103 protein-coding genes and 7 pseudogenes (1 of these 110 running past the window's edge) are annotated in these 115,343 nt (G+C 37.4%); 44 read left to right on the plus strand and 66 right to left on the minus strand.

All coding sequences use genetic code 11. The annotated features are described in order from the left end of the window. Window positions 1-236 precede the first annotated feature (236 nt). Window positions 237-415: pseudogene (locus JMM81_RS10145) on the plus strand (IS6 family transposase); the annotation flags it as partial. A gap of 201 nt (window positions 416-616) precedes the next feature. After that, window positions 617-1,186 (plus strand): annotated as a pseudogene (locus JMM81_RS23295) (transposase); the annotation flags it as partial. Between the two features lie 236 nt (window positions 1,187-1,422). Here the strand turns inward: JMM81_RS23295 and JMM81_RS10160 are convergent. From JMM81_RS10160 to JMM81_RS10180, 5 genes are all read right to left on the minus strand, one after another. Further along, window positions 1,423-1,920 carry a hypothetical protein gene (locus JMM81_RS10160; RefSeq protein ID WP_256241467.1) on the minus strand — a complete coding sequence of 166 codons (498 nt, stop codon included), beginning with the start codon at window positions 1,918-1,920 and terminating at the stop codon, window positions 1,423-1,425. A gap of 116 nt (window positions 1,921-2,036) precedes the next feature. Continuing rightward, entirely contained in the window at window positions 2,037-2,633 is a 597-nt protein-coding gene (locus JMM81_RS10165; protein ID WP_256241468.1) for a hypothetical protein, read from the minus strand. Between the two features lie 1,114 nt (window positions 2,634-3,747). Further along, the gene (locus JMM81_RS10170) at window positions 3,748-4,092 is read right to left on the minus strand and encodes a hypothetical protein (RefSeq protein WP_256241469.1); all 345 of its coding nucleotides are present in this window, start codon (window positions 4,090-4,092) and stop codon (window positions 3,748-3,750) included. Between the two features lie 48 nt (window positions 4,093-4,140). Next, complete coding sequence (locus JMM81_RS10175) at window positions 4,141-4,473, minus strand: hypothetical protein (protein WP_256241470.1); 333 nt, start codon at window positions 4,471-4,473, stop codon at window positions 4,141-4,143. Between the two features lie 284 nt (window positions 4,474-4,757). Then, the gene (locus JMM81_RS10180) at window positions 4,758-4,982 is read right to left on the minus strand and encodes a helix-turn-helix domain-containing protein (RefSeq protein WP_256241604.1); all 225 of its coding nucleotides are present in this window, start codon (window positions 4,980-4,982) and stop codon (window positions 4,758-4,760) included. Between the two features lie 151 nt (window positions 4,983-5,133). Between JMM81_RS10180 and JMM81_RS10185 the strand changes: the two genes are divergently transcribed. From JMM81_RS10185 to xerS, 32 genes are all read left to right on the plus strand, one after another. Continuing rightward, entirely contained in the window at window positions 5,134-5,265 is a 132-nt protein-coding gene (locus tag JMM81_RS10185) for a hypothetical protein (RefSeq protein ID WP_256241471.1), read from the plus strand. A 15-nt stretch (window positions 5,266-5,280) separates the two neighbouring features. Then, window positions 5,281-5,727 (plus strand): hypothetical protein, encoded by a 447-nt coding sequence (locus JMM81_RS10190; protein ID WP_256241472.1) that lies wholly within the window; start codon window positions 5,281-5,283, stop codon window positions 5,725-5,727. Window positions 5,728-6,090: 363 nt separating this feature from the next. Then, the gene (locus JMM81_RS10195; protein ID WP_256241473.1) at window positions 6,091-6,861 is read left to right on the plus strand and encodes an electron transfer flavoprotein subunit beta/FixA family protein; all 771 of its coding nucleotides are present in this window, start codon (window positions 6,091-6,093) and stop codon (window positions 6,859-6,861) included. Between the two features lie 13 nt (window positions 6,862-6,874). Beyond that, on the plus strand, window positions 6,875-7,849 hold the full coding sequence (locus tag JMM81_RS10200) for an electron transfer flavoprotein subunit alpha/FixB family protein (protein WP_256241474.1): 975 nt from the start codon (window positions 6,875-6,877) through the stop codon (window positions 7,847-7,849). A 57-nt stretch (window positions 7,850-7,906) separates the two neighbouring features. Continuing rightward, the gene (locus JMM81_RS10205; protein ID WP_256241605.1) at window positions 7,907-9,115 is read left to right on the plus strand and encodes an acyl-CoA dehydrogenase family protein; all 1,209 of its coding nucleotides are present in this window, start codon (window positions 7,907-7,909) and stop codon (window positions 9,113-9,115) included. Window positions 9,116-9,333: 218 nt separating this feature from the next. Next, complete coding sequence (locus JMM81_RS10210) at window positions 9,334-9,747, plus strand: hotdog family protein (protein WP_256241475.1); 414 nt, start codon at window positions 9,334-9,336, stop codon at window positions 9,745-9,747. 4 nt (window positions 9,748-9,751) lie between these two features. Then, window positions 9,752-11,056 carry a sigma-54 interaction domain-containing protein gene (locus JMM81_RS10215; RefSeq protein WP_256241476.1) on the plus strand — a complete coding sequence of 435 codons (1,305 nt, stop codon included), beginning with the start codon at window positions 9,752-9,754 and terminating at the stop codon, window positions 11,054-11,056. 513 nt (window positions 11,057-11,569) lie between these two features. Continuing rightward, window positions 11,570-12,748: an acyl-CoA dehydrogenase family protein gene (locus JMM81_RS10220; protein ID WP_256241477.1), complete on the plus strand. Its 1,179-nt coding sequence runs from the start codon at window positions 11,570-11,572 to the stop codon at window positions 12,746-12,748. Window positions 12,749-12,835: 87 nt separating this feature from the next. After that, a complete protein-coding gene (gene menB / locus JMM81_RS10225; RefSeq protein WP_256241478.1) occupies window positions 12,836-13,636 on the plus strand; it encodes a 1,4-dihydroxy-2-naphthoyl-CoA synthase in 801 nt (266 codons plus the stop codon). A 19-nt stretch (window positions 13,637-13,655) separates the two neighbouring features. Then, window positions 13,656-15,296: an AMP-binding protein gene (locus tag JMM81_RS10230; RefSeq protein WP_256241479.1), complete on the plus strand. Its 1,641-nt coding sequence runs from the start codon at window positions 13,656-13,658 to the stop codon at window positions 15,294-15,296. Window positions 15,297-15,362: 66 nt separating this feature from the next. Further along, entirely contained in the window at window positions 15,363-16,112 is a 750-nt protein-coding gene (locus JMM81_RS10235) for an SDR family NAD(P)-dependent oxidoreductase (RefSeq protein ID WP_256241480.1), read from the plus strand. 214 nt (window positions 16,113-16,326) lie between these two features. After that, window positions 16,327-17,475 carry an acyl-CoA dehydrogenase family protein gene (locus JMM81_RS10240; protein ID WP_256241481.1) on the plus strand — a complete coding sequence of 383 codons (1,149 nt, stop codon included), beginning with the start codon at window positions 16,327-16,329 and terminating at the stop codon, window positions 17,473-17,475. 14 nt (window positions 17,476-17,489) lie between these two features. Next, window positions 17,490-18,269: an enoyl-CoA hydratase/isomerase family protein gene (locus tag JMM81_RS10245; protein WP_256241482.1), complete on the plus strand. Its 780-nt coding sequence runs from the start codon at window positions 17,490-17,492 to the stop codon at window positions 18,267-18,269. 278 nt (window positions 18,270-18,547) lie between these two features. Then, window positions 18,548-19,303 carry an SDR family NAD(P)-dependent oxidoreductase gene (locus JMM81_RS10250; protein WP_256241483.1) on the plus strand — a complete coding sequence of 252 codons (756 nt, stop codon included), beginning with the start codon at window positions 18,548-18,550 and terminating at the stop codon, window positions 19,301-19,303. 477 nt (window positions 19,304-19,780) lie between these two features. Beyond that, the gene (locus JMM81_RS10255) at window positions 19,781-20,212 is read left to right on the plus strand and encodes a MaoC family dehydratase (protein WP_256241484.1); all 432 of its coding nucleotides are present in this window, start codon (window positions 19,781-19,783) and stop codon (window positions 20,210-20,212) included. A gap of 470 nt (window positions 20,213-20,682) precedes the next feature. After that, the gene (locus JMM81_RS10260) at window positions 20,683-21,453 is read left to right on the plus strand and encodes an electron transfer flavoprotein subunit beta/FixA family protein (RefSeq protein ID WP_256241485.1); all 771 of its coding nucleotides are present in this window, start codon (window positions 20,683-20,685) and stop codon (window positions 21,451-21,453) included. A 15-nt stretch (window positions 21,454-21,468) separates the two neighbouring features. Beyond that, entirely contained in the window at window positions 21,469-22,452 is a 984-nt protein-coding gene (locus JMM81_RS10265; RefSeq protein WP_256241486.1) for an electron transfer flavoprotein subunit alpha/FixB family protein, read from the plus strand. A gap of 66 nt (window positions 22,453-22,518) precedes the next feature. Next, complete coding sequence (locus JMM81_RS10270; RefSeq protein ID WP_256241606.1) at window positions 22,519-24,597, plus strand: (Fe-S)-binding protein; 2,079 nt, start codon at window positions 22,519-22,521, stop codon at window positions 24,595-24,597. A 212-nt stretch (window positions 24,598-24,809) separates the two neighbouring features. After that, complete coding sequence (locus JMM81_RS10275; protein ID WP_256241487.1) at window positions 24,810-25,988, plus strand: acyl-CoA dehydrogenase family protein; 1,179 nt, start codon at window positions 24,810-24,812, stop codon at window positions 25,986-25,988. A gap of 108 nt (window positions 25,989-26,096) precedes the next feature. Next, window positions 26,097-27,290, plus strand: a complete 1,194-nt coding sequence (locus tag JMM81_RS10280) for a thiolase family protein (RefSeq protein ID WP_256241488.1) — start codon at window positions 26,097-26,099, stop codon at window positions 27,288-27,290. Window positions 27,291-27,306: 16 nt separating this feature from the next. Further along, window positions 27,307-28,158, plus strand: a complete 852-nt coding sequence (locus JMM81_RS10285; protein WP_256241489.1) for a 3-hydroxyacyl-CoA dehydrogenase — start codon at window positions 27,307-27,309, stop codon at window positions 28,156-28,158. 45 nt (window positions 28,159-28,203) lie between these two features. Next, on the plus strand, window positions 28,204-29,352 hold the full coding sequence (locus JMM81_RS10290) for an acyl-CoA dehydrogenase family protein (RefSeq protein WP_256241490.1): 1,149 nt from the start codon (window positions 28,204-28,206) through the stop codon (window positions 29,350-29,352). Window positions 29,353-29,401: 49 nt separating this feature from the next. Then, a complete protein-coding gene (locus JMM81_RS10295) occupies window positions 29,402-30,160 on the plus strand; it encodes an SDR family NAD(P)-dependent oxidoreductase (protein ID WP_256241491.1) in 759 nt (252 codons plus the stop codon). A gap of 20 nt (window positions 30,161-30,180) precedes the next feature. After that, window positions 30,181-31,401, plus strand: coding sequence for an L-2-hydroxyglutarate oxidase (lhgO, locus tag JMM81_RS10300; protein WP_256241492.1), 1,221 nt, complete (start codon window positions 30,181-30,183; stop codon window positions 31,399-31,401). Window positions 31,402-31,428: 27 nt separating this feature from the next. Further along, window positions 31,429-31,773, plus strand: coding sequence for a DUF3870 domain-containing protein (locus tag JMM81_RS10305; protein ID WP_256241493.1), 345 nt, complete (start codon window positions 31,429-31,431; stop codon window positions 31,771-31,773). A gap of 333 nt (window positions 31,774-32,106) precedes the next feature. Continuing rightward, window positions 32,107-33,045: a glutarate dioxygenase GlaH gene (glaH, locus tag JMM81_RS10310; protein WP_256241494.1), complete on the plus strand. Its 939-nt coding sequence runs from the start codon at window positions 32,107-32,109 to the stop codon at window positions 33,043-33,045. Window positions 33,046-33,646: 601 nt separating this feature from the next. Beyond that, on the plus strand, window positions 33,647-34,168 hold the full coding sequence (locus tag JMM81_RS10315; protein ID WP_256241495.1) for an acyl-CoA thioesterase: 522 nt from the start codon (window positions 33,647-33,649) through the stop codon (window positions 34,166-34,168). Between the two features lie 237 nt (window positions 34,169-34,405). Continuing rightward, window positions 34,406-34,549: a sporulation histidine kinase inhibitor Sda gene (sda, locus tag JMM81_RS10320; RefSeq protein WP_256241496.1), complete on the plus strand. Its 144-nt coding sequence runs from the start codon at window positions 34,406-34,408 to the stop codon at window positions 34,547-34,549. A 39-nt stretch (window positions 34,550-34,588) separates the two neighbouring features. Then, entirely contained in the window at window positions 34,589-36,355 is a 1,767-nt protein-coding gene (locus JMM81_RS10325) for an adenine deaminase C-terminal domain-containing protein (protein ID WP_256241497.1), read from the plus strand. 334 nt (window positions 36,356-36,689) lie between these two features. Continuing rightward, complete coding sequence (rpoN, locus tag JMM81_RS10330) at window positions 36,690-38,006, plus strand: RNA polymerase factor sigma-54 (RefSeq protein ID WP_256241498.1); 1,317 nt, start codon at window positions 36,690-36,692, stop codon at window positions 38,004-38,006. Between the two features lie 634 nt (window positions 38,007-38,640). Continuing rightward, window positions 38,641-39,024: a hypothetical protein gene (locus tag JMM81_RS10335; protein ID WP_256241499.1), complete on the plus strand. Its 384-nt coding sequence runs from the start codon at window positions 38,641-38,643 to the stop codon at window positions 39,022-39,024. Window positions 39,025-39,279: 255 nt separating this feature from the next. After that, window positions 39,280-40,398 carry a tyrosine recombinase XerS gene (gene xerS, locus JMM81_RS10340; protein ID WP_256241500.1) on the plus strand — a complete coding sequence of 373 codons (1,119 nt, stop codon included), beginning with the start codon at window positions 39,280-39,282 and terminating at the stop codon, window positions 40,396-40,398. 202 nt (window positions 40,399-40,600) lie between these two features. Here the strand turns inward: xerS and JMM81_RS10345 are convergent, their stop codons facing one another. From JMM81_RS10345 to JMM81_RS10355, 3 genes and pseudogenes are all read right to left on the minus strand, one after another. After that, window positions 40,601-40,747 carry a hypothetical protein gene (locus tag JMM81_RS10345; RefSeq protein WP_256241501.1) on the minus strand — a complete coding sequence of 49 codons (147 nt, stop codon included), beginning with the start codon at window positions 40,745-40,747 and terminating at the stop codon, window positions 40,601-40,603. A gap of 223 nt (window positions 40,748-40,970) precedes the next feature. After that, window positions 40,971-41,159, minus strand: a pseudogene (locus tag JMM81_RS10350) (YncE family protein); the annotation flags it as partial. Then, the gene (locus JMM81_RS10355; RefSeq protein WP_256241503.1) at window positions 41,104-41,340 is read right to left on the minus strand and encodes a hypothetical protein; all 237 of its coding nucleotides are present in this window, start codon (window positions 41,338-41,340) and stop codon (window positions 41,104-41,106) included. The pseudogene JMM81_RS10350 and the gene JMM81_RS10355, both read right to left, overlap by 56 nt. Before the next feature lie 178 nt (window positions 41,341-41,518). On the opposite strand from JMM81_RS10355, the gene JMM81_RS10360 reads away from it, so the two are divergent. Continuing rightward, window positions 41,519-43,195, plus strand: a complete 1,677-nt coding sequence (locus JMM81_RS10360) for a multicopper oxidase family protein (protein WP_256241504.1) — start codon at window positions 41,519-41,521, stop codon at window positions 43,193-43,195. A gap of 229 nt (window positions 43,196-43,424) precedes the next feature. Here the strand turns inward: JMM81_RS10360 and JMM81_RS10365 are convergent, their stop codons facing one another. Together JMM81_RS10365 and JMM81_RS10370 are read right to left on the minus strand one after the other, a co-directional pair. Beyond that, window positions 43,425-44,426 carry a F510_1955 family glycosylhydrolase gene (locus JMM81_RS10365; RefSeq protein WP_305367778.1) on the minus strand — a complete coding sequence of 334 codons (1,002 nt, stop codon included), beginning with the start codon at window positions 44,424-44,426 and terminating at the stop codon, window positions 43,425-43,427. 128 nt (window positions 44,427-44,554) lie between these two features. After that, entirely contained in the window at window positions 44,555-44,878 is a 324-nt protein-coding gene (locus tag JMM81_RS10370) for a hypothetical protein (RefSeq protein WP_256241506.1), read from the minus strand. Window positions 44,879-44,934: 56 nt separating this feature from the next. Here JMM81_RS10370 and JMM81_RS10375 point away from each other — a divergent pair. Then, window positions 44,935-45,630, plus strand: a pseudogene (locus JMM81_RS10375) (IS6 family transposase). 357 nt (window positions 45,631-45,987) lie between these two features. Here the strand turns inward: JMM81_RS10375 and JMM81_RS10380 are convergent. Then, the gene (locus JMM81_RS10380) at window positions 45,988-46,959 is read right to left on the minus strand and encodes a helix-turn-helix domain-containing protein (protein WP_256241507.1); all 972 of its coding nucleotides are present in this window, start codon (window positions 46,957-46,959) and stop codon (window positions 45,988-45,990) included. A gap of 371 nt (window positions 46,960-47,330) precedes the next feature. Here JMM81_RS10380 and JMM81_RS10385 point away from each other — a divergent pair, with 371 nt between their 5' ends. Further along, window positions 47,331-48,479, plus strand: coding sequence for a tyrosine-type recombinase/integrase (locus JMM81_RS10385; RefSeq protein ID WP_256241508.1), 1,149 nt, complete (start codon window positions 47,331-47,333; stop codon window positions 48,477-48,479). Window positions 48,480-48,608: 129 nt separating this feature from the next. Here JMM81_RS10385 and JMM81_RS10390 read toward each other — a convergent pair whose 3' ends face one another. The 24 genes and pseudogenes from JMM81_RS10390 to JMM81_RS10505 form a co-directional block, all read right to left on the minus strand. Further along, a complete protein-coding gene (locus JMM81_RS10390; RefSeq protein WP_256241509.1) occupies window positions 48,609-48,800 on the minus strand; it encodes a hypothetical protein in 192 nt (63 codons plus the stop codon). A gap of 47 nt (window positions 48,801-48,847) precedes the next feature. Then, window positions 48,848-49,065 (minus strand): annotated as a pseudogene (locus tag JMM81_RS10395) (IS6 family transposase); the annotation flags it as partial. A 304-nt stretch (window positions 49,066-49,369) separates the two neighbouring features. After that, window positions 49,370-50,089, minus strand: coding sequence for a LutC/YkgG family protein (locus JMM81_RS10400; RefSeq protein ID WP_256241510.1), 720 nt, complete (start codon window positions 50,087-50,089; stop codon window positions 49,370-49,372). A 2-nt stretch (window positions 50,090-50,091) separates the two neighbouring features. Further along, a complete protein-coding gene (locus JMM81_RS10405; RefSeq protein ID WP_256241511.1) occupies window positions 50,092-51,501 on the minus strand; it encodes a LutB/LldF family L-lactate oxidation iron-sulfur protein in 1,410 nt (469 codons plus the stop codon). Beyond that, window positions 51,501-52,226 (minus strand): (Fe-S)-binding protein, encoded by a 726-nt coding sequence (locus JMM81_RS10410; protein ID WP_256241512.1) that lies wholly within the window; start codon window positions 52,224-52,226, stop codon window positions 51,501-51,503. The genes JMM81_RS10405 and JMM81_RS10410 overlap by 1 nt, the downstream gene beginning before the upstream one ends. 167 nt (window positions 52,227-52,393) lie before the next feature. Further along, entirely contained in the window at window positions 52,394-52,915 is a 522-nt protein-coding gene (locus tag JMM81_RS10415) for a gamma carbonic anhydrase family protein (RefSeq protein ID WP_256241513.1), read from the minus strand. 378 nt (window positions 52,916-53,293) lie between these two features. Beyond that, the gene (gene dctP, locus JMM81_RS10420) at window positions 53,294-54,364 is read right to left on the minus strand and encodes a TRAP transporter substrate-binding protein DctP (RefSeq protein ID WP_256241514.1); all 1,071 of its coding nucleotides are present in this window, start codon (window positions 54,362-54,364) and stop codon (window positions 53,294-53,296) included. A 94-nt stretch (window positions 54,365-54,458) separates the two neighbouring features. Beyond that, window positions 54,459-55,652, minus strand: a complete 1,194-nt coding sequence (locus JMM81_RS10425) for an iron-containing alcohol dehydrogenase (RefSeq protein ID WP_256241515.1) — start codon at window positions 55,650-55,652, stop codon at window positions 54,459-54,461. Window positions 55,653-55,686: 34 nt separating this feature from the next. Further along, the gene (locus JMM81_RS10430) at window positions 55,687-57,192 is read right to left on the minus strand and encodes an aldehyde dehydrogenase family protein (RefSeq protein ID WP_256241516.1); all 1,506 of its coding nucleotides are present in this window, start codon (window positions 57,190-57,192) and stop codon (window positions 55,687-55,689) included. Window positions 57,193-57,341: 149 nt separating this feature from the next. Beyond that, the gene (locus JMM81_RS10435; protein WP_256241517.1) at window positions 57,342-58,214 is read right to left on the minus strand and encodes a R2-like ligand-binding oxidase; all 873 of its coding nucleotides are present in this window, start codon (window positions 58,212-58,214) and stop codon (window positions 57,342-57,344) included. Between the two features lie 96 nt (window positions 58,215-58,310). After that, window positions 58,311-59,180, minus strand: coding sequence for a R2-like ligand-binding oxidase (locus JMM81_RS10440; protein ID WP_256241518.1), 870 nt, complete (start codon window positions 59,178-59,180; stop codon window positions 58,311-58,313). A gap of 433 nt (window positions 59,181-59,613) precedes the next feature. Further along, window positions 59,614-60,834, minus strand: a complete 1,221-nt coding sequence (locus tag JMM81_RS10445; protein WP_256241519.1) for a CaiB/BaiF CoA transferase family protein — start codon at window positions 60,832-60,834, stop codon at window positions 59,614-59,616. Window positions 60,835-61,035: 201 nt separating this feature from the next. Next, window positions 61,036-62,109, minus strand: a complete 1,074-nt coding sequence (locus tag JMM81_RS10450; RefSeq protein ID WP_256241520.1) for a TRAP transporter substrate-binding protein — start codon at window positions 62,107-62,109, stop codon at window positions 61,036-61,038. Between the two features lie 147 nt (window positions 62,110-62,256). After that, window positions 62,257-63,462 carry a hypothetical protein gene (locus JMM81_RS10455; RefSeq protein WP_256241521.1) on the minus strand — a complete coding sequence of 402 codons (1,206 nt, stop codon included), beginning with the start codon at window positions 63,460-63,462 and terminating at the stop codon, window positions 62,257-62,259. A 262-nt stretch (window positions 63,463-63,724) separates the two neighbouring features. Continuing rightward, window positions 63,725-64,711, minus strand: coding sequence for an electron transfer flavoprotein subunit alpha/FixB family protein (locus JMM81_RS10460; protein WP_256241522.1), 987 nt, complete (start codon window positions 64,709-64,711; stop codon window positions 63,725-63,727). A 19-nt stretch (window positions 64,712-64,730) separates the two neighbouring features. Then, window positions 64,731-65,498, minus strand: a complete 768-nt coding sequence (locus JMM81_RS10465) for an electron transfer flavoprotein subunit beta/FixA family protein (protein ID WP_256241523.1) — start codon at window positions 65,496-65,498, stop codon at window positions 64,731-64,733. Between the two features lie 64 nt (window positions 65,499-65,562). Further along, window positions 65,563-67,695, minus strand: a complete 2,133-nt coding sequence (locus JMM81_RS10470; protein ID WP_256241524.1) for an acetate--CoA ligase family protein — start codon at window positions 67,693-67,695, stop codon at window positions 65,563-65,565. A 110-nt stretch (window positions 67,696-67,805) separates the two neighbouring features. Beyond that, window positions 67,806-69,032 carry an acyl-CoA dehydrogenase family protein gene (locus tag JMM81_RS10475; protein ID WP_256241525.1) on the minus strand — a complete coding sequence of 409 codons (1,227 nt, stop codon included), beginning with the start codon at window positions 69,030-69,032 and terminating at the stop codon, window positions 67,806-67,808. A 193-nt stretch (window positions 69,033-69,225) separates the two neighbouring features. After that, complete coding sequence (locus tag JMM81_RS10480; protein WP_256241526.1) at window positions 69,226-70,002, minus strand: ABC transporter ATP-binding protein; 777 nt, start codon at window positions 70,000-70,002, stop codon at window positions 69,226-69,228. A 250-nt stretch (window positions 70,003-70,252) separates the two neighbouring features. After that, window positions 70,253-72,337, minus strand: coding sequence for a heterodisulfide reductase-related iron-sulfur binding cluster (locus tag JMM81_RS10485; protein WP_256241527.1), 2,085 nt, complete (start codon window positions 72,335-72,337; stop codon window positions 70,253-70,255). A 66-nt stretch (window positions 72,338-72,403) separates the two neighbouring features. Beyond that, window positions 72,404-72,841, minus strand: coding sequence for a methylmalonyl-CoA epimerase (gene mce / locus JMM81_RS10490; protein ID WP_256241528.1), 438 nt, complete (start codon window positions 72,839-72,841; stop codon window positions 72,404-72,406). A gap of 14 nt (window positions 72,842-72,855) precedes the next feature. After that, on the minus strand, window positions 72,856-73,989 hold the full coding sequence (gene meaB, locus JMM81_RS10495) for a methylmalonyl Co-A mutase-associated GTPase MeaB (RefSeq protein ID WP_256241529.1): 1,134 nt from the start codon (window positions 73,987-73,989) through the stop codon (window positions 72,856-72,858). Further along, the gene (scpA, locus tag JMM81_RS10500) at window positions 73,982-76,153 is read right to left on the minus strand and encodes a methylmalonyl-CoA mutase (RefSeq protein ID WP_375162372.1); all 2,172 of its coding nucleotides are present in this window, start codon (window positions 76,151-76,153) and stop codon (window positions 73,982-73,984) included. The genes meaB and scpA overlap by 8 nt, the downstream gene beginning before the upstream one ends. Beyond that, window positions 76,153-78,318, minus strand: a complete 2,166-nt coding sequence (locus JMM81_RS10505) for a methylmalonyl-CoA mutase family protein (protein WP_256241531.1) — start codon at window positions 78,316-78,318, stop codon at window positions 76,153-76,155. The genes scpA and JMM81_RS10505 overlap by 1 nt, the downstream gene beginning before the upstream one ends. A gap of 203 nt (window positions 78,319-78,521) precedes the next feature. On the opposite strand from JMM81_RS10505, the gene JMM81_RS10510 reads away from it, so the two are divergent. Then, a complete protein-coding gene (locus JMM81_RS10510) occupies window positions 78,522-79,445 on the plus strand; it encodes a LysR family transcriptional regulator (protein ID WP_256241532.1) in 924 nt (307 codons plus the stop codon). A 140-nt stretch (window positions 79,446-79,585) separates the two neighbouring features. Here the strand turns inward: JMM81_RS10510 and caiB are convergent, their stop codons facing one another. The 14 genes from caiB to JMM81_RS23050 all read right to left on the minus strand — a co-directional run bounded on the left by caiB (window position 79,586) and on the right by JMM81_RS23050 (window position 93,589). Beyond that, window positions 79,586-80,821: an L-carnitine CoA-transferase gene (gene caiB / locus JMM81_RS10515; RefSeq protein WP_256241533.1), complete on the minus strand. Its 1,236-nt coding sequence runs from the start codon at window positions 80,819-80,821 to the stop codon at window positions 79,586-79,588. Window positions 80,822-81,003: 182 nt separating this feature from the next. Then, entirely contained in the window at window positions 81,004-82,281 is a 1,278-nt protein-coding gene (locus JMM81_RS10520) for a TRAP transporter large permease (protein WP_256241534.1), read from the minus strand. A 47-nt stretch (window positions 82,282-82,328) separates the two neighbouring features. Next, on the minus strand, window positions 82,329-82,826 hold the full coding sequence (locus tag JMM81_RS10525; protein ID WP_256241535.1) for a TRAP transporter small permease subunit: 498 nt from the start codon (window positions 82,824-82,826) through the stop codon (window positions 82,329-82,331). 157 nt (window positions 82,827-82,983) lie between these two features. Next, window positions 82,984-84,036, minus strand: coding sequence for a TRAP transporter substrate-binding protein (locus JMM81_RS10530; RefSeq protein ID WP_256241536.1), 1,053 nt, complete (start codon window positions 84,034-84,036; stop codon window positions 82,984-82,986). Window positions 84,037-84,210: 174 nt separating this feature from the next. Next, window positions 84,211-85,188 (minus strand): quinone oxidoreductase family protein, encoded by a 978-nt coding sequence (locus JMM81_RS10535; RefSeq protein ID WP_256241537.1) that lies wholly within the window; start codon window positions 85,186-85,188, stop codon window positions 84,211-84,213. A 278-nt stretch (window positions 85,189-85,466) separates the two neighbouring features. Continuing rightward, a complete protein-coding gene (locus JMM81_RS10540; RefSeq protein ID WP_256241538.1) occupies window positions 85,467-86,240 on the minus strand; it encodes an SDR family NAD(P)-dependent oxidoreductase in 774 nt (257 codons plus the stop codon). A 29-nt stretch (window positions 86,241-86,269) separates the two neighbouring features. After that, a complete protein-coding gene (locus tag JMM81_RS10545; protein ID WP_256241539.1) occupies window positions 86,270-87,190 on the minus strand; it encodes a VOC family protein in 921 nt (306 codons plus the stop codon). A gap of 22 nt (window positions 87,191-87,212) precedes the next feature. After that, on the minus strand, window positions 87,213-87,704 hold the full coding sequence (locus JMM81_RS10550) for an aromatic-ring-hydroxylating dioxygenase subunit beta (RefSeq protein ID WP_256241540.1): 492 nt from the start codon (window positions 87,702-87,704) through the stop codon (window positions 87,213-87,215). Between the two features lie 20 nt (window positions 87,705-87,724). Continuing rightward, the gene (locus tag JMM81_RS22910; RefSeq protein ID WP_256241541.1) at window positions 87,725-89,020 is read right to left on the minus strand and encodes an aromatic ring-hydroxylating oxygenase subunit alpha; all 1,296 of its coding nucleotides are present in this window, start codon (window positions 89,018-89,020) and stop codon (window positions 87,725-87,727) included. Between the two features lie 29 nt (window positions 89,021-89,049). Continuing rightward, entirely contained in the window at window positions 89,050-89,928 is an 879-nt protein-coding gene (locus tag JMM81_RS10560; RefSeq protein WP_256241542.1) for an alpha/beta fold hydrolase, read from the minus strand. 276 nt (window positions 89,929-90,204) lie between these two features. Further along, entirely contained in the window at window positions 90,205-90,858 is a 654-nt protein-coding gene (locus JMM81_RS10565; RefSeq protein ID WP_256241543.1) for a GntR family transcriptional regulator, read from the minus strand. Between the two features lie 94 nt (window positions 90,859-90,952). After that, window positions 90,953-91,954, minus strand: a complete 1,002-nt coding sequence (locus JMM81_RS10570; RefSeq protein WP_256241544.1) for an amidohydrolase family protein — start codon at window positions 91,952-91,954, stop codon at window positions 90,953-90,955. A gap of 136 nt (window positions 91,955-92,090) precedes the next feature. Further along, window positions 92,091-92,879 carry an enoyl-CoA hydratase/isomerase family protein gene (locus JMM81_RS10575; protein WP_256241545.1) on the minus strand — a complete coding sequence of 263 codons (789 nt, stop codon included), beginning with the start codon at window positions 92,877-92,879 and terminating at the stop codon, window positions 92,091-92,093. A 545-nt stretch (window positions 92,880-93,424) separates the two neighbouring features. Beyond that, window positions 93,425-93,589 (minus strand): Spo0E family sporulation regulatory protein-aspartic acid phosphatase, encoded by a 165-nt coding sequence (locus JMM81_RS23050; RefSeq protein ID WP_375162368.1) that lies wholly within the window; start codon window positions 93,587-93,589, stop codon window positions 93,425-93,427. Between the two features lie 820 nt (window positions 93,590-94,409). Between JMM81_RS23050 and JMM81_RS10580 the strand changes: the two are divergent. Continuing rightward, window positions 94,410-94,754 (plus strand): annotated as a pseudogene (locus JMM81_RS10580) (DDE-type integrase/transposase/recombinase); the annotation flags it as partial. A gap of 215 nt (window positions 94,755-94,969) precedes the next feature. On the opposite strand, the gene JMM81_RS10585 reads toward JMM81_RS10580, so the two are convergent. Continuing rightward, on the minus strand, window positions 94,970-95,749 hold the full coding sequence (locus tag JMM81_RS10585) for an IclR family transcriptional regulator (protein WP_256241546.1): 780 nt from the start codon (window positions 95,747-95,749) through the stop codon (window positions 94,970-94,972). Between the two features lie 7 nt (window positions 95,750-95,756). Then, a complete protein-coding gene (locus JMM81_RS10590) occupies window positions 95,757-96,548 on the minus strand; it encodes an IclR family transcriptional regulator (protein WP_256241547.1) in 792 nt (263 codons plus the stop codon). Window positions 96,549-96,670: 122 nt separating this feature from the next. Between JMM81_RS10590 and JMM81_RS10595 the strand changes: the two genes are divergently transcribed. The 3 genes and pseudogenes from JMM81_RS10595 to JMM81_RS10605 form a co-directional block, all read left to right on the plus strand. After that, window positions 96,671-97,882, plus strand: a complete 1,212-nt coding sequence (locus tag JMM81_RS10595) for a 4-hydroxybenzoate 3-monooxygenase (RefSeq protein ID WP_256241548.1) — start codon at window positions 96,671-96,673, stop codon at window positions 97,880-97,882. Window positions 97,883-98,040: 158 nt separating this feature from the next. Then, complete coding sequence (locus tag JMM81_RS10600) at window positions 98,041-98,892, plus strand: DODA-type extradiol aromatic ring-opening family dioxygenase (RefSeq protein ID WP_309143488.1); 852 nt, start codon at window positions 98,041-98,043, stop codon at window positions 98,890-98,892. 115 nt (window positions 98,893-99,007) lie between these two features. After that, window positions 99,008-99,162 (plus strand): annotated as a pseudogene (locus tag JMM81_RS10605) (aldehyde dehydrogenase family protein); the annotation flags it as partial. Between the two features lie 116 nt (window positions 99,163-99,278). Here the strand turns inward: JMM81_RS10605 and JMM81_RS10610 are convergent. The 9 genes from JMM81_RS10610 to JMM81_RS10650 all read right to left on the minus strand — a co-directional run bounded on the left by JMM81_RS10610 (window position 99,279) and on the right by JMM81_RS10650 (window position 109,256). Continuing rightward, the gene (locus JMM81_RS10610; protein WP_256241549.1) at window positions 99,279-100,010 is read right to left on the minus strand and encodes a sulfite exporter TauE/SafE family protein; all 732 of its coding nucleotides are present in this window, start codon (window positions 100,008-100,010) and stop codon (window positions 99,279-99,281) included. Between the two features lie 184 nt (window positions 100,011-100,194). Next, window positions 100,195-100,464, minus strand: a complete 270-nt coding sequence (locus JMM81_RS10615) for a hypothetical protein (protein WP_256241550.1) — start codon at window positions 100,462-100,464, stop codon at window positions 100,195-100,197. 193 nt (window positions 100,465-100,657) lie between these two features. After that, window positions 100,658-101,431, minus strand: a complete 774-nt coding sequence (locus JMM81_RS10620; protein WP_256241551.1) for a hypothetical protein — start codon at window positions 101,429-101,431, stop codon at window positions 100,658-100,660. Window positions 101,432-101,482: 51 nt separating this feature from the next. Further along, window positions 101,483-102,316: an MBL fold metallo-hydrolase gene (locus JMM81_RS10625; protein ID WP_256241552.1), complete on the minus strand. Its 834-nt coding sequence runs from the start codon at window positions 102,314-102,316 to the stop codon at window positions 101,483-101,485. Between the two features lie 29 nt (window positions 102,317-102,345). Beyond that, a complete protein-coding gene (locus JMM81_RS10630) occupies window positions 102,346-103,806 on the minus strand; it encodes an aldehyde dehydrogenase family protein (protein WP_256241553.1) in 1,461 nt (486 codons plus the stop codon). Between the two features lie 43 nt (window positions 103,807-103,849). Continuing rightward, window positions 103,850-105,175: an MFS transporter gene (locus JMM81_RS10635; RefSeq protein WP_256241554.1), complete on the minus strand. Its 1,326-nt coding sequence runs from the start codon at window positions 105,173-105,175 to the stop codon at window positions 103,850-103,852. 46 nt (window positions 105,176-105,221) lie between these two features. Next, window positions 105,222-106,316, minus strand: a complete 1,095-nt coding sequence (locus JMM81_RS10640) for an NAD(P)-dependent alcohol dehydrogenase (protein ID WP_256241555.1) — start codon at window positions 106,314-106,316, stop codon at window positions 105,222-105,224. Window positions 106,317-106,859: 543 nt separating this feature from the next. Next, the gene (locus tag JMM81_RS10645; RefSeq protein ID WP_256241556.1) at window positions 106,860-108,044 is read right to left on the minus strand and encodes an ROK family transcriptional regulator; all 1,185 of its coding nucleotides are present in this window, start codon (window positions 108,042-108,044) and stop codon (window positions 106,860-106,862) included. Window positions 108,045-108,368: 324 nt separating this feature from the next. After that, window positions 108,369-109,256, minus strand: a complete 888-nt coding sequence (locus tag JMM81_RS10650; RefSeq protein ID WP_309143489.1) for a LysR family transcriptional regulator — start codon at window positions 109,254-109,256, stop codon at window positions 108,369-108,371. Between the two features lie 214 nt (window positions 109,257-109,470). Here JMM81_RS10650 and JMM81_RS10655 point away from each other — a divergent pair, with 214 nt between their 5' ends. Then, on the plus strand, window positions 109,471-110,097 hold the full coding sequence (locus tag JMM81_RS10655) for a chromate transporter (RefSeq protein WP_256241558.1): 627 nt from the start codon (window positions 109,471-109,473) through the stop codon (window positions 110,095-110,097). Window positions 110,098-110,114: 17 nt separating this feature from the next. Beyond that, window positions 110,115-110,657 (plus strand): chromate transporter, encoded by a 543-nt coding sequence (locus JMM81_RS10660; RefSeq protein WP_256241559.1) that lies wholly within the window; start codon window positions 110,115-110,117, stop codon window positions 110,655-110,657. 289 nt (window positions 110,658-110,946) lie between these two features. On the opposite strand, the gene JMM81_RS10665 is transcribed toward JMM81_RS10660, so the two are convergent. From JMM81_RS10665 to pdxR, 6 genes are all read right to left on the minus strand, one after another. Then, entirely contained in the window at window positions 110,947-111,333 is a 387-nt protein-coding gene (locus tag JMM81_RS10665) for an IS66 family transposase (RefSeq protein ID WP_256241560.1), read from the minus strand. Between the two features lie 80 nt (window positions 111,334-111,413). Beyond that, a complete protein-coding gene (gene tnpB / locus JMM81_RS10670; RefSeq protein ID WP_309143490.1) occupies window positions 111,414-111,770 on the minus strand; it encodes an IS66 family insertion sequence element accessory protein TnpB in 357 nt (118 codons plus the stop codon). Next, a complete protein-coding gene (locus tag JMM81_RS10675; protein ID WP_256241561.1) occupies window positions 111,763-111,957 on the minus strand; it encodes a hypothetical protein in 195 nt (64 codons plus the stop codon). The genes tnpB and JMM81_RS10675 overlap by 8 nt, the downstream gene beginning before the upstream one ends. A gap of 963 nt (window positions 111,958-112,920) precedes the next feature. Beyond that, entirely contained in the window at window positions 112,921-113,877 is a 957-nt protein-coding gene (locus JMM81_RS10680) for a carbon-nitrogen hydrolase family protein (protein WP_256241562.1), read from the minus strand. 36 nt (window positions 113,878-113,913) lie between these two features. Further along, entirely contained in the window at window positions 113,914-114,102 is a 189-nt protein-coding gene (locus JMM81_RS10685) for a hypothetical protein (RefSeq protein ID WP_375162369.1), read from the minus strand. Window positions 114,103-114,380: 278 nt separating this feature from the next. Further along, window positions 114,381-115,343: the 3' portion of a MocR-like pyridoxine biosynthesis transcription factor PdxR gene (pdxR, locus tag JMM81_RS10690; protein WP_256241563.1), read on the minus strand. The gene runs 468 nt beyond the window's last position; only the last 963 of its 1,431 coding nucleotides appear in the window; its start codon lies off the right edge, out of view — the gene reads right to left on this strand; it ends in the stop codon at window positions 114,381-114,383.

Consider the following 115,343-nt stretch of genomic DNA (forward strand, 5'->3'; position numbering starts at 1 on the left):
AATGAAACTTACATATCCATATCGTTAACAACCACATAGAAGAAAATGTATAATTCAATTCCCTTTAATCCTGCATCCTCCCCTAACGGTACAATATCACTAATGGATAAAATATCCTATTGTACAACCTCAACTAAGTTTTTTCGGTTCTGGCGCAAAAACTTTTAAACACATACAAGTAATCTCTCAATCTTGGACATACTGATACTATCAGTATAAAAAGGATGTGTATCGGTATGAAGAAACCAGCAGAATTCAAATGGAAGCATTATCAGCCTGACATTATCTTATTAACAGTAAGATGGTACCTACGGTACAACTTGAGCTTTCGTAATTTGGTGGAAATGATGGAAGAGTGTGCCTATCGATGGCTCACACAACGATTATGCGTTGGGTTCATCAATATGGATCGGAAGAATTAAATGAAAGACACTCATGCCGCGTTGCGGCACCATCAAATGAATGAAAATGTTTTTAATACTAGTCTATTTCGCATTCATTCTGTCAATTCTGTTAATATGGCTGGCGAAGGAAGATCGTTCGACTATGGTGCTTTTAAGCCCGCGTGGTAGACTGATTCACTACGACCAGGTACACCACAAATTGTTGCTCTCTAATTTCACACATTGAGTTTATGGATCAACAGATTGAACTGTTAAGTGAAGAAGTCCAGCGACGTATGCAGCCTTATGAAGAAGATATTGAATTACTTGATTCTATTCCTGGCATAGGTAGAAGTCATGCGGAACAACTTTTGGCTGAAATAGGAATTGGCGTGGAAATTTCAAAACAATTCCCTTCAGCTCCGCATTTATGTTCATAGGCTGGAATGGTTCCAGGTAACAACGAAAGTGCTGGGAAAAAGAAGTCCGGAAAAACAAGAAAAGGTAATAAAAAATTACGAGTAGCACTTGTTGAAGCAGCACATTCAGCAGCAAGAACAAAAAACACCTATCTTTCTTCCCAATATCAACGTTTGGCAGCAAGGGTTGGCAAAAAACGTGCAGCAGTAGCCGTGGGACATACCATTTTAACAATTGTTTATCATCTTTTAAACAAGAGGCAACTTTATGTTGAGTTAGGTGCAGATTACTTTGACCGTCAGAAAAAAGAAATCGTGATCAAGCAATCTATAAAACGACTAGAGGTACTTGGTTGTAAAGTAACGATTGAATCCATAGCATAATGAGACGCAACAAATATAACTAATCAAGAGTCCAGATTTTTTTAAAAAAAGAATTTGACTGGGTCTAGTTTCGTATGCCCAAATTTCCCTACCACCATGTTTTTATTTTCAGGATAGGATAGTTGAATAAGACGAACAAAACTTTTTTACTATTTTTCCTGGCTCTAAATTTATCCTTCTTTATCTTAAGTATTCCTTGTAAGTTGGATACTTGGGCATATAAGTACCTCCACCTGCTACCATTTCTTTTGTTTCAACATCATAAATTGCATATCTACCTCTAAATTCTTTTTCTGTGTCTTTAAAGGAATAAAAGAAATAAACTTGCCTATTTGGGCTAATTGCCTGATGTAGTTAATATCTATATCAGGGTAGGTTTGAAGAATATCTCCATCCCAAGTTATATAATTAAATCCTTCTATCTCATTAAACAATAACTTTTTTCTAATATTTACTGATGCATCAGGCATTTCTTTAAAAAGAACAGTATCCAAATGTCTTTGCTTCTGCTTATTCCTTCGGTAAAGGTCCTGATGTACAGGATACTTTATGTCTCTTAATGCCTGGTAAAATTCGTCTACAGTTTCATCAAAAACTTTTTCCTTATTTGCAGGATATAGATATTCAATTTTATCTGAAGGCGTAGTTTGTGAATAAACAGGATTTTCTAATAAAATGGAAAGACTGCACGAAAATATAAACATATACAAACTAATTAAGTATGGATTTTTCATTTAGGTTACTCCTTTTTAAAAGTAACGTTCCCTAAATGTTCTTTGACTAACCCGTTTCTTGAACAAGAAAAAGCATTACCGTTGTTTCAGTAATGCACCTGTTAGTACAATAAGTTTTATTGCTTAATATCATAAATTATTTTTTTGCTTTTTTCTATTTTACCGTTGCGAAAAACTTCATATTTCTCTGGTACCTCTTTAATTATTGCGTGATATAAGAGATGTTGGTCTTTATCTGTATTACTTTTCTCATCTTCCACAAAAACTTTTAATGTGCTTTCTTCAATTTTTACTTTTATACTTTGTTTTTTTGAAACATCTTCTTTTGAATAAATTGTAAATATCTGTTTGCCAGAGTGTATTTTAACCCCTTTTACATATACACCGTTCGGTACATCATTTTCTGTAAAATTGGGGTTCAATGGGAGCTTTATTAAATCAAGCTGTGCATTAACTTGTTTTTCTGTTTCGCTATAATACTTCGGTGTATTAGGCATTGGTTCTGATAGCGAGCCTTTCGGTAAGGGAAAAGGATGCATTATTTTTGGCATTCCTTTAGGTAAAGGCGATAAACCATTATCAAAGACATATTTATTATTTGTTACTACTCCAGCCTTTTCTTTTTCGGTTTCATTTAGATTATTACTAAGTATAGGTTGTCCAATTAGAAGACCTAAAGCAAATAATAGGAAAAACGATAAGATTATTTTCAAAATATCTCCTCCTTATCATATATCTATTTCTTTTTAAATGAGTAAATTACAACTAGAAAATACTATTACTTTATATAACTAAAATTTTTTCCATTCTTCTTTCCCAATCTTATTTCACTAACCCTTTAGTTTAAGTATACTTCTTCACAATATCCATTAGCATTACTAAAGAATTTGGCCCGATTGCGGAATAGAGTGACTAGAGCTTTTAACTTTACTCCATTTTTTATAAAGTAGAATTTTTTATGGAATCACCGTAACAAAAATAACCATTTTTGTTACAACAATCCAAGGGCTAATTACCAGTTTAGTGTCACTTTACATTTTATTTTGCATGTTTTTGACAAGATAATTTGCACATGATTTTACAAACTAGATTTTAGAACGGTCCAAATGCTTTTTCAATTACTATCAATAGAGTACACTCATTTAATAACTCTAAAGAAACAATAAATATTAAGCAAAACCCCGTCTATAGTTAATGTTTTAGATGTGGCGCTTCATTCCTCGAATCGTTTCCTTACCCCTCGTAGACAACTGTGCACCAATCGCTCATTCGTCTAGGATTGAAGCAGTTTAGCTTTTACCATACATCACTTGGTCTGAAGAACTGACTCGACATTAGATAGCTTTCGCCACATAAAATGAGTGATTTAGAACATAATAAAAACAATAAAAAAGGAAAGAGGCGCAATTAAATGAACATTCCTAGATACTCAGCGGAAAGTGCATTAGGAGTGGACGTAAGGGGAAAAAACAAAACAAATTTGAAAAAAATAGATCAGTATTTTCTGAACCCAATCATTCATAAGTAAATCCAAGGAAATGAAGTATACGGACCATTAAATTTAAATAGGATTTGGGATCAAATGGGCTAGCCAGTAGTTAACTACTGGCTAGCCCATTTATTGAAGTAGGTTGCTGTTTTGACAAAAAAAAGTGCATTTTAATTTAGTGCTTCACCTCATTGGAGTTATATAAAAAACTTCTTTTTATATTATTGATTTATCTTAAATATAACACCAAAGAGACTCATTAGAACCTCTTTTGATAGGGGTGGTGTACATAAGGGCCCAATATGTAAAGTAGAGCAGCTATGCTTGCAATTTCTACTCTACTGTTTTTTAGGATTAAAAAGTCGTATATTATTAAGACTGTTTACATCTCGTCCCGTAAAGGTACTCATCTTTTTATTTGTTAGACCTTCTAATTTTTGAACGGCTATTTGGAATTCCTCATTATCCATTTGTCCCGTGGCAAAGAGGGAACATAAAATGGCGAATCCAATGGCTGTTGTGTCAACATTTACATCAACCTTTAAATCAACATCGGAGTTTCCACTATGGCCAATTGAATTGATACTTTCGTTATCATTGTCAATGATACTTTTTTCATTGGAACTTACATTTGTTTTTAATTCTGATTCTTCATTCATAAATATTCTTTTTCTTCTTGCCATATTATCACCTTATTTTTAAATAGGTGAGATAATAATACCCCACACCCCTTAAAAGTCTACTTCAACATCAGTATCTTGATCTTGTTCATTGTCCTGATCTTGGTCGGATCTCACACGTGCGTTGCTTCTGCTGTTTAAACTTATATCCACACAAGAGTTACCAGACTTAACGAGTCTAGCACGGGCTACGTTTATGTTTTTATCAGTATTCCGCACCTCCGCATCAGCATCAGAATCTACATCTGTTCTATTTTGAATATCAGTTTCGAAATCGTTATCAACATCAATATTTACATCTGTATTGCTGTCATTTCTTCTCCTTTTGGCTGACCCACTAAAAAAATCTTGATTTCCGTGACGGTCACGTTTTCTTCTACTCATCTTTTCCACTCCTTTGCTTGCTTTGATAATAATATATTCAGTTCTCATACTAAAGGATTGGATATTACACCGAGTGTATTTGCCCTTTTGGGGTCCAGACGCATGCCCCTATTACAACTCCTTAAATAAGTTTTAGATTTCTTCCATGTGGAGGGATCTTTTTTTACAACATAATTAAAAGTCTTTAAAATGATTTGTATTGTATTTTAATAAATTTCGATATAAATAGTCTAATATATAAAACAAGACCTCTCAGAATTGATTCTGAGAGGTCTTGTTTTATATTACATGTCCCAAAAGTCATCGCTTTTAATATTCGGATCAATTTCTCTCAATGCTTTTAATATTTTTTTCATTGTGCGCTGATTAGGTGAACGATCTTTGTCACTGGTTAAGTCCCCAATTGTATTTTTATTTAATCCTGTTTTCTCTCTAAGCCATGACTGGGAAATCCCTCGTTTATCCAACCACTTACCTAACTTTGTACGTGTTTTTCCAATTCCGAACATGTTCTCACTCTCCTTAGAACCATTCATGTCCAATAATCCTAAAAAATAAACCTTTTTATCCTGAAAAATGCGGAATAGTGGACAAGCGGTAACTAATAACCTTTAACAAAGGCGTCACAGGGCGTCAAAGTTTAAAGGAGATGTTTTACCTATGGCAAAGAACAAAAGACGTCAAAAAGAGGATTTAGAAGAGTTTGAGAATGATAATGACGGTGAGTTTGATATGAGTTTTGTAATTATTCCCCTAGTTATTTTCTTAGTTATGGGATTTTTCACGAGATAGAGGGAGGGACGTCAGATGTATAGACCTACAGTTCGCTATGATGATATTTTTCGAGAATATGTAGATAGTCTTTTTCATGCTACTCATTTGGATCGAAATCAAATTATAAGAGCTGCTCTTTTTGCATCAGCTCATTCAAAAGAATTTCAAAATCTTATGAACGAATATAAAAAGATAGACGTCTCCTTCCCTCCACCTTTATGGGATATAGATCAACGCCGTTATTGGATGGAGCAAAGCCCTGGAATAAAAGAGAGGAGGAAGGACGTCAATGTTAAGCATGGAGGAACAAAGAAAACTGAAAATGTTATTGGAGATTATGAACCAGGACGAAGATCAGCAGAGAACGAGCAATATAGATGTGAGCAATCGGAAACGAGACGATCAGGGGAGATTCCTTCCCAACGAATCGTTTCCAAAGGAAAAAGAGGAATTAAAATTACGATCAATAAGACTCGTTAAAGTAAAAGGAAGTTATGGAACATACTTAGTAAAAGATTGGGAATCAACTTGGAGAGCAATAGGGGCAATTAGTGTAATAGGTATTCTTGCAATTTTAGCTATGATCTTTTAATTAAAACGCATTTATTTGAATAAATTTGCAAAAATGATTCGCAACTTTGCGAAAAATTATCGCTTTTGCGAGATTGCATGTTCCTCGGTCTTTATTTATAAAGGACAACTGTTGGCATGATACTTGCAACATGATTAAGCGAGAGGGGGAAGGATTCATTCACTATTTCAATTACAGAATAACTAGATTTTTTACTTTAGATAGTATTCAAGTATTGGATACACATATGAAACGAAAAAGGAGAGACACAAATGAACATCTACGTGATGATGAAGCGTACCTTTGATACAGAAGAAAGGATTCAAGTTGAAAACGGTACTATTAGGAGCGATGGTGTTGAGTATATCATTAATCCTTATGACGAATACGCCATCGAGGAAGCGATTGCTTTAAAGGAGAAACACGGCGGTGAAGTGACGGTCCTAACCTTAGGAGAAGAGGAAGCGGAAAAGGAGCTTCGTACAGCGCTTGCCATGGGAGCTGACAAAGCTGTATTGATTGATAGCGATGACTTGGAAGAAATCGATCAATTTTCTACCGCTACTATCCTAGCAACCTACTTGAAAGATAAAGAGGCAGATATCGTCCTGGCAGGAAATGTAGCCGTTGATGGTGGTTCGGGTCAAGTAGGTCCGCGTGTAGCCGAGATGCTGGGGATCCCTCAGGTCACAGCCATTACAAATCTTACGATTGAAGATGGGAAAGCCATCCTCATTCATGATGTGGAAGGGGATGAAGAAACACTTGAAGTATCACTCCCTGTTCTTGTGACCACTCAACAAGGTTTGAATGAACCACGCTATCCTTCCCTGCCTGGGATTATGAAAGCCAAGAAGAAACCATTAGAGACACTCGAGTTAGGTGATTTAGATTTAGAAGAAGATGATGTAGAAGCTAAAACGGAAAAGATTGATATCTTCCTGTCGCCAAAGAAACAACAAGGAAAAGTGTTAGCGGGCGAATTAAATAATCAGGTCCAACAGCTTGTTTCATTATTAAAAATGGAAGCAAAAGTCATTTAATAGGAGGGTTGTTATGGGAAGAAAAGTATTAGTGTTAGGCGAAATTCGTGACGGTGTAGTAAGAAACGTTTCCTTTGAAGCCATTGCAGCAGCCAAACGTATTGCAGACGCTGGAGAGGTGGTTGCCGCATTATTTGGAGAAACAATTGGTGATGAAATCGTAACCATGCTTCATTATGGAGCAGACCGCGTAGTGAAAGGCGAACATCCGGATTTCAAAAAATATACGACCGATGCCTACCAGCAAGCTTTACTCCAAGTTCTAGATGCAGAAAAACCAGATGGTCTTGTGATGGGACATACAGCCCAAGGAAAGGATTTGTCCCCAAGAATTGCGACTAAAATAAATGCCGGGCTTGTTTCTGATGTGGTCAATATTGAAAATGATGGTGGAAATGTCATTTTCACGACCCCTATTTATTCGGGGAAAGCATTTGAAAAGGTCAAAATCAATGAGGGAATCTTATTCGCTACAATTCGCCCTAATAACATTACTCCACTAGAAAAAGATGAATCACGTTCCGGTGATGTCAATGAAATAAGTGTGGATATTAAAAATCTTCGCACCACCATTAAAGATATTGTCCGGAAGTCTACTGGCGGAATCGATTTGTCAGAAGCAAAAATTATTGTTTCCGGCGGACGTGGTGTAAAGGGTGCAGAGGGCTTTACTATTTTGGAGGAACTTGCCCAAGATCTAGGGGCTGCAGTAGGTGCCTCACGAGGTGCGTGTGACGCAGGTTATTGCGATTATTCTTTACAAATCGGACAAACGGGTAAGGTTGTTACTCCGGATCTCTATATTGCCGTTGGGATTTCAGGTGCCATTCAACATTTAGCAGGGATGTCGAATTCAAAAGTCATTGTGGCGATTAATAAGGATCCAGAAGCCCCTATTTTTGATGTAGCAGATTATGGAATTGTTGGGGATTTATTCGAAGTTGTTCCATTGTTTATTGAAGAAATGAAAAGTGTAGCTGTTAGCTGAATTAGGTACTAAAGCAATATCTTGTATATAAATGAGAATTAGGAGGAATTTTGAATGATGAATTTTGAATTAACTGAAGAACAACAAAGTGTACAAAAAATGGTGAGAAAGTTTGTCGATAAGGAAATTATCCCGTACATTCAAGAGTGGGATCGTAATGGGGAATTTCAACCTGCTATTTTAAAAAAATTGGCGGACCTACAGTTGATGGGTGTTTGTATTCCGGAGGAGTACGGCGGAGCTGGCATGGATTATAATACACTTGCCATTGTTTGTGCTGAATTAGAACGTGGTGATACAGCATATCGAACAGCAGTTTCTGTTCATACAGGCTTAAACAGTATGACGTTATTGCAATGGGGAAATGAAGAGCAAAAACAAAAGTACTTAATACCTCAGGCAAAAGGGGAAAAGATTGGTGCGTTTGGTTTGACAGAACCGAATGCTGGAAGTGATGTAGCGGCAATGAAAACAACAGCACGAAGAGACGGAGATGCATATATTCTTAACGGTTCAAAAACATGGATTTCCTTATGTGATTATGCAGATAATTTTCTGATTTTTGCGAAAACAGATCATGATGCAGGACACAAAGGGATTACTGCTTTCATCGTAGAACGTACATTTCCTGGAGTGGAAACAAAGGCAATCAAAGGGAAACTTGGGATTCGTGCAGGGAATACGGGTGAGGTCTTTTTAACAGATGTAAGAGTACCTGCAGAAAATATCTTCGGTGATGTAGGGGAAGGCTTTAAAATTGCCATGGCTGCGTTAGATAATGGACGTTTTACCGTTGCTGCAGGAGCTGTTGGTTTAATTGAAGCCAGTCTTGAAGCAAGTGTGAAATATTGTCATGAAAGAAAAACATTTGGAAAAGAAATCGGGAAACACCAGCTTGTTCAACAAATGATAGCGAAAATGAGTGCAAATCTTGAGATTTCTAAATTGCTCGTTTATAAGGCTGGCTGGTTGAAAAATCAAGGAGAACGCAACACAAAGGAAACGTCATTAGCGAAATGGATTTCTTGTAATGCAGCATTTGAGGCAGCAAATGATGCAGTCCAAGTCCACGGTGCGTACGGTTACTCCGATGAATATCCAGTTGAACGTTTCCTTCGAAACTCTAAAGCACCTGTGATTTACGAGGGAACAAGAGAGGTTCATACAGTCATGCAGGGTGAATATGCGCTGGGATATCGTAATGATAAGCCACTTCGTCAAATGCTGCCTGCATGGCCATTTGAGCAAGTTTCACTACAAAAATAAAGAAAAGAAGACAACAAAAAAGGATCATACTCTTTCATTTCTTGTATGATCTTTCTTTGTCTCTTATGAAGACTAGCCTATTATGAAAGTCTATCACTAATAATACTAGAAGAAATACATAGTAGTTCTTAACCAACTTGGAAGCGGTTTCTTTCATTATATGATAATTAGGTATATACTAATAATTAAGAAAATTACGTTAACTAGGGGGAGCATAGATGAGTTTAACCAACTCGGAACTGTTTATCGGGCAAACAGCTCGTTTGCAGCGAGTATTTACCGAAGCTGATGTTCAGCAATATAATGAATTAGCAAAAGATTTCAATCAAATATATCAACGAAGTGGTTGGAAGAAACGTTATTCCCAGCCAATTGTTCCCGCTCTGTTAGTAGAGGGTTTAATTACCCAAGTGATTTCCGATAAACTTCCGGGATGTGCCTGTGTATTGCTGCAAAAAGAACTGATCTATTATCATCCGGTACATATTGGAGATGCGATTACCACTGAATTGTTGATTATTGATATAAATCAGGAAAGAAACTGGGTTACGCAAAAGGTTATATGCTTCAATCAAAATGGAACCGAGGTTATTAAAGGACAAGTTGTCATTTTTGTTTTACCGGGAGGCTAATGATATGGAGAAGACAATTCATTCAATAGAAGATTGGGGATACGTTGAAGTTGATGAAAGCGGGAGACTGATGGACGCTAGCCCAGATTTTTGTGGGAATTTTTCGATAAATAAGGTTAATTGCTTAGGGGCTTCCATACATGATGTCATTCACGGAATGTATGGAAGAAGACGTAAAAAAGTCTTCTTCGGAGTGATCTCTGAGATTAATTGTATCATTAGAGTGACGAAAAAGGGCCAAAAGGAGATTTATCGGGTAATAGTCCGTGATGGCGATATCGAGCATTATGAAATGGTATCCTTTATGAACTCAATTGATATAGCGAAAATGAACAAAAAAAAGCCGTACCAAAACAAATACAACTTTGAGGAAATAATCGGGGATAGCCTGGCAGTGAGGGAGGCTAAGGAATTAGCCACTCGAATTGCGACTAGTAATTCAACCGTGCTGCTGACTGGGGAAAGTGGGACGGGAAAGGAACTATTCGCTCAAGCGATACATGGTATAAGCACAAGGAAAAATAACCCTTTTATTGCCGTGAATTGTGCGGCCATCCCTGGAGAATTATTTGAGTCTGAACTTTTTGGCTATGAACCGGGAGCATTTAGTGGGGCAAAAAAAGAAGGAAAGCCTGGGAAAATTGAATTAGCCATGAATGGAACCCTTTTTCTTGATGAAATTTCAGAACTCCCTTATGAGGCACAAGGAAAGCTGCTCCGTGTCCTTCAGGAAAAAGAAGTTGAACGTGTCGGAGGAACTGTAAGTAAAAACATCGATATTCGTATTATTACAGCAACGAATCGTGACTTAGGAAAACTGGTTGAGGAAGGGAGGTTTAGGCAAGATTTATACTATCGTCTATATGTCTTCGATTTAACCATTCCCTCACTTCGGGAAAGGAAAGAGGATCTTCTGCCATTAGCCCATTATTTTATCGATTACTTTAATGAGAGGTTTGATCTTGAAGTAAAATATATCGATTACAAGCTTCAAGATTGGATTTTGAACTATGACTGGCCAGGAAATGTTCGTGAATTAAGAGCCTTTATTGAGCGGGGAATGAATATTGTAGATGGAGATACTCTTTCAATGGATGATATCTATTTTTCACGCCAGGCGGTGAACAATCGAACAACTAGGGTAACGACATCTCTGCAAAGTTTGGAGGAAGAAGTGAGAAATGCAGAGATAAACGCAATTCAACGAGCTTTACATGAAGCAAATGGCGATCGATCACTAGCGGCCCAAAAACTAAAAATACATATTGCTAGCTTGTATCGAAAAATCGCCAAGTACAATCTGAAATAATTCCTTAAATAGGGCAGTCCAGAAAATCGTATTATCGACTTTCTGGACTGCCCTATTTACATTCAAAATAGCAAACATAAGCACCGACCAAAGTTCCGATTTCTTCAAAAGGGAATGATCAAGCAGGGATAGTGCCCATTCAAACTCCTACTTCCATCAAACGGGCATTATTATCTTGAATAGTCCCCGACTTCCTATATATAAAGTTGTACAGAAAGTTAATTTACCCAACATTTCTAAACCCCTTTTTATTCTTTATTAATCAACTCCACAAAAAGACCTTTATTTTTAAGTACTTATCAAACATTCCCATTCTTGTATCAGAATGTGTAGCTTTATAAGAGAAAGTTTCGGTAATAAGGATGTCGATTTTATCCTTTTTTGCATAAATGATTCTCAAATGCGCAAAAGATTATCAATTTTGCGATAATTCTGTAATTATATTGCTTATTTTACAAGGATACTTGTTGGCACGGAACTTGCAAATATAGATAAGTGAAAGGAGGAATTATATTGTTGAATTTTTCATTTACAGAAGAACAGGAATATTTTCGAAAGATGCTAAAGGAATTTGCTAAGGAGGAGCTATTACCAAACTATACAAAGTGGGACAGAGAAGGGATCACACCAAAACATTTATGGAAGAAGCTTGGTGAACTAGGTGTTAATGGCCTTCGAATTCCAGTTGAATATGGCGGAAGCGGTGCCGATTGTGTAACCACTGGAATTGCCGCTGAAGAAATTGGCAGGGGAGACTTTAATCTGACCTATGCCGTTATGTTGAATGCGTTAATCGGTGAAATCATTAATAAACATGCCCGTGAGGAATTGAAACAGGACTGGCTTCCGAAAATTTCTAGTGGAGATAGAATCGTCGGGATTGCCATTACCGAGCCAACGGCCGGAACAGACGCTGGTGGAATTCGAACCACTGCTGTACGTACTGCAAATGGATATGTCCTGAACGGAGAAAAGTCTGGTATTAGCGTCGCTACAGCGGCAGATGCCTTTCTTGTATTTGCTAAAACAGATCCAGAGTTGGGGAACCGTGGAATCAGCGCCTTTATCGTTCCTGCGGATCTGCCAGGAGTAGAGTGTAAAGGCTATGAGGATTTGGGCAATATTCCGATTGGCCGCGGATCGGTTTATTTATCCAATGTTGAGGTGGCTGAGGAGAACTTGATTGGTCTTGAAAACAAAGGATTTTCCCAAGTCATGAATGGGTTTGATCTTAGTCGTCTGCTAATCGGCTTGCAATGTGTAGGGGCCGCTTCGCAAAGTCTAGACGAGACGATTGAACATGTTAAAATACGAAGCTCCTTTGGAAAGCCGCTTGCTACTTATCAAGGAGTTTCCTTCCCGATTGTCACTTACTATACTCATTTAGAGTTTGTGAAATGGCAGGCCTATCGAGGACTATGGCTTCGTGATCAAGGATTGCCACACTCCAAGGAATCCGCTTCTGTGAAATGGCTAGGCCCGAAATACGGCCAGGAAGCGATTCATGAATGTCTTCTGTTTAACGGGCACTACGCCTATACAAAGGAAATGCCTCACGAACAACGTTTACGTGATGTCATTGGTTTAGAAATCGGAGATGGAACGGCACAAGCCAACATGATGGTCATCGCGAAGGATATCATCGGAAAAGAATATAAATCTACTAATCATTTAGTGGCTGCCAAAAACTGAAGCTGATGAATATGGAAGAGTGGAGAATCAGCATCAACTTTTACAAAGACTGAAGAAGATATAACAAAGAAACCGGAGGTATGCAAAATGGAACTAACTGATGTTTTGTATGAAAAAACGAATGGAATGGCAAAGATTACGATTAATCGTCCTCAAGCTTACAATGCTTTTACAGGACGTACGATTAAAGAGTTAATTTGGTCTTTCCGCGATGCGTGGGATGATAACCAAATTGGTGTTGTCATTTTAACAGGTGCTGGCCCGAAAGCATTTTGTACAGGAGGTGATCAAAAAGAAAAAGGTGATGAGGGAGGTTACGATTATAACGGTGGATTAGGAGGCGGTATCGGTCTTGAAATTGAGACATTGCACCAAACCATCCGCAATATTCCAAAACCGGTTGTTGCCGCAGTGAATGGATATGCGATTGGAGGCGGGCATGTCTTACATGTTATCTGTGATTTGACGATTGCTTCAGAAAACGCCAAATTTGGACAAGCCGGACCAAAAGTTGGAAGCTATGATGCTGGTTTTGGATCCACTTATTTGGCAAGGGTCGTTGGAGAAAAGAAAGCAAGAGAAATTTGGTACTTATGTGAGCAATATACTGCTCAAGAAGCAAAAGAAATGGGGCTTGTCAATAAAATAGTCCCTGCTGACCAGCTGCAAGAGGCAGCAGAAGAGTGGGCTACTAAGATTCTAGCGAAAAGTCCAACTGCACTCAAAATGCTTAAATACTCATTTAATGCAGACAGTGCGCATATCCAAGGGATTTCACAACTCGCAATGGGCAGTCTAGCCATGTTTTATAACACGGATGAATCTGGCGAGGGGATGAATGCTTTTCTTGAAAAAAGACCAGTAGATTTTAGCAAATTTAGAAAATAACCAGGAGATGATGAGGCCCGTGAAATTAGAAACGATTTTGATTCCTGAATATGTAGAAAAATATCAATCCGTTTGGCCCAATAAAACCATTCTCGATTACTTAAATGATGCCATTGCAACATATCCAGACAAGCTCGCCATTATTGATAAAAAGAGCCGTTATACGTATCGTGAGCTCGGAAAATTGATTGACCGCGTTGCTTTGGGTCTGTTGGAATTAGGTCTTGGCAAAGGGGATGTCATCTCCATTCAGCTGCCTAACTGGAATGAATTTATTATTCTTCACTATGCAGCGACAAGAATTGGGGCTATTACGAATCCACTGATTCCTATTTATCGTGATCGTGAAATTGGTTATATGGTAGGAATGGCTGAAACGAAAATGTTGATTATTCCCGATACATTTCGCGGGTTTGATTATCCAGCCATGATTGATAGACTTTCCCATCAATGGTCATCCCTTAAACATGTTTATGTGGTTGGCGATCATGTACCCTATCATATGAAACCGCTCGCATTATTGTTTGATAAACCGTGGGAAGAAATTTGCGATCCAGCGGTATTAGAGGAAATCACTCATGATCCAAATGATGTGACTGAAATTATTTTCACCTCTGGAACAACGGGAAATCCAAAAGGAGTCATGCATACACATAATACCATTTGTGTCTCAACCAATTACTGGGTTGATCATTTGCAATTAACCTCTGACGACGTCATGTTCATGGCCTCGACCTTTGCTCACCAAACTGGTTTTGGCTATGGGGTAAGGCTCCCTACTACGATTGGCGGAACGGGCGTTTATCAAGATGTTTGGAACCCGTTAGAGTTTATTGAACTCATTGAGGAGGAAGGGATTACGTTTACAGCTGGGGCGACCCCATTCCTGCAGGATACCATGCAATTGGAAGGGCTTGAAAGTCGTAACATTGATTCACTAAGAGTATTCGCAGCTATGGGGGCGCCGATTCCGATGGCATTGGTAAAAGAAGCTTCCCAAAAAGTGAATTTTGCGATTCTTTCCGGCTGGGGTTCAACGGAATGTGGTCTCGTTACTTTAACAAAGCTTGACGATCCCGAAGAAAAGCTGTCAGGTACTGATGGTGTAGCGCTTGATAGTATGGAAGTAATGGTGATTGATCCGAACGGAAACCCTTGTCCACCTAATCAGGAAGGAGACCTTCTTAGCAGAGGACCGGCCCTATTTGTTGGCTATTTGAAAAATCTCCAAGGGACCATGTCTGAGTATCAGAATGAATGGTTTTTCACGGGAGATCGCGCGTACATGGATGAAGACGGTTACATTCGGATATCAGGGCGAAATAAAGATATTATCATTCGTGGCGGTGAAAATATCCCTGTCGTTTATATTGAAAATATCTTGTATGAACATAAGAACATATTGGATGCGCAGCTAATCGCATTGCCTGATCCAAGACTGCAAGAGAAGGCATGTGCTGTTATTAGCATGAAACCTGGGAAGGCACCTCTTAGTTTTTCAGAACTACAAGAATACCTTAAAGAAAAAGGGGTCGCTAAGCAATATTGGCCAGAGTATCTGGAAATTGTTGAGGAGTTCCCAAGAACTCCTAGTGGAAAAATTCAAAAGTTCCGCCTGAGAGAACAGATTCTCCAGCTCAATGAACAGAAACAAAATTAATAAATTGATAGATTCATATCATATTCAAATTTCATCATTTAACTAAGAAAACGGAGGGAAATAATTATGACAAAAAAAGTAGCTTTTATTACTGGAGCAGGACGTGGAATTGGAAGAGAGATTGCTAGAACATTAGCTTCTAGAGGAATGGAGATTATTGTAACCGATGTCAATCTTGATAATGCAAATGAAACGGTTTCCATTGTGGAAAAAGAGGGTGGAAAAGGGGTTGCGGTTTATTGCGACGTGACAAAGTTAGAAAGTGTTCAGGAAGCAGCCGCAGCCGCAGTTAGCCATTTTGGAAAAATTGATATACTCGTGAACAACGCTGGATGGGATAAGGTTGAGCCATTTTTGAAAAGTGAACCGGACACATGGAAGAGAATTATGGATATTAACATAATGGGTCAAATTCACACTTGTAAAGAAATTCTACCTATTATGATCGAAAATGGTGGTCACGGCAAAGTGGTCAATATTGCCTCTGATTCTGGAAGAGTGGGTTCAAGCGGTGAAGCGGTTTACTCGGCTGCTAAAGGTGGCGTCATTGCTTTCACGAAAACGATCGCACGAGAAATGGCAAGACATAAGATCAATGTTAATTGTATTGCACCAGGACCAAGTAATACGCCTCTTTTCGAAGAAATTGGTTCTTATAATGAAGGGATTGCAGCAGCACTTGAAAAAGCCATTCCATTTAGACGTTTAGCACAGCCTAGTGATATCGCTAATGGGGTCGCATTCCTTGCGTCAGAAGAAGCAGATTATGTAACAGGTCAAACCATTTCAGTGAGTGGCGGATTAGTCATGGCTTAATGATAGTAGAAAACAAACCTTCAATTTCATGAATAGATGGGGAAGGAAAGAACTTGCCCCTCTTCTCACAAGCTGTATCAGATGATGGGTACTGGTTCCGTTAAAATCGTGCAGCTTGTGAGAGAGAGGGACAAATGTAATCTTGGCTATTGTGGCTACTACCGGCTTTATTTAAGGAAACGTGCACACCATTCAGGAAAGGAACGTGAGGCAAATGATACAAACTCTACCAAAAGATATCCAACATTTAAAACAAGGAATTCGCGAGTTTATTGATCATGAAGTAGAACCACATGCCATGTTAATTGAGGAAACGGACGAGATCCCTCAAAGTATTATGGAAAAATCCAAGGAAATGGGCTTATTTGCCCTTAGTATTCCAGAAGAATACGGCGGGTTAGGGATTGGAATGGTTGGGAAATGTGCTGTCTTAGAGGAAGTCGGCAGAACCCATAATGGCTATACAACGGTCATTGGAGGTCATACCGGAATTGGCGGCGTTGGAATCGTGGAGATGGGAAATGAAGAACAAAAGCAGAAATACTTGCCGAAAATGGCGAGCGGGGAAAGCATTGGTGCCTTTGCTTTAACAGAGCCAAGTGCCGGCTCCCAGGCAACCAACTTGAAAACAACGGCGGTACGAAAAGGCGACCGTTACATCTTAAACGGATCGAAGTGCTATATAACAAATGCCGGAATTGCCGATGTATTCACGGTGATGGCGGTAACCGATCCGTCTAAAGGAGCAAAAGGCATTACTTCTTTTATTGTCGAAAAGGATTTCCCAGGCTTTAAGTTGGGCAATAAAGAGAAGAAAATGGGCCTTCATGGGTCGCATACTTGGGAGATTTTCTTCGAAGATTGCCAAGTTCCGGTTGAGAACATGTTAGGCGAAGAAGGACAAGGCTATGTGAACGCTTTGAAAATTCTAGCGAACGGACGGGCAGGAATGGCTGCCAGAAATTTGGGTTCCGCCGATAAATTGTTAGAAATGTCGCTTGATTATGCACATATGCGGATCCAGTTTGGCAAACCGATTTTTGAACAGCAAATCATTCAACACTACTTGGCTGAAATGGCAACAGAGGTTGAAGCGCTTCGTGCCTTTACTTATCACGTTGCCAATATGGTAGATCAAAATAAGAACGTGATTAAAGAAGCCTCCATGGTCAAATTGCTTGGCTCTGAAACCTATAATCGTGTAGCGGATAAAGCAGTCCAAATTCATGGGGGAATGGGCTACATTTCGGAGTATCCAATTGAACGTTTTTACCGTGATGCCCGAATTACGAGAATTTACGAAGGAACCTCTGAAATCCAAAAGAATATTATCGCGGCCCAATTACATCGGAAATATCAATAAAGGAGGAGTTTATCGTGAACTATGAAAATCTAATTGTTGAAAAGGGAAATCAAATTGGTTTTATTAAAATAAATCGTCCTGAAGTAAGAAATGCCTTGAATAATGAAACCGTTACAGAAATCTTATCGGCTTTTGAAGAGTTAGAGAATGATAAGGAAATAGGTGTAATTGTCTTTACCGGAGTGGGTGAAAAGGCATTTGCAGCAGGAGCAGATATAAACCAACTGACAATGAGGGAAGCAATTGAAGCATTTAAGACGGGAAGTATGAGCGATGTGTATCGCCGCATTGAAAATAGTAAAAAAGCAACGATTGCAGCCATTAATGGGTTTGCCCTTGGCGGTGGAAGTGAGCTTGCCATGAGCTGTGATATTCGGATGGCATCTGATAATGCAAAATTCGGATTGCCTGAATTGAACTTATCGGTTATTCCTGGTGCAGGCGGAACACAACGGTTAACCCGAATCATCGGCAAGGGCCGTGCGATGAATATGATTTTAACAGGGGAGTTTATATCCGCGAGTGAGGCGAAAGCGATCGGCTTAGTGACAGATGTGGTTCCATTAGAGGAATTGATGGATGCTGTTCTCGAAAAGGCTGAAAAAATCTTAGCAAAAGGACCTCTTTCCATTCAAATGGCGAAGCTTGTTGTGAATCGAGGCTTTGAAGTTGATATGGATACTGGATTACTGATTGAAACCTTAGCACAAGCCTTTTTGTATACAACGGAAGATAAGGGAGAAGGAACGAAAGCTTTTCTTGAAAAAAGACAGCCATCGTTTTCAGGAAACTAAACGAAGAAACTGATTTCTTATGAAAGACATGTGAAAAGGAACTTTTTAACTTTATTCAGCAGAAGTCTCCCACTTCTATAAGTGGTGAGGTGAATGCAATCGTTATTCAATTCAGTGGGGGTTCAAACCCTGACTGAATAAAGTTAAAGCCTCCGGCAGATGCCTCAGATTTTCAAAGGAAATTTATCGAACAAGCTCGATAAAATCTGGGCGCAAATGCGCCAAGGCGCATTTGATTAAGAAGGTCAGTTTCACTTCATTTCAGGAGGAGAAAATAGATGGAACTTGATTTGAAAGGGAAAAATGTCTTCATTACCGGTGCGGCAAAGGGGATCGGTCAAGGAATTGCTTTCGCTGCTGCCGGTGAAGGGGCGAATATTGCTTTACACTATCTTAGTTCTGTAGAGGAAGCCGTTCATACAGCTAAGGAAATCACTAGTGCTTATGGCGTGAACGTGCACCTTGTTAAAGGGGATATCGCAAAAGCGGAAGATGTCGTAAGGATGAAGGAGGAACTTGATCATAGTCTAGGTGGCATTGATTGTATTGTAAACAATGCTGGTTTCGCTCAGATGAAATCGTTCTTTCAATATGAACTAGATGAATGGAAGCATGAAGTCGATGTTTGCTTTTATGGAGTTCTGAATTTGGTTCATACGTTTATGCCTGAAATGATTGAAAAGAAACGAGGGCAATTTATTAATATCGTAGGTGATTCAGCACGAATAGGTGACAAAAATTTAATTATTTCTGCAGCTGCCAGGAATGGTGCTATTAGCTTCCTAAAATCATTAGCGCAGGATGTAGGGAAAAGCAATGTCCAGTGTAACACGGTAGCACTTGGATTGATCAACCAAGGTTCATTGGACTTTAATGAAGCAACATTAGAAAAAATTGTGAAGCAATATCCTTTGAAGCGACTTGGAAAAGTGGATGATGTGACGGGGATGATTTTATTTTTGCTATCGAACCATGCTGACTGGATTACTGGACAAGTAATCTCGGTAAACGGCGGGCACAGTATGCTGGGGTAATAGAGTTTTTGCGAGGGTGCCCATTAATAGGTCAGGATGGATTCGCAAAAAGTCAATCATTTAGCCAACAGTTGATGAAAGAGACCGTTTTGTTGCATACCCCACTTTGTACAATCATTTATCCAATTGATTTTGTTCACTTAATCTCCTTTGTAAAGACAAGCCTTGAATGAGTCAGTAATAGTGATCAATGTGAAGGCGTTGTTTGATTTGCTGACTCATTTTTAGTCAAAAAATGCGGCATATGGATCGTTAGATCACTTTTAACTTCATTCAGCAGAAGTCTTCCACTTCTTTAAGTGGGGATGAATGCAAAAAGCTCTCTGATTCAGTGGGGGTTCAAACCCCGGCTGAATGAAGTTAAGCCTCCGGCGGATGCCTCGGATTTTTTTAAGGTCATTTATCGAGCGAGCTCGATAAAAATCCGGGCGCAAATTCGGCGGAGCAAATTTGATTAATAGAAGGGGATGCTGATAAATGGAAATAAAACTTATTAACAAAGAACTCATGTACGAAGATATTCAAATAGGGGATACGGATTCATTTACTAAAACGATTACTGAGTATGATATTGTACAATTTGCCAGGCTGACTGGTGATGTTAATCCGGTACATCTTGATCCTGAGTATGCTAAGCAGACACCTTTTAAAGAAAGAATTGCCCATGGCATTTTATCAGGTAGTATTATTTCTACTGTACTTGGAACGAGGCTGCCTGGGCCGAACACGATCTACTTATCCCAAAACTTCAAGTTTCTTTTACCTGTAAAAATTGGAGATACCATACAGGCAAATGTCGAGGTAGTGGAAAAAAGGGATGATAAGAAAATCATTAAGTTAAAAACACAAGTAATAAATCAGAGTCAGGAACTAGTAGTAGATGGAGAAGCAGTCGTCATGAAAAAATAGGAAAGTAAGTGGAAATAGGGCAGGGAAACTCATCTTTCCGTTTGCCAAAGAAGAACCCAAAATAGGAAAGGATCTATTGCGTATCATGCTGCTCCCTCTACTAAAATATCGAAATATATTTAAACCTTCGTTAAAAGGTAGATCGCTCCTTTCATTTCTATTTCTACCTTGTATCTAATAACGAAAGGAACCATTTAAATAAAGGTTCATTCTTTCAAGGTACAAGATCGGGAACGTAACCTCCACTCTTTTTGCAGTAATGATTCGCAATATTGCGAAAATTATTATCCTTGCGAGATAATATGAACCTTGTTCTTTGTTTATAAAGGGATAATGGTTGGCACGAAACTTGCAAAGTATTTAAGTGAGAGATGGAATATTCCTTTCAATCTTTCAATTCTTGAAATACATGAATTTTTAACTCCTATCCAATGATGGATAATAAATAAAACGATAAAGGAGAGATACAAATGAACATCTACGTGATTATGAAACGTACCTTTGATACTGAAGAAAAGATTACGATTGAAAACGCCAACATCAAGAGTGATGGGGTTGAGTTTATTATTAATCCTTATGACGAGTACGCCATCGAGGAAGCGATTGCTTTAAAGGAGAAACACGGCGGTGAAGTGACAGTCGTAACCTTAGGAGAAGAAGAAGCGGAGAAGGAGCTTCGTACAGCACTCGCCATGGGAGCTGACAAAGCCGTATTGATTGATAGCGATGACTTGGAAGAAATCGATCAGTTTTCTACCGCTACTATTCTAGCAACCTACTTGAAAGATAAAGAGGCAGATATCATCCTAGCAGGAAATGTAGCCGTTGATGGCGGTTCGGGTCAAGTAGGTCCGCGTGTAGCCGAGATACTTGGGATCCCTCAGGTCACAGCGATTACAAATCTTACGATTGAAGATGGGAAAGCCATCCTCATTCATGATGTGGAAGGGGACGAAGAAACCATTGAAGTATCACTCCCTGTTCTTGTGAGCACTCAACAAGGTTTGAATGAACCACGCTATCCTTCTTTACCAGGGATTATGAAAGCAAAGAAGAAACCGTTAATCACACTTGAGTTAGATGATTTAGATTTAGAAGAAGATGATGTAGAAGCTCAAACGGAAAAGATTGATGTCTTCCTGCCGCCAAAGAAAGAACAAGGAAAAGTGTTAGCGGGCGAATTAAATAATCAAGTCCAAGAGCTAGTGTCATTATTAAAATCTGAAGCAAAAGTTATTTAAGGGAGGAGATCTATTATGGGAAGAAAAGTATTAGTGTTAGGTGATATTCGTGACGGAGCTTTAAGAAACGTTTCATTTGAAGCCATTGCAGCAGCAAAACGTATTGCTGCTGACGGAGAGGTAGTGGCAGCCTTATTTGGAGAATCAATCGGTGATGAAATCTCAGGATTGATTCACTATGGTGCAGACCGTGTGGTAAAGGTAGAACATCCGGATTTAAAAGTATATACGACTGACGCATACCAACAAGCCCTACTCCAAGTACTAGATACTGAAAAGCCAGATGGGTTGATTATGGGACATACTGCACAAGGGAAAGATTTATCCCCAAGGATTGCCACAAAATTAAATGCTGGACTTGTTTCGGATGTGGTCAATATCGAAATGGACGGGGAAGAGGCTGTTTTCACGACTCCAATTTATTCCGGGAAAGCATTTGAAAAGATCAAAATCAAGGATGGCATGGTCGTCGCAACGGTCCGCCCTAATAACATTACTCCACTTGAAAAAGATGAATCTCGTTCTGGTGATGTAAGCCATGTCACAGTGGATATTAAAGATCTTCGAACAACGATTAAAGATATTGTAAAAAAAGCAACAGGTGGAATCGATCTGTCTGAAGCAAAAATTATTGTTTCCGGCGGCCGTGGGATGAAGGATGCGGAGAACTTTCAACTTTTGGAGGAACTCAGCACTACATTAGGTGCTACAGTGGGAGCTTCACGCGGTGCTTGTGATGCAGGCTATTGCGATTATTCTTTACAAATTGGACAAACCGGTAAAGTTGTCACTCCAGATCTATATATTGCCGTTGGGATTTCAGGAGCCATTCAACATTTAGCAGGAATGTCGAATTCAAAAATCATTGTGGCGATTAATAAAGATCCGGAGGCACCTATTTTCGATGTAGCAGATTATGGAATTGTTGGAGATTTATTCGATGTAGTACCAATGTTAACGGCGGAATTCAAAAAAGCCGCGATTGCTGCGGGAGTCTAATGTTGAATGGGAGGATTTATTCCTCCCATTTATTTCAAAAGTTTATCATTGGGAGGGATGAAAAAGATGTTATCATTACTGAATTTACTTGCTTTTCTAGCCGTGACTGGATATGCAGCCTATTTGTTTATCAATCTTGTATACACGAGGTATTTGTTTATAAAGCTTGGCAAAGAAGCAGATTTCCAACCTAATCTGAAAGAACGAATCCATACGGTCTTAATCAACGGCTTTGGTCAAAAAAAATTATTCAAAGACAAGAAAAGCGGTCTGATGCATTTAGTATTATTTTATACCTTTTTTATCATTCAAATAGGACTCATTGAACTCATCATAAAAGGATTTATTAAAGGCTATGAGTTTCCTTTTGGTGAGGCACATAAATATTTCAGTCTTATCCAGGAGTGGGCTACGTTCCTTATGCTGTTGGCTGTCATATATGGATTTTACCGTCGTTATGGTGAAGAATTAAAGCGGTTGCAATGGAAACGTGATGGTAAAGCTGCCTTCGTTTATATCGCCTTAGGTACTTTAACCTTATCAATCCTGCTTTCTTTAGGATTTGAAGCCATTATGTTAGGTCATGAACCAAATCTCGTTTACGCTCCATTCTCTGGAAGCATTGCGCTACTGCTTTCCGGCATTGGAACAGTGGCAGGAACGATCTTGTTTTATGTATTTTGGTGGGTTCATATGCTGACTGTATTTACTTTTATGGTATTCGTACCACAGTCAAAGCAATTTCACGAATTATTTGCCATGTTGAATATTTTTTTTAAGAAAAGCGGTCCTGTTGGGAAATTAAGAAAGATCGATTTTGAGGATGAGTCAGCTGAAGTATTTGGTGTTGGGAAAATTGAAGATTTTACTCGTCATCAATTGATGGATCTATACGCCTGTGCAGAATGTGGACGATGCACGAATATGTGTCCAGCTTCAGGAACAGGAAAAACTTTATCTCCGATGGATCTTATTGTGAAGATGAGAGATCATTTGACAGAAAAAGGGGCAGCCATTACTTCTAGACAGCCATGGGTGCCTACCTTTGCTTTTAAAAACACAAAAGGAAATCAATTGGCTCTAGCGGGTGCCGGAGCTCAAGAATCTGCTGCAGCATTGGAAAGTGTTAGCTTAATTGGAGATGTCATCACAGAAGAAGAAATTTGGGCATGTACAACATGTCGGAACTGTGAAGACCAATGTCCGGTAATGAATGAGCATGTTGATAAAATTATTGATTTACGCCGTTACTTAGTCTTGACAGAAGGAAAAATGAATCCTGATGCACAGCGTGCCATCACAAATATCGAGCGCCAGGGAAATCCATGGGGGCTTAATCGAAAAGAGCGTGAAAATTGGCGTGAGGGTCGAGAGGATATTTCTGTTCCAACTGTAAAAGAAAAGAAAAAGGCTGGAGAAGAATTTGAATATTTATTCTTTGTTGGTTCAATGGGTTCTTATGATAACCGCAGCCAAAAGATTGCTCAGTCTTTTGCCCGAGTGATGAATTTAGCAGGCATTTCCTTTGCGATTCTAGGTAATAATGAGAAAAATTCAGGAGATACACCGCGCAGAATCGGAAATGAGTTCTTATTCCAGGACTTAGCAAATACCAATATTGCAAACTTCCAAAAGTATGATGTAAACAAAATTATAACGATTGATCCACATGCCTATAATTCCTTTAAAAATGAATATCCAGAATTTGGACTAGAAGCGCAAATTTATCACCATACAGAATTGTTGGCTTTATGGATCAGAGAAGGAAGAATCAAATTTACAAAAGAACTAAATGAAGTGATTACTTATCATGATTCTTGTTATTTAGGCCGCTACAATACGGTTTATGATCCACCGCGTGAAATTTTAAAAGCCATTCCAGGTGTAAAAGTACTTGAAGCTGACCGTAATCGAGAAAATGCCATGTGCTGCGGAGCAGGCGGCGGAATGATGTGGACAGAGGAAACTGCAGGAACAAGAATCAATATTGCGAGAACCGAGCAGCTTCTTGATACAAAACCAACCATGATTGGAAGCGGATGTCCATATTGTTTAACGATGATTAGCGATGGCGTAAAGGAAAAAGAAGTGGAAGACAAAGTAGCTAGCTTTGATATCGTAGAAATTGTGGAAAAAGCATTGTAACGAAAAAAATAGACCATGCCAGGGAGTCTCCTTGGTATGATCTATTTTTTATCAAGATTTACGCTATTAAACTTTCATTTTCCGATAAAAGATTCTTAATATTGCGAAAAATTATCAGTTTTGCGAGGATTTTATAATTATTTTGTTGATTTATCAAGGATCATTGTTGGCATGGAACTTGCAATATAAATAAGCAAGAGGGGGAATTATACATGTTAAATTTTTCATTCACAGAGGAACAAGAATATTTTCGAAAGATGTTAAAGGAATTCGCTAAGGAGGAACTTTTGCCAAACTATACAAAATGGGACAGAGAAGGAATCATGCCAAGACATTTATGGAAGAAGCTAGGTGAACTAGGTGTTAATGGCCTTCGAATTCCAGTTGAATATGGCGGCAGCGGTGCTGATTGTGTGACGACTGGGATTGCCGCTGAAGAAATTGGAAGGGGAGACTTTAATCTGACCTATGCCGTTATGTTGAATGCGTTAATCGGTGAAATTATTAATAAACATGCCCGTGAGGAATTGAAGCAGGACTGGCTTCCGAAAATTTCTAGTGGAGATAGAATCGTCGGGATTGCCATTACCGAGCCAACGGCCGGAACAGACGCTGGTGGAATTCGAACCACTGCTGTACGTAAAGGAAATGGGTATGTCCTGAACGGAGAAAAGTCTGGTATTAGCGTCGCTACCGTGGCAGATGCTTTTCTAGTATTTGCTAAAACGGATCTGGAACTTGGAAACCGCGGAATCAGTGCCTTTATCGTTCCGTCGGATCTTCCGGGAGTGGAATGTAAAGGCTACGAGGATTTGGGCAATATTCCGATTGGCCGCGGTTCCGTTTATTTATCAGACGTCGAGGTTCCTGAGGAGTATTTGATTGGCCTTGAAAACCAAGGTTTTACCCAAGTCATGAATGGGTTTGATCTTAGTCGTCTGTTAATTGGTTTGCAATGTGTAGGGGCCGCTTCGCAAAGTGTAGACGAGACGATTGAACACGTCAAAATGCGAAGCTCCTTTGGAAAGCCACTGGCTACTTATCAAGGAGTTTCCTTTCCGATTGTCACTCACTATACTCATTTAGAGTTTGTGAAATGGCAGGCCTATCGAGGACTATGGCTTCGTGATCAAGGATTGCCACACTCCAAGGAATCTGCTTCTGTGAAATGGCTAGGTCCGAAATATGGCCAGGAAGCGATTCATGAATGTCTGCTATTTAACGGGCACTACGCCTATACAAAGGAAATGCCTCACGAACAACGTTTACGTGATGTCATTGGTCTGGAAATCGGAGATGGGACGGCACAAGCAAATATGATGGTCATCGCAAAGGACATCATCGGAAAAGAATATAAATCTACTAATCATTTAGTGGCTGCCAAAAACTGAAACTAAATAGGGAAGATGTTAAACACATCAGTGAATAGTAAATCTGTAATGGTTAAAAGTTAAAAAATAAGCATTAATCATACATTAATAGATTTATAGGAGGAGCATATGAAACCAGTATATCTAGTTGAAACAGTTCGTACGGCTATAGGGAAAATGGGTGGAGAGCTAAAGGAGGTCCAACCTGATTTTCTTGTTGCTAAAGTGATTGAAGAAGTAGTTAGAAGAGCAAACATAGACAAAAATGCAGTAGATGAAGTCATTCTTGGACAGACAAAACAATCTTCAGATGCCCCAAATATTGCTCGGTCAGCTTTGCTTCGGGCAGGTCTTCCAGTTGATATTCCAGGGTATACGGTACAAAGACAATGCGGATCATCGCTTCAAGCCATTAATAATGGTGCCCAACAAATCATGTGTGGGCTGGATGAGGTGATTGTTGCTGGTGGGGTTGAATCAATGAGTTTAGCGCCATTTTATATTCGTAATGCCCGTTATGGCGTAGGAACAGGGAATACCGTGTTAGTGGATTCTAATATAGAAAGCCAAGTGCGATCACAGCCGATTGAGGAGTATGGAAATCTGACGATGGGCTTGACGGCAGAAAACTTAGCTGAAAAATATGAGATTTCCCGAATAGAGCAGGATGAGTTTGCCCAAAGAAGTCAGGAACTTGCACATCAAGCCATCACTTCAGGCCGGTTTGAAAAAGAAATCCTTCCTTATGAAATTCGTGAGCGTAAGAGTGTGAAAACCTTTGCTGTTGATGAACATCCACGTCTATCAACCTTAGAAAAGCTAGGCAGTTTAAAAGCAGCTTTTAAAGAAAATGGAACAGTTACTGCTGGAAACAGCAGCGGACGTAATGATGGAGCATCGGCAGTGGTCCTGATGTCCGGGGAAGCAGTCGAAAAATATGGTGTAAAGCCAAAAGCGAGGATCGTTTCACAGGCTGTATCAGGTGTATCCCCTGAAATTATGGGAATCGGACCAGTTTCAGCAACCAAGCTTGCTTTAAAGAGAGCGGATTTAACCTTGGCGGATATTGGCTTAATTGAGCTGAATGAGGCTTTTGCTGCACAATCAATTGCAGTCATAAAAGAACTAAATCTAGATTTAGATAAAGTGAACGTCAACGGTGGTGCCATTGCCCTAGGTCATCCAATGGGGGCGACGGGATCGATCCTTACAACAAAACTACTTCATGAAATGGAACGAAGAAGCGTGAAATATGGATTAGTGACCTTGTGTATTGGCGGTGGACAAGGAATTACAACAATTTTTGAGAACTGTCAGATCTAGAATAGGAGGAAAAGAAATGGAAGTAAATAAGGTTGCAGTAATCGGTAGTGGAACAATGGGGCGCGGGATTGCCTATACGGCTGCTCTATCTGGATATGGAGTGATTCTTCAGGATATATCAGCAGAGGCACTTGAAAAAGCAAATGATTACAACGTGTCACTTGCAAATCAAAGCGTAGAAAAAGGGTATATCACTAGTGAACAACGAGACTTTGTTCTACAAAATTTAACCTATACAACAGAGTTACAGGAAGCAGTGCAGAATGCTGATTTGGTCATTGAAGCCATCCTTGAACTTATGGATTTAAAGGTTGAAACCTTCCAAAAAATTGAGCAATACGCACCAGCACATACCATTTTGGCAACGAACACGTCAACAATGAGCCCAACGGAAATAGGGGCGGCCACGACAAGACCGGAGAAATTTGTCGCCATGCACTTCTTTAACCCTGTTCACCGTATGAAGTTAATCGAGATTATCCGAGGAATGGATACTTCAGATGAGACGGTTGAAATCATCCGTCATGTATCTGAAAAAATGGGGAAAGAAACCGTTGAAGTCAACGAATTTCCAGGATTTGTCACAAGTCGTATGAATTGTTTGATCGGAAATGAAGCCATGAATATGCTGATGGAAGGGGTTGCATCAGCTGAACATATTGACAAGGCCATTAAGCTTGGCTTAAACCACCCGATGGGTCCGCTGGAAATGGCCGATTTAGTTGGGTTGGACAGCCGTCTTCGCAACATGCAGTATCTGTACGAAAATCTTGGCGAGAAATATCGTCCATCTCCATTACTGGTAAAATATGTGAAATCTAGACGCTTAGGCAGGAAGTCAGGGCAAGGTTTTTATAACTATAAATAAAAGTGAGAGTCACATAGAAATAAAAATGAAAGGAACGTGAAGCAAATGGAACAAGTTATAACAAAGGATCTCCAACATTTAAAACAAGGAATTCGCGAGTTTATCGATCATGAAGTAGAACCACATGCCATGTTAATCGAGGAAACCAACGAAATTCCGCAAGATATAATGGGAAAATCAAAGGAAATGGGCTTATTTGCCCTTAGTATTCCAGAAGAATATGGCGGGTTAGGGATTGGAATGGTCGGGAAATGTGCTGTCTTAGAAGAAGTCGGCAGAACCCACAATGGCTACACGACTGTCATTGGCGGCCATACCGGAATCGGCAGCGTCGGAATCGTGGAGATGGCGAATGAAGCGCAAAAGCAGAAATATCTACCGAAAATGGCGAGCGGGGAAAGCATTGGTGCCTTTGCTTTAACAGAGCCAAGTGCTGGCTCCCATGCATATAACTTAAAAACAACAGCGGTAAAAAAAGGCGACCGTTACATCTTAAATGGATCGAAATGCTATATTACGAATGCCGGAATTGCTGATGTGTTTACAGTGATGGCGGTTACCGATCCGTTAAAAGGTCCTAAAGGGATTACTTCTTTTATTGTTGAAAAGAATTTCCCAGGCTTTAAGCTCGGCAATAAAGAGAAGAAAATGGGTCTCCATGGCTCACATACTTGGGAGATTTTCTTCGAGGATTGTGAAGTTCCAGTTGAGAACGTGTTAGGCGAAGAGGGGCAAGGTTATGTAAACGCTTTAAAGATTCTAGCAAACGGACGGGCGGCAATGGCTGCTAGAAACCTAGGTTCTGCAGATAAATTGCTAGAAATGTCACTCGATTATGCACATATGCGGATTCAGTTTGGCAAACCGATATTTGAACAGCAAATCATTCAACACTACTTGGCTGAAATGGCAACAGAGGTGGAAGCGCTTCGTGCCTTTACTTATCATGTTGCTAATATGGTAGATCAAAATAAGAACGTGATTAAAGAAGCCGCCATGGTCAAATTGCTTGGCTCTGAAACCTATAACCATGTAGCGGATAGAGCAGTCCAAATTCATGGGGGAATAGGCTACATTTCGGAGTATCCAATTGAACGCTTTTACCGTGATGCTCGAATTACGAGAATTTACGAAGGAACCTCTGAAATTCAAAAGAATATTATCGCGGCCCAATTACATCGGAAATATCAATAAGAAAGAGTTCATGATAAAACTACTAAACGAAAATAAGGGAGAGATTATTTTGCGCCTTAAAGATAAAGTTGCCTTCATCACTGGTGCTGGAGGGCCGATGGGACAAGCAATCGCTTTACGTTTTGCTGAAGAGGGCGCCAAACTAGTCATCACGGATATTTCTGAGAATAGGTTAAATCAAACGAGAGAAAAATTGCTCGATTTTATCGCTGCTGATCATATATTAGCCATAAGGGCAAGTGTACTAGTTTATGATGAAGTAAAAGTAGTGGTAGAGGAGGCAGCTAATACATTCTCGAAAATTGATATTCTCGTTAATGTTGTCGGGGGAATCCGTGATAGTAACATGATTAAATCACTTTTTGAAATTGATGGGGAACGCTGGGATCAGACGATGGAACTCAATCTAAAGGGTACTTTTAATTGTACGAAATTAATTGCCCCAACGATGATAGATCATGGTTATGGAAAAATCGTCAATATTTCTACGATTCATTTTGACGGGGAGAAAGGGTACGCCGATTATGGGGCTGCTAAGGCGGGAGTCGCTTCCTTTACGAGAACAGCTGCTAAGGAATTAAGTCCTGCTATTAATGTGAATTGTATTGCACCGGGGTTAATTCAAACCTCGATCTTAGACAGAATGGACAGTGAAGCTCTTGAGGAATATCGTAAGAGTACTTTATTGGGAAGGTTAGGAAAACCCACTGATGTCGCCAATGCTGCACTATTTTTAGCCAGTGATGAAGCGGCTTATATTACTGGGCATATCATACCTGTTTCTGGTGGAATATGGCCCCATCTATAATGGAAAAGGAGGGGTAGCCAATGTTTGATTTTGCAATCATTGGAGGCGGGATTGTAGGGCTTTCAACAGGCATGGCTATTTATAAACGGTTCCCAAATGCAAAGGTTGTTGTCATTGAAAAGGAGTCGGCTGTTGCTCAACATCAAACCGGTCATAATAGTGGGGTCATTCATTCAGGCATCTATTATAAACCAGGGAGTTTTAAGGCACGCTTTGCTAAACAAGGAAGCCAATCGATGAGAGAATTTTGCCAAACCTACGGAATACAACACGATATTTGCGGAAAAGTCATTGTGGCAACAAAAAAAGAAGAAATCCCTCTTCTTGAAAATTTATACAAAAGAGGATTAGATAACGGTTTAAATATTCATCGAATTGGAGTAGATGAATTAAAGGAAATTGAACCACATGTAAATGGTCTTGGTGCGATTCGTGTTCCAATGGCAGGCATCGTGAATTACCGTCAAGTTAGTGAGAAATTTGCTGAGATTATTAAGAAACACGATGGCGTCATTCTTTTAAACACAAAAGTAGAGAAAATTCATGAAGAAGCAGACGAAGTTACGATTGAAACGAACCGTGGTACGGTAAAAGCGAGTATGATCATCAACTGTGCTGGATTACATAGCGACCGTATGGCAGCTACAGCAGGGTATAAAACAGATATGAAAATTTTACCATTCCGTGGTGAGTATTTTAAATTAAAGCCAGAAAAAAGATACCTTGTTAAACATTTGATCTATCCTGTACCCAATCCTAAATTTCCGTTCTTAGGAGTTCATTTTACCCGAATGGTCGGTGGTGAAGTAGATGCAGGTCCAAATGCTGTACTAAGTTTTAAACGAGAGGGTTATAAAAAGACAGATATTAATGTGAAAGATTTAATGGAATCGTTAAGCTATCCTGGACTATGGAAAATGGCTGGTAAATTTGCGAAGGAAGGCTTGAATGAATATGTTCGTTCATTTAGCAAAAAGCAGTTTACAAAAAGTCTTCAAGAATTAATTCCTGAAATTCAGGAGGATGATTTAATCCCAGCGCCTGCAGGTGTTCGTGCACAAGCCTTGAAGTATGATGGGAATATGGTGGATGATTTCCATATTATTATGGGGAAACGCTCCATCCATGTTTGCAATGCGCCGTCACCAGCGGCAACAGCGTCTATTGAAATTGGGGAAGAAGTGGTAAGACGTATTCCTGTTCAGGAGAATTTAATGAATAGAATCACCACAATCGTTTAAATTATTTTTGGAAAGGGGTAGGTTCAAATGTTTAATGAAAAAACAATGTTTATTGCCGGACACGCACGTCTACCCCAAGGAATGGCGGCTACCAGTGTATTTGGAACGTTGACGATTACCGCAGAAATCGATAGAAAATATGGGGTCATCCTCGAGGCATCTTGTACATTGGCTACCGAACATGGACGTCAATTTATTGGACAACTATTGAAGGGATTAAGTATCGATGATGGAGTGGATGAAGCAATCGCTGCAATCCAAATGTATTATCATGGAAAAGGAACGAATGCATTGGTAGCGGCATTAAAGGATCTTGCTCTCCATTATCAGCAAATAAAATCCAGTGAAAGTAAGCAACAAATTCAATCATAGTTAAATACTTTTTTAAAAAATATTAGAATATTAAAAATAATTTGACAATATAATGCGTGCATGTTATATTAGGAATAACTACTACTATTTATAATATGTTCACCTTTTGAAAAATACCTTTTCAAAATCGTAAACAGTTATGAATATGAGGAACGGGAAAGTAAAATAACAGAAGACTGTAATATTCACTGTGACTCTATTTCCATAGAGCGGGAAAGTGAATATAAGCCAGTTGTATAAAGTAGATTCCTAATGATTAGGTATCCTTTTACAACTGGCTTTTTACTTTCCTGTTTACAAAATTACCTTTTACTAAAACAGGAGGAATGAAGCATGAGTATTGCAGAAAAGAAGAAAGCAAAATTCGAAAAGGAAACACCGCACTATCAAGTATGTGTTCATCCACAAACAAATCGTTTATACCACATTCAATTGTCAAAAGAAAGTATTGAAAAATTCCTTGATGCAGTAAGTCAGGAGAATTTTTCCGTTCAACAATTGGAATATACACCGTATGCACGCCATCTTAGTGCCTCTTATTTATTAGATCAAGTCGGGGAAGAGTTTGGAGAGCTACTTCGCAGTATTCTTCATGATAGAGAATCGGGAGGCTTTACTCTAGGCTTACAGGGAGTGACGGAGAATACCGATGAATATGTGATTTTCTCAACAGCGATTTCTCATTTGATTGGTACCCCGAACTTTGATATGATGTCTGGAAATTATTATGCACGATTCAGTGTGAAAGATACAGACAATAGCGATTCTTATTTACGTCAGGCCTATCGTTTATTTACGCTCCATACGGATGGAACGTTTGTGGATGAGCCTACTGACTGGCTGTTAATGATGAAAATGGTTGAACAAAATGCTCGCGGCGGAGAATCAAGACTATTGCACCTTGATGATTGGAAAGAACTTGATAAATATACCAATCACCCATTAGCAAATCATAAATTCACTTATAAAGCACCAAGCAGTAAAAATGTAGGCCAAGAGATTGAACGGTTGACATTCTTTAATTATAATAACAAGCTGGGCATGTGTTTTATCGATCAATTTGTATATCCTGAAACCATTAATCAAGCAAAATATTTACATGATCTCTCCAACTCTATGGAAAATGATGAAAGTGTAATAGAATTGGAGCTTCCCGTAGGAGATCTTGTTGTTATTAATAATATTTTTTGGCTACACGGACGTGCTGCCTTTGAAAAGGATCCAAACTTAAATCGCGAATTGCTACGCCAACGTGGGCGATTTAATTCATAAATTAAAAAGATAAGTTCATTTTCCTGACTTCGGTATGGAAAATGAACTTATCTTTTTTAATTGTCAAAATTCTGTACTCTAAAAGCCATGTGTTTTTTTTAAAAGGTCATTTATCGAGCGAGCTCGATAAAAATCCGGGCGCAAATTCGGCGAGGCGAATTTGATAAAGATTATTTCGGTATAGACACTCCTTGCGATTTGTTCATTTTGCAATCATGCTTCACAATTTTGCGAGTATTATCATCTTTGCGAATCCATATCGTGAAGAAATGGCGTTTTATCCCGTCTTAACGGGCAGTAAGACACCGATGTCAAGATTCTGAGAATATAAAGAAAGAAGATAGATGGGGGGCAACTGCCCGTAAAGACCCTCGAAATAAGGAATCACAGACTAAGAAAAGAAAGCGACGTCCTGTCACGCTAAGGCTGATTGAAGTTTCACTTTATAAAAAATACAAAGTTGGTACGGAAATTGCATGTTAAATAAGTAAATAAAGATAGACTAAGGGAGAAAAGGTAGGAGTCTAAAGGAATAGAAAACTAGAATGGCATATGAGCAAAACAATTAGATTCCAAGTTTTAAGGATGAGGAGTGGGTGACATGAATGCAAAGTATTGTAGAGAATCAAGAGTGGTCCGAACAAATCGTGTATTTCAAAGTGATGTAAATAGTCATAATACATTATTTGGTGGGAGATTAATGAGTGATATTGATCAAGTTGCTTCTATTTCAGCGTTACGACATTGCCGCACAAATTGTGTAACTGCCTCAACTGATTCGGTTGACTTTTTATTTCCGATTCAAACTACAGATGCAGTCTGTTATGAATCGTATGTAACTTGGGCGGGTTCATCATCGATAGAAATATTTGTAAAGGTTATTGCTGAAAATTTAAAAAGTGGTGAGCGTAAAATAGCAGCGACGGCGTTTTTAACCTTTGTCGGAGTAGATGAAAATAAACGTCCAGCAAGGGTTCCTGAGGTCATACCTGAAACAGAAGAAGAAAGAACGTTAAATGAAACGGCACCAGATCGAGCTAGAATTCGAAAAGAAAAGAAAGAAAAAAGCAAAGCATGGTCCAAGTTTTATACTACAGCTATTCCTGGGATTGATTCTGTATAGAGTTAATGTTTTAGAAATATATAGGCTGGCTAGATGATCATTTAAAATAAAAGATAAAAATAATAACAACACAACAGGCGGCTCTACATAAGGCTTTCCTTGTGTTTTTCCTCCCGAATACTTTTAGAAAATTTCTGACCTGAAGAGTATCAATCAGTGATTCATCACTTTAGAAATCTATTGATCTTGTATTTTCCCTTCATAGGAAAATTTCAAAAAATGAAGTAGGAGTAAGAAATGATGAAGAAACTTAGTGATAAAGATTTAATAGAGACATACAAGGCAGCACTAATAGTAGAGAATATGGCTAAAGACTTTATTGAACTTTTAAGAGAAGAATTAATTAAAAGGAGCTTATTTTCCAATTTTGGAGATTATTAATTTTTAACTATTTTTAAGTAATAACTTGGGGGGTTCAAGTTGGAGAATAGAAATTATAGATGGAGCAACAATCAAATAAGAAATCATGTAGAGGTACTCGATGGAGTCATAAATCCTCATATTATCCTAAAAAACGCGACCTATTTAAATACCTATTTGCAGCAATGGGTAGTTGCGAATATTTGGATATATGAAGATCGTATTGTTTATGTTGGAGAGAATCTTCCTGAAAACTTAAATGGATATGAGGTTATTAATTGTAAGGGGCAATATTTAGTACCTGGATATATTGAACCGCATGCTCACCCTTATCAGTTATACAATCCTCTTACATTAGCCAAACATGTGGGACAATTCGGCACAACGACTTTCATTAGTGATAATATATTCTTTTTCCTTCAGCTCCCTACTAGAGCAGCCTTTGAATTATTGCATGAATTTAAGAACATTTCATCAAGCATGTACTGGTGGTGTCGCTTTGATGGACAAACCGAGTCGTCGAATCATCATGATATTTTTAATAATGAAGATGTAATTTCCTGGCTCCAACATGAATTAGTGCTGCAAGGCGGAGAGCTAACGGCGTGGCCGAAATTATTAAATGGAGATAACCAAATGCTATCCTGGTTACAAGAGACAAGGAGATTACATAAAAAAGTAGAAGGACATTTTCCAGGAGCTTCCGAACGGACTTTAGCAAAATTAATGTTAATGGGCACAGATTGCGATCATGAAGCCATGACAGGTCAAGAAGCGCTTACACGTTTAATACAGGGCTATACAGTATCTCTTAGACATTCATCTATTCGACCTGATTTAGAAATACTCTTAAAAGAATTAATAGAGTTAGGTGTTCAAAACTTTGATCGGTTTTTCTTTACCACTGACGGGTCACATCCATCCTTTTATGAAAACGGAATGACAGACGAACTGATAAAAATGGCGATTAATCATGGGATATCATTAATGGATGCTTATCGTATGGCAAGTTATAATATCGCGCGGTATTATAATATGGAACATTTACATGGATCCATTGCTACAGGGAGAATAGCGAATATAAATATTTTGGAGAGAAAAAATAACCCTACACCTATCAGTGTATTAGCAAAAGGGAAATGGATTAAGAGAGATGGAAAAGATAACGATGATTCATCCTCCATCGATTGGAGCAAACATCAAATATCTCCTCTTCACTTTAAATGGACTTTACAAAAAGATGATTTGAGCTTTTCAACCTCAATTGGCATTAACCTAATAAATAATGTCATTACCAAACCGTATGAAAGTAGTATCGATTTAAGTAGGGATGAATTATCACTTGAGCATGATGAATGTTTTCTTATGCTGGTTGGGCGAGACGGATCTTGGAGAATAAATACAGTAGTGAAAGGGTTTGCTCAACATTTAGATGGATTTGCAAGTTCTTATTCGGGTACAGGAGACATCTTAATCATAGGAAAAAGAAAAACAGATATGCTCATTGCTTTTGAACGAATGCAAGCAATGGGTGGTGGTATAGTTTTGGCGGAAGAAAATCATATCTTACACGAAATTCCTTTACCTTTAACGGGAATCATGTCTGATCTAGATATGGGATTTTTAATTAAAGATGAGAAAAAAATGATAGAGTTATTAAAAGAAAGAGGCTATAAATATAACGACCCTGCCTTCACCTTATTATTCTTCTCTGCGACTCATTTACCATTTATTAGAGTGACTCCAAGTGGTTTATATGATATAAAAAATAGAAAGGTTTTAGTTACTCCAACAAAAAGGGAAATTACCAGATTTACTACGATTTAACACAGCCAATTAGTAAAGGAAAGCGATATTTGAAAAAAATTAGTTGAACCAACCATTAGTTATCGGAAGATTTCCGGCTATCGTCAGGAATCTTTTCGCTTGCTTCGCATTGCTCCTATTACAATGGTATGAGAGATATTAGTAAAGTAGGGATCATCTATTTAACAGCTAAATGAATTGTTTTTTCTCAATTGTCGACAGGGCCTAACAATTACTAACAATTAAAGTAAGAAATCTCATAAAACTCTATATTTATTGTAGAAAATAGGGTATTATAAAGATATATATTTATTATTCAGATAATTAACAAAATTTAGAATGATAGGTGAATAATATGCAATTAGGAATGGAATTAAAACAAACCCAGACATTAAAGGGAACATTGACACCTCAAGCGCTTCAATCCATTAATATGTTACAATATTCATCATTTGAATTAATCGAATATATACAACAGGAAACAGTAGAAAATCCCCTGTTGGTTATAAAGGAAAAATCCAGTCATGATTTTACTGTGGGTAAAGAAAGAACATCATTCAGTTCCTACAATAGGGAACAGGAATATGATCCTATTACACAATACTCTGATACTCATGTATCACTAGAAAGACATTTAATGGAACAAATTATGACTTTACCCGAAATTACCTCTAAGGAGATCGAAATTTTTAAATTTTTAATTGGGAATTTAAATCGACATGGCTTTTTAGAAATAGAACCGGCAATCGCTGCAAAAATTATGTCTGTTTCATTGAAGGAAATGGACAATACCATTTCGGTTTTGCAATCGTTTGATCCTGTTGGTGTTGGTGCAAGAAATATCAAGGAAAGTTTGCTTATCCAAATGCGTGTGCAAACAGATTATAATCAACTTGCTTATGTGATGGTTGAAAAACATTTGGAGGATATTGCTGAAAAAAAATTTCGAAAGATTACGAAAACGTATGATGTAACTTTACAGGAAGTTCAAGAGGCAACTGATTATATTAAGACATTAAATCCACGGCCATGTAGCGAATTCAGCCATGAAATGACACAATATATTGTTCCTGACGTTATTGTTGAAAAAATAAATGAGGAATATATTATTATCGTAAATGATAGTATCATGCCACAGCTCGATATTAATCCAGTTTATAAAAATAACGAAATCGATTCCGATAACGACTATGTTAAAAAGAAATTACAAGATGCAACAATGTTAATGAATGGAATGGAGCAGAGAAAGTATACCCTTTATAAGGTCACACAAGTCATTGTAAAAATGCAAGTGGATTTTTTCAAATATGGTGGGACAAAATTAAAACCAATGACTTTAAAGGATGTATCCAAACAACTCAGTTTTCATGAGTCAACGATCAGCCGTGCTACAAGTAATAAATATATTCAAACTCCGCACGGACTCTTTCATATAAAAAACTTGTTTACGACAGGGATTAGAAAAAATAATAGTGTTGAAGCAGAGTCGTCTGTTTCAATAAAAGAAAAAATCAAAACTTTTATTAATGAGGAAGATAAAGAAAGTCCAATATCAGATCAAATGATTGTCACATTATTACAGAAAGAAGGCATTCAAATTTCCCGTCGTACAGTTGCGAAATATCGGGAAGAAGCAGGAATACCGGGATCTTCAAAAAGAAGAAGATATTAAAAAGGAAGCTTTCATGAGTTGAACTGTTTATACTCAAGCAGTAATATAGCCTTACTGCTTATTTTGTTTGGTGGTAAATTAAAACTGTGAAGTCTTCAAACCTTTGTAAAAACGGAGTATTTGAGTAGAAAAAGCCAGTTATATCATTATTCTTATAATTTTGATATAACTGGCTTTTTTATTTTGCGAAGGTGGTTGTTTTTCTAGACAAAATGAACCGGGATAAAAGAAAAATGTCCAACAGAAGTAGAATTTTTAAAAAATAGCTGTCATAGAAAATAATATTACTCCTACTACTCCGACAAGAGAAAATTATTTACGAAAAAAACTTTAAAAAAATCGTTTTATTTCATATAAAGAAAAGATTTTTTTGAGCGTATATTCAAGTAGAGGAGGTTGTATTTATTTTATTTTAAACAATTCGTATAATATAAATTTTACGAATTATATTACAAAATAGAATAAATGTTTGTTATAATATAAATATTCATTAATTAACCATTTGCTATACTGGAGCACATGCAGAGATTTGAACGAAACCCTAATGATGATCCTATGATTGTAGAAACGTGGATTTGACAATAATTAGTTTACTTCTGTAACGGACTAATCTTTGAATGAAGAAGGTGTTGCAATGATCGACTATATGAAATTTGATGTTATGTTGTTTGATGATGTTATAGCAAGTGTAGACTTAAAACCCAATGGGAGCGACAAGCCATACGTCATCAACTATATTGAAGGCTTTAATAAGCAATTTTCACCTAATCCAGAGGGCTACATTACAAAAGATGAGTTGGAAAATTGGCTGAAGTGGCATGTGTTTCCCGAAACAAGAGTTAATGCTGATGAATTGCTTGCTGCACTTGGCTTAAATAGCTATAATCGATGGGCAATTATCCGTAAAACGCATGGTGTCATGGCTGATGATGAGATTTGGCTGCGTTTTAAAGGTGAGACTCTTAGACATAAGGATGTTTGTTTGCGGAAATACCTTTATTATCCTGATGAGCAATAAAAAAGAAGTGAAAATCGTATCCCTTGAAAAGTGAATGTTTGTTCAGCATATGTATTCCCCCTTCTCTTTAAGTCAGGGATTGAACTTTCTATATAACTTTACGATAATTATATTATGATAAACTATTCGTAAAAATTGTATTATACGAACACTTGTTCCTTCATGGTGAATATCTTCTGCTCCCCGCTATCCTAATGGAACCGGTGTAAGTCCCTCTTGTATTCAGCCAAAGAGTAATTAATACGAGGTGTTAAAATGGCAATAACCAAACAACATGAATATTACGAAAAACGATTGGAATCATTACTAAAGGAAATGCCTTTCTTTGTAGTGAAATATGCGGATGATAAATTAGATATCCGCTCCCCCCTTACCTTATATAACTATGTACGGGATTATAAGGAGTTTTTCCAGTGGTTAATGGCTGAAGGGATTGTGGAGTGTGAAAGTATGAAAGAAATCGATGTAGAGCCCTTAGCAACCCTTTCTCTTGATGATGCCAATAATTACTTTAAGTTTGTTGCTCGTAAAAAGTATAAAGTGTCTAAAAAGGAGGATGAAACCAAACAAATTGATACGAAAACAGTTAATCGTCATAAGTCCTCCCTTCGCTCTCTTTTTAAGTATTTAACGGTTGAATCAGAAGTGAAATCCGGAAAGCCTTATTTTGAAAGAAATGTAATGGCTAAGATCCCAATCAAGAAAGTGACGGAAACGTTTAATGAACGTGCCAGTAAAATCACTGAAAAGATTTTCATTGAGGATGCAGACATAGACTTTTTAGAGTATGTGCAACATGAATATGTTGCCTCCCTCTCCCCAGCTCAAAAGAGATATTATCAGCGCGATAAAGAACGTGATTTTGCGATCCTTTCCCTCTTTTTAGGAACGGGTATTAGGGTAAATGAATTGACCAGTTTACGCATTAAGGATATTGATTTTAGTTCAAAAGAAATAAGGGTTATTCGAAAAGGTGGCAAAAAGGATACTGTATCTGTTACCCCTTCTTCTCTAGAGGACGTACACCGTTATTTAGCGGTCAGAAAGGAAAAGTATAAAGCTGGTGATGGAGAAAACGAATTTGTGTTTGTGAAGCATTACAATGGGCTAACTGACCCTCTTAGCAACCGTGCTGTGGAAGACATTGTATATAAATATACCAAATCGTTTGATAAACGAATGTCCCCCCATAAGCTTCGCCACACTTATGCAACCAATTTAGCGGAACAAACTGGTGGTGACATACCACTAATTATGAATCAACTCGGTCATACTCAATCTGATATCTCTCTCCTTTACATTAACACAACGAAGGAAAAACAGCGTAAGGCTGCAGAATTATTAGATCAGCGTAGAAATAAAAAAACAGATTAAAAAGCTTTTGTTACATTTTTATACAAGCTTTTTCTTTTGGTCCGTTTATCAAGGTTTATAGCGTTAATTTAATCAAACTTTATTCTAAATCTATAAAACTCCCTAAAAAATTCATATAAACAGTCTTGTGGCTGGTGTGCGGTCTTTCCTGGGGCCGGTTCTTTCCTTTTGTTTCGGAAGGTTACGAAGGGCTGCGTCTGCTTTATTTTTTGTGTGGTCTATAAAACTCGACCGGCTTTGCGTTAGGGGCCTTTATAATACGCACACCACCGTTTTCACTGTCGCTGTCGAGCTGCCATTTTTCGTGAATGATCAATTGTTTTTTACCCGAGTCCTTTTGGTTTTTCATTGCCTTATTGCTCCTTTTTTCCTTAGTTCGGTTTGGATCTCTTAAGAGAAACTTGTCGTTGTCACACCAGTCTAATGTAAATAGTGACCAAATGGACGAACCACCTTTATATGAGTGTTAACTTTCTTGGCTCTAAACAGAAGAAAGAATAAGAATAAAAATATTAAAAATAAGACAAAAAAACCGCTAACCATTGTATGGTAGCAGCAAATTAATGAAGATGTTATTCAGTTATACTAATTCCAGTTGGAGTCTCACCGACTTCTAGCGTTTCAATGACTTTATTTTGCTCTGTATCTATTACACTGACTATATCTTCAAACATATTGGTTACATAGACGCGTTTATTATCTGGACTAGAAACCACTCCATGCGAACCTTTTCCAGTTTCGATTGTAGCTATTACTTTCCTCCGCTGTGAAATAATATTGGGATTTTTGTTCTTCAACTGCTTCTACCTCATTGTTTTCAGCTTCAGAAGCAGACTCCTTCTCCTTACTCACATCTTCAGGTGAAGTGCCAGAACTACAACCAGCAAGTATCACTCCCAAAACTAATAGTAATGTATATAAACTCCATTTTACTTTACTCATGTAAAGTCCCTCCTGTAAAAAATCTAAGGTAATCATAATAACCCAATCCAACTTAAACTGTGATTTGCTTCACTTAATCAAAAAAAGGAGGGAAAAATAGTACAATTTCTTGAAATTCATTAAAACTGCAAATTTATTTACTATGATGTGTTAGAAAAATCACAGGAGGTATCCTAATATGAAATTTAAACTAGTTGCATTATTATCCTTTGCCATTCTTTTCCTTGCAGCATGTTCCTCAACACAGGATGGGGATGTGAGCAACAAAGAAAGTGAGAAAACGGAAGAAGCCACTACAAATACTTCTGAGGTTAATCAAGATGGTAAGGGACTACAGACGACAAGTTTCGAAACGCTGACAGGAAATGAATTTAATATTGTTGCAAAAGAAGCTATCCATCAGCTAAATGATGAAGTCAGTGTTAACGCCCTGACATTTAACGGTTCTGTACCGGGATCTCAAATTCGTGTAACAGCAGGAGAAAAAGTCAAAATCAACTTAAAAAATGAACTTTCCGATCCTGTCACAATTCACTGGCATGGCATTAGAGTTCCAAATGAGATGGATGGCATTCCAGGTGTGACGCAAAATGCTGTTCAGCCTGGTGAGAGTTTTACTTATGAATTTATACCAACTGATCCAGGAACTTATATGTACCATACACACCAAAATGCGGTAGAAGAAATGGATAAAGGGCTTTATGGCTCATTTATTGTTGAACCAAAGGAAGAAACATATGACCGCGATTATACAATGATACTTGACGAATGGATGAGCGCACCAGAAGAAGAACAGACCGAATCCCAAATGGAAGGTATGGATCACAGCAATATAAGTTCTACTAATAATATAAATGAAGAAAGCGATTCAGATAAGAACGGAATGGAAAATATGGACCATGGTAACATGGAAGGTATGAGCATGGATTCTGATGAAACTGCAGAGAGTGAGTCAGAATCCATGAACATAAATGGCATGGGCCATGATATGAGTGCATATGATATTTTCACTATAAATGGAAAAAGTGGTGACAACATTGAACCATTAATGGTAAAAGAAGGGGAAAAGGTAAGAATCCGTCTTATAAATGTCGGATATATGTCACATGAACTCCACCTACATGGCCATGACTTTAAAATCGCTGCGATTGATGGACAAGAATTAAATGAACCTCAGGAACTGAAGGATCAAGTTATCGCGATTGCTCCAGGTGAACGTTATGATATTGAATTCACTGCCGATAATCCTGGCGAATGGTTTATTGAGTGCCACGGGGATATGGAAGGTACAGATGGGATGAAAACAACGATTCAATATGAAAGGATAACTGAATCAAAAGATAAATCCAACCAAGATAAAGAATTACCTGAATTCACCTTTACTAATTATGGCGGTTCGAAAGAAGGGAAATTCACTTTAAATCAAGACTATGATGTAGAATATACGATGGACCTTAATACAGCCATGCAGGGCGAAGAGATGGTCTATACGATAAATGATAAAACCTTCCCCAATACAAACAATATTAACGTTAAGGAAGGGGATTTTGTTAAAGTAAATCTGGTTAACAATTCAATGATGGATGATCATCCAATGCATTTACATGGACACTTTTTCCAAGTTCTAAGTAAAAACGGTAAACCGATTGAAGGATCACCAATCATCAAAGATACCATTAACCTGAAACCAGGGGATGAGTATGTTGTTGCCTTTAAAGCTGATAATCCTGGAAACTGGCTTTTCCACTGTCATGACCTCCACCACGCAACTGCCGGAATGGTGAACATGGTCAAATATGATGGATTTAAGCCGAATTTCATACCGGATCCTAACGCAAATAATAAACCAGAGTAAATCTTTTACTAACCCTATAATATTTCATCACAAAAATGCGGCCTTATCCTTAGACTGCATTTTTACTTTCCCGAAATCACATTATAGAAATCTAGCTGGGGTTCAAGGGATCATTATAGAAAAATGGAGTGTGATATCTTCCACACTCCGTTTCTATGATGTCCAAATGCTAGGTTTCTCATTTTCATTTAACACTACACAAATATGGTTGCCTTTAAACAGGTTTGTACTACATTAGCTTTCCCTTTTCCACTAAAAGTTCCCAGCTCTCAGCATTGTCTTTCGTTTGATAGATATTACCATTAAAAGAGACAAACGTCATTTCCTTCTCATCCTGAGGGTTTATTGCAAAATATAATACCGCATCCTGTTTCATCTCTGGTAAGAGAATTTCTTCTTCTGAATTGTCATCTAAAGAGCGTTTTATTAATGAGGCATTTCCATCAAATGTTCCGTAAATGAGATCGTCCTTTGTGAAAAATACAGATGTCCCCTGCATTCCACTTGTGATTAGCTCAAAGCTTTCACCCTTATCGTCAGAAAGATAAATTCCTTTCTGCCCAACAGCAGCAATTTTATTTCCATCTTCAGGGTGAACAACAATGCTTAGTAATTCGTCATCTAATCCTTTTGCAGCTACCTCGTTCCAAGTCTTTCCATCATCTTCGCTAACATAAAAAGTATTAGCTTCCATTAATGGATTCTCATGAGGGCTCATAACAAAAATTGTCGGATTTTCATACCCTACCCCCATTAAGTGAAAGTCCACTTCTCCTTCTAGAGTAAGATCTTCAAGTGTTTGCCCATTATCTGTGCTTTTTTTGATTCCAAAAGGATTGGGTAGCTGAGAATCAACACCGGGATGCCCGCTTGAATAAAAACCATCTGCTGTCGCATTAAATCCCATGTAGTCATTGTTTTCTCTTTTTGTTTTGTACCAACTTCCATTTTCATACACTTTTAAACCATCATGAACTGCAAAAAACGGAACAGCTTGATTGCCTGCATATCCAACTCCATGGATATGATCAATCTTCCCCTCAAACGGTTCAAAAAAACCATTGGTGGCAATGAATTGACCTGTTTCAACTGATGATTGTTGCTCATTTGTACTATTCTGTGTTTCTGTTTGCTCTGCTGATCCTTCTTTAGTAACCTTTGGTTCTTCCTGTCCGCATGCGGCAAGCACTAATATCATTCCTAAAGTTGCTATAACAAAGTACTTTTTCAATCCCTTCACTCCTATTTACTTTTACAAATTTTATAATTAAAATTACTACAAAAATGTGCAGAATTTATGCAGTTAGCTAAGTGGTGGGTAGTTCACTATAAAATAAGCTTTATTTCAAAGCCAGCGTTTTAGGTTAAATACCTTATTAACAAAAACATCATTATGATAAAAAAACCGATTATCACAAAGAAATAACTAAATCCCTTAAAGTCCTCTCTTTTTTGTAATTGGTTATATTCTTTATAAGTGATTTCTCCTTTGGCAAACCTTAGTCCATTATGATCAGGTTTTACAGAATAAAGTGTACCCTTCGTATCTTCTAGAATTACTTTAGTAATAAGATCTTTTCCATTCCAATGATCATCGTGTTTTTGAAATTCTAAACTGTTACCTCTTGAAACCTCTACCCTTACCAATTTGTACAATGAATTTTTTCGTATCTCTTCACTCATTTCATAAGCCTGTTGCTCAATAAAATTATTAGAAACAAAAAAGGTGTGTGATCAGTATGGAAAAGCAAAATGTATTCAAGTGGAAGCATGATCAGCCTGACATTATTTTGTTAAAGGTAAGATGGTACCTTGAGTTTTCGTGATTTAGTGGAAATGATGGAAGAACGGGGCTTATTCATTGCTCATACAACGATCATGCGTTGGGTTCATCAGTATGGTCCTGAATTAGACAAACGAATCCGTCGTCATCTCAAACAAACCAATGACTCATGGAGAGTGGATGAAACGTACATAAAAGTAAAAGGTCAATGGATGTACCTGTATCGTGCAGTGGATTCCGAAGGAAACACAATCGATTTTTACCTAAGCAAAACAAGAGACCAAAAGGCTGCAAAGCGCTTTTTCAAGAAAGCCTTGCGGTCTTTTCATGTTTCGAAGCCTCGTGTCATAACAGTTGATAAGAACCCAGCCTATCCAATCTCCATTCAACAACTGAAACAGGAAAAAAGATTCCTGAAGGCATCCAAATAAGACAAGTTAAATATCTCAATAACATTGCCGAACAAGATCATCGGTTTATCAAGAAGCGAGTTCGTACGATGTTAGGGTTCAAATCCTTTCGAACAGCAAAGGCCATGATTTCTGGAATAGAAGCGATGCATATGGTTAAAAAAGGGCAACTTGTTTTACAGGACAAGTCTGCCCAAAATCAAGTGAAAATCATCCATAAACTATTTGGAATCGCTGCTTAAAAAGAAATTCAGTTAAGAAATTTATATGCTGTTTTTAAACAAATCCAACCTTTTCACCAGAACCTTTGAGAATATAGATGCTTGAGAAACGTTCTAGAACGAAATTAGAAACACTTTTTGTGTATTAACTATCATTCGATGCAAATCTAAATCCTTTGATTAATCATTTCGTATTCATTAACCTTTTTATAACTTCTTTCGGATACAGTATAGGTCAACCACAGATTCGCAGTCGGCCTATAACTATAATAACCAAAACGCTTCTTCAAACCTCACCCTCTGAAAGTAGTATTTTATATAAAATCGTCCATATAAGAGCTTTTACATGCAGTTGATATTGAGTTATATCCATTCTCATTAAGATTCTTCCTTTTTTAAAACGTGATGAATGGCTCGCTTCACCCACTGGCTCATCGTGATATTCTCTTGTTCTGCTAATTGCTTTACCATATCCAACATCTTAATTGGCAGCTCTAAATTCGTTTTTCGATAAGCACTTTGTACAAGCAAGAAATCTTCCACCATTTCAATTGTTCCTTCTTGTACAAACGGAATGAGTTGGTCTAAAGGAAAAGGAACCGAATTTTGAATTGGCATTTCTCCTGCTTTCATTGAAATATACACGCTTTGTTCTTGTTCGCGGACTCCTAGATTTTCAATCCCCCACGACTCATAAATGAAATCGATAAAGGGATACAAAATATCTTCCCCTTTTGGAATTTGCAAGTGGACATACCCCTTATAATCGAATGAATCGGCATGAATACCATAACAAGGTTCCAATCCATACTTTTCTATTCCTTCCTTATATTCAACCCACTTTTGATAATATGGAAGATAAAAACCCCAGTTATGCTCCTCATCCCTCATCACCCGGGCAGCTACACTATCAGTCGATTGAAAATACTGAAAAAGGCTAATATCATGAGTAGAATCATAGAATTCACTTTTCCGTACACGGTCGGTTTCCGAAGATTGAAGAAGTTCTTTTGTTTCTTGGAAAGCTTCGTCAGATATTACATACGTCGTTCTCTCATCTCCAAAAGGAACTTCTACAGCTTGAATGGTTCCGTCTTTAATATACTTATAAACACTTTGAACAGATAATCCTAATTGTTTGGCAACTTCCGATGGACGCATACCAGTTGGATGCCCTTTCTTATCCTCGGCTAAACGGTCTACTTCTTCTTTATAGTACCGCGCTTCACGATGTAATCGGTGCGGATCTGCAATTTTTCGTATTTTTCCTTGTTTCGCATAATGATAAACGGTTGCTTTCGAAACACCTAATCGTTCAGCCACTTGTTTTTGGGTATACCATTCATTCATATCTGATCCTCCTATCTCTGTTTATTCTATTTTTCATCCATAATAAAAAAAGAAATAACTATTAACAATTAATTGATAATTAATAGATATCTCCATCTTTAAAAATTAAATTGTATAATATTAAGTATTATAATAATGTTATTTTAAGGTATTATTATCTATATATCAATTGATATATAGATAATAATAAAATCTAATTATATAATTTATTAACCTAATATAAACAAAGGGAATGTTTTTTTATGTTGATTAGAATATATACGAATATAAATATTTGTTATAATTTAATTAACTTATTTTATTAAAAGAAATTGATTGATTTATTCATAATAGAGATTATTTTTAAAAATAAATAAAGGAGGTTTGTAAATATGATGAATTTTATGGAACATAAAAAATACCTTCAAGTAACTGATTGGAAAAAGGAACTTAAAGATAGTTCTTCACTTTCTCTTTTACAAGAGCGTTTGGATCTTGCGGAAAAAAATCAAGAGGAGCCGTTTGCGGATTTTTCTGATGTGGAAATGATGCAATGGTTTTTATATCGAAAGGAACATTTGGATCGGCAGCATGACAAATCTTTGAGAACGATAAAAGAATACGAACGGGAGCTTACGCAATTTATTGAGCTGTTGATACAGTATTCCAAAGATATCGATATAGATATGGATCATATAATAGAAAGTTCTTTATTCAAATCACTTTCCCCGCGCCATATGAGACGTTACCAAGAATGGCTAGCCGAAAGAAGTCCTTATGTCCAAAAGAAAGGTTCATACTCCCCAGCTACATTGGCAAGAAAGACAACCATCATTAAAAACTTCCTGCAATTCTTATATGAAAAAGAATATATAAGTGAACCTCTACATAAGGGATTCTTTACTGCAACAGTAAGAAAAGATGACCGGCCCAACCGTGACCTTGGACCACAAGAAGTAATACAGCTGCTCGATCATTTCCGTAAAATTAATCATCCTGTTGCCTTTGCAATAATTCATATTCTGACCACAACTGGTTTGAGAAATGAAGAACTTTGTAAGTTAAAGGTAAGGGATCTCCAATATGATTCTATCAACGGGGGCTACTATCTGGACGTATTGGGAAAAGGAAATAAAAGGAGACAGGTTCCTTTAAAGGAAAAAATCTTAAATAGCATTCGTATGTTTCGAGATGCTCGAGGGCTTGAGGATGTATCGGTTGCTGGAAAGGAAAAGCCATTAGTGACAACCAATACAGGAAAAGCGTATACACCTTCCTATTTATCTCAGTATTTAACCAAAATGATCAAGGAGACGAATTTACCTTTTCTTTTACATCGCACCTCTCCTATTGGACCGCATACGTTTCGCCATGCTTTTGCGATTATTTCTCATAAAAGTGGAGTAGATATTTATCAGATTATGCGTTCACTAGGACATGAAAAAATAGAAACGACGATGATCTATTTAGAAAAGGTTTTTGAAAAGGAACGACATGCGATTCACGGTTGGAATCCTGAAGTATTTGGAGAGTATATATAATAGAAGAAACTCGGAAATTACTAACCCACCACTTAAACTTTAATATCAGAAACGAACTAAGGTAAAATGAAAAGGCATGAGTTCGATTTCATACCGAACTCATGCCCAAGAAGTTCCCAAGTAAGTAGTCTAAAACACTATATTTTCTTCCTTATTACTCTCAGAAACTTTAGAATGAGGATCTGCCTCATTCATAAATTCTAAATGTTTAAGAAGATCAATAAACTTCCGAAGTGTCTCTACTTGATATTCATCAATCTTCTTATCCTCAAATGAATAAAAGCCTTTTTTAGCTCTTAAACCTATTTCTCCACTTTTCATTTTTTCATCAATAATTTCAGGAGGAGCAAACCGATCTTCCTTCAACACGAGTCATTGGTTTGTTTGAGATGACGACGGATGCGTGGACCATACTGATGAACCAAACGCATGATCGGATCGTTGTATGAGCAATGAATAAGCCCCGTTCTTCCATCATTCCCACTAAATCACGAAAACTGAGGTTTTACCGTAGGTACCATCTTACCGTTAACAAAATAATGTTAGGCTGATCATGCTTCCACTTGAATACATTTTGCTTTTCCATACTGATCACACACCTTTTTTTAGAGTAGTAGTATCAGTATGTCCTAGATTTAAAGATTAATTGCATTTATCTTGAAGTTTTTGCACCAGAACCGTAAATCCTAATACTTTACCATGACTATTTATGATCAAAATATTGGCATTCATAACCTCACTCAACGTTTCAGACACTCTATTAAGGCCGACTTAATAAATTGAATTTTGTTGCAATATAAGATTCATTTTTCTTGTTTTATATAATAAATCCATTGTTTTTCCCCTGTTTTTATTATTTTTATACGAAACTTATCCGGATATTACAAGACTTATTTATCATTCAAAACAATATAAGTAGCTCTAATTGGACCGTGTACCCCTACAATTAAATTTAATTCGATATCAGCGCTGTTGCTTGGACCCGTTACAAAATCAATACAAGATGAGATTCTTATTCCGTCTTGAACCAATCGACTGATATAAGAAGTTGCCTGTGTCATTCTGGGTACAATCGTACTTTTTGGAATAATAGCAATATAGGCTTTAGGTAGTAAACTCACGACTCTTCCTTTGTTTTTATCCGTGAATAATACAGCCGTACCTGATTCAGCAAGTGTAATGTCGCTGAATGTGATTCCCACATCGGCTTTTTCCGCTATTTCTATGTTTTTGTCTTTTAACTCGGGATCCCACAGGTGAAAGTCAATACCATAGTCGGCTAATTTTGAAAATAAATGTTCCTCTAAACTATAGGTTTTATACCTTTCATCATTCCAACTAATGGACTTTTTAACATGAAACTCTCTAAATACATGGAGTATTTGTTGAGGTAATTCTTTTGAAGTCGTTTCGATCAAATTGGTGTGAATCAACTTACATTGATTCCTTAATACTTCCAATAGTTCCTCTTGAGTTGAATTCTTCCCTACTTCATATTGGGGAGTTTTCATCCATGCTGGCTTTAAGACTGTTGTTATTCTTGGACGATTTAACTTAGTCGCCACTTTGTTCAAGAAATATTCTCGATGATATACTTGCCCAATTCTCATGTTTATTCACCTCTTTTTTTATACCATTCTCTGAAACTTTCCTTACTAGTGGCAGGGAAATCGCGTAATTCTGTCCAAGATTTTATGGGGCCTGGTCCCTTTTGTAAAGCGCTTTCCATATGTCCCATAATACTTGAAATCGACTTGACCCCAACTTTATAAACTTGAGATGAACTTGTCGCCATTTGATAACCTTTCATAGCTATTTTTTCTGCAAACGGAGATTTTTTTTCATCCTCTACAATTTTTCTTCGGTGTTTAATCAATAATTCATGAAGAGGAATTTTCACAGGACATGCATCCGTACAAGCTGCACATAAAGAAGATGCATACGGTAATTCTTTATAATCGTCATATCCGCCTAATAATGGTGTTAATACCGCTCCAATTGGCCCTGGATAAATGGAACCGTAAGAATGACCGCCAATATGACGATAGACTGGGCATACATTAATACACGCTGCACAACGGATACAATGTAGTGCACTTTGAAATTCTGTTCCTAAGATATTGGATCGTCCATTGTCAACAATAACCAAGTGGAATTCTTCCGGACCATCCACTTCTCCTTCTTCTTTTGGTCCTGTTAAACCGGTAATATAACTTGTTAATTTTTGACCCACTGCACTTCTGCACAGTAAACTAACTAAAATATCTAACTCTTCCCAAGTTGGAGCAATCCGTTCCATGCCCATCACTGTAATTTGAGTTTTAGGTAAAGCCGTTACTAATCCTGCATTCCCTTCATTTGTGACAAGGCATATAGATCCCGATTCAGCAACAGCAAAGTTACATCCTGTTATTCCAATGTCGGCACTAAGAAACTCTTGACGCAGCTGTTCTCGGGCAAATAAGGCAAGCTCTTCAGGTACTTCTGACCTTTCATAGCCTTTTTTCTCTTTAAATGTATCACGGATTTGTTCTTTATTTTTATGAAGTGCCGGAATGACAATATGCGAAGGTGGATCATGATCATCAAGTTGAAGAATATATTCTCCTAAGTCCGTTTCAATGACCTCACAACCGGCCTTTTCTAAGGCTGCATTTAAATGAATCTCTTCCGTTACCATTGACTTTGCCTTTACAATTTTTTTAGCTTGTTTTTTCTTAACTATTGAAGTTATGTAATCATTTGCCTCTTCCTTTGTTTCAGCAAAGAAGACATGGCCTCCAAGTTTTGCGATATTTTCACTTAATTGTTGTAAGTAGTAATCTAAATTTTCAATGGTATGGGTTCGAATCTCTTCACCCAGTTTCCGCCATTCTTCCCAATTTCCAAGTTCCTCCGCTGCCGACAGTCTCTTTCCCTGCATTCTTTCTTGTGCGGCTACAACCGCGTTACGCATAAATGAATTGTGAACCCCTTTATCGACTCGTTCGAAAAAACGTTCCTCACCAATTTTCATCGCCATCAATTATCACCCTCACTATTTAGGACTTCAGCAATATGCATGACCTTTATTGGTTTTCCTTTTCGATTGATTCTTCCGCCAATATTCATTAAACAACCACAATCTGCGCCAATGAGTACCTCTGCGCCCGTCTCTTCAATATGCTTAATTTTTTCATCAACCATTTGTTCCGAAATCGGTCCCATTTTCACCGAAAAAGTTCCTCCGAACCCACAGCAATCATAGTGATTGGACAGTGGCTTCATCTCTAAACCTTCTACATTTTCCAATAATTTCGCTGGAGCATCCTTAACACCTAATAAACGAGTCATATGGCAAGAACTGTGATAGGTTGCACGGGCAGGTAGACTGGCATTTACATGATCTACTTTTAATACATCAACTAAAAACTGTGTTAACTCATAAGATTTATTTGCAAGATTGGCAGCCCTATCTCTCCATTCAGGTTGATCATCAAATAATTTCTTATATTCATGTAACATCGTGATACAAGAACCTGAAGGGGATACAACATATTCAGCACTCTCGAACGTTTTAATCATATTTTTTGCTACTTCTCTCGTTTCTTTATGATAGCCTGTGTTAAAAGCTGGCTGCCCACAACAGGTTTGTTGTTCTGAAAAATCAACTTCACACCCTAGTTTTTCTAATAATTCAACTGTACTTTTACCAACATTTGAATAAAAAACATCTGCGAGACAGGTGATAAATAGTGAGACTTTCATGTTCAACCCTCATTTTCAAATAGATTAGGTCTGTGTTTTAGAATTCTTCTATTATAGTTTCCTCTTAATTTAAGATTCAATGGAAAAAGGGAAGAACCAACGCTTCCCCCTTCCTTAATAATAATGACTATCGCCTTATTAATACTACTTATAATTCAATTCATCAATTATTCAAGAATGTCATTGTTTCTGAATCGTTTTGCATTATTTTGATAAAATTCAGCACCTAATTTCATACGGTTGATTAAATCATCCTGAAGTACTTTTATAGGCTTCGCTGGAACCCCTACGGCAAGCATCCTTTCTTCAATGATTTTCCCTTCCCCAACAAGAGCACCTGCTGATACAAAGGCTTGCTTTTTAATATGGGCCCGGCTCAAAACGGTTGCATTCATACCGATCATCGCATCTTCTTCAATAATACATCCATGAATAACACAGTTATGACCAATAGTGGCATTTTTTTTAATCGTTGTCGGACAGCCAGTATCTGTATGAATGACCGTCCCATCCTGTACGTTCGCTCCTTCTCCGATTGTGATTTTTTCGACATCTCCACGTAATACGGCATTAAACCAAATCGTGGCATTTTCCTTAATTTCAACATCTCCAATAATCTGAGCACCTGGTGCAATATAAGCCGATGGGTGAATCTTTGGCGTTATTCCATCTAATGAATAAATACCCAAGTCATCCCTCCTTTTTTAAAAAATTCAGAAATCACCTTACTATTCCTCTGCAACTGCTCCCTATTAATGCTATTCGGATCTTTAGGATCTCTACAAGTTAAGAGATTTTTCTGTCGCTTCAAAGGGTTCTTGAACTTGAACGAAAGTTGCCAACCGAACCATTTTGTTAAATGAATTGTCATATGGATACGTGGTTTCATAACTTCTTTGACTTTTTACTTTCACTTATTTCCCATTAATATTGCTTTTATTTAGGTATTCAAAATTCCCTGTTAATTACACTCCATTCGAAACGATCTTAGTAAATAACTTCCATTTTTAAACAAGTAATATCAAACAGATTTTAATTTTCTCTATTAACTAGTACTTAAATTATACTTATTTTTTCTCGGCTACGGCTTCATTTGTCAGTTTTCTATATTCTGTTAGTACCTCTTTAGCTTTTTCTTTAGTTACGCCCTTTTTCTCCATATCTTTAATCCATAACTCATCTAATACTTCCATTTTATTTACTATTTCTTCATGTTGTTTAGGTGTTGTTTTTGTAATTTCTACTCCACTTTCTTCAAAGTATTTCAATCCTTTCTCTTTTTCTTTATCCATTGTTTCATTGTTTAAAATGGTTGCCTCTTTCCCAGCCTGTAATAAAGCATCTTGGACATCATTTGGATAGGAATCCCATTTTTGTTTATTGATGGCATAAAAATTATTTGTTCCTCCAAAATTACTACCCGTAAGGATATAATTATGAATTTCCTCAAAGTGATAGGCAGCAGCGCTAGACATAGGGAAAAACGAACCATCAATTACTTTTGTTGTAGTAGACTGATAAATATCCGGAACCTGCACAGTTACAGCTGAAGCATTAAACAAATCAGGGATAACATTGAGAATACCTCCTGAAGAGTACATTTTCATTCCTTTAAGATCATCCATTTTTTCAATCTTTTTATTTGCCGAAATAATATCGTTTGCTGGATTCATAAAGGAATATATTTTGACTAAATTATTTTTTTCTAATTCTTCTTTCAAAGCATCATCTAATAGCTGATCGAAAACCTTACCACTCGTTACAGCATCAGTAGCTAGTGAAGGAAGAGTGACAACCGAACTTAATGGAAGAAAGCTAGCCCCTGGAGGAAAAATATAGCCCATATCCACTGCACCATCTTTTACAAGTCCTGACATCTCTGTAAAACTACCTAATTGACCTGCTGGATAATATTCAAACTTTATTTTTCCGCCAGATAATTCAACTGCTCGATCCATAAAAATTTCATTGACTTCATGTAAATAGTGACCTGTTGGAAGATGATTGGCATTCTGAATGACTATTTGTTCATCATTTTTACTCGAACCATCTCCTGCAGTTGCTTCCTTACTCCCACAAGCGGCAAGAAAAACACCTAAAATCATCAAGACTGCAAGTAAAAGTTTTCTTTTCCTCATTAACTCATCTCCCTATCCTTGTAATTGAATTAACATCAAGATATCTAATAGAAAACTTCACTCTCTAGTGTATAGAGAGTGAAGTTGGAACAGTTTATACATTAACTGCTAACCCAGAAACTTTACGAGCAACTTTTACAATGACTTCAGCTGGAATTTTATAACGTGCAGTTGGATCACTATGAACAGATTCAACAAAACCTTCTAAACTATCAATATTGTAGTCCTCAAATGAATTCGGCAATCCTAATTCTTCACTAAATTGACGAATATAACTCACCACTTCATTTAAACATTGTTGGTTATCTTTGGATGGATTCTCAACCCCTATTACTCTAGCAAAACTTTGAATCCTTGGCAGATATAAAATTGGTAGTGATTCCAGCACCTCTGGTAGTAGTACAGCATTAGCTAAGCCATGTGGCACACCAAATTTAGCGCCAAATACATGTGCCATATTGTGTACAGGAACACCACTTGATGATTGAGTAAATGCAAGGATTGCCATAGAACTAGCCAATAACATATTGGCACGTGCCTCGACATTTTTCCCCTCTTTAACGGCAACTGGTAAATTTTCTATAATTAACTTCATTGCTTGCTCTGCATAAGCATCTGTCAATGGATTCGCTCTAGTTGAAAAATATCCTTCTACTGCATGCGTTAGGGCATCCATCCCTGTAAAGGCTGTAATTCTTGGAGGTAATCCTGTCGATAACTCAGGGTCTAGCAGAGCAATATCTGGTGATAAGTAGGGACTAACTATGCTCGCCTTTACTTTAAGGTCTTCATTATAAACGAGGGCTGCAGCAGACACCTCTGATCCTGTACCAGCGGTTGTTGGAATAGCTATAAATGGAATGTTTATTTCTTCTGCTTCCGGCCACTGTTCTCTAACCATGATCGTTAGACCCTCACGTATATCAGAGTAACCTTTGTTAAGTGCCCATCTTATACTTTTGACAGTATCAATGACACTTCCTCCGCCAAGAGCAATCAATGTATCTCCATTATGTTCTCTAACAAATTGAATCGCCTGATTGATATTTTGAGCTCTAGCATCTTGCTGTATATTGTCAAATGTCCCTACAAGCTGAACTTGGCCTGAAAGTCCATGAAACACCTCAGCGATTTGACTTGTGACACCAGCTTGATTAAGTCCTTTATCAGTAAATAGAATGACTCGTTTCCCGCCAAGCCCCTGAACAAGACTAGGCAATGTTGTTCGGGATCCAGCTCCACTGTGGATAGCAGTTCTTACAGAATATTGAAAATTTGATAGTAGCATAAGGTCACCTTCCTTGATTTTAGATAAAATTCTATTAAAATATGCTATAGGCTGGTCTTTGGTCTAAATCTCGTGCTAAGGATGTATGAACATGTTTTGTTTGAGTATATTCATATAAAACATCATCCCCAAGTTCACGACCTATTCCGCTCTGCTTATATCCACCAAAAGGAGCATCGAATCGCATCGCATGCCAATCATTTATCCAAACGGTTCCTGCTCTTAATTCTTTAACAATTTGCTTAGCTTTTACAACATCACTTGTCCAAACTCCAGCAACTAATCCATAAATAGAATCATTAGCGATTTCAATCGCTTCTTCAAGAGTCGAGTATCGAATGACCGCTAGAACAGGCCCAAATATCTCTTCTTGAGCAATTCGCATATCATTCCGAACATCAGCGAAAATAGTTGGTTGAATATAATATCCCTCTTCTAAACCTTCCACTATGACACGTTGACCGCCATATACTAATCTAGCACCTTCTTGAATACCAATATCAATGTAACCGAGAATAGAATCTAGCTGACTTTTTGAAATAACAGGTCCCATTCCAGTATCAGGACTTTGAGGGTCCCCCACCTTAATCGTTTCGGCATACTTGACCAAACGTTCGAGTACTTCCTCATAGATGGAATCATGAACTAATAAGCGTGTTCCTGACATACATATTTGTCCGGAGTGGAAACAAAAACCATGCAAAATGCCTGGGATAGAAATATCTAAGTCTGCATCCGGAAGAACAATTCCAGGTGATTTTCCACCTAACTCAAGCGTCACTCGTTTAATCGTGTCAGAGGCTTGTGCCATAATGTTCTTGCCAATTTCTGTTGAACCCGTAAACGCAACCTTATCAACACTTGGATGCGTTGTGAGTACATCTCCTACCTCCGAACCAGGACCTGGAATAACATTAAATACACCATCCGGAACCCCTGCTTGTGTAGCTAATTCAGCTATTTTTAAAGTGGAAAGTGGGGTATTAGAGGCTGGTTTCACGACAATCGAATTTCCCATTGCCAATGCAGGAACAACCTTCAGCATCGCTAACATTAAAGGCACATTCCATGGTGTGATAGCCGAAGCGACTCCAATCGGCTCTCTCCAAACTTCGTTATGATTCGATCCTACAGTTGGAAGAAACTCTACATGTGCAAATTGGTGTAGTTTTTTCACCACCTGATCAATTAAATCTGCTGCCCTTGCTGGATCAGAATAAGCTTTGCGTCTTGTTGCACCTGAACTGATAATATCCAGTTTTGCAATTTCTTCAATATTGTTGCGGATGAGATTGGCAAACTGTGTAAGAACCTCAGCTCTTTCTTGATATGACTTTCGTGACCATACACCTGAATCAAATGCCTTTCTTGCAGAAGCAATCGCCTTTTCTGTATCACTTTTGCTCGCCTTAGCCACTTTCGCAATCACTTGTCCATTTGCTGGGTTACGGACATCAAAAGTTTGATTATGGTCTGCAGCCTGCCAGTTACCATTTATAAAAAGTGAAAACTCCAACAGCTGCTTCGTTTTATTAGCCATGAATATCCCTCTTTCTTGATTTAGCTTTATGAAAATATAGAAGATACATAGGAAATTTTCATTATTGGTTTATTGGGAAGGCGATGACCAATAGGTTGACTTAAAGCTAGTATTAGAAACATCCCCTATTTAAAACCAATCTGTTTATTTTATAATGTATTTATAATAAATTGATTACTATCTGAATCTACTGCTCTCCTTAACATTTCAAGTCTGACATTAAATTGTTTTCTCGCAAACTCATACACTTCACTAACTTTAATTCCAAACGCATCAACTTCACCTGAATTGATATTGTTATTAAACATTAACTTCTCAGCAATCGGCCACCATTCATTCATTTTATCTTCAACAAATTGGTATATCTCTGGTTCCTCACGAATTAATTTCTGAAGAAGATAGGTACCAAAGGAAATATGTCGGGCTTCATCTCTCTTTATATTCTCGATCCCTTGCATTAAACCAGGCATCAAACCAAGGCGGTTTACACCTTCATACATTAAAAAGTAGGCTGTTTCGGCTTGAACCCCTTCTTGAAACATATTATAAATTGCTGAGGCTTCTGCTATTTCTTTATTTGTTGGATTATCTAACAATTTATTCATGGTATTTGGCAGTACATTTAACCACATGTGTAAATGTTCTTCACTTGAATAAGCTATACTCCCTTTCTCCCCAATCTCCTTTAATATGATATTAAAAAATTCAACGTGTTTTGCTTCTTCCCATAAGAAAGAAGTTAAATAGATTTCATCTTCTAACCAACCTTTTTTTCCGACGGCTACAATCATTGGGGTAATTTCATGTGTAACCGATTCTTCTCCGACAAGAAACTTTGAAAATCGTATCCTTAAAGTTTCTTGCTGCTCAGGAGTAAGATCTTTCCAATCTTCTTTATCTTGACTAAAATCAATGTCGCTAGGATTCCAGACACCAAATTTTTTAGCCTTTTGAAATAATTGATACGTGAATGCGTTTTCATTAATTCCTCTGGATAGAGATACAATTTTTTCTTTTCTCATAAGTGTTCAGCCTACTTTCATATTTTTTTATAGCATGAAAGAGAAGTAATAGTTTCTCATTAAATAATCACTTCTCTCAATCATTTCTACCAATCATTATTGTTTTGCCTTTTCTCTTAATGAGCTGGCATCATAAGACTTTTTGAGAATATTTAAACGTACTTCTAATTGCTTTCTTGCAAACGCTAACATATCAGGGATTTTCATCCCTAATCCATCTGTTCCTCCATTTTGGGCGAGAGAACCCCATGTGTATTCAGTTATTGGCCACCATTCATTTCTAATTTTGTTTTCAACAAAATGATAGATTTCTGGATCCTCTTCTGTGATTAAACGATGTAAAATATGATTACCAAACGAAATATGTCGTGACTCATCATGCTGTAAATTACGAATTCCTTCAAGTAAACCAGGAAGTACATTGTTTTTCTTACAAAAATCAGTAAAAGTGTAATAACTTGTTTCTGCTTGGATTCCTTCTTGATAAATATTATATATTGCTGCAGCTTCTGCCATGTTTTGTGGAGTGGCATCATCTATTAAACGGTTCATGATGGTTGGTAACGTTTCAAACCAAGTTTCTCGATGTATACCAGTTGAATAATTGATATCCCCTGGTTCTCCAATTGCATCCATAAATAGTCTAAACATTTCAACATGTTTTGCTTCTTCAAAAACAAATGTCGTCAAATACATTTCTTCTTCAAGCCAACCCTTTTTTGCACAAGCCATAATCATTGGTAAAATATCCATTGTAACTGCTTCTTCACCAACTAAATGTCTTGAAACTTTTATTTTGATCGTTTCTTGTGTTTCAGGAGACAACCTTTTCCAATCTTCTTTATCCTGCGAAAAGTCAATTTTACTTGGGTCCCATATTCCAAATTGTTTAGCTCTTTGATAAAGTTGGTAAGGAAACGAATTCTTATCAATTCCCCTAGTTAATGACATAATTTCTGTTCTCATTGTTCAATCATCCCTTCAATTTTAATTATATATTTTCCCCTAATGCCGATTGTTGACTTCAGGAGCTGAATCCCATTTTTTTGAAGCAAAGTGACTTTACTAGAAATTTATTTTATGTGTCCTCCTCTCTCACTCATTTTTAAATGTAAATATTTTAATCACACTTTCAGATATATTTGAAGGCGTTTTAAAAATGAAGTTAAAAAATAGTCACATTTTGCGAAATTCTAGAAAGGAAAATAGGTTTAATTAGAAAGATGACAACAACCTGCAAGAGTACCTGCAATCGTCATAGCATCTGCTGTTTGATTCACATCAAGCTTAAGAAGTTTGGCTGCTGCTGCCTGCTGCTCCGTAACTATTTACAAAACCTGGTGGAACCATTCCTGTCTCCTGATAAGATTTAATTCTAAATTACCCTCTTTCACTCCATTCATTTCGATGTTGATGAAATCATATGGGATGATGTTTTTGTAACTCCCTTTTTCTCGAGTTGCTCGATTTCTTCCTTTGAAAAATGTAAGTTTGAAAGAATTTGATCGGTATGCTGCCCCAATAATGGTGGTGCTGTACGTATTTCTCCTGGTGTTTCTGAAAAGAAAGTTGGAATGCCAATGGTTTTCATTTTACCAACAACTGGATGTTCAATTTCTTGAATCATTCCTCTTTCTAAATAATGGGGATCCTGTAACGCTTCATCAAATCGATTAATAGGTCCTGCAGGTACACCGGCCTTTTCACAGCGAGTTAACCAATAAGTATTATCTTGAAGTACCAATATGTTTTCAATTTCTCGCTCCAAATGCTCGACATTTTCCATTCTCTTCGTATTGTCAATAAATAGAGGATTTTCAATCCATTCAGGCTTCTCAATAACATCTACACAGAATTTCTCCCAATTCCGTTGGTTTGCACAACCTAACATGAGATACGAATCTTTCGTTTTAAACGCTTGGTATGGAGCTAAAGAGCGATGACGATGGCCGGTTGCTTCTGGAACGATTCCATTTGTAAAATAATGGGCAGATTCCCAAGCAAACCAAGGAAGACCTATTTCTGCCAAAGATAAATCAATATGTTGTCCTTTACACGTTTTTATTTTATGAATATAGGCAGCTAGAATGGAGTATACAGCCGTAATTCCGGCTCCGATATCATAGACTGCAATTCCAGACTTGGAAGGTCTTTTCCCTTTTTCACCCGTCATACTCATCAATCCTGTCATCCCTTGAGCAACAAGATCGAATCCACCTTTATGAGCATACGGACCCGTTTGACCAAATCCAGAAATCGAGCAATAAATAATTCCTTCGTTAATATTTTTGAGTGTTTGATAGTCTATCCCGAGAGAGGCTGTTACACCAGGTCGAAAATTTTCAACAACAACATCTGCTTCTTCAACTAATCGATAGAAAATCTCCTTCCCTTCTTCTGTTTTAAGATTTAAAGCGATACTTTTTTTATTTCGATTTATTTGAAAAAAACTGATAGATTCTCCATTAATAAATGGCCCTGTGACACGCGTATCATCACCTCCATTAACTTTTTCAATTTTTATGACCTCTGCACCAAGATCGGCTAAAACCATCGTACAGTATGGTCCAGCCATAATTTGCGACAAATCCATGATTTTTAGTCCATCAAGTGCTCCCAAACCAGTTCCTCCTTTGAAAGATTCAGTGAATTTAATCTGCATTTTTCATGTTGTCGACAATCAACTATATATATTATTATATACCTCGGTTTATCTTAAGTAAATAAATATATTAAAAATTCTAATAATTTGCTAAGTATAGAGATAAAGCCATTTTACAGGAAGGTCTGTGGTTTCCCGCAGACCTTCCTGTAAAGTTTGTTATTTTGTAATTTCCTGTATAGCTGTTCGATATGATTCTAAAAGCTTTTCCCCATTTTCAACTCCTTTTTTCTTAACATCTTCTAACCATAAATCATCCAATGGAGCTAATACTTCCATTAGCTCTTTATTTTGTTCTTGGGTTGCCTCAGTAACCTCAATATTATTCTTTTTCAGCTTGTCAATTAATTCTAGCTTCTTTTCTTCAATAGCTTCCGCCATTTTGACAGATGTTTCTTCCCCAGCTTGAATTAATGCTTTCTGAACGTTTTCTGATAATGAATTGAATTTATTTAAATTCATGGCGATTACATTATTGGAAGCCCCAAAAGTTCCTTTATAAGCATAATTAATTTTCTCTTCTAGTTTATACTCGTCCATATTTGACATTGGAAACAGGTTCCCATCAATTACTTTTCTTTGTAATGATTCGTAAAGCTCTGGGGTTCTGATAGATACCCCATTTGCTCCTAACAAACTAGGGATATGATTCAGAACACCGGATACCGAACCAATTTTTAAACCAGCTACATCGCTCAGATTTTCAATCTTCTTATCCGTTGTATATAATCCTTCTAGAGGAAATGAGATAACATACAATGGCTTTAAATGATTCGATTCCCATTCTTCGACCAATTCATTCTCTAACAGTTTTGTAAAAGCCTCTCCCATTTCAATTGCATTCGTAGTTAATGAAGGTAATAAGGTTACAGATGTTTTAGGAAGAAAACCAGCAGACGGTACATGAGACCAGCCTAAGTCCACTGCCCCATCTTTAATTAGTTGAGCCATTTCAGTAATTCCCCCTAATTGCCCGGCAGAATAGTATTCGAACTTCACTTTACTATCGGATAACTCTACTACTCTTTCTTGAAAGGATTCCGTAATCCCCCCCATATAATGTCCTGCAGGTAAGTGGTCTCCCATAACTAATACAATTGGTTCACTGGAATCCGAAGGACTTTTGTTTTCTTCATTCCCTTCCGTAAAACTTTGCTGATTACCACAGGCTGCAAGGAATACCCCTAGTACTAAAAGTATCGAAACTAACATTGTTCGTTTCTTATTTTTCATTCTAAAAAAGCTCCCCCTTTAATCCTATCTCATTTACAATAAATGTTACTAGTTGAATTCTGCGATCCAGCCTGGGTGTATGATTTCTAAAAACTTTGATTTAGAGGGCCAAGGCAACCTAAGCATACCCCTTTTATTTTCAATATCCTAAAATAAGTTAACTGTTATAAATACAATCAAACTCATTAAAAGGAAATAATATACACCAAATACAGAATTCCATTTAGCGACTTTAAGGGGAGTTGATCCTACTAAACTAGAAATAATAGATGTTGTACCATTGAAAGGACAAACCATCACTCCAATGACCATTGCTACCAATAAAGAACCTCCCCATAAGACAGGGTGTACCCCAATCGTTGAAGGATTCACAATATGAAGCACAATAATATTAGCGACTAACGGATGCATTCCCATCAATGAAAACAAGATAATAATCAACATGAAAATACTAACCAGAAGGCTAGGGTTAAGATAATTGGCTAGCCATATGAGTCCCTCAGTAATATAATCAAATAATGATGAAGACTCTAACACTCCTATAAAAAATCCAGCACTTAGCATTAAGGCAAACGTACCAAACAGATTGGATAAATCTTTTTCTATATAAGATGATACTTCTCGAAAATATCCCTTTCGTTTCTTTAATAAAACACTCCATACATATGAAAATGGAATCGATAATATAGAAGTTAAGTAGATCATACTCAGATGTGTAGTTTCATTAAGAAGTATAATCGTTATGACATAAATCGTAATTGGAATACATAGCCAAAGAATATATTTATATGAGATATTTTCATCCTGACTATGTTGTAGTTGAAAAGGAATTTGATTCAGTCGCTTTCGATCTAATAATTGTCCCAGTATAAGACCTAATATTGAGAGCCCTAAACCAAATAAAAATGCATGAGTGAATTTTACCCCTGTGTAATCAACCATTTGTGAAAAACCAGCACCCAGTGGACTAAACAGCATCGATAATGAATAACCTTGTATAATCGCAAGCCCCATAAACTTATCCGGAATATTCATCTTCACACTAGATTCTTTTACTAAAGTATGTGTCATGTTCATAGAAGACATATGAATGACGCTCCCAGCAATAAAGGCTAACACTTGAGTAAAAGAAAAAAACTGACGAGATTTTTTAATCCTTCTCATCGATAATTGTTCTATGGATACGGCATAGCCGGATAGCTTCACAGGCAATGTTAACAGGGGGACTAAGGCAATAAGAGTAATCACATCAACCATATTAGAAAAATAACTGAATAGGTGAATAAAGTTCTTTTGATCAACTATCGTAATCACAATACCTAAAAGTAAAAAAGTTAATGATATATATAACATGAGTCCTCTCAACCTTGGTAGCGAGAGTATGATACATAGGAGTGAAAGGATGTTTAAAGTAACAGAAATCCAGGTTGCTGAAAACGGAATACTCATTAAGTAAAATAAAAAAGCAAGAAGAAAGAATCCCGTACAAATTTTTTTATACAATCAATTTCCCTTCTTCCTAATTACTGAACAAAACCCAAAAAATACAAACAGAAAATTGGCAATATAAAATCCAATATTGCCAATTTTCTGTTGAATATTTTACTCAAAATGGTTAATTTACTTGAACTTCTGCTAATAGATTTTTAAACTCTTCTGTAAGCATTGGTACTACTTCAAATAAGTCCCCAACAATCCCGTAATCTGCTACTTGGAAGATTGGTGCTTCAGGATCTTTATTAACTGCCACGATAATTTTTGAATTACTCATACCCGCAACATGCTGAATGGCGCCTGAAATTCCACAAGCAATATATAAGTCTGGTGTTACGACTTTCCCTGTTTGACCAACTTGCATCGAGTAATCACAATATTGCGCATCGCAAGCCCCCCTAGAAGCACCAACAGCGGCACCTAACACTTCGGCTAATTCATTTAATGGTTGGAACCCTTCCTTGCTCTTAACCCCACGTCCTCCAGATATGACAATCTTTGCTTCCGTTAAATCGACACCTTGAGTGGCTCTACGAACAACATCTTTGATTACAGTACGGATATTTGTAATTTCAGCAGCAAAATGAACAACATTGGCTGTCTGGCCTGTAGCTGGTTCATTTGGCTCAATATTATTAGGACGAATCGTAGCAAAAATAGTCCCTTCTAATACTTGCTTCTTTTGGAATGCTTTACCCGCATAGATTGGGCGGGTAAATTGAATATCGGAATCATTGACCTCAAGACCCGTACAATCTGAAATAAGTCCTAGATCTAATCGTGCAGCCACTCTTGGAGCTAAATCCTTTCCAATGGCAGTGTGGCCTAAAATGATCGCTTCTGGCTGGACTTCTTTAATTAATTGAGTGAATGCTTGTGTATAAGCATCCGTTAAATAAGAGTCTAATTGACTGTTTTGGACTACATATACTTCATTAGCTCCATGATGGGCAAGCTGATTGACATGGTTTTGGGCTTCACTACCAAATACAGCAGCAATGACTGTCCCTCCGTTTGCCACTTGTTTTGCGGCAGCAATAGCTTCTAAAGAAACGTTACGAATATTTCCTTCACGAGATTCAGCAAAAACTAATACATTTTTACTCATTATGATCAGCCCTTTCTTATTAGATTACTTTTGCTTCTTTATATAGTAATTGAACCAATTCATTCACTTGGTCAGATAATTCACCATTTAAAACCCTTCCTGCTTCTTTTTTAGGAGGAAGGTACTGTTCGGTAACAACCGTTTTTGAAGGGATATCATCAGCATCAATATCTAGATCATCCGCTTCAAGTCTTTCTAGAGGCTTTTTCTTTGCTTTCATAATACCTGGAATGGAAGGATAACGTGGCTCATTTAAGCCTTGTTGAGCAGTAATAAGAACCGGTAATTGGGTTTCAATAAATTCCGTTTCTCCTTCCACATCCTTTTGTATCTTCGCAGTTGTTCCATCAATTTCCAGTCCTATAACCGTAATGATATGTGGAATATCTAATAGCTCTGCTAGTCTTGGACCTACTTGCGCTGCGCCATTATCAACGGCCATATATCCACAAATAATGATGTCATAAGAGTCTCTTTTGACTACAGCAGCAATGACTTTAGAGATTTTATACTCATCTCCAAACAGATCCTCATCCTCAACAAGAATGGATTTGTCAGCACCCATTGCAAGGGCAGTTCGTAGCGCATCCGCTGCACGATCAGGGCCTACTGTGAGTACTGTGACTTCCCCGCCATGTGTTTCTTTTAACTTCACGGCCTCTTCAACCGCAAATTCATCATAGGGATTAATGATGAATTCAACACCATCTTCATTAATTAACCCATCTTGAATGACTATTTTTTCTTCAGTATCAAAGGTCTGTTTTAGTAATACCAAAATATTCATTTTGTTTTTCTCCTTTCGATAAAACCTTTTATTTGATCATAATTAATTTTAATATTCTGTAAATTTACTTGACCTTTTCCAATGTTTTCTTTTTCAGTTTGATTAAAGCATCAGCTACCTTAACTCCATTTCCTACTGGATAAACCATCACTGGGTTTAGGTCTACTTCTTCCATTTCAGCTGCATAGTCTATGACAAGATGACTGACTGAAGTAATTAAATCAGAAAGTGCCTCTATATCTACTGGTGGCTGCCCTCTTAGTCCATTTAAGATGGAAAAACCTTTTAACTCTTGAATCATTTTTAATGCTTCATTCTTATCAACAGGTGCTTTCCTGATCGAAACATCCTTAAATGCCTCTACAAAAACCCCCCCTAAACCTACCATTATCATTGGCCCAAATAGCAGATCATTTTTTGACCCTACAATGATTTCGGCAATAGGGCGATCCAGCATCTCTTGAACTAATACCCCTTCAAATTCTGCATCCTGTATTTGGAAAATCCTTTGACGAAGATATCTAAATAAACGAATCACTTCAACATCATTATAAACATTTAAGTGAACAAGATTGGCTTCTGTTTTATGTGAAATCTGTGGTGACATTCCTTTTAATACGACAGGATACCCAATTTCATTAGCAACTTTAACCGCTTCTTCTTCTGTTTTAACCATCTTTTCGATGGTGACAGGAATATCATAATATTGAAGTAATTGTTTACTGTGTACTTCTGTCAAAGTATGAGACGTAAATAGAGATAAATCTAGTTTCTTCTTGATCCATTTCATTTCACTTTGAGTAGAAGGATAGAAATGATTGCCTAAATAGCTCAAGGCTTTAGCCACTTTAACCATTGTGATCGGATCATCAAAAACAGGAATTCCTGTTTTATGAATCTTCTTTTTGGTTTCTGGTGTAAACAAAGTTGTCAGCAACTGTGGAATATGCGGGTATTCATTGTGGATCTCTTTCATGGCAGATAAAAGTTCTTCAAAAGCTTCTTTTTTATATCCTTGAATGCCAGTAAAAGTAACAATCATATCATAGATTCCGTTATCCAGTACCTCTCTCAAAAAGTCCCCAAAAATCTTAGGATTATTAACTAGATGACCTGTAAAATCGACCGGGTTTTGTATGGATGCAAATGGCACAAGTTGAAGTAGTTTTTTTCTTACACTTTCTTCAGGCTCAGGTAAATTTACATCTTGGAAAGCGAGATAATCAGCCATCATAATTCCAGCCCCACCTGACACGGTAAAAATGGCAATGTTTTTCCCTTGTGGAAGCCTTCCGAAAGAACAGGCATATGCTATATCTAACATCTCTTGAATACTTTCAACCCGATACGCACCTGTTTGTTTAAAAATCACATCATAGGAAGCATCCTCACCAACTAAAGAGGCTGTATGTGATAATGCAGCTTTACTGCCAATTTCTGATTTACCGGTCTTTAAAACAATGACTGGCTTATTATTTTTCTTTGCCATTTCTAATGAAGAAATTAACTTTCTCCCATCTTTACAGCCTTCTAGATATACAGCAATAACATCTGTATGTTCACCTTGAGCCAAGTAGGCAATGCAATCTGCAACATCGATATCTGCTTCATTACCAGTGCCGATAAAATAACTTAGTCCAATTTGTTTTTGCGATGCTAGTGTATAGATGTAACCGCAAAAGGCCCCGCTTTGACTTACAATTCCAATTCTCCCTTTAGGAACCTCTCCTAAACTAGAAGTGATCGCAAAATTGGCAATGGCTCCCTTTTTCAAATTAAACATACCGACTGTGTTTGGTCCTAATATTCTCATTCCATAGTTATTCGCGATTTTCGTTAATTCTTCTTGATTTCGTCTCCCTTGTTCTCCAATTTCAGAAAAACCAGCACTCATGACGATAATAGACTTAACCCCATGAGTGCCACAATCTCGAACAGTTTGTAAAACCAACGAACTTGGAAGTACAATAATTGCTAGATCAATTTCATAAGGAACATGACTAATATGTGGATAACATGTTAAACCTGCAATTTCTTCATATTTAGGATTTATAGGGAAAATTCTTCCTTGATATTTAAAATCTAATAAACTTTTAATAGGAAGTCCTCCAATTTTCGTTAAATCAGAGGACGCTCCTATAATGGCAATGCTATTTGGATCTAGTAAGGGTTTTAGCGAATCTAATTCTAATCTCATTATTATCTACCCTTTCTAAAAAAAACCTCTGTTTCTATAGTCAATATTGATTTTAGAATTGGAAGGCCTTACAATTCCATCTAGTAAAATTGTAAAACCTTGTCCAATCATTATTGATAAATTACACTCTCTTTGCTACTAGGCATTAACTCGCTTGGCTTAATTGTTTCTTCAAGTAAATGTTTAGAGATCGTACGGCGAAGCATTTCATCTGACCCTTCATAAACTCTCCACACACGTAGATTACGGTACCAGCGCTCCACAGGTAACTCCTTCGTGAAGCCCATACCACCATGAATTTGTAGTACTCTATCAACAACACGATTAACCATATTTGTTCCATAGAGTTTAGCCATTGAAGCTTGATGTCTAAATTTCAGGCTATCCTGCCCTGTTTTCCAAGAACCTTCTTGATCAGCCATCCAAGCAGCACGGAACATGATCCATTTAGCCGCTTCTATTTCAGTTGCAGAGTCGGCAATCATCCATTGGATCGCTTGATTCGTACCAATTGGTTTTCCGAAAGTAACACGAGTATTTGAATATTCAATACCCATTGCTAATAGTCTTTCTGCAGCACCAACGCTTCGTGCAGGAATAACCCAACCGCGATTATGATTGATAAACATCATCGCATATTTAAATCCTTTTCCTTCTTCACCGATGATATTTTCTTTAGGCACACGAACATTATCAAAAATTAATTGTGCAGGCTCCCATGTTCCACCCATTGTTTGAATCGGTTCAGATTTCCAACCCATTTCACGATCTACTAGGAAGGCTGTAACCCCGCCGCTTCTTCCTTTTGATTTGTCTGTAGATGCGAAAACGATTGCAAAATCAGCTTCCATACCACGTGTGATGAATACTTTTTCACCGTTAAGGATATATTCGTCTCCATCTCTAACAGCTGTTGTATTCATTTGAGGATCAGATCCACCACTTGGTTCAGTTAAAGCAAAGCATGGAATCTTATCTCCTGCAACTGAAGGTATTAAGTATTTTTGTTTTTGTTCTTCATTACAAGCAAAAAGAATATTATTTACATGGCCACCAAATTCAAACGGGACAAACGTTCTGTATTGCTCCATTGTAATAATCGCACTAGTAATTGGGTCTAAATTAGCACCACCGTATTCTTCTGGTGTATTGATTCCCCAGAATCCCGCTTTTTTTGCTTTTAATTGAAGCGCCTTTAATTTTTCTTTTGTAAGTCCTGGTCTACCTTCACGCTCATTTTTAAGAACGTCTATTTCTAATGGTATTAACTCTTTATTCACAAAATCTCTTATCGTTTTTTGTACCATTCTTTGTTCTTCCGTTAATCTAAAATCCATATAATATTCCTCCTTTTGTTGATTGTCGACTATAAATATGTTTTTAAAGGATTGTCGACAACCTTATGTTCTTATTATACAATTCAGTATGCTTTAAGTAAATTAGATAATTCTGAATATTATTTCAATTTTTCCAAAAGATATAGTTAATAATAGAATGCGAGGTTAAGGTTACGAAGGCTGCTTTCATTTATTATGCTCGTACTAGCGCAGGCCTATCGTGATTCCATAAGACTTCAACATCTAAATGAAAGAATTCTGATAATCTATCACTGGTCAGAACGTCCTTTGTCTTACCGGTTGCAAATACTTGTCCCTTTTTTAATAACAGGGTATGGGTAAAAATCGGTAGAATTTCATCCACATGGTGAGTAACGTACAGTAAGGTCGGAGCTGATTGTACTCTGCTTATTTTATCAATCGTATCCAATAGTTGTTCTTTTGCAACAAAATCCAATCCGTTTGTCGGTTCGTCTAAAATTAACAATCCCGGCTCTGCCATTAAGGCACGACCTATCAGCACACGTTGTTTTTCTCCCTGAGACAAGGTTCCATAACTGCGGTTGGCATATTCCATACAGCCCAGCTGGTCCAATAAAGAGATCGCCTTTTCTCTGATTTCCTGTGTCGGCTTCTGATATAATCCGATTGAGGCATAGGCACCACTCAAAACAATTTCAAAAGCATTATTCGATTGGTAAAACTTTTGTTGGAGACTGGATGAAACCAAGCCGATTTGTATACGCAGCTCTTCACCGAGCATCACCTTGCCGAATTCTCTTCCCAATACCTCCATTTTACCTTTAGTAGGAAAATTATAGGCACAAAGCGTATTTAGCAATGCTGTTTTCCCAGCACCATTTAAACCATATACCACCCATCTTTTCCCTTTATCCACCTTCCAATTAATGTCTTTTAAAATCCATTTTCCGTCTCTCATTAAAGACACATTTTCCATCTCTATAACCATTTCATAACCTCTCCTCTTTGGGCCCCTTGCCCCATTATTTTTCCTACTAGTATTAAGTAAGTCAACAAAAAGCAGTGACATGAATATAAGAACATTGCCTTCTAAGGATCCAATAATAACATCTCAGATCATTATCATCGTAAACAAACTAATCAATTAGGTGTTCAATTCTAAATCGATTTCCTTTTTTCTGTGACGACTAAAGTTAAGGAGAGGATACCAATCATTATTGGCATCCTCTTTGTCCCTTTTATATTATCGATCTTTCCAGGATTTCTACTACATCTAATGTTTGAACTTGTCCGTCCACCTCTTTTGCCTTCGTTCCATCACTGATCATAGTTAAGCAGTATGGACAGCCCGTACTAATCATCGTGGCATTGGTTTCAAGAAGCTGTTCTGTTCTCGCCAAATTAATGCGGGTTCCCTTATCTTCCTCCATCCACATGCGTCCACCACCGGCACCACAGCACATGGAATTCTCTCGGTTCCTTTCAGGTTCTACTAATTTGACTCCTGGAATGGATTTTAAGATTTCACGAGGGGCATCATACACCTTGTTGTAGCGCCCTAAATAACAAGAATCATGATACGTAATTACTTCATCTACTTTGTTCTTCGGTGTTAATTTTCCTTCTTTAATTAATTTTTCTAGTAATTCTGTATGGTGATACACTTCTGCTTCTAACCCAAACTCAGGGTATTCATTTTTGAGTGTGTTAAAAGCATGTGGATCTACTGTGACAATTTTCTTCACATCATACTTTTTAAATGTTTCAATATTTGATGTTGCCAGTTCTTGGAACAAGAACTCATTTCCAAGACGACGTGGTGTATCTCCAGAGTTCTTTTCTTCATTTCCGAGAATGGCTACCTTCAATCCAGCCTTATTTAAAAGCTGCGTAAACGATTGAGTTATTTTTTGACTGCGGTTATCATAAGAGCCCATTGATCCAACAAAGAATAGATAATCAAACTCTTCTCCTGCTTTTTTCAATTCTTTTGCAGTTGGAATCGTAACTTCTTCAATTAAAGCGTCACGCCAATTAGCACGTTCCTTACGGTTAATTCCCCAAGGATTCCCTTGACGTTCAATATTAGTCATCGCCCTTTGGGCATCCGAATTCATTTTTCCTTCTGTCAAGACAAGGTAACGGCGTAAGTCAATGATTTTGTCTACATGCTCATTCATAACAGGACATTGATCCTCACAGTTACGACAAGTCGTACAGGCCCAAATATCTTCTTCTGTCACAACATCCCCTATTAAACTTACATCTTCAAGGGTGGCCGCTACTTCGCTAGAACCAGCGCCCGCTAGAGCTAATTGATTGGCTCTTGTATTTTTAAAAAAATAAGAGGGTGCCCACGGTTGTCTGGAAGTCACCGCTGCTCCTTTTTCTGTCAAATGATTTCTCAAGTTCACAATGAGGTCCATCGGAGATAACGTTTTTCCAGTTCCTGAAGCAGGGCACATATTGGTGCATCGTCCGCATTCCGCACAGGCATACAGATCTATCAACTGATTCTGCGTAAAATCTTCAATTTTTCCCACACCAAATTCTTCCGCTGTCTCATCTTCAAAATCAACCTTCTTTAACTTCCCTACAGGACCAGTTTTCCTAAAGAAGATATTGATCATAGCAAATATCTCGTGGAATTGCTTTGACTGTGGTACAAACACTAGGAACGAGAATACAGTCAACATGTGAATCCACCAAAACACGTAGAATAACACCGTTGCAGCCGTTGCTCCAATGCTGGAGAACAATAACGCAATAGCACCAGAGAATGGAGCGAATACGAGATTTGGTTCATGACCGATCATAACTGCTTCAAATCCCAATGCAACCAGGATCGACATGGTTAGAGTGAATAAGGCAATATAGACAAAAGCTGCTTTTCCATTTCGCTTCCACTGTAACCGTTTTAGTTTTTCACCATAACGACGGTAAAATCCATATACGATTGCTAACATCATGAGGAAGTTAGTCCACTCTTGTAGAAAGCTAAAATATTTATGCGCTTCACCGAATGGAAATTCATATCCTTTAATAAATCCCTTTATAATCAGTTCGATAAGTCCTATTTGAATGATAAAGAATCCATAAAATAAGATTAAATGCATCGTACCGCTTTTCTTATCTTTAAATAGTTTGGACTGACCGAAACCATTCACTAATACACCATTAATTCGTTCTTTGAAGTTCGGTTCAAAATCAGCTTTCTTACCAAGCTTTATAAACAAATACCGGCTGTACAGCAAATTAGCAAATAAATAAATAGCATAACCGCCTACAGCGATAAAGGTTAAAAGGTTTATAAGTGCTAACATGTCATCTCCCCTTAATCTTCCAGGTTTATTAGAAGGAAGTTTCCCCCTTCCATAAAATATATGATTCTATTTTTCAATCACTTCTTTATTCCCTAGAGGCTGACACAGCTCCAGCAGCACTCCGTTTGTCGATTTCGGATGTAGAAATGCGACCAAATTGCCGTGTGCCCCTTGTTTTGGGACCTCATTGATCAACTTGACACCGTGATCTTTCAGGAACTCTAAGCGCTCGATTGAATTATCAACTTGCAAGGCAATATGGTGTAGTCCTTCCCCTCTTTTTTCAATAAATTGAGCAACCGGACTATCCGGGCTAGTCGGTTCTAAAAGTTCTAGTCGTGTCTCCCCTATTTCCAGGAAGGCGACACGAACTTTCTCACTTTCAACGGTTTCATACCCGAGACAAGTTAATCCAAGCAGTTCGGTATAAAGTTGAACGGATTCTTCCAAATCTTTTACCGCAATCCCGATATGTTCGATTTGTTTTGGTGCCTTGACCGACATATTCTTCTTCCTCTCTATTTAAAGTTATACTCATATGTTTTTAACAGTTGTTTCGCAGCCATGGTGGCAGACATTTCATCTCTTACTAAAGCCGCCTCAATTGCCGGAATAGATTTGCTCACTTCCGGGTGGTTGAAGAAGCTTGTTCGCAGATAATCTTCAACCATCGTATACATCCAATCAATCGTTTGCTTCCGGCGCCGCTCCCAGAACACACCTGATTCAGATGTTTGGCTGCGGAAATCTTGAATCACCTGCCAAATATCAGCAATCCCTTCACTCGTTAATGCAGAACCTGTATAGGCTTTGGGAGACCATCCTTCTGTAATCGGCTGTAAATAATGCAGAATTTGATTAAACTCAGACTTTGCTATCAAAGCACGACGTTTATTTTCTCCATCCGCCTTATTCACAAGGATCGCATCAGCCAGCTCCATAACACCCTTTTTGATTCCTTGAAGTTCGTCACCTCCACCTGTCAACATGACTAACAGAAAGAAATCAACCATGGAACGTACTGTCACTTCACTTTGCCCGATCCCCATGGTTTCAACAAGAATGACATCAAAGCCAGCTGCTTCACATACAAGCATGGTTTCCCTACTTTTCCGATTTAACCCACCTAGGGTTCCACCTGAAGCCGATGGTCGGATAAATGCCTGGGGATGACGTGAGAGCATTTCCATCCTCGTTTTGTCTCCAAGAATGCTGCCTCCTGTAACCGTACTACTCGGATCGACAGCAAGTATTGCAACGCGATGCCCTTTCTCACAAAGCATAGTGCCCAACGTTTCTATGAATGTACTTTTTCCAGCTCCAGGAACACCGGTAATTCCGACCCGTATTGAATTTCCAGTGTAGGGGAGCAACTCCTTCAACACTTCTTGAGCCATTTCCATATGCTTAGCATTATTACTTTCAACCAGAGTAATGGTTTGTGCTAGAATGGTTCGATTCCTTGAAAGTACCCCATCGATATAATCACTTATCGTTAACCGATTCCGACGTGGCGTAAGTAGTGGTGCTGTATGATTAATATTGTCTTTCCGTTTAGAGTTTTCCCCTGTAATCCCTTCTACCACACGAGACGTAAATTCTGCTCCTGCATCTACTGGTACCCATTCCGGTATTTTTTCTTTATTATCCATATTGGATCTCTTCCTCAAGACGTCGGATGATCTCTTCTAGTACTTTTTGAGCTGCGGCAGGGATCACGGTACCAGGTCCGAAAATAGCTGATGCTCCATTCTGCTTTAAGAATTCATAATCCTGGGCTGGAATCACTCCGCCTACAACCACAACGATATCTTCACGGCCAAGTTTTCTTAATTCTTCTACTAACTGTGGCAATAATGTTTTATGGCCGGCAGCAAGAGAACTCATCCCTACAACATGAACATCATTTTCTACAGCCTGCATGGCTGTTTCTTCCGGGGTTTGGAATAGTGGTCCGATATCGACATCAAAGCCCAAATCAGCAAATGCTGTGGAAATAACCTTTGACCCGCGATCATGACCGTCCTGCCCCATTTTTGCAATCATAATCCTGGGGCGTCTACCTTCCTGTTTTTCGAATACGTCTGCCATTTTCCTAACTTGTGCAACCTGTTCGTCTTCACCAAACTCCGCAGTGTATACTCCGGATATGGAACGAATGACAGCCTTATGGCGATCCACTACCTTTTCATAAGCATCTGAAATTTCACCAAGGCTTGCTCTTGCTCTTGTTGCTTCAATGGCTAAAGCTAATAGATTTCCTTCCCCTGTCTCAGCTGCCTTTGTAATGGCATCAAGAGTTGATTTCACTAATGTTTCATCACGGTTTGAACGCAATTCTTTCAATCTATGAAGCTGTGCTTCACGTACCGCCGTATTGTCTACTTCAAGAATTTCAAGCGGATCTTCCTGTTCTAATCGATATTGGTTAACACCAATGATGACTTCTTTACCAGAATCAATTTGAGCCTGACGGCGGGCTGCGGCTTCTTCAATCCTCATTTTTGGCAAGCCTGTTTCGATTGCCTTAGCCATTCCGCCAAGTGACTCAACCTCTTGAATATGTGTCCAAGCACGGTTGATAAGATCCTTGGTAAGGGATTCTACATAATAGGACCCACCCCACGGATCGACAACCTTAGAAATCCCTGTTTCATCTTGCAAAAATAATTGGGTATTGCGGGCAATTCGGGCTGAAAAGTCCGTTGGAAGGGCGATCGCCTCGTCCAGTGCATTCGTATGAAGCGACTGGGTATGCCCTAGTGCAGCTGCCATAGCTTCAACGCAGGTTCTTGTCACATTATTAAACGGATCCTGCTCTGTGAGACTCCAGCCAGAGGTTTGACTATGTGTCCTTAAAGCCATTGATTTTTCATTTTTAGGGTTAAACGGTTTGATGAGTTTCGCCCAAATCATCCGTGCCGCCCGCATTTTTGCTACTTCCATAAAATAGTTCTTTCCGATAGCCCAGAAGAAAGATAACCGTGGTGCAAATGAATCAATATCGATGCCGGCTTTTAATCCGGTCCTTACATATTCCAATCCGTCTGCCAGTGTGTAGCCTAATTCAATATCTGCAGTCGCTCCCGCTTCCTGCATATGGTAACCGGAAATACTAATGCTGTTGAACTTAGGCATATGCTGTGAAGTATATTCAAAAATATCAGCAATGATCTTCATCGAAGCTTCAGGTGGATAAATATACGTATTCCGTACCATATATTCTTTTAAAATATCATTTTGAATTGTTCCGGTTAGCTGTGATTGGTGAACTCCTTGTTCCTCAGCGGCAACAATGTAGAAAGCCATAATAGGAAGAACCGCTCCGTTCATCGTCATCGAAACAGACATTTTATCCAACGGAATACCGTCAAATAATATTTTCATATCTAAAATCGAATCAACGGCAACTCCGGCTTTTCCTACATCCCCGACTACACGCGGATGATCGGAATCATAGCCGCGGTGTGTAGCCAGGTCAAAGGCAATCGAAAGTCCTTTCTGACCCGCTGCCAGATTTCTTCGATAGAAGGCATTACTTTCCTCTGCCGTAGAGAATCCGGCATATTGACGAACGGTCCATGGCTTTGTGATATACATGGTAGGATAGGGACCACGTAAAAAGGGAGCAATTCCGGCAACATAGTCTAGATGTTCAATCCCAGTCAAGTCTTTATCGTCGTATAAAGGCTTAACATTAATATGTTCCATTGTCTTCCATATATGATCGTCTAAATTAGCCTTATCCAATGGCTCCGTAAAATCTGATTCAGTGTTTCCTCTATAATCAATAGTCGAAAAATTCGGATTATTAATCATCGTCCAATTCCTTTCCGCTGTTGAAGATCAAACAGCACGTTATAACAATTTGATTGCATGTGGACAAAATCATCCACTCCTGCTTGCTTGAATCGTTCCGCTTGTTCTGAATTTGGAAGACCCGCTACGAAAAGAATGCTGTCCGGATTTTCCTGTTTAAGCTTTTGTGCCAATTGTGGTACTATTTCTGGATAAGTCGCGTCATTCGAGCAGATCACAACGATTGAAGTACCAGATGTAAGGGCAGCATGAACCGCTTCATCAATTGTTGAAAATCCGTTATTTGAAATCACTTCAAACCCGCCAACCCCGAAGAATTCTCTGGAGAAATCAGCACGCGGTTTATGCTGTGAAATCGGCCCCATGTTCGCAAGAAAGACTTTAGGGTAGGAACCATTCGTTTCTTTATACATCTCTGCCTTTTTCCTTAAACCCTCAAAGCGTTCTGCTCCACGATGGATATTTAATGCTTGAATGGTTGGTGAAGCCTTGTCCATTTGTCTAATAGCCTTAACCCATTCACTTAAAGTGATACCAGCTTGGATGGCTTCCAGAGAAAGATGTACGTTTCCTTCTTTAGAGACCCCCAATTCATTGAGGAGTGAATTCTTCTTACTTCCATCATTTGCTTTTCGATAATTACCTACTTCTTCACAGCGGGTTTGATAGACAGAATCCTTATCCGCTTTAGGCACTGAAAGTTTTTGCTCAATTAAGTTTGGATACATATTAGTTCCTACAAACTTATCTTTACGTCGACCAATATTGTTTAAACGTTTGTCAGCTATTTCTTTGATTTGCTCTTGTACGTAACTGCTATCAAGAGTTTTGAACATCCCGCCATTTTTCTCAATCTGCTGGAATTGTTTCCATGCTTCTTTAGCAAGAGAATCGGTAAGAGATTCAACGTACCAGGAACCCCCAGCTATATCGGCCACTTTCGATAAATGAGCTTCCTTTTCCAAAATGATTTGCGTATTTCTTGCAATCCGTCGGGAAAATTCATCGGGTGGACGAATCGCTTCATCAAAAGGTGATATATGAAGACTATCAACTCCACCAATAACGGCTGCAAATGCTTCCGAAGTTCCACGAAGGATATTGACATATGGATCATACACGGTTTTAGTCCAGTATGATGTTCGCGCATGAATGGTCATTTTCTGTGCTTCTTCATTTCCGCCAAAAGCAGCAATGATCTTAGACCAAAGTAATCGGACGGCACGAAGTTTAGATATTTCCATAAAGAAGTTCGAACCAATCGAGAAGGAAAAGAGCATTCTTGGTGCCATTTCTTCAATGGATAATCCTCTTTCTTGCATCTCACGAATATATTCCACACCGGTAGCCAAAGTGAAAGCTAATTCTTGAACAGCATTTCCTCCTGCATTGTGATAAGGATCTCCCTGTACGAGAATGGTCTTTAATTCTGGGGTTTCTTTTTTTGCCCAGGAAGTTTGATGAGCTAATAAATCATAGGACTTCTTTAGTGAAAACGGGATTGTCCCTTCTTTTACCAATGTTCCTAATGGATCCATACCCACAGAACCGCGCAGTTTACTTATTTCCATGCCTGCTGCTTTCGCATGTGCAACCACCATGCAATAAATAGGTAATCCTGCACAACCTGCTTGAATAAGAAGTGGTGTTTGTTCAAGGTCAATTCCCTTCAAAGCATTACCTAGATCCTGGTAAGAACTAATGGATACTCCTCCCTTGCCTACTTTTTCAGGGGAGACTTGATCTGGATCCTGTCCTAGGGAAGAGGCTTGATCGAGCACAAGGTTCAGCATCGTCTGGCCGCATTGTAGATCATTTTTTGCTGCCTCATTAAATTCTAAAGGTGTAGGATAGACAAGCTCCTGACATACCTCCCAGGTTTTATCTTGATAACCTAATGCCCGTGTTCCACGCACATATGGAGCTGCGCCTGGTAATGAAGAAAGGTGTGAAAGACCCTCTATATCCTCTTTTCTATATAATGGTTGAAGGAAAATACCTTCATAGGTTTTCGAAATCAGCTTCTCCTCAAAGGAGGCGTCTTTTAATGATTTCTCTGCCACTTCCCTCCACTCTTTATAGGAAGGGTGTGGAAATTCACTGAATAGCTGATTTTCTTCGATAATATCTTGATCTTTTTGCTTCTGAACAACATTTGTCATCGTTTATCCCCCTCTCTTTCATCAAAAATTGATTTCTCTAAATGGAATGTCATGATTTGCCGGGCGATGTTTAGTCACTTACTTAAAGAAAAATATTGTTGATTGTCGACAAATATATATATTTATTGTACAATTCAGATTAGTCAAAGTAAATTAAAATAATCTGAATGTAACTTCATTATTTCTGAAAGATAGGTGAAATTATGCATATTGAACAAATTGAATATATTGTAGAAGTAGCAAAGGTTGGGTCTATTTCCAAAGCCGCTAAAAACCTTCATGTATCTGTGTCTACCATTAGCCAATCCATTACTAGTTTTGAAGAAAGATATGGTGTTAAATTGTTTAAAAGGTCCAGATTAGGAACGATACCAACGGATCAAGGAAAAAAGGTGATTAATAAAGCCTTTGATGTTTGTTTAAAGTTAATTGAATTAGAAAAAGAGACTCAAAACCATCATGATAGCACGAACAATCAATTAAGTATCGTAAGTAGTCCAAGTATACTTTTAACTTACTTACCAGATACCATCCCTGTCTTTCAAAAAAAATACCCTCATATAGATATTATGATTAAAGAGCACTTAAATATTTTAGAAATTTTAAAACAAAATGAAACAGATATCGGATTTATATCTTTAAATGAAACACACTGGATTGAATGGGCCGCCCAATACAAAAATAATTTTCATTTTGATACTTTATCTCAAGGAAGATTGTGTGTATGTGTTAGCAAGCATTCCCCTCTTTCCTTTAAAGATAGTCTTACACCTGAAGATTTGCTAGGTCAGAATCATGTCGTGTATTCAAGTACGAAACATGTTTATGAAAATATCAGTCAGCAATATGGACCTTTAAAAATCCTTTTCGACACCTATAATACGGAGATATTAAAAAAGTCTGTTATAAGTGGAATAGCGGTTACCCTTCTTTCTGATATCATTATGAAGGATGATCCTAGTGTGAAAAGTGGCGATATCATTCCGATTCCACTCACCAACTATGAGAACGCTAATTTAACCTATGGGATTGTTCGTTCTAAAAAGAGAAGTTTTTCACCGCAAACTCGTGATTTTATTAAAACAATGAGAGAGCAGATTGAAAAAGGAATTATTGTTAGTAGATAGTTATTGAAGGGCTCTAGCCATTTCTAACTTTACGGATAGAAGATATCCGGATATCCTTTTATTTGAGTGAATGTCCTTCATTACTATTTTGAAGGACATTCATTCTCTTTTTTATTGGACCATGATATTCATTAAAGGCATTAACTTTCTCGTTTTTTCTTCCCCTGTGATTTTTGAATAGTTTTAGATTCATAGAATCGATTAATATCTTCATCAGAGTAACCAAGCTCTGATAAAATCTCTTCATTGTCCATTCCGATATCTGGCATAGCTCTCCATGTTCTCCCAGGGTTCTTTTTAAATTTAGGAACAACATTTACACCTTTTATTACATTTCCTTCGTTATCTTCCCATTCCGTGAAAACTTCCCGAATCTGTACATGTGGATCTTCTGACAGACTTTGATAATCCATGATTTTACTGCATGGAATTCCTGCTTCTAAAAGAATTTCCTCTACTTCACTGGCTGGTTTACTTAGACATATTTCTTTTAATCTTTCTTCCACAATTTTTCCCGCAGGTGTATCTAATCGAATAGAGCCGCTTCCCCCTGGTATTAAATCACTTCCATATTCTAAACCTAATAATGGAAGTCCTTTTTTCAAGGTACCCGCTCCCATCCAGAAGACATACACATATTCTCCATCTTGACAGGTATACAATCCAACAGCTGCAAAATCGGTATGATGATTTCCTTGTCTCCCATATTCTTTTCCCCTTGTTAAATAATCAGTTGCCCAGTATTGTGCACGAAGAAGGACTTCATATTGCGCCACATCTATACTTTCTCCTTCACCTGTCATTTTAGCACGATACACCGCAGCCATCCCAGCAAATGCGGCATAAACCCCGGTCATATAGTCTCCAGTAAAGGGCTGCGCAGCAATCGGTGGACGATCAGCAAAACCATTGACACTCATATAGCCACTAAATGCTTGTGCAAGGGCATCGAAGGAAGGGCGTTTGACGTATTTTTCAATCCCTGTTTGACCAAAGCCGGAAATATGAATAATAACTAGCTGTGGATTGATCTCCCACAACCGCTCATCAGTTAACCCCCATTTTTCATATTGTCCTCCCTTTGCTGCTTCAATAAAGATATCTACTTCTTTAATTAGCTCAAAGAAGACTTCTTCTCCTTCTGGTGTAGGAATATTTAACGCAATGGTTCTTTGATTCCGACGCTCTTGTGGAGCCTGCATCGTTCCTGCAAAACGAGATAAGTCAGGTGTTATCGCATTTTCAACCCAAATGACATCTGCCCCAAAGTCAGCAAATAGTTGGGCACAATGTGGTCCAGCCAATACTTGGTCAGCATGTAATACCTTAATTCCTTGTAAAGGCCCAAATTTCGGTAAGTTTTTATTATCCAGCATTTCAATTCTCTCCTTTTCTTCTAAAAGACAATAAATAGGACTGCCCCATAGGGTGAATAACACCGTTTCTATTGGGACAATTCCTATTTATCTGTTAAATATACTTGTCTATCATTATCAGCTAAATGGTTAAATTATCATAACCAACAGATATTTAATTAGATAACTATCTCGCTAGCTAGCTATCTAACCAATACAGTAGAAATAATAGGGAAAGCTAATAAAATTATTAAGGTTACAACTTCAAAGACTAACAGCATTCCAATTCCTTTAAACACCTTTTCTAGCGGTACACCGGAGGCCCCACTAACAATAAAGGAGTTTAAGCCTATTGGTGGTGTAACTAATCCAATTTCTACTAATTTAATGACGATGACACCAAACCAAATTGGATCGAACCCTAAAGAAGTAATAAGCGGGAATGTTAATGGCAAAGTAATAACTAGAATCGCAATTTGATCCATTACACAGCCTAAAATTAAATAGATAAAGATCAGGATTAGCATAACCATCCATGGACTTACATCTAGTGAAGTTAACCATTGCATCATATTTCTTGCTACATTAGTTAAGGTTACAAACTTGGCTAGAATATTCGCACCAATGATAATCACAAAGATCATCGCAGTCGTATGAAGTGTTCGCTGTAGAGCTAATATGAAATTCTTCCAAGTAAGACGACGCATAATTAATAAAAAGACTAAGGCAAAAAACGAACCTAGAGCTGCTACCTCAGAAGGTGTAGCAATTCCTCCGTATAAAGCGAATAAGATAAATGCAACAAGAATAGCAAATCCCCAAAGGTTCTTTAAAGAGCTAAATTTCTCTTTCCAAGTATATTTTTCCCCTTTAGGCATCGCACCCGACTTAACCTTATTCCAAAATAATATTCCGATAATATATACTAGCGCTGTTAATAGACCTGGTAAAAGTCCAGCTAGTAATAGTTTTCCTACTGATGTTTGCGTGGAAACTCCATAGATAATCATCGGAATACTAGGAGGAATTAAAATAGCAAGTGTACCAGATACGGCAATAACCCCAGCAGCTAGCCCCTCATCATATCCTAAGCGTCTAAACTCAGGCATGGTTATTCTTGATAAAGAACCAGCAGCAGCCGTTGTAGATCCTGACATCGAACCGAAAGCAGCACTAGTAAAAACGGTCGTAATTGCTACTCCACCTGGTGTACGACCAAGCCAACGCTGTATGGCCGTAAATAAATCCTTGGCAATTCCACCACTTGAAACCAATTCACCTAATAATATAAACAATGGTACTGTCATTAAAGTCGGATTTGATACAGAATGGTAGGATATCTGTCCTAAATAAGTAATTAACGTATCCCATCCACTAAAAAAGAACAAACCTACTAGACCTGCAATTCCCATTGTAAAACCCACAGGCACTCCCAATGCCATTAGGAGGAACATGAGTATAAAAACTATAGCTACTAGCATAAGTATACCTCCACTATTTTAATCATCACCTTTAGCACTTTCTTATGTTATTCTCCATCAGAATATGGGTTTTCCCTAGTAATAATTGTAATAATTAACCTAAGTGCCAGGAACCCGTAACCAAATACTAAAACAGTGAATGCGGGCCATAATAGGTAAGCTAATATACTTGAGGAGTACTCTCCAATAAGATAGGCACCGTGTGCCTTAAAATAAGATGCATAAGTTAGAATTAATACTAATACAATACTTAGTATATGCGACATTAACATTAATCCATCTTGGACTTTCTTAGGAAGAAGTCTAGTAAGCATAGTCACTCGTATATGCCCACCTTCTTTAAAAACATAACTAATCGATAAAAAGACTATATATGGTAGCATATATTCAGCAACGATCTCATATCCCCCTGGGATTTGGGAATTAGCTACATATCTAAGCAATGTATCCGTTGTAGAAAACAACATGGTAAAAACAAGAATAAACATAGCAAGCTTATAGAGATACCCATCTATTTTATCAACTATATTTACAACAGCGCTCATAGTGTCACCTCATCATTTCTTCTAAACTGCATTCTATTATTAAAATATTACGTTCTTATCAGATGACAATTACGGAGTTTTCTAGATAACTTAAAATATTCTATGATTTAAGCTATCTAGAAGACTTCTAATATTTGTTTTTTAGTTTAATAAGAACCTATTTATTTTGATTTTCTTCATATATCTTTTCGGTAATGGCTCTGTATTCTTCTAATACCTTCTTTCCATCAATTCCTTTGTCTTCCATAGATTTTAACCAATGTTGATCTAATGATAGTAATTTATCGACAATCTCTTTATGCTTTTCCGGTGAAATCTGTGTTACTTCAATACCTTCATTTTTGAATAACTCAATTGCTTCTTTTTCTTTTTCTAACATGATGGTTCCTAAAGATTCAGTAGCTTCCTTACCGGCTTTTGCTAATGCCTCTTGAACATCCTCTGGTAAGCTGTTCCACTTATCTAAATTCATCGCATATAATTGAGTAGTCATTCCAAAGTTAGTATTAGTTAATACATGGTTTGTTACTTCATTTAAGTGGTAAGAAGGGGCACTTGCGATCGTCATTAGAGATGCGTCTGCTACGCCTCTTTGCATGGATTCATACAAATCATTTACTCCAATAGATACGCTCGATGCATTGAACACACCAGGAATTAGATTAAGAACTCCTCCTGAGCCTCTGAGCTTCAAGCCCGCTATATCTTCAACAGCACTTACCTTTTTAGCTGATAAAACACTATTTGGAGGATTAACAAAACTTAGAATTGGTACTAGCCCATTTTTTTCAAGTTCTTCTTTTAATGGACCTTTAATAAGTTGATCCAATACCTTTCCATTATCAGATGCACTAGTTAGTTTATTAGGTAATGTGGAAACCGAACTTAATGGAAGGAAACCAGCTGATGGGATCAATGCATAGGCGATGTCTACTGCCCCATCCTTTACCAAACCAGCCGATTCATTGATTGTTCCTAATTGTCCACCTGAATAATATTCAAACTTTATTTTCCCCCCAGAAAGCTCTACTGCTCTATCCATGAACGTTTGAGTCATATCTAAAAGGAAATGTCCAGTTGGGAAATGATCTGCCATTTTAATCACAATTTTTTCTTCACTACTGCCAGAACTTGCTTCATTACTGCTACAGGCTGAAAGTGCAATTCCAAGAATTAATACAAGTGATAAGAAAAGACTTTTTATTTTCATATTTTGGCTCCTTTTAATCGTATTAAAATTCTCAATAGTGATAGCATGGATTCAAGCATATATCCGATATCATAATTATAGGTTAAATACTAAAAATATTGAAAATTATGAATATATTTTAAGGAAGATACTAATTTAATTTTTCTATATTCAAAATGAATACATAAAATACGATTAAATCTCAAGTATTACCTTACCAAGACTCTTTCTATTTTCTACTAAACTATGGGCGTCTGCAGCATCTTTGAGGGAGAATACATTTCCAACTTTCACTTTCAATTGTTGATCAGCTAAATAATTAAGAACTTTATGAGCAGTATCTTTTAATAAGTGGGGGCGCTTATTTCTTGTTGTGGTAATACTAAATCCAAGAACAGATCTACAACTTGAATGTAAATCCTTCGTTTTGATCTGCGCAATCGACTTGCTAGCATTTCCAAATATGACCATTCGGCCATAACCTGCAAGACAATCAATCCCTTTTTCCGTTACCCAACCAGAGATAGGATCAAGAATGACATTTGCTCCTTCTCCATCTGTTAATTCATTTACCTTGCTGGCAAAATCCTCTTTTTCATAACAAATGACATGATCCGCACCAACTTCTAGTGGGGTTGCCATTTTGTTTTCACTTCCAACTGTTCCAATGACTTTCCCAGCACCTAAAATTTTGGCTAATTGAATAGCTGTTGTTCCGATACCGCCAGCAGCAGCATGGATAAGAACGGTTTCGCCCGGTTCGAGCCTTGCAACATCAGCAAGGAGCTTATAGGATGTAAAGGATACTAATGGACTAGCGGCAGCCAACTGAAAATCAACCTGATCAGGTAAAACAAAGGTGAGGTTTTCATCTGCAACGATATATTCAGCATATGACCCATTTTTTGGAAAGGATATGACTCGTTGTCCTACTTTTAAATTTTGGACCTCAGATCCTACCTTTTCAATGACTCCAGCCGCATCTAATCCTGGAATAAATGGAGGTTGTTTTCCACCATGATACTTTCCATATCTTGAACCAATATCTGCAAAATTAACACTTGTCGCTACAACTCGAACAAGCACTTGATTTGGACTGATAGTAGGGATGTCCATGTCCCTGTATTGAAGTACGTTCGGTCCTCCAAATTCACTCACTACGATCGCTTTCACTCTTTAATTCCCTCCCTTTTCATTAGAATAATACAAATACATGGAAATACTATTATCTATATAGTTTTTATAATATAGAAATAGATAATGAACTAAACCCTACTTACAAAATTTTCATATTTATCTAAAAATATTATTTAGAAATAGTTATTTATGATAGTAGTCAAGATAAAGGATCACCTGAAATTATACTTTAGAGACTTCAAGGTGACCCTAAATTAAAAACTATTATTCATAGATAGTATTCATGCAATACCATTACATATTCTATTCATAGATTAAAGCATCGTACTTCCACCATTTACACTAATGACTTGACCAGTGACAAAAGAAGCTTCGTCCGTTGCTAAGAAGCCTACAACCGCAGACACTTCACTCATATTTGCTGGTCTTCCTTTTGGAATAATACTTTTGAACTTTGCATTTAAATCATCGTCAATTCTTCTCAAAGTATCCGCTTTCAATTTTCGGTCTGTTAACACTTGTGGAGGGGCGACACAGTTTGCAGTGATATCATATTGAGCAAATTCTCTGGCAAGTCCAGTGACGATCGCATGGACCCCACCTTTAGCTGCATTATAGCCCGCGTGATTCCACAAACCATTTCGAACTGAATCTCCACCAATGTTAATAATTCTGCCATACTCTCTTTCTACCATATGAGGAAGAACGGCTTTACATCCCCAAATAGTTGTCCATAAGTTTCGATCAAGCGTCGTCTTCAATGTTTCAGCGGTATGTTCAAGAAATGGTAGAATCACCCCACCACCAGCATTATTAACAAGAATATCTACTTTTCCAAAACTATCGATCGCTTTATTTACCATCGCATAGGAATGTTCTTCTTTACTAAGATCCCCAATATAATAGTCTGTTTTAACACTATACTCTTCTGCAATTGCCTGCGCATTTTCAATCACAGGATCAGAAGTAGCTGCTAATAAGACATCAGCTCCATCCTCTGCAAGTCTTTTGGCAATGTTAAGACCTATTCCTTTAGATGCTCCTGTAATGATTGCTGATTTTCCGGCTAATTTTTTACAACTATTCATATGCTAGAGCTCCCCCTGCTAGACTCATATTAATTTTTTACTGGACTATTAATCTCTTTTAAATTTTCAACACTTCCAAATGCAGCTTTTCTTGGATCTGGAACCGTTCCCCAAATATCAATGGATTCAATGTGCGGTTGCAAATAGCGCGGTTTACGAGGTTCTTCCTCTGGAAATTCTTCCATTCCCATTGTAAACTCTACCGTTAAATTATCTGGGTCAAGGAAATACAAGAAAATACTTCCAGATGGTAAATGACGTCCTGGACCATGAACAATCGGAACATCATTATTCGCGAGTCTAGTTCTTCCAATACCAATATCATTAATATCTACGACTTTAAAGGCAATGTGGTGTAGTTGTGGTTTTGTACCGTTTGCTACAGCAAAAGAATGGTGGTATGGATTAGGGTGACAACGCATAAAGGTAATACCGTTACCAACCATATCTGACACCTTAAAATTCATCACTTCTCTAAAGAACTTAACAGCCTTTTCGTATTCTGGTATTTTTACAACAACATGACTTAATGTTTCAAATTTCGTAATATCGTTATTGAAATCACGAGGAAGATGATATTGATAATTGTAAAATTCTAATGTCGCACCTGAATGCGGTTCAGTAAAACGAAATGTTTTTGTTTGTTTTAATAGATTTTGTTCTTCTTCATCAATATAATAAGGATCTAAACCGTGTTCTTGAAAATGCTCGAATGCAATTTCAACTTGTTCATCACTTTCTAGCTCAAAACCAATTCGTTTAAGCCCAGGCTCTCTATCTGTTTGATAAAGAATGAGATTATGGTGGTCACTAGTACATCTTAAAAAGACTGGTTCGTTTTCTTTAGCCGAAACACACTCTAACCCGACCATTTTGGTATAAAACTCTTTGGAACTTTCAATATCTGATACATTTAATGCCACATAACCTAATTTCCTGTACCTAATCATCTCTTTACCCCTTCTCTTATTATTATAGAATAATACTTACTTTTCCCTGTGGTCTAAGTGCAGCTAAATCAAGAACTACCTTCTTTTGTTGAATCTTAATATCCTCTCCGTTGATAACAAGCTTGAATTTGATTTGACCTACATAGTTATCCATAAACTCCCTTTTAATTCGGTAGGTTGAGAAATTACAAGTTACATTTGTTACTCCGTCAACTGTCTCGTGAATGCGAATATTCGTGTACATGTGGCGCGTAGTAGAATGAGGAAATTCAACATGGGCTTCCTTTTTAAGTAACCTTATTGCTCTTTGTACCAATCGATGATGATTATCAGCGATTAAGAAAAGATCCGTTTCATGATCCCCATCAGGGATATCTGTGGATGGTACCAGATAGGAACCATCCTCTGTGAATAATTCAGACCACTCCATTAATTTCCATTCATCTAAAAGATCTGCCTCTTGAAATAAATACGCTTCCACTAAATCTTTCGAAACTATACTTGCAACCGACATTTAAAACAACTCCTCCCCTATTATTCTTCTGACATCATTTTTTCCCATTGAAGCCAAAATGCACGCATATGGTATTCATCATAGTTCTTTGGAATTTCTCCTCTTAATTCCTTATGCATACCTTTAGATAGGTCATTCCAGCCTTCACCATTAGTAGCTTCATACCCTCTATGGCACAATTCAAGCGCTTCATTATCATCCGGTGTCGCAAAGCCACCTGGTCCTAAGAATTCTAAATAGTTATCTAAACGACGATGTCTTAGCTTTCGATCTTCCTCTTTTGGTCCAATCGCCCATTGTGTTGTTTCCATATAGGTTGGTGTTTTTGGATAGAAGGTTCGAATCGTGATTGCCATAATATTATTAATCACCAGATTTGGGAAGATAATCATGTTAAAGTCATGTTCGGCAATTCTTTTTGCTCTTTCTTCACCGAAGCGATCGATTAAACGTTGTCTGATTTCATCGATTTCTTTCTTTCCATCTTCTCCCCATGCGGGAATCCATTTTGCAACGGGACGGCCCCATGGATACATACCTGCTTTTTCTGTTACCACATGTCCATTACCTAAATCTCTTGCTATACTTAGCTCTTCTTTATTTTTGTCGTATTTAACGTTATTCGTTTCAATGACATAGTCAAAATAGGTTTTGTGAGTTGGCAGGGCATGATACCCATCAGCACTGTTTTCACACAGTAGCTTCCAGTTTGCTCTAATACTGTATTCTTGTGTTCCACGTACTATTTCCATCCCAATTTCAGACTGGTCAGCAACTAAATCAATATACTCCTTAGCTCCACCAAGATAGTCTTCTAAACTCATTGCATCCTTGTCGAAATTAACAAAAATAAATCCACGATAGCTTTCTAATCTTGGAACTCTGAATAAGTTCTTTGAGCCATCTGCGTTATGGTCTTCATGATAACCATCTTTTCCATCTGGCGTTCCTGCTAGTTCACCTTTGTTGTTAAAAGTCCACGCATGATAGAAGCAGCGAAATACTTTACTATTGCCTTGACGTTCCCGGCAAATCATTGCCCCCCTGTGTGGACAAGCATTGAGGAAGGCATTGACTTGTCCGTTACTGTCTTTATTAAAGATCAATGGGCGGCCACCAACCGTTCGGGTTTTGTATTCGTTTTCTTTTTCAACCTCAGACTCATGGCCTAAATAGAGCCAACATTTATTAAAGATTTCCTCTCTTTCTCTCTCAAAAATATCTTGATCAATAAAAGCTTTGTGTGGTACATTAAAAACACATTTTTCTCTGTCTATTTGTAGATATTTATGTTGAACTTGTACACCCTGACTCACAATAATCCCTCCCCTTTATAAGATTTAACTCATCCAAGAATTTCTGATTTAATCCCGAATCTCAGGAAATCGATATGAATTTTATTAAACTCTTCAGGATTCTCCCATTGCGGCCAATGTGCTGCATCCTGCTCCATTAAGTAAAATTTTTGATTAGGAAATTTTTGTGCATGAACTTGTGCTTCTTCCCAAGAAGCACCTGGATTATGGTTGGACCAGAAAATTAATGCTTCTGTTTTAATTTCAGATAGGAAGCTATTGTCTCGGTCTGTTGATTCGTTACTTATAACTCCTTCTGTAATTTTATACATAATTTGTGCAGCGCCTGGTTGGTTATAAATGTGATGTCTTAATTCGATTAATTCCTCGGTCACATCATTAGGATCATACATCAGCCACTCTAGTCTCTTTTTCACCGCTTCTCTCGACATCGTAGTAGCTGCACCCTTTGCTCTAGTTAACATATCATTTAATTCTTTCATTCCTTGCTCTGATCTCGGTGCAATCATTCCCGTGTTAATCACAATACGATTGACCAAATCCGGATATTTATAGGCAAACATGATTGCTACCTGTCCGCCAAGTGATTCACCGGAAATATTGATCTTTGTTGCCCCAATGGCTTCAACAAAATCTCTTAAATGCTGAACATAAGTATCAAGATTATAAACGATGTTTTCAGGCTTATCTGTAAAACCATGTCCAATCATATCTATTGAATAAACATGAAAATATTCAGCATGAGCTATGATGTTTCTAGCGTAAGCTTCAGCATGCCCCCCAGTACCATGTAAGAAAATTAATGGTTCTCCTTGACCAGTTTCAATGGCTCTTGTGCGAATATTCCCTGCTTGATAAAAAGATTGCTTCACTTCGTGACCGATAAAGTTATTCCAAATAGAAATCATATTTTTTGCCTCGCTCTCTACTATTCTATTGAATAGATTTTCTATTTTTTATCTGTTAAATGATAGTGCTTAAGAATGATGATCGAATCTTTATGTTGATTGTCGACAATCACCATTTAATTAGATTATAAGCACCCTATATACATATGTCAATATTTTTAGAAAATTTAATTTATTTATTTTTACAATCTTCTCGATCTATTAAAAAACCGACAAATAAAAGATATATTTGTCGGCTTTTTCTACTTTTTAGTTATTCCGTTGATAAATTTCATCTTACTGCTTCAATAAATGATTTTTGATAATTTCTAAGAACTTTTCATTATGATCATTTAATATTTTTTGTGCCTCGAGGATATTACCTTGTTCTAACATATTGATAATGATCTTATGCTCTGTGTGTGAAGTTTTTATATTATCCGTTTCCATTAATGCCAGTAACTGAAGTGATAGTAATAGCCTTACCATCCTCGTATACATGTCAATAAGAACATCACTTTGACTTTCCCTAATAATACGAAAATGGAAATCTTGGTTTAATTTTGCATAATCTTTTGTATTCTTGATATCCATTCTACTTTCAATTTCTTTTAAATCTTTAACCAAATTTGTGAGCCCACTATTATTTACTATCTTTTCCATAGCTAGGTCTTCTAAAAACTTCCTTATTCTCACAAGATCCCAAATTTCTGGATTGGTATATCCCTTTACAACCGTTTCTTTTCGAGGGATTTTCACCACAACCCCTTCGATGGTTAACGTATTAAAGGCTTCTCGAATAGGCGCTCTGCTTACACCAAATTTTTCTGCATATTTTATTTCAACCAGCTTATCACCTGGTTTTAATTTACCATGTATAATATCATTCATAATATCTTCCATAATAATATTTGAAATAGAATTATTATCAATATGATGAACAGTCATCATTACCCCTCCCATAAATTCACAAACAATACCCTCAATATTTAATCGTTACATTCATTATATGCTTTTTTAAAAGATTGGTAAATTTGATTTGTGATTATATGGGTACATCTAATAACCGTAATGCATTTTTATACTTTAATTGATCTTTGATCTCTTTTGACACTTCTAAATGATCAATCCAATGACCTGGATATTCTTCTTTTATGACATAAGGATAATCAGATCCAACAATTAATTGAGTAGAGCCATATAAGTCTATTAAATAATTTACTGTTTTCACATCATAAACAAGTGTATCGTAATAGATCTTTTGAGCATAGTAACTCGGCGGTTGTGGGCAGAATTCTCTAAATGGTTGATTGATATTCCACCCCTGATTTAATCTTGGAAGTATAGACGAAAAAGAACCTCCTCCATGACTAGAAATGATTTTTAATTTTGGGTATTTTTCTAATAAACCACCGGTTATTAAAGATGAAATAGCCAAGCCATTTTCGGTAGGAAAACCAACTAAGTTATTGACTAAGGGTGCCCCGACAAACCTTTCTTTTCCTTGCGGATGTAAGGCATGAATAAAAATGACCATCCCTTGTGCTTCAGCTTCTGCAAAAAATGGCTCAAAAAAAGGATCTCCTATTGATTTACCATTTATATTTGTCCCCACTTCAACTCCAACCACTCCATCATTCTTTTTCAATAGCCCCAGTTCTTTTGCGGCTAATTCTGGATCTTGAAGCGGTACCATTCCCAAGCCATAAAACCGCTTTGGATTTTCAGCGATTGCAACAGCTAATTGTTCATTGATATATCTGGAGAAATCTAATGTATCCTTGGCATTAAACCAATAAGACAAAAGCTGTGGCATGGGTGAGATGACCTGAATATCAACGTTTTCCTGATTCATATCCGCGATACGCTTCTGCGGGCTCCAAGATTGGTTCGTAATGGTACGGTAGTTTTTCCCTGAGATCATGACATGTCTATGGTTTGGCTGTCCACATACGCATTGAATCGCTGGCCATTGATCTCCCCCTACCCGATTAGACATATTTGGTAATGTTTCAGGTACAAAATGAGTATGAATATCGATAATCATGTTTTCACTCTTTCCATAATTAAGATATGTTTGTTAAAGAAATTTTAATGAAGTTGAAATAAAATTCAGGATCATAGACGTCCATGAAATAGATGTTTAGCCCATGTACAAATTTACACATGGGCTAAATGTTTCATTATCGATAAGTAAAGTTTGGTTTCCTTTTTTCTAAAAATGATTTTACTCCTTCTTGATAATCACTAGATGTAAAAGAATCAAGGATAATTTGGGCTGTTTCTTCTGAATCCTTTACAGCACCTTCTAATACTTCATTAATAATTCGTTTTGAATTATGCACGGCAAATTGAGCATTGTTACTAATTAATTTAGCATATTGATAGGCTTCTTCTACAAGCGTCTCAGAATCAATGATTCGATCAATAAGACCAATGCTTAGCGCTTCTTCAGCAGAAAGCAAACGACCAGTAAATAAAATATCCTTTGCTTTAGATGGACCCACAAGATCAACTACGTTTTTAGTCCCAGGTGTGTTATAAACAAGTCCTAATTTAGCAGGTGTAATGCCAAATACCCCTGAAGAATCAGAAAAACGGAAATCACATGCTACCGCAATTTCACAGCCACCCCCAACACAAAAACCTTGGATCATGGCGATACTCGGTTTTAAACTTTTGGCTATTTTCTCTTCTAAAATCATGGTAATGTCATTATATTCAGCAGCTCCTTCTGCCGTGGAACGTATCGTACTGAATTCATTGATATCAGCACCTGCAGAAAATGCTGTAGGACTGCTGCTTCTAAAAATAATTATTTTCACACTTGGATTCTCATTACATTCATCAACAAACTGAATAAGTTCTTTCCACATATCTAATGATAGTGCATTCCTTTTTTTGGGACGATTCATGTAGATTGTTCCTATTTCCTCTTCTATCTTCAAAAAAACTTTATTCTCTTGTTCCACCTTTAAGTAGCCTCCCTCCAAGGTTTATAATCAATAACTATTTTTCATTAAAATAGTGGATTGTCGACAATTAATAATTTCATATTATTACTAAAAAAAGGATAAGTCAACAGATTTTCCAGATAATTAGTTGATAAAGTGAAACTTCCATGAGTGGAGATTTTCTTATTCGGGTCGTCACTGTGACTTTAAACTATTGCTTCTCTTTCCGTGTATTTTACGCTTACTCTGAAAGTAAACCTACAACTTTTTTCTATTTGTGTTGGTATTTGCACCTAGAATCTTGTTACAGTAGATTCTGCATATTCGTAAGTTCTATCAATTATTCATTATTAGGGTTATTAACACTTTGAGACAAATCATAAATGATTTTTTCCAACATCTCTTGGAACCTCAACTGAATCAATACCTGTTATTTCGAAAAGATCACCTAACATTAACATTTCATCTGGGAAAGATTCTGCAAGTAGCTCTAGAGTAACTGTAATAAATATTCCAACTGCCGCACCATGTGGTACATGATAATGTGTACAAGAACAAAAAAGCTAGTTTCTTTTTATATGAAATTTTTGATAAATCATGATGAGTTGATCTAATTTCTGACTGATATAAATTGTCTTTTTACTATTAAAGCCAGTTACTGTAGCAGTATGAATCATTTCATTTCTCAGTTGCTTGATCCTATGCTCTAATTCATCTATTAATATCATACAAATTCTCCTATCCTTTCATTATCGTTAACTGTTATATATATATTGAAATTTAGTTGTGGGTTAAATCCACCTCTTGGTTCAGTTAAAGAAAAACAAGAAATCTTTTTTCCATCTACAATCGGTACAAGGTCTTTTAGTTTTTATTCTTCGTTACTAACGTATTGAACATTATTAGCATGACCACCAATCAAACGGGACAAATGTTCTATTTTGCTCTATCGTAATCATAGCAATAGTAATTGGGTCTAAGTTAATTCCTCCTTACTCTTCCGGTGTATTAATTCCCCAAAACCAGCTTTCTTTTCTTTTATTTGAAGTTCCTAATTATTCCCCACTAAATCTTCATCTACCTTCCCTTTCATTTTTAAGAACGTCCATTTTTAATGGAATTAATTCCTTATTTACGAAATCTCTTATCAATTTTTATACCATTCTTTGTTCTCCAGTTAATCTAGAATCCATTTAATATCTCTCCTTTTTGTTGATTGTCGACAATAATAACTTTATAGACTCATTATATAATTCTGAATATCTAAAGTAAATATGATAATTCTGAATATTAATTCAGTTTATCTGAAAAAAGATTGAAATATCAAAATTCAAATAGAACAAATAGATTTGCACCATGAAACCAAACAAAAGTAAGGTCCGATAAATGTTAAATCTAATACTGTAACAATGAAATAATTGATCCGATTGAAGATACCTCTTAGGGTTAACTCTTCGAGGGATTGGTAGAGGATTTACGTGAGGATCTATCGGATTATAAAATCGCCTGAACGTTCATATGATGAACAAATTAAAAAAGCCCACTTTAAAAGCTTTGCGGTCTTTTCATGTTTCCAAGCCTCGTGTCATAACAGTTGATAAGAAACCAGCCTATCCAGTCACCATTCAACAACTGAAACAGGAGAAAAAGATTCCTGAAGGCACCCAACTAAGACAAGTTAAATATCTCAATAACATTGTCGAACAAGATCATCGGTTAATCAAGAAGCGAGTTCATACGATGTTAGGGTTCACATCCTTTCGAACAGCAAAGGTCATAATTTCTGGAATAGAAGCGATGCATATGGTTGAAAAAGGGCAACTTGTTTTACAGGACAAGTCTGCCCAAAATCAAGTGAAAATCATCCATAAACTATTTGGAATCGCTGCTTAAAAAGAAATTCAGTTAAGAAATCTATATGCTTTTTTTAAACAAATCCAATCTTTGCACCAGAACCTTATATTTTATTTTATTTTATTTTTAATATATAAAGTGATGATATACTTATTGTTATTACATAAATCAGCAAAGGAAAAGGGAAGTATATATCAATTCCACAAAGAAAAGTTATCATATACACCCTAACAAGAACTTTCCCTCTTTTCCTTTCATCCTTTTCTACTTAGTAATTCCTCTGTGACTTTATCGGATGCCTGTTGAACTTGTTTGATTAATTTTGGAATGGTTTGCCTGTTTATTCTACGAGTTGGTCCAGCAATACTAACAGCTGCTATGACATTTCCTTTGTTATTTTTTACAGGAGCCGCTATTGATACAACCCCTTCATGAAGTTCTTCTTCACTCACGGCATATCCATGTAATCGAATTGTTTTTAGTAAATTCTTTAGCTTAATAGGATCTGTTATGGTTTTAGATGTATAGGAGGTTAGCCCCTTATTTATGACTTGTTCGATGATTGCATCTGATTGATTGGCTAACAATACTTGCCCAGTACTCGTACAATGAATTGGATTTTTCTTCCCTGCATGCGACAGTAAATGAACAGGATAAGAACTATCAATTTTCAGGAGGTACAAAGCCTGATGATCCTTGATAACTGAAATATGGGCCGTTTCACCAGTCATCTCTGCTAGTTTTTCTAAAATATCTAGCGACAAATGGCAAAGATCTAGCTTTGTAATGATCGTATGACTTAAGGCCAAAATGGATGCAGCCAAACGGTAAGACTTAGCAGATGGATCACGGACAATGAATCCTTCTTCTATCAATGTATGAACTAACCTATAAGCTGTACTTTGTCCAACTTTCAATCTACTTGCCATATCCTCTAACTGTAATTCGGGTTCTTCAACGGAGAATAAATTAAGAAGACGAAGAGAATTTCTTAATGATGAATAAGCATAATCGTTAACTGCAGGATACCTCAATCCGCGGTCACCCCCTTTCTAATAGTCCTGGAATATATCCTAGTCTATTCGATACTTCATTTGCTGCCTCTATGATCAATTCTGTAAAACGATTAATTTTAGAATCACCGATACGTTCTCTTGTCCCTACTAAGGTCACTGCGGCTACAACTTCATCGGTATAGTCCCGAACTGGCGCCGCAATACTCACAACATTTTCATGCATTTCATCTAAACATATAGCATACCCTTGTTTTTTGATCTGGCTTAATTGACGTTTCAATTGTTCAGGGTCTGTCGGGCTGTTTGGACCCATCCTTGGAAGTCCTTCATCCAGAATTCTATCAACGATATATTGTTTTGTCTGAAAAGCTAGTAAGATTTTTCCGGCACTTGTACAAGTGACTGGGTTCTTTTTTCCAATAGAAGATAGTAGAGGCATGGGGTTCGCACATTCCATTTTATGAACGTAGGTTATTTCCTTTCCTTCTAAAATCGCAATATGAGCCGTTTCCCCTAAATCAGCCACTAATTTTTTTAATATATCTTTCGATTCCCGGTGAATTTCTAAATCAGATGTAACGACTCCACTTATAGAAAGTAATGAAAATCCAAGACTATATTTTCTCCCTTCTTTTTGTAAAAAACCTTCCGCTACCAAATCACTTACCAGGCGGCTGGCGGTACTTTTATTTAATAGAAGGGTATTCGCTATTTCGGTCAATCCCCAAACTGATTTTTCGATTGTAAAAAGCTTTAAAATCTGAAGCCCATTTTGGACAGACTGTAAGGCAGCCGTTTTCTTTTTGGTTGGGATCATATCATTCACCTCAAAAATTTTATTTGTTTCGTATATAAGAAGTTAACGCTATATTTTTTAATATTTTAATTATAATATATATTCAAACAATATAAAATATTTTAAAAAAGGGGATGGAAATAATGAGAACACAAGTAGGAATTATCGGAGCTGGACCAGCTGGTCTTATATTGGCACAACTTCTTCATCAACAAGGCATTGATTCCGTTATATTAGAGCGTAGATCAAGAGACAATATCGAGGGAACCGTAAAGGCTGGTATTTTAGAACAAACGACGATTGATATCTTAAGAGAAATTGGTGTTGGCGATCGCATGAATCGTGAAGGTCATTTTCATGATGGGAACTACTTTCAATTTAATGGCCAAAGACGCCGTATTGATTTAAAAAAATATACCGGTGGAAAGCAAGTGGTTGTTTATCCACAGCATGAAGTGATTGTCGATCTAGTCAACGCTCGCCATGAAAATGGCAAAGATATTATCTTTGACGTAGAGGATGTCACGTTACATGATGTCGATACAAACGAACCAAAAATCAGATATCGTAAAAACGGGATGGACGAAGAACTCGTTTGCGATTTTATCGCAGGCTGTGACGGGTATCATGGACCAAGCCGTCAAGCGATTCCTGATCATATCAGAAAAGAACATATACATATGTATAAAGATGGCTGGTTAGGGATTCTGTCTGATTCTGCTCCAGCAGCAGATGAACTTGTTTATGCCAACCATGACAATGGTTTTGCTTTATTAAGTACACGTACTCCTATTTTACAACGCCACTATCTACAGGTAGATGCAAACGATGATATTGCCAATTGGTCAGATGACAGAATTTGGACGGAATTAAATGAAAGAACGAAAACTCACGATGGATGGCAAATCCCCGATGGACCGATTAACTCAAAAGGAATCATCCAAATGCGCAGTTTCATTTGTGAAACCATGCAATATGGCCGCCTATTTATTGCAGGTGATGCTGCCCATACCGTTCCACCTACAGGCGCCAAAGGACTTAACTTGGCTGCTACGGATGTCAAAGTAATGGCTCGTGGCATTATAGAATTCTACCAAGCTGGTAGCCACGATATCCTTGAGCGTTATTCAGAAATATGTCTTCGTCGTGTTTGGAAAGCAGAACGCTTCTCTTCTTTCATGACAAAACTTCTTCATACAAATCCAAATTATGATTCATTTGAACGTGGTATTCAATTGGCTGATCTTGATTACTATACTTCATCTGAAGCAGGATTAATAACGATTGCTGAGAACTATGTCGGCATGCCAATCGAATGGGAAAAAGCAGGAGACTCACAGTTGTTAGTAAAGTAAATCTATCTTTATCGTTAGTATTTAGAAGATATCAATATATTTCATTTTTGTTCCACACAGAAGAATACTAATCTTATAGATGAAGTGAAAAGTGCTGTATTTTCGTGGGAATCCAAAATATAAAATCAATTTATAATTTTCAATAAGTGGAGGAATGAATGATGACGATTGAATTAAGCATGCTTGTCCCACATGCACCAAGTCTTTGCCATGAGGACCAAGCACCAGATTTCCAACAAGGGATTATTGATGGTTTAAAAGAAGTTGCTAAGGAAGTTGAACAAATCGGACCTGATGTGGTTGTTTTAGTGTCTTGTCACTGGCCCTCTACTTTTGCCCATTATGTTGACTGTAATCCAGTTCATACAGGGTTCCTGACTGCACAGGAAGCTCCAGATATGATTAAAGATGTGCCATATCATTACCCAGGTGATGAAGATTTAGCAAATCAACTTGTTCAAGCAGGAAAAAAGGCTGAAATTCCTGTGGAAGGGGCATATGGCGATCATTTCGAGTGGGATTATGGCACAATTGTACCTTTACGTTATCTTGTTCCAAATGAAGATATTCCTGTTATCAACCTGTCTGTAACATTGGCTGCTAATATTGAAGAAACTTATAAATGGGGTCAAGAGATTGCTAAGGTTCTACAGGAAACCGAGAAGAAGGTCGTTTTCATAGCAAGTGGTGCCCTATCTCATAACTTAGTACGTGGAAGACATCATATGCCAACGATTGCTGAGCATTCCCTAGACAAAGAGTTTGTCGATTTATTGATGAATAAAGATTATAAAGCTGCTTACCAAATGCTTCCGCAATATGCAAGTATGGCAAAAGTGGAATCAGGCGGCCGCCACGTAGCCATGTTACTTGGTGTTATTGATGAAGATTGTACGCCAGTCTATTTTGCAGACGGACAATCATCAGGAAGCTGGAATCCTCTCATAACATTTGGAAAAACGAAGATTTCTAGTTTAAAAGAGAATACTGAAGAGGAATATGTAAAGTAAATTCCATTTTCAATAAATTTTTATCTTCTCGGATTTTGATCCACAAACAAAAGTAGGAGCATTGATCAGTAAAGACCACTATGAGCGTGTTCTAAGCTATGTTAAGTTAGCAAAAGAAGTAGAGTCTGGAATTATCTGGGCAAACACATGATTTTTCGTGATCTTCGTACACTATTTGGTAGAATGAAGCAAAGTGGTATTGGTCGTGAAGGTGGACTCCACAGCTTTGAATTCTATTCAGAACTATCTAATATTTGTATTAAACTATAAAAGACAAGTCTAAAATATAAAAGTCATAAAAAGGTTACTCTTAAACAAATTGAGAGACTAACCTTTTTATGACTTTTTTCGCTAATATAGCTTTGAAATATGGGTATAAGTAGTTTTTAACCTGCGAAAAGTAAAGTGAAAAAGCCTGAGATCATAATGACCCATGTAGAAATTTTTAAAAAGAGTGCTTGTTTAATAAGCTTATCTATTTTCACCCCTACAAAACCTCCCAATACTAATGCCACACAAAACCATAGGGAATGTTCAATCACTTCTTTATTGATTAATCCTATGAAAATATAATTAAAGAAAGTGAGTATCGCTACGACAAAACCTAATAAGGCGATATTGGCACGAAATACATTTTTATCAGCCTTTTGATTTGTCATGAATAGCGCAATAGGAAGTCCCATCAATCCAATACTTCCATTTAACAAACCACTTACAGAACCAACTGTGACAAGTGCAGCTTTTTCGTTCTTTACGCTGAAGCTTTTCCCTTTCCAGAGACACACACCAAAAAATAAAACCAATAATCCAGTGACTACCTTTAGGTAGAACTCATCTATTATCACTAATAAATAAGTCCCTAAGGGAGTAAAGAGAATGATAAAAATCAATAACATCTTAACTTCTTTAAATTCGGTGTGGGACCTTTCTCGGAGATAGATATAAAAATTAATAAGGATACATAAAATCCCAACGATAGGCACAACCATTTGTAAAGGAACGAATAATGAAAGAAAAGGAACCGCAACAACAGCAAAACCGAAACCCGTAATTCCTTGAATAAAGGCAGCAAAAAAAATGATAATAAAACCAATAATGAGAACGGACATTTCCATCATTAACCCCTCCTTTGCAGCTTGATATTTCCATTTATTTCAACTATTTTCAAACCATATCCTCCCCTTTTTCCTTCCTTTTTGATAAATCAATATTAACATGTAACAAAGCCTATTCTAATCGGATCTCACCCCCAATTAGAATAGGCTTCTATAGTTTTTGTATCATGAATCTTTTAAGTCATAATTAATTCCCTAAAAGAGTACTACTCCGCATATCATTTACTAGCCGTTCAAGCCCTTCTTGTTCCCCTTCTCCATTCACTACTTCTTTTGTCATACTTAATAATTGTTTTAGAAACTGAACAAACATATCATTTTCTTGTTGAAACAATTCATCCCATTTTTGTTCTAGTTCTTTTTGATAAATGGATAAGTCCTGACCATTAGATTTAACATCCTCCATCGAATCAATCAATTCATAGAGGTCTTGAGACCACTTTTCAAAATTGAACATATTATTTCACCCCATAAATATTCATCTATTGACGATAAAACCAATAGATGAATAGAGTATTAGATTGTATTAAATTCGCCCGTCGAATTTGCGCCCAGAGGCTTAACTTCATTCAACCGAGGTCTGAATCCCCACTGAATTAAAGAGCTAGTCGCATTCATCCCCCACTTGTAGAAGTGGAGGATGAATGAAGTTAAATCATTGGTAATGGACTAATTCTCTTGGCTCCTAATAGTTCCAGATCTCTTCCCATAATCTTGAGCGTATTTTCTAATCTTATATTTTGCAATTCTAAAATTCTGCGCCGCTTCTCTGCTGAACCGCAATATTTAATCATAATATCTCTACCTACTGCAATATGTCTCGGTTCATCCGCTACAACAGACTTTTCAATATCCTTTAACAATTCAACTGGTAGTAAACCATAAGTCATACTTTCATCTGGTGTTAGTGTTCCAAAGCCAAATAGATAGGTGAGAATGACTTCACCAGTTAATTGTAAATTGACAGCAATCTCGGCCGGATCATCATATTCATTTGTTAATTGAAATTGTTTAATCACTTCTGGACTTACGTCATAGTCTTGAAGTCTTGGGCTTCCACCATAATATTTGCACCATTTTCCCCACACTCTTTGGTGTTGAACTTCGTCAATAATTTGCTGCGCTAAGCGAATGCGGATGCCAAGATCGTCAGAATTCTTTTCTAACATGACAATTTCTTTGGAAGGAGGATGAACTCCATTATAAAACTCACGCCATGCTAACCTTGCACAAAATTCAACTAAATTGGCTCTGCGTGTTTCCTCATCTAATTCAATCGGCTCCCAATTTTCCTTGTGAAAAAAGTTTTCAGCAAACGCTTCAGACTTTTTCATGATTTTTTCTGTGAATTCTTCTGGACTCCACTCCATTAATTCCTCGTCGGATAACTCTTGATACTTAGGTAATTGAACAGCAACTGTCATTTTACAACATCCCCTCTCAAATAATAAATATATATAATGAAATTTATTAGCTTATTTTAAAACATGTCGTTTGATTTCAACCTTATCTAAATCCTCTGGAACGACGATTTCTCCTGTAAAATATTCAGCTGTTTCATGATAGGCCTTTTCTGGATCGACTTCAGGTAAGAAGTGAGTCAGAACCACCTTTTTCACATTAGCTTTTGTTGCAATTTCCCCAACTTGTTTCGTTGAACAATGTTCTTTTTGTAATTCATCCCAAATTTTTTCTAGTGCAGGACTGAATTTTCCAACGGTTAAGCAAGCATCTATAACTAATAGATCGGCACCTTCTGCTAACTTAATGATTCCATCATGTGGAGCTGTATCTCCAGAAAAAACAATGACTTGATCATCAATTTCGACTCGATAACCATAGGTAGATACATTATGAATCATCGGCTCAACAGTTAACTTTAATGAAAGTGGATTTTCCACTGGACCTGCCTGTTCAATTTCAATGATGCGTACATCACGAATACCAGCTTCCGGTCTTCCTAGTGAACAGCGGTAATCAATATCCTCTTTATATAAATCTAGAATTTTTTCATGAAATTCCTTCGTTCCTTTAGGGCCAATGATCGTTAATTCTGATCGTCCACGACCCCATCCTCCGACTAAAAACTGGCCATAACCAAAGGTATGATCGGAATGAAGATGTGTAAACCATAACTGTTTAATTGATTCTGGCTGGATACCAGATTTTAACAGTTGATTGGTTGTTCCCTCACCACAATCGATTAGGATGGTTTCATTTCCTACCGATAATGTCTGCGCCGGTCCTGATCGTTTCACATCCGGACGTGGACTTCCTGTTCCTAACATCGTTACCGTAATATTTTCCATAACAACAACTCCTAAATTAGCTTTTTATTTTAAACAAACATTGGATATTGACGCTTTTCCTTTTGAACAGACACCCATTTGACAGTGGTGAATTTTTCAATAATCCATTGTCCTCCAAATCTACCTATTCCTGAATCTTTTTCACCGCCAAAAGGCATGGAAGGTTCACTATTAACGGTTTGGTCGTTTATATGCACCATTCCCGTTTGTAATTGTTTGGCAACTTCGATCGCTCTTTCCGTAGATGAGCTAAATACAGAAGCTGTTAATCCATAGCGTGTATCATTGGCTACAGAAACTGCTTCCTCTTCGCTGTCAACCGGAATAACGAGAGCAATGGGACCAAAGATCTCCTCTTGAGCAATACTCATACGATTATCGACATCCGTTAAAATAAACGGACTCACCACATTTCCTTCTACTTTTCCTTCTAGATATACGGTTGCCCCTGATTGTTTTCCTTTATTGACAAGGGACAATACTTGATCGGTCTGTTTTCCATCAATCAACGGCCCAATCATCGTGTCATCTTGTCTAGGATCTCCAACCTTTAAAGCGTTTACCTTTTCTTTAAACTGTTTAATGAAAGCAGGATAGATGCTTCTGCTTACAATGATCCGGTTAATGGCCATACAAATTTGACCTTGATGCAGAAACTTTCCAAAAGCAGCTGCCTCGACAGCTTGCCCTAGATCAGCATCATCCAAGACAATAAAGGCATTGTTTCCACCTAACTCAAGCGAAGCTTCCTTCAAATTTTGTCCAGCTAGAGCACCGATTCTCTTGCCTATCTCTGTTGAACCAGTGAAAGAAACCACTCTTGGAATCGGATGCTCGACTACTGCATCACCCACTTCTGATCCAGATCCAATAATGACACTGATCAAACCTTTTGGTATTCCAGCATCCTCAAATAGCTTAGCAATGTAACTTCCACCGGAAATTGGAGTATTAGAAGCTGGTTTGACTACTACCCCATTACCCGTCGCCAACGCCGGGGCGATCGAACGCATCGATAAAGATAGCGGAAAATTCCATGATGTAATGACATTGACAACTCCAACTGGTTCCCGGTAGATTTGATTCTCTTTTCCAGGAATAGTGGAAGGCATTACCGCCTCATTCATTTTATACGGGTAGGTTGCAGCTTCTTTAATCAAGGCAATAGAAGAATTCACTTCTATCCTGGCCTTGACCTTTGTTGAACCCGTTTCATTTCTTAAAAGCTCTATTGCTTCTTCTCTCCTATCCGCTAAAAGAGAAGCAGCATTTTCTATGATCCTAGCACGGTGATCAGGAGAAAGACTGATCCACTCCTTTTGGACGCGAAAAGCAGTTTCATATGCCTCATTAACATCCTCACGGTTTGCTAATTTATGAGATACTAGGACTTCCCCTGTGTATGGATTTCTGTTATTAGCATGCTTTTCACTTGACCCCTCTCGCCAAACACCGCCAATCGGCATGGTATTCCATTGCGAATAATTCATGAACATCCTCTCCCTCTAGTCGCTCGCTTTAAAGTTAAATCCATTAATGTAATACAACTGTTGGCTCTTTCGTTATTTCCTCACCTTCTTTTTTATGTGGAGGTCTTAAGAATAGAAATGTTATGACTACACCTGACAAAAGAATCAAGGAAGTAAGATAGAAGGCGTTGTCAAAACTTTGAGTAGCCTCGACAATATATCCCGTAACAACAGGTGCAATAAGTCCTGGCAATGTTTGAAATACTTGTAACACACCGCCATGTGCGCCCGCTTGTCCTGGTAATGTTTCGGCAAGCACAGGACCAACGACTCCCCCTGCACTTGCAACGGCCATACCACCAATAGTAAGAGCAACAATGGCAAGAGTTGATGACTGTACAGAGACCGTTAAAAGCATGGCTACGGTCGCAACTAAGAGTGATCCTGCACACCAATAAGCTCTAGCAATTTTTCTGCTTCCGGTTTTGTCAAGAAGATAGTCAGCGATTCTTCCGCCGCCCATAATTCCTAATGCAGCTCCAAGCCATGGAAACATTAACGCAAATCCCATTGAATTAAGATCAAACCCACGCTGCATGTTTAAATAACCAGGCAGCCATGTCATTAAGAAGAATAGAGCGTAACCAAAACAGAAAGCGGCCCACCAGTTAGCAATAATCGTTTTTCGAACTCCTTTTGGAATGCTTAGCAATTCTTTAATAGACTTCTTCTCTCCATTTGTTTCAGTAGACGCTGAAGCTTTATTCTGTTGTTGCTGTTCAAGAATCCACTTCTTCTCACTTTCACTTACATATTTGTTATTCTCCGGACGATCAGTAAATAGTTTTTTCCATCCAATTACCCAAAGAAATCCTAGTACCCCCATAACGTAAAACGGCATTCTCCAACCAAATTGAGCAATCATCCATCCAAGAACCGGTGCCGCAATCGCAGGTCCTAAAAACACACCTCCGAAAGCAAAACCATACGCGGTTGAGTATTCTTTAGGGCTTACCCAATTCGAAATGACTTTAATTCCATTTGACTGTGTAGGACCTTCTCCAACTCCAAAGAAAACACGTGAGATAAAGAAGGTAATTAGATTCCACGCTCCTGCTGTGGCAACTGTAAAAGCTGACCAAACGACTACACCCCAAGTGTACATCTTCTTTGGTCCCAGTTTGTCTGCCCCTATCCCTGCGATAAAGGAGAAAGGAACAAGTCCCCAGAAAAAGGCACTTAACACCCAGCCCCATTGCGAGGCTGAAAATCCAAACTCTTTCATAATAGGCTCTGTAGCAAGAGAAATGACAATCCGATCCACAAAATTGATAATCATGAGGATGGACAAAAATAAGATAATGAACCACCGGAATTTGTTTTTGAACATAAACATTCCCCCCAATAAAATGAAATAGAACCTTAAGAGTTCACTATCAATTAAATTTAATTACTGGCTTGATAGAAATTCCTTTTTCCGCATCCTCACAAGCTTGATTAATTTCTTCTAAACTATAGAAATCCATTAATTTATCAAACGGTAGTTGTCCCTTTTTATATAATTCAATTAACTTTGGAATAAATACCTGCGGGTTTCCACTTCCTTCAACTACTCCTGTAATCGTCCGTTCAGAACGGATTGTTTTTACATCCAAACTGACTTCTGTCCCGATGGGTGGAGCTCCAATCACGGCTGCTGTTCCAGATACGGCCAAACAATCAACAGCCTGTCTTAAGACTTGTGGTACTCCACTTGTTTCTAATGAATAGTTAACCCCTTTTTTCGTAATTTCCATAATAGCCTCTAGCGCATCTTCTCTCTTCGGATTGATTGTATGTGTTGCTCCCAGCTCTTTCGCCAACTGGAGTCTTTCTTCATAAATATCAATGGCTAGTATCGTCGTACAACCTGCTACTTTAGCGGCCATGACAGAACTTAATCCAACAGAACCGCATCCAAATACCGCCACACTGGATCCTGGTTCAGGCTTTAATTTATTTAAAATGGCACCGCAGCCAGTTTGAATCCCACATCCCAGCGGTCCTAATATTTCAAGTGGAACGTCTTTTGGGACCTTTACCACATTTCTTGCATTTGTCACAGCGTAGTAAGAAAAGCTAGATTGACCAAACAAATGGGATAATGGCTCTCCTTCATCTTTCAAACGGCTTGTCCCATCACTCATTTTCCCGCCAAAATTAAGTTGAAAGAAATTTTCACAAGCGTATGTTTTTCCTTCGTAACAGCTTGGGCATGCACCACATGAGCTATAGCTTAAAACCACATGATCCCCCTGTTCAATGCCTGTAACTCCTTCTCCCACTTTTTCAACTATTCCTGAACCCTCATGACCTAATACAGCTGGTAGTTTCACTGGAAACTGTTGGTCTCTGACAATCAAATCCGTATGGCATATTCCAGAGCCTACTAGCCTTATAAGTACTTCGCCAACATCTGGACCATCTAACTGAATTTCTTTAATATGAAATGGAGCCCCTTTTTCTGAAACCACTGCTGCTTTTGTAATCATCGTTTTCCTCCTTCATTAACATTCTGAGCTTTCGGCAATAAGGTGATATCAAGTTTTGAAATGATTGTACATTTCTCACTGATAAGTAATTTGTACAACGCTTACAAATTTTTTAGTAACCTCTTCTTTTCCCCTAAACACTTTTCATGAAATGCAATAACGTGTCACCGCAAGACTCAAACCTCTCTCTTTTTCACAAAATGTGATAAAGTGTCGTCGCAAGATTTAAACCTCTTGCTTTTTCATAAAATGTGATAAAGTGTCTGCATAAGATTTAAACCTCTTACTTTTTCACAACATAGGGAAAATTAGAGACGAAAGAATGATTATCCTCGTCTTACATAAAATATGTAAAGTTGATATATTGAATTTATCTAATTTTTAGAATATTGTCAACTATTTATTTAATCTAATTTTTACAAATTTTTTTCTATACAAGATGTTCCTACTGTTTTTGAGTTTATTTTAGGTCCAATCACAGTATTCACTAACAAAGGATAAAATAAAAAAGTTGCAGCTAAGAATGGCTGCAACTCTTAATTTTTATAGATTTTTACTAGCATAGTCAAACACTTGAATAGCCGCCCCTACAACCATAGCATCTCCATCAAAATCTCCTTTACTAAATTGGATATTTTCTTTTGGATTCTGATTGAGTGAAATATAGCGAACAATCTCTTCGTAGTAGCCAGGGTATTTGCTAATCAAAGGACCATTGACAATCACTAATTCTGAATTAAAAACAGTAGCCAAATTGGCTATACCGACACCAAGATATTTGGCAGATTCATAGATTACATCCCTTGTAGATACATCCTGTTCTGATAATAAATTTAATATTTGTTCAACCGGTGTAAAATCTTTTAACTTTTCTTGAAAGAAGTAGGGGGAACACTCTTTTATTTTATCTAGAATGGCATAGAGCGAAGTATAAGCAACCATACATCCTTTTCTTCCGCAAAAACAATCTTTTCCGTTCATATTAATGACCATATGACCATAGCCACTGACATCGCTACTTTCAACGTTCACTAATTTCCCATCTAAAATAACTCCACATCCCCATGTCCATCCAACGATTACATTTAGTATATTATGATAAGCTTGTTTTCTTTTATACTCTGCAAGAACCCCTGTATTGGCACCATTATCAAGTTTCACTAAAACAGGAAACGTTTCCTTTATATTTTCGACAATAGAGATATTTTCCCAACCATGAGTCAAAAAAGGCTCCGAGTTTAGAATCAATCCCTTTTCTCGATCTAAAGGTCCAATCGCCCCAATGCCAATTCCAAGTAACTCATTTACCGTAAAGTGATGTGCATTCATAAACTCATTAATAGTATTTTTCATTTCTTCTATCACCACTTCAGGCGTATGTCTAACTGTCATTCTAATTGTTTTCTGACTCAACTTATCAAACAGTAAGTCAAATAAAACAATCCTTATATCGTACCTTGTAATTTGAATACCAATAATATAACTGCTTTTTGGATTGACTTGGTAAAGGGTTGGAGGCCTTCCTCCTTCAGAATTACCTTGCCCAATGATACAAGTATAGCCCTTATCTAAAAGCTCTTTTAAGGACCGATCCACTTTCCCCCGATTAATTTGAGTTTGTGTAATAATTTCTGCCCTTGATATCGGTCCGTTATCATAAATGCATAGATAAATGGCTTTTGTCAGTTGATTGTGGCTGGAGTGATCTTTAAAAAACTGAGATAACATGTTCATCCCTACCCGTTTATTATACTTACTATGATAGTACCACATTTCTTTTCGGGAAAATCAAATTATTTTACTTAACTCCCTTTCCCTTAGTTGTTAAGTTCTAGTGTATTTCTTAAGTTAAATTGAGAATTGCCGCCTTAAAAACGTCAATTATTTTTAATATTACTTATCAAAAGTCCTCGATGTCGAAACTATAGTGAAAGCTCTTCTCCACCCTGATGTTTCAATTTTTGAGAAGTAGCAATTATAACATTCCAAAACTTGTAAAAGTGAGAAAGCCCCCCCCCCACAACAAGAGGGTGATTAACCAGTACTGATTTTTTATTTACTCATAATTAATTCCAAAAGATCCGATATCCATGCTTTAGAAAATCGCTGCGGTTTTCTGACCATCCATAAATTCCTCGTGAGATTGACTCCATCAATACTAACTTCCCGTAAAGTACCTTGTTCTAATTCCCTGCTAACCGTTAGTCTTGGTAGAATACTAACCCCAAGTCCTGCTTCAACAGCACTTTTGATTGCTTGTGTGCTTCCAATTTCCATATAACTATCTATTTTTTCTAAAACTCCATATTCCTTTAACATATTTTCAACAATCAGCCGTGTTCCTGAGATGGATTCACGCCAGATCATCCTCTCATTTACTAGCTTTTCGAGGTCTATCTTTTTTTCCCATTTATGGTCAGGTGCACAAACAAGAATCAATTCGTCATCTGCAAATTTCTCAACCGTTAAGTCGTTATTTTCAACAATCCCTTCGACCAAAGCCAGATCAATCACATCATTTGTTAAATCTTCCAAAATACTAGGAGTATTTTTAATCGTCAGCGTTACTTTAATGTCCGGTTTCTGTTTTTTAAACCTTCCTAACAAGCTAGGTAATAAATATTCCCCAATTGTAAAGGTGGCTCCTACTTGGAGGTTGGCATTGTATTTTTCTGTTTCCTGTTGAACAGCCTCTTTTGAACGATTAAAATCATTCACAATAGTCTTAGCATAGGGGTACAATATTTTGCCTGCTTCGGTTACCTTTAACTTTCCCCCTGTTCGATCGAATAACAAAGTACCATAAAAGTTTTCCAATTGATTAATTTGTCTTGTTACAGCTGGTTGAGAGACAAAACTTAATCTGGCTGCTTGACTAATACTTCCTTCGTCTACTACTAAACAGAACATTTTCAAGTTTTCAATATTCAATACAGTCACCTTCATAGTTAAGTATTTACTAAAATATTAACATATCTCTCTATAAAATCAGATCTATTTACTTAGGTATTACAGTTTATTATACCCTATGATTTAATTGCAATTTACTATCATGTTCTCCTTTGATAATGTAATAAACAAGAGCTACAACCTTCACCTAGACTTCTCACCTTCTAATATTCTATAACATTCTCGAAAGAAAGAAGGAGATAAAATGAAGGAACAATGGAAAATCCTATTCCAACTTTTTTGGACTTTTTTCAAAATTGCTCCTTCCACTTTTGGAGGGGGATTTGCGATGATCCCTTTAATTGAAACAGAAGTAGTAGAAAAGAAAAAATGGTTAAACAGTGAAGACGTGACGGACGTGTTTGCCTTATCCCAATCCGTGCCAGGGGCTGTTGCGATTAATTCAGCATCCTTTATTGGACACCGAATAAGCGGAGTGAAAGGTGCGATTGCTGCCTTAATTGGAGTTTCACTACCTACCTTTTTAATTGTCCTCTCTCTTGGACTATCTTATTTCCTTATAGCAGGAAATCCAAAATTAGAGGCTTCATTTATGGCCATTCGACCTGCCATCGTGGCAATCATCGTTTACGCTGCTATTAAAGTAGCGAAAACAGCGATTGTCGACAAGTTCACCTTTTTCATCACCGTGATTGGAGTTCCATTGTTATTCTTTCTTCACCCCATATTAGCAATCGTAACAGGAGCTGCTTTAGGAGTTGTCTCATTGTTTGTAAAAAGAAAATGGGGTCATGAAAAGCCAGCGAATGATAGTAAAGATCAGGATAAACTCGAAAACAAACTTGAGTATTACATGGGAGCTGGAATTTAAGGAAGGGAGTGAGCGTAATGGTACTATGGCAACTATTCTATACATTTTTTATCATTGGCTTTGTATCGTTCGGAGGCGGATATGCCATGATCCCGATTATTGAAACCGAGGTTATGCAGCATGGGTGGATGACTTCTGAACAACTGACAAACATGATTGCCATTGCGGGAATGTCTCCCGGTCCGATTGGCGCTAATATAGCTGTTTTAATTGGATACTCTACCGCAGGCTTACCTGGAGCCATCATCTCTACTCTTGGAATATTACTCCCTTCCCTTATTTTAGTCCTGATTGTAGCTACCTTTTTTATGAAACTTCATCATCATCCGATTGTTCAATCCATGTTCTACGGATTGAAACCGATTGTTACGAGTCTAATCCTCTATGCAGCTATTAGTTTTGCACTTTCCAATAACCTCATTACACTTGATGTGTCATTACATACAATCAGTTTATTATTCATCTTTACATTATCATTGTTCGTTCTAGTAAAATTCCGCTGGAATCCAATTTATGTTATTGCTCTTTCTGGATTAGTAGGTGTTCTCTTTTATTCTTGAATGGTACAAAAAATCTGGTTCTGGTGCAAATACCGTAAGCCCGAATTATAAAAAGTAAGTGCACCTTCCCGGTACGCATGAAAAATAGCCGTGTATCACGATTTTTTTAATCGAATATGCGGCTTATTTTATTTTCTGTTACATGCTGCCTGGATCATTTTTGACCAGGGCATGTATTGATTTAAAATTTCAGGGTTTTGATGGATGCTGATATTCGATAGGTCCGTCAAAAGTTTCTTTATGTATTCGTAGAAATCCACACCGTTACTTTTGGCGGTTTCTGCGATACTTAAACAGATGGCGTTTGCTTTTGCACCAGCTTCGTTGACCGAAAAAAGCCAATTTTTTCGACCAATTGAATTTTTCGTACAACAGTATAAGAAATCGTCTGTTGGCTTTGTTCTTCTGTGTGCTCAGAATCAGTAAAAGACGGGTCATCCTCAAATAAGGACACTTGCCCATCGGGTGCGTTGTATTTCGCTTTTTCTGTTTTAGAGCCATATAATAGCTTTGTTAAATGGCGAAGTTGTTCGGTTAACGCTTCATTCTGTTTAATAGCTTTATCTAGCTTTTCCGAAAGATCTTTGTTTTGTTGATTCGTATGAGCCAATTGCTCTTCAAGCAACCGAATTAATTTCTCATATTGATTTTCATTCGTAGAAGAAACGTTCACCATATCATTCGCCACTTTCCGTTCGATTTCGTTCTCCCTATTATAACCATTTCGAAGAGTCGGATAAAGATAAAAATACGAATTTAGAATACACCTTTTGACGATGATTGAATGACCTTTGGTTGCTGAATCGATAACCCTTCAAGGAGCCAGCGAAGCTCCTGTTGTGAAAGATTGCGTACTTCATTTTCATCTTTAGGCCATTGAAGTTTGCCGTTATCTAAACGCTTGTAGAGCATGGCAAAGCCATCACCATCAAAATATAAACATTTATATCGCTCTTTACTCCATCCAGAAAATAAGAAAATCGAATCACTATACGGATCCAACTCAAAAGAATCCTGAATCAGTGTGGCAAGTCCATCAATTCCTTTTCTCATATCTGTCTTCCCACAAATGATGTAGATATTTTCACGCTTGTATAATCGTGTCTCATAGATTTTTCAGCTCCCTCATGACGGTCTGGATCACGTGCTCATCTACGCCACCATAGAAGGATACTTCAACGTTTGCTGTTTTAATCGTGCAAATGCTTGTTGAAGGATCTTTTGAAGAAGTGGATGGTAAAGATTTTTTACTGTCTGGGTGTAGTGTAACGGGGACGATCGTCAATTTTTGATTCGGCATAGGAAAAGCACCTCCTTTAATTGATACGTTCATCGTACCAAGAGGTGCTGGGTGTTTATATGCGTTGTTTGAATGGGGGATTACAAAGTACCCTAGAGGGCAGACTCTTTTTTTAGTGTCTACTCTATAGGGTACATTTTAAGTAGTTGCTCTCTTGTTTTAATCTTTTGTTCAACTATAGCGCTTGAGCAATTAGCGAAGTCATATCATACCTTGATTTAATAAGCCTCAAAAGCTTGTAGCGTTCGCTGGACTATTAATGGCTTTAGTTCTTGTTAGTTTTTTTGTTAGATTTCCATTCAAGCCCACTTGAAACACATCCCATACTTACTATTAATATAATGATATATAATGTATTATGTAACCAATTTGGCATTAGATAACCTCCGAAAAGTATATATTAATGTTTACTATTGAAATCTCTTTCTTACAATGATAAGGAATTTATAAAAAAATGAACTATCCAATTTATACACATTCCCAATCTCAAGCATTTCCTAAATAATAATCCGATAACTGGAATGCTAACCAAAACTAGTCTACCGATATTGAAATGACTCCACAAATGTTTAATAAACAATTCCTGACATAACATTAGTCGAAGATGATCCTTTAGATTAGAATAATAATCAAATAAATCTAGTTTTTTGTAACTACTCAGGTACCCCATCCCATGAAAATACCAGATAGCTAGAGAAATTGGACCAAGAAACGCGTTTATTTGCTTTATTATTGTGTTGGATGACAAAATTCACCACAAGATGTGGTGGTGTATGCACATATCTTTACCGAAATAAAAACAAATAAAGCAAAATTCCGCCTAACAAACTCTTAAATCAAGGTTATGGCTGAGTAGTTACGTTTTTTATATAAAGGGTTCTAGCTCTAGATTAATAATAAGTTAGTCAAAAAAGCCAAATTTATTCGAAAATAGATTCATCTTATAGGGTTGTAACCATATCATTACTTCTTCCACTCAATACTCTCCTGTTTCTCACTGTTTACTTGCAGCTTAAATACATCAGGTCTTGCATAATGCCCTATAGGATCGAAATCAAATTGACTATAGACTATTTGTTTCATATCAAGGTCTGCAATGATCATTTCTTCCTTTCCCCAAACAGGTTCTGCCACATAATCACCCATCGGGCCAACAATAGCACTTCCACCCGTACACATCACTTCTGGGGAAGATTCAAGATCAGTATAACAAGCTAAATCCTTAGGATACATATCCTTCGTTACATATTGATTAGAGGACAAGACAAAGCATCTTCCTTCCATTGCAATGTGACGAATAGTGGATTGCCACGTCTCCCTTGCATCTGCAGTAGGGGCGATATAAAGTTGAATTCCTTGAGCATACATTGCTGCTCTAGCGAGAGGTATATAGTTTTCCCAGCAAATTAATGCTCCTATTTTTCCATATGGGGTATCAAATACAGGCAATGTACTACCATCCCCTTCTCCCCAAACAATCCGTTCTGCTGCAGTCGGTTTTAACTTGCGATGTTTCCCTAGCAATACCCCATCCGGATCAAAAAATAACACGGAGCAATAAAGAGTGCCACCACTATATTCACTATCTCTCTCAATTACACCAATGATAAGATATACACTAGCTTCACGTGCGGCTTTACCAAGTTGGTCCGTTTCTTCTCCAGGTACTGGTATTGAGTTTTCCCAGTATCGATACCAGTCTTTCCTTCCGTTATCCGAACGGCTCCCTATTATCGTTCCAAAGGACAAGCCTCTAGGATAAGCAGGAATGAACGCTTCCGGAAAAACAACGATTTTTGCTCCCTTTTCACTTGCTTGTTGAATAAGAGTAATGGCCTTCTCAATAGATGCATCCCGGTCCATAATAATTGATGCAGCTTGAATAACAGCAACCCTTACACTTTGATTCGTGTTAGCCATATATAAGACCTCCATTTGCGGATAACTAATCGTTAATTACCGAGAATTGATCCCAGAAAGACTACTTGTTATAGCATCAAGGGATTTAGGTGATGGACCGAGAGGATTTTCATTTGATGCTAATTTAATAACCCTTGTTAATCCTAATTCCTTTTGTACTTCCCTTGATGGTTTACCTGGTGTATAGGGCTTAATGCAGTCTAATGCTTTACGCTGATTTATCATATTTATAACCCTTCCCCTCCAATCCTTTTGCATCCATTTCAAAAACTATATGGTGAAAAGATACTTGTGAATCAATCCACATATTTAACCACAAATCATTATTAATTAGCCTACATGGATGTTTGATCATCCACGTCTCAATAATAAAGGATTTATATTTTTTATAACCATCCAATCAGATGTTTTTTTGACCATCCATTTATTCTTCATAGATAAAAAAGAACCATGATTTTACCATGATTCTGAATAATAAAGAGTAGTTTACAGAAGGATTTATTTTAAAGGGAATTAAGTGCTTCAGCAAACCTTTTTATTCCTTCATCTATTGATTCTTCATCTTCTCTTGCATAAGTAAAACGAATGAAGCCCTTTTTAGATCCCAATGTTGAACCAGGAACGTAAATAACTCCTCTTTTGATTGATTCTTCCAGCAATTTCACTTCATTAAAATCTTTATTTAGCTTGCACCATATATGAATTCCCCCTTGAGGAATATAGAATTCCACTTGATTCTTTAAATAAAATCTAAGACTATTTACAATTTGATCCCTTCGTTTTTCTAATTCTTTCACTAGTCTTTTAATATGAGCATGAAAATCGTTTGATTCTAAAAAATCGTTTGCGATCCATTGAGTAAAGCTAGCATGACCAAAATCTATTTGTTGTTTGGCATCTGATAACCTCTCGATAACAGGTTTTGGTCCAATAATCCAACCAATTCTTAACCCGGAAGCAACAATCTTTGACAAAGAACTAATATATAAAACATTTCCATGAACGTCCATCGATTTCAGTGTGGGAACTTGTTCCCCTGTAAAGGATGTTAAGCTATATGGATCGTCTTCCACGACAGGAATCCCATGTTCGGAAGATATTTCTAGAATCGCTTTTCGCTGATTTTCATTAAGTAAGGAACCTGTGGGATTTTGATAAGCTGGATTTAAAAGTATCATTCTGATTCGATGTTTTTTATGTAATGACAGTAATTCCTCTGGATTTATTCCATTCTTATCTACTGATAAAAAATATGGTTTGATTCCTGCTGATTTAAATATTGGAAGATTATAATTATAAGACGGGTCTTCTAAAGCCACGGCATCTCCCGGCTTTAACAAGCATTGAACGACTAAGTGTAACGCTTGTTGTGCTCCAGATGTAATTAGTATGGAAGAAGGAGACGTTTCAATTTTCCGAAATTGCCTAACATGCTTCGTAATGGTATTTCTTAATATTGCACTTCC

The sequence above is a fragment of the Bacillus sp. V3B genome (assembly GCF_024494465.1).
GTDB lineage: Bacteria > Bacillota > Bacilli > Bacillales > Cytobacillaceae > Bacillus_BD.

Bases quoted from the DNA above. Each gene is read 5' to 3' on its own strand.
- JMM81_RS10305 (WP_256241493.1), top strand. From the start codon at position 31,429: ATGTTTAATGAAAAAACAATGTTTATTGCCGGACACGCACGTCTACCC.
- JMM81_RS10620 (WP_256241551.1), bottom strand. From the start codon at position 101,431: ATGACAGTTGCTGTTCAATTACCTAAGTATCAAGAGTTATCCGACGAG.
- JMM81_RS10600 (WP_309143488.1), top strand. From the start codon at position 98,041: ATGATGACGATTGAATTAAGCATGCTTGTCCCACATGCACCAAGTCTT.
- JMM81_RS10505 (WP_256241531.1), bottom strand. From the start codon at position 78,318: ATGACAAATGTTGTTCAGAAGCAAAAAGATCAAGATATTATCGAAGAA.
- JMM81_RS10540 (WP_256241538.1), bottom strand. From the start codon at position 86,240: ATGAATAGTTGTAAAAAATTAGCCGGAAAATCAGCAATCATTACAGGA.
- JMM81_RS10680 (WP_256241562.1), bottom strand. From the start codon at position 113,877: ATGGCTAACACGAATCAAAGTGTAAGGGTTGCTGTTATTCAAGCTGCA.
- JMM81_RS10560 (WP_256241542.1), bottom strand. From the start codon at position 89,928: ATGATTTCTATTTGGAATAACTTTATCGGTCACGAAGTGAAGCAATCT.
- JMM81_RS10465 (WP_256241523.1), bottom strand. From the start codon at position 65,498: ATGAATATTTTGGTATTACTAAAACAGACCTTTGATACTGAAGAAAAA.
- mce (WP_256241528.1), bottom strand. From the start codon at position 72,841: ATGTCGGTCAAGGCACCAAAACAAATCGAACATATCGGGATTGCGGTA.
- JMM81_RS10435 (WP_256241517.1), bottom strand. From the start codon at position 58,214: ATGAGAAAAGAAAAAATTGTATCTCTATCCAGAGGAATTAATGAAAAC.
- JMM81_RS10235 (WP_256241480.1), top strand. From the start codon at position 15,363: ATGACAAAAAAAGTAGCTTTTATTACTGGAGCAGGACGTGGAATTGGA.
- JMM81_RS10410 (WP_256241512.1), bottom strand. From the start codon at position 52,226: ATGAAAGTCTCACTATTTATCACCTGTCTCGCAGATGTTTTTTATTCA.
- JMM81_RS10530 (WP_256241536.1), bottom strand. From the start codon at position 84,036: ATGAAAATAAAAAGTCTTTTCTTATCACTTGTATTAATTCTTGGAATT.
- JMM81_RS10645 (WP_256241556.1), bottom strand. From the start codon at position 108,044: ATGTTATCTCAGTTTTTTAAAGATCACTCCAGCCACAATCAACTGACA.
- JMM81_RS10460 (WP_256241522.1), bottom strand. From the start codon at position 64,711: ATGAGTAAAAATGTATTAGTTTTTGCTGAATCTCGTGAAGGAAATATT.
- JMM81_RS10525 (WP_256241535.1), bottom strand. From the start codon at position 82,826: ATGAGCGCTGTTGTAAATATAGTTGATAAAATAGATGGGTATCTCTAT.
- JMM81_RS10250 (WP_256241483.1), top strand. From the start codon at position 18,548: ATGGAACTTGATTTGAAAGGGAAAAATGTCTTCATTACCGGTGCGGCA.
- JMM81_RS10685 (WP_375162369.1), bottom strand. From the start codon at position 114,102: ATGATAAATCAGCGTAAAGCATTAGACTGCATTAAGCCCTATACACCA.
- JMM81_RS10610 (WP_256241549.1), bottom strand. From the start codon at position 100,010: ATGATGGAAATGTCCGTTCTCATTATTGGTTTTATTATCATTTTTTTT.
- JMM81_RS10275 (WP_256241487.1), top strand. From the start codon at position 24,810: ATGTTAAATTTTTCATTCACAGAGGAACAAGAATATTTTCGAAAGATG.
- lhgO (WP_256241492.1), top strand. From the start codon at position 30,181: ATGTTTGATTTTGCAATCATTGGAGGCGGGATTGTAGGGCTTTCAACA.
- JMM81_RS10485 (WP_256241527.1), bottom strand. From the start codon at position 72,337: ATGTTAGCACTTATAAACCTTTTAACCTTTATCGCTGTAGGCGGTTAT.
- caiB (WP_256241533.1), bottom strand. From the start codon at position 80,821: ATGCTGGATAATAAAAACTTACCGAAATTTGGGCCTTTACAAGGAATT.
- JMM81_RS10440 (WP_256241518.1), bottom strand. From the start codon at position 59,180: ATGAGAACAGAAATTATGTCATTAACTAGGGGAATTGATAAGAATTCG.
- JMM81_RS10290 (WP_256241490.1), top strand. From the start codon at position 28,204: ATGGAACAAGTTATAACAAAGGATCTCCAACATTTAAAACAAGGAATT.
- JMM81_RS10345 (WP_256241501.1), bottom strand. From the start codon at position 40,747: ATGAAAAACCAAAAGGACTCGGGTAAAAAACAATTGATCATTCACGAA.
- glaH (WP_256241494.1), top strand. From the start codon at position 32,107: ATGAGTATTGCAGAAAAGAAGAAAGCAAAATTCGAAAAGGAAACACCG.
- JMM81_RS10185 (WP_256241471.1), top strand. From the start codon at position 5,134: ATGGCAAAGAACAAAAGACGTCAAAAAGAGGATTTAGAAGAGTTTGAG.
- JMM81_RS23050 (WP_375162368.1), bottom strand. From the start codon at position 93,589: ATGATATTAATAGATGAATTAGAGCATAGGATCAAGCAACTGAGAAAT.
- JMM81_RS10455 (WP_256241521.1), bottom strand. From the start codon at position 63,462: ATGTTATATATATCATTAACTTTTTTACTTTTAGGTATTGTGATTACG.
- JMM81_RS10510 (WP_256241532.1), top strand. From the start codon at position 78,522: ATGCATATTGAACAAATTGAATATATTGTAGAAGTAGCAAAGGTTGGG.
- JMM81_RS10675 (WP_256241561.1), bottom strand. From the start codon at position 111,957: ATGCCGAATCAAAAATTGACGATCGTCCCCGTTACACTACACCCAGAC.
- JMM81_RS10665 (WP_256241560.1), bottom strand. From the start codon at position 111,333: ATGGTGAACGTTTCTTCTACGAATGAAAATCAATATGAGAAATTAATT.
- JMM81_RS10190 (WP_256241472.1), top strand. From the start codon at position 5,281: ATGTATAGACCTACAGTTCGCTATGATGATATTTTTCGAGAATATGTA.
- JMM81_RS10210 (WP_256241475.1), top strand. From the start codon at position 9,334: ATGAGTTTAACCAACTCGGAACTGTTTATCGGGCAAACAGCTCGTTTG.
- JMM81_RS10590 (WP_256241547.1), bottom strand. From the start codon at position 96,548: ATGATCCCAACCAAAAAGAAAACGGCTGCCTTACAGTCTGTCCAAAAT.
- sda (WP_256241496.1), top strand. From the start codon at position 34,406: ATGATGAAGAAACTTAGTGATAAAGATTTAATAGAGACATACAAGGCA.
- JMM81_RS10390 (WP_256241509.1), bottom strand. From the start codon at position 48,800: ATGAAAAGTGGAGAAATAGGTTTAAGAGCTAAAAAAGGCTTTTATTCA.
- JMM81_RS10655 (WP_256241558.1), top strand. From the start codon at position 109,471: ATGAAGGAACAATGGAAAATCCTATTCCAACTTTTTTGGACTTTTTTC.
- JMM81_RS10480 (WP_256241526.1), bottom strand. From the start codon at position 70,002: ATGGTTATAGAGATGGAAAATGTGTCTTTAATGAGAGACGGAAAATGG.
- JMM81_RS10380 (WP_256241507.1), bottom strand. From the start codon at position 46,959: ATGAATGAATGGTATACCCAAAAACAAGTGGCTGAACGATTAGGTGTT.
- JMM81_RS10240 (WP_256241481.1), top strand. From the start codon at position 16,327: ATGATACAAACTCTACCAAAAGATATCCAACATTTAAAACAAGGAATT.
- JMM81_RS10360 (WP_256241504.1), top strand. From the start codon at position 41,519: ATGAAATTTAAACTAGTTGCATTATTATCCTTTGCCATTCTTTTCCTT.
- meaB (WP_256241529.1), bottom strand. From the start codon at position 73,989: ATGGATAATAAAGAAAAAATACCGGAATGGGTACCAGTAGATGCAGGA.
- JMM81_RS10355 (WP_256241503.1), bottom strand. From the start codon at position 41,340: ATGAGTAAAGTAAAATGGAGTTTATATACATTACTATTAGTTTTGGGA.
- JMM81_RS10280 (WP_256241488.1), top strand. From the start codon at position 26,097: ATGAAACCAGTATATCTAGTTGAAACAGTTCGTACGGCTATAGGGAAA.
- JMM81_RS10570 (WP_256241544.1), bottom strand. From the start codon at position 91,954: ATGATTATCGATATTCATACTCATTTTGTACCTGAAACATTACCAAAT.
- JMM81_RS10640 (WP_256241555.1), bottom strand. From the start codon at position 106,316: ATGATTACAAAAGCAGCAGTGGTTTCAGAAAAAGGGGCTCCATTTCAT.
- JMM81_RS10200 (WP_256241474.1), top strand. From the start codon at position 6,875: ATGGGAAGAAAAGTATTAGTGTTAGGCGAAATTCGTGACGGTGTAGTA.
- JMM81_RS10615 (WP_256241550.1), bottom strand. From the start codon at position 100,464: ATGTTCAATTTTGAAAAGTGGTCTCAAGACCTCTATGAATTGATTGAT.
- JMM81_RS10180 (WP_256241604.1), bottom strand. From the start codon at position 4,982: ATGTTCGGAATTGGAAAAACACGTACAAAGTTAGGTAAGTGGTTGGAT.
- JMM81_RS10215 (WP_256241476.1), top strand. From the start codon at position 9,752: ATGGAGAAGACAATTCATTCAATAGAAGATTGGGGATACGTTGAAGTT.
- menB (WP_256241478.1), top strand. From the start codon at position 12,836: ATGGAACTAACTGATGTTTTGTATGAAAAAACGAATGGAATGGCAAAG.
- xerS (WP_256241500.1), top strand. From the start codon at position 39,280: ATGGCAATAACCAAACAACATGAATATTACGAAAAACGATTGGAATCA.
- JMM81_RS10630 (WP_256241553.1), bottom strand. From the start codon at position 103,806: ATGAATTATTCGCAATGGAATACCATGCCGATTGGCGGTGTTTGGCGA.
- JMM81_RS10285 (WP_256241489.1), top strand. From the start codon at position 27,307: ATGGAAGTAAATAAGGTTGCAGTAATCGGTAGTGGAACAATGGGGCGC.
- JMM81_RS10385 (WP_256241508.1), top strand. From the start codon at position 47,331: ATGATGAATTTTATGGAACATAAAAAATACCTTCAAGTAACTGATTGG.
- JMM81_RS10400 (WP_256241510.1), bottom strand. From the start codon at position 50,089: ATGAGAATTGGGCAAGTATATCATCGAGAATATTTCTTGAACAAAGTG.
- JMM81_RS10425 (WP_256241515.1), bottom strand. From the start codon at position 55,652: ATGCTACTATCAAATTTTCAATATTCTGTAAGAACTGCTATCCACAGT.
- JMM81_RS10595 (WP_256241548.1), top strand. From the start codon at position 96,671: ATGAGAACACAAGTAGGAATTATCGGAGCTGGACCAGCTGGTCTTATA.
- JMM81_RS10625 (WP_256241552.1), bottom strand. From the start codon at position 102,316: ATGGAAAATATTACGGTAACGATGTTAGGAACAGGAAGTCCACGTCCG.
- dctP (WP_256241514.1), bottom strand. From the start codon at position 54,364: ATGAGGAAAAGAAAACTTTTACTTGCAGTCTTGATGATTTTAGGTGTT.
- JMM81_RS10405 (WP_256241511.1), bottom strand. From the start codon at position 51,501: ATGGCGATGAAAATTGGTGAGGAACGTTTTTTCGAACGAGTCGATAAA.
- JMM81_RS10565 (WP_256241543.1), bottom strand. From the start codon at position 90,858: ATGATGACTGTTCATCATATTGATAATAATTCTATTTCAAATATTATT.
- JMM81_RS10370 (WP_256241506.1), bottom strand. From the start codon at position 44,878: ATGAGTGAAGAGATACGAAAAAATTCATTGTACAAATTGGTAAGGGTA.
- JMM81_RS10430 (WP_256241516.1), bottom strand. From the start codon at position 57,192: ATGGCTAATAAAACGAAGCAGCTGTTGGAGTTTTCACTTTTTATAAAT.
- JMM81_RS10205 (WP_256241605.1), top strand. From the start codon at position 7,907: ATGAATTTTGAATTAACTGAAGAACAACAAAGTGTACAAAAAATGGTG.
- JMM81_RS10545 (WP_256241539.1), bottom strand. From the start codon at position 87,190: ATGATTAGGTACAGGAAATTAGGTTATGTGGCATTAAATGTATCAGAT.
- JMM81_RS10160 (WP_256241467.1), bottom strand. From the start codon at position 1,920: ATGAAAAATCCATACTTAATTAGTTTGTATATGTTTATATTTTCGTGC.
- JMM81_RS10335 (WP_256241499.1), top strand. From the start codon at position 38,641: ATGATCGACTATATGAAATTTGATGTTATGTTGTTTGATGATGTTATA.
- JMM81_RS10450 (WP_256241520.1), bottom strand. From the start codon at position 62,109: ATGAAAAATAAGAAACGAACAATGTTAGTTTCGATACTTTTAGTACTA.
- JMM81_RS10265 (WP_256241486.1), top strand. From the start codon at position 21,469: ATGGGAAGAAAAGTATTAGTGTTAGGTGATATTCGTGACGGAGCTTTA.
- JMM81_RS10475 (WP_256241525.1), bottom strand. From the start codon at position 69,032: ATGGATTTTAGATTAACGGAAGAACAAAGAATGGTACAAAAAACGATA.
- JMM81_RS10260 (WP_256241485.1), top strand. From the start codon at position 20,683: ATGAACATCTACGTGATTATGAAACGTACCTTTGATACTGAAGAAAAG.
- JMM81_RS10470 (WP_256241524.1), bottom strand. From the start codon at position 67,695: ATGAGATTAGAATTAGATTCGCTAAAACCCTTACTAGATCCAAATAGC.
- JMM81_RS10270 (WP_256241606.1), top strand. From the start codon at position 22,519: ATGTTATCATTACTGAATTTACTTGCTTTTCTAGCCGTGACTGGATAT.
- JMM81_RS10170 (WP_256241469.1), bottom strand. From the start codon at position 4,092: ATGGCAAGAAGAAAAAGAATATTTATGAATGAAGAATCAGAATTAAAA.
- JMM81_RS10550 (WP_256241540.1), bottom strand. From the start codon at position 87,704: ATGTCGGTTGCAAGTATAGTTTCGAAAGATTTAGTGGAAGCGTATTTA.
- JMM81_RS10520 (WP_256241534.1), bottom strand. From the start codon at position 82,281: ATGCTAGTAGCTATAGTTTTTATACTCATGTTCCTCCTAATGGCATTG.
- JMM81_RS10635 (WP_256241554.1), bottom strand. From the start codon at position 105,175: ATGTTCAAAAACAAATTCCGGTGGTTCATTATCTTATTTTTGTCCATC.
- JMM81_RS10195 (WP_256241473.1), top strand. From the start codon at position 6,091: ATGAACATCTACGTGATGATGAAGCGTACCTTTGATACAGAAGAAAGG.
- JMM81_RS10175 (WP_256241470.1), bottom strand. From the start codon at position 4,473: ATGAGTAGAAGAAAACGTGACCGTCACGGAAATCAAGATTTTTTTAGT.
- JMM81_RS10255 (WP_256241484.1), top strand. From the start codon at position 19,781: ATGGAAATAAAACTTATTAACAAAGAACTCATGTACGAAGATATTCAA.
- rpoN (WP_256241498.1), top strand. From the start codon at position 36,690: ATGCAATTAGGAATGGAATTAAAACAAACCCAGACATTAAAGGGAACA.
- JMM81_RS10660 (WP_256241559.1), top strand. From the start codon at position 110,115: ATGGTACTATGGCAACTATTCTATACATTTTTTATCATTGGCTTTGTA.
- JMM81_RS10315 (WP_256241495.1), top strand. From the start codon at position 33,647: ATGAATGCAAAGTATTGTAGAGAATCAAGAGTGGTCCGAACAAATCGT.